General features: G+C 70.8%; 89 protein-coding genes (1 of these 89 running past the window's edge). 43 read left to right on the top strand and 46 right to left on the bottom strand.

The features are described 5' to 3' along the window. Nucleotides 1–356: the 3' portion of an ABC transporter ATP-binding protein gene (locus ACIBK6_RS32600; protein WP_399055374.1), read on the top strand. The gene continues 250 nt to the left of window position 1, outside the view; only the last 356 of its 606 coding nucleotides appear in the window; its start codon lies off the left edge, out of view; the stop codon is at nt 354–356. Continuing rightward, nucleotides 353–1,222: an ABC transporter permease gene (locus tag ACIBK6_RS32595; RefSeq protein WP_399055372.1), complete on the top strand. Its 870-nt coding sequence runs from the start codon at nt 353–355 to the stop codon at nt 1,220–1,222. The genes ACIBK6_RS32600 and ACIBK6_RS32595 overlap by 4 nt, the downstream gene beginning before the upstream one ends. 106 nt (nt 1,223–1,328) lie before the next feature. On the opposite strand, the gene ACIBK6_RS32590 is transcribed toward ACIBK6_RS32595, so the two are convergent. Then, on the bottom strand, nt 1,329–1,673 hold the full coding sequence (locus ACIBK6_RS32590; protein ID WP_399055411.1) for an ArsR/SmtB family transcription factor: 345 nt from the start codon (nt 1,671–1,673) through the stop codon (nt 1,329–1,331). Between the two features lie 288 nt (nt 1,674–1,961). Here ACIBK6_RS32590 and ACIBK6_RS32585 point away from each other — a divergent pair, with 288 nt between their 5' ends. Then, the gene (locus ACIBK6_RS32585; RefSeq protein WP_399055409.1) at nt 1,962–2,945 is read left to right on the top strand and encodes a cation diffusion facilitator family transporter; all 984 of its coding nucleotides are present in this window, start codon (nt 1,962–1,964) and stop codon (nt 2,943–2,945) included. A 369-nt stretch (nt 2,946–3,314) separates the two neighbouring features. Here ACIBK6_RS32585 and ACIBK6_RS32580 read toward each other — a convergent pair whose 3' ends face one another. From ACIBK6_RS32580 to ACIBK6_RS32570, 3 genes are read right to left on the bottom strand one after another with little or no spacing between them, the layout of a single operon-like run. After that, nucleotides 3,315–4,100: an ABC transporter permease gene (locus ACIBK6_RS32580; protein ID WP_399055370.1), complete on the bottom strand. Its 786-nt coding sequence runs from the start codon at nt 4,098–4,100 to the stop codon at nt 3,315–3,317. Continuing rightward, nucleotides 4,097–5,065: an ATP-binding cassette domain-containing protein gene (locus ACIBK6_RS32575; protein WP_399055368.1), complete on the bottom strand. Its 969-nt coding sequence runs from the start codon at nt 5,063–5,065 to the stop codon at nt 4,097–4,099. The genes ACIBK6_RS32580 and ACIBK6_RS32575 overlap by 4 nt, the downstream gene beginning before the upstream one ends. A 27-nt stretch (nt 5,066–5,092) precedes the next feature. Next, nucleotides 5,093–5,758: a DUF4097 family beta strand repeat-containing protein gene (locus ACIBK6_RS32570; RefSeq protein WP_399055366.1), complete on the bottom strand. Its 666-nt coding sequence runs from the start codon at nt 5,756–5,758 to the stop codon at nt 5,093–5,095. 223 nt (nt 5,759–5,981) lie between these two features. On the opposite strand from ACIBK6_RS32570, the gene ACIBK6_RS32565 reads away from it, so the two are divergent. Then, complete coding sequence (locus ACIBK6_RS32565; protein WP_399055364.1) at nt 5,982–6,737, top strand: helix-turn-helix domain-containing protein; 756 nt, start codon at nt 5,982–5,984, stop codon at nt 6,735–6,737. A 40-nt stretch (nt 6,738–6,777) separates the two neighbouring features. Here ACIBK6_RS32565 and ACIBK6_RS32560 read toward each other — a convergent pair whose 3' ends face one another. Further along, nucleotides 6,778–7,776, bottom strand: coding sequence for a LysR family transcriptional regulator (locus ACIBK6_RS32560; RefSeq protein WP_399055362.1), 999 nt, complete (start codon nt 7,774–7,776; stop codon nt 6,778–6,780). Between the two features lie 101 nt (nt 7,777–7,877). Here ACIBK6_RS32560 and ACIBK6_RS32555 point away from each other — a divergent pair, with 101 nt between their 5' ends. Beyond that, nucleotides 7,878–9,071 carry a M6 family metalloprotease domain-containing protein gene (locus ACIBK6_RS32555; RefSeq protein WP_399055360.1) on the top strand — a complete coding sequence of 398 codons (1,194 nt, stop codon included), beginning with the start codon at nt 7,878–7,880 and terminating at the stop codon, nt 9,069–9,071. A 392-nt stretch (nt 9,072–9,463) separates the two neighbouring features. Further along, nucleotides 9,464–10,660, top strand: a complete 1,197-nt coding sequence (locus tag ACIBK6_RS32550) for a peptidase S8 (RefSeq protein ID WP_399055407.1) — start codon at nt 9,464–9,466, stop codon at nt 10,658–10,660. A 95-nt stretch (nt 10,661–10,755) separates the two neighbouring features. On the opposite strand, the gene ACIBK6_RS32545 is transcribed toward ACIBK6_RS32550, so the two are convergent. The 3 genes from ACIBK6_RS32545 to ACIBK6_RS32535 all read right to left on the bottom strand — a co-directional run bounded on the left by ACIBK6_RS32545 (nt 10,756) and on the right by ACIBK6_RS32535 (nt 14,362). Beyond that, on the bottom strand, nt 10,756–11,826 hold the full coding sequence (locus tag ACIBK6_RS32545) for an aromatic ring-hydroxylating dioxygenase subunit alpha (protein WP_399055358.1): 1,071 nt from the start codon (nt 11,824–11,826) through the stop codon (nt 10,756–10,758). Continuing rightward, nucleotides 11,823–13,391, bottom strand: coding sequence for a flavin-containing monooxygenase (locus ACIBK6_RS32540; RefSeq protein ID WP_399055356.1), 1,569 nt, complete (start codon nt 13,389–13,391; stop codon nt 11,823–11,825). The genes ACIBK6_RS32545 and ACIBK6_RS32540 overlap by 4 nt, the downstream gene beginning before the upstream one ends. A 470-nt stretch (nt 13,392–13,861) precedes the next feature. Next, nucleotides 13,862–14,362 carry a DUF5994 family protein gene (locus tag ACIBK6_RS32535; protein WP_399055354.1) on the bottom strand — a complete coding sequence of 167 codons (501 nt, stop codon included), beginning with the start codon at nt 14,360–14,362 and terminating at the stop codon, nt 13,862–13,864. A gap of 315 nt (nt 14,363–14,677) precedes the next feature. Here ACIBK6_RS32535 and ACIBK6_RS32530 point away from each other — a divergent pair, with 315 nt between their 5' ends. From ACIBK6_RS32530 to ACIBK6_RS32520, 3 genes are all read left to right on the top strand, one after another. After that, nucleotides 14,678–15,250, top strand: a complete 573-nt coding sequence (locus ACIBK6_RS32530) for a DUF5994 family protein (RefSeq protein ID WP_399055352.1) — start codon at nt 14,678–14,680, stop codon at nt 15,248–15,250. A gap of 5 nt (nt 15,251–15,255) precedes the next feature. Next, nucleotides 15,256–15,486, top strand: coding sequence for a hypothetical protein (locus tag ACIBK6_RS32525; protein WP_399055351.1), 231 nt, complete (start codon nt 15,256–15,258; stop codon nt 15,484–15,486). Nucleotides 15,487–15,590: 104 nt separating this feature from the next. Beyond that, a complete protein-coding gene (locus ACIBK6_RS32520; protein ID WP_399055349.1) occupies nt 15,591–15,863 on the top strand; it encodes a hypothetical protein in 273 nt (90 codons plus the stop codon). 605 nt (nt 15,864–16,468) lie between these two features. Here ACIBK6_RS32520 and ACIBK6_RS32515 read toward each other — a convergent pair. The 5 genes from ACIBK6_RS32515 to ACIBK6_RS32495 all read right to left on the bottom strand — a co-directional run bounded on the left by ACIBK6_RS32515 (nt 16,469) and on the right by ACIBK6_RS32495 (nt 18,930). Further along, nucleotides 16,469–16,804, bottom strand: a complete 336-nt coding sequence (locus tag ACIBK6_RS32515) for a hypothetical protein (RefSeq protein ID WP_399055347.1) — start codon at nt 16,802–16,804, stop codon at nt 16,469–16,471. Further along, nucleotides 16,801–17,415 (bottom strand): RNA polymerase sigma factor, encoded by a 615-nt coding sequence (locus tag ACIBK6_RS32510; RefSeq protein ID WP_399055345.1) that lies wholly within the window; start codon nt 17,413–17,415, stop codon nt 16,801–16,803. Before ACIBK6_RS32510 ends, ACIBK6_RS32515 begins: the two co-directional genes overlap by 4 nt. 75 nt (nt 17,416–17,490) lie before the next feature. Then, nucleotides 17,491–17,802 (bottom strand): hypothetical protein, encoded by a 312-nt coding sequence (locus ACIBK6_RS32505; RefSeq protein WP_399055343.1) that lies wholly within the window; start codon nt 17,800–17,802, stop codon nt 17,491–17,493. 191 nt (nt 17,803–17,993) lie between these two features. Beyond that, the gene (locus ACIBK6_RS32500; protein ID WP_399055341.1) at nt 17,994–18,770 is read right to left on the bottom strand and encodes a MerR family transcriptional regulator; all 777 of its coding nucleotides are present in this window, start codon (nt 18,768–18,770) and stop codon (nt 17,994–17,996) included. Between the two features lie 4 nt (nt 18,771–18,774). Next, nucleotides 18,775–18,930, bottom strand: a complete 156-nt coding sequence (locus ACIBK6_RS32495; RefSeq protein ID WP_399055339.1) for a hypothetical protein — start codon at nt 18,928–18,930, stop codon at nt 18,775–18,777. Between the two features lie 230 nt (nt 18,931–19,160). Here ACIBK6_RS32495 and ACIBK6_RS32490 point away from each other — a divergent pair, with 230 nt between their 5' ends. Continuing rightward, the gene (locus ACIBK6_RS32490) at nt 19,161–20,330 is read left to right on the top strand and encodes a serine hydrolase domain-containing protein (RefSeq protein ID WP_399055337.1); all 1,170 of its coding nucleotides are present in this window, start codon (nt 19,161–19,163) and stop codon (nt 20,328–20,330) included. Nucleotides 20,331–20,461: 131 nt separating this feature from the next. Here the strand turns inward: ACIBK6_RS32490 and ACIBK6_RS32485 are convergent, their stop codons facing one another. Further along, nucleotides 20,462–20,620, bottom strand: coding sequence for a hypothetical protein (locus ACIBK6_RS32485; RefSeq protein WP_399055335.1), 159 nt, complete (start codon nt 20,618–20,620; stop codon nt 20,462–20,464). A gap of 165 nt (nt 20,621–20,785) precedes the next feature. On the opposite strand from ACIBK6_RS32485, the gene ACIBK6_RS32480 reads away from it, so the two are divergent. The 4 genes from ACIBK6_RS32480 to ACIBK6_RS32465 all read left to right on the top strand — a co-directional run bounded on the left by ACIBK6_RS32480 (nt 20,786) and on the right by ACIBK6_RS32465 (nt 23,077). Next, nucleotides 20,786–21,163 (top strand): VOC family protein, encoded by a 378-nt coding sequence (locus ACIBK6_RS32480; protein WP_399055333.1) that lies wholly within the window; start codon nt 20,786–20,788, stop codon nt 21,161–21,163. A 62-nt stretch (nt 21,164–21,225) separates the two neighbouring features. Then, the gene (locus tag ACIBK6_RS32475; protein ID WP_399055331.1) at nt 21,226–21,603 is read left to right on the top strand and encodes a VOC family protein; all 378 of its coding nucleotides are present in this window, start codon (nt 21,226–21,228) and stop codon (nt 21,601–21,603) included. Nucleotides 21,604–21,636: 33 nt separating this feature from the next. Beyond that, nucleotides 21,637–22,215, top strand: coding sequence for a TetR/AcrR family transcriptional regulator (locus ACIBK6_RS32470; RefSeq protein ID WP_399055328.1), 579 nt, complete (start codon nt 21,637–21,639; stop codon nt 22,213–22,215). A gap of 79 nt (nt 22,216–22,294) precedes the next feature. Next, nucleotides 22,295–23,077: an oxidoreductase gene (locus ACIBK6_RS32465; protein WP_399055326.1), complete on the top strand. Its 783-nt coding sequence runs from the start codon at nt 22,295–22,297 to the stop codon at nt 23,075–23,077. Here the strand turns inward: ACIBK6_RS32465 and ACIBK6_RS32460 are convergent. Together ACIBK6_RS32460 and ACIBK6_RS32455 are read right to left on the bottom strand one after the other, a co-directional pair. Continuing rightward, nucleotides 23,041–23,721: a helix-turn-helix domain-containing protein gene (locus ACIBK6_RS32460; RefSeq protein ID WP_399055324.1), complete on the bottom strand. Its 681-nt coding sequence runs from the start codon at nt 23,719–23,721 to the stop codon at nt 23,041–23,043. The two genes, ACIBK6_RS32465 and ACIBK6_RS32460, sit on opposite strands and share 37 nt — an antisense overlap. Continuing rightward, nucleotides 23,670–25,097, bottom strand: a complete 1,428-nt coding sequence (locus tag ACIBK6_RS32455; protein WP_399055322.1) for an AAA family ATPase — start codon at nt 25,095–25,097, stop codon at nt 23,670–23,672. The genes ACIBK6_RS32460 and ACIBK6_RS32455 overlap by 52 nt, the downstream gene beginning before the upstream one ends. Before the next feature lie 255 nt (nt 25,098–25,352). On the opposite strand from ACIBK6_RS32455, the gene ACIBK6_RS32450 reads away from it, so the two are divergent. Then, nucleotides 25,353–26,468 (top strand): hypothetical protein, encoded by a 1,116-nt coding sequence (locus tag ACIBK6_RS32450; protein WP_399055320.1) that lies wholly within the window; start codon nt 25,353–25,355, stop codon nt 26,466–26,468. An 84-nt stretch (nt 26,469–26,552) separates the two neighbouring features. Here the strand turns inward: ACIBK6_RS32450 and ACIBK6_RS32445 are convergent, their stop codons facing one another. The 5 genes from ACIBK6_RS32445 to ACIBK6_RS32425 form a co-directional block, all read right to left on the bottom strand. Continuing rightward, entirely contained in the window at nt 26,553–27,719 is a 1,167-nt protein-coding gene (locus ACIBK6_RS32445) for an oxygenase MpaB family protein (RefSeq protein ID WP_399055318.1), read from the bottom strand. A 136-nt stretch (nt 27,720–27,855) separates the two neighbouring features. Next, the gene (locus ACIBK6_RS32440; protein WP_399055316.1) at nt 27,856–28,908 is read right to left on the bottom strand and encodes a polyprenyl synthetase family protein; all 1,053 of its coding nucleotides are present in this window, start codon (nt 28,906–28,908) and stop codon (nt 27,856–27,858) included. A 146-nt stretch (nt 28,909–29,054) separates the two neighbouring features. Continuing rightward, complete coding sequence (locus ACIBK6_RS32435; RefSeq protein WP_399055314.1) at nt 29,055–29,333, bottom strand: polyprenyl synthetase; 279 nt, start codon at nt 29,331–29,333, stop codon at nt 29,055–29,057. A gap of 294 nt (nt 29,334–29,627) precedes the next feature. Then, nucleotides 29,628–29,987, bottom strand: a complete 360-nt coding sequence (locus tag ACIBK6_RS32430) for a GNAT family N-acetyltransferase (protein ID WP_399055405.1) — start codon at nt 29,985–29,987, stop codon at nt 29,628–29,630. Nucleotide 29,988: 1 nt separating this feature from the next. After that, nucleotides 29,989–30,780, bottom strand: a complete 792-nt coding sequence (locus ACIBK6_RS32425) for a class I SAM-dependent methyltransferase (RefSeq protein WP_399055312.1) — start codon at nt 30,778–30,780, stop codon at nt 29,989–29,991. A gap of 310 nt (nt 30,781–31,090) precedes the next feature. Here ACIBK6_RS32425 and ACIBK6_RS32420 point away from each other — a divergent pair, with 310 nt between their 5' ends. Next, a complete protein-coding gene (locus ACIBK6_RS32420) occupies nt 31,091–32,287 on the top strand; it encodes an MFS transporter (RefSeq protein WP_399055310.1) in 1,197 nt (398 codons plus the stop codon). A 103-nt stretch (nt 32,288–32,390) separates the two neighbouring features. On the opposite strand, the gene ACIBK6_RS32415 is transcribed toward ACIBK6_RS32420, so the two are convergent. The 3 genes from ACIBK6_RS32415 to ACIBK6_RS32405 all read right to left on the bottom strand — a co-directional run bounded on the left by ACIBK6_RS32415 (nt 32,391) and on the right by ACIBK6_RS32405 (nt 36,107). Next, the gene (locus ACIBK6_RS32415) at nt 32,391–33,278 is read right to left on the bottom strand and encodes a geranyl diphosphate 2-C-methyltransferase (RefSeq protein ID WP_399055308.1); all 888 of its coding nucleotides are present in this window, start codon (nt 33,276–33,278) and stop codon (nt 32,391–32,393) included. Nucleotides 33,279–33,281: 3 nt separating this feature from the next. Beyond that, a complete protein-coding gene (locus ACIBK6_RS32410; RefSeq protein ID WP_399055306.1) occupies nt 33,282–34,604 on the bottom strand; it encodes a family 2 encapsulin nanocompartment cargo protein terpene cyclase in 1,323 nt (440 codons plus the stop codon). A 90-nt stretch (nt 34,605–34,694) separates the two neighbouring features. Continuing rightward, on the bottom strand, nt 34,695–36,107 hold the full coding sequence (locus tag ACIBK6_RS32405; RefSeq protein WP_399055304.1) for a family 2B encapsulin nanocompartment shell protein: 1,413 nt from the start codon (nt 36,105–36,107) through the stop codon (nt 34,695–34,697). A 419-nt stretch (nt 36,108–36,526) separates the two neighbouring features. Here ACIBK6_RS32405 and ACIBK6_RS32400 point away from each other — a divergent pair, with 419 nt between their 5' ends. The 11 genes from ACIBK6_RS32400 to ACIBK6_RS32350 all read left to right on the top strand — a co-directional run bounded on the left by ACIBK6_RS32400 (nt 36,527) and on the right by ACIBK6_RS32350 (nt 49,564). Beyond that, entirely contained in the window at nt 36,527–37,321 is a 795-nt protein-coding gene (locus ACIBK6_RS32400) for a polysaccharide lyase family 7 protein (protein ID WP_399055302.1), read from the top strand. Nucleotides 37,322–38,140: 819 nt separating this feature from the next. Then, a complete protein-coding gene (locus ACIBK6_RS32395) occupies nt 38,141–38,302 on the top strand; it encodes a hypothetical protein (RefSeq protein WP_399055300.1) in 162 nt (53 codons plus the stop codon). Between the two features lie 174 nt (nt 38,303–38,476). Continuing rightward, complete coding sequence (locus tag ACIBK6_RS32390; RefSeq protein WP_399055298.1) at nt 38,477–40,033, top strand: radical SAM protein; 1,557 nt, start codon at nt 38,477–38,479, stop codon at nt 40,031–40,033. A gap of 16 nt (nt 40,034–40,049) precedes the next feature. Then, the gene (locus tag ACIBK6_RS32385) at nt 40,050–41,870 is read left to right on the top strand and encodes a carbamoyltransferase C-terminal domain-containing protein (RefSeq protein ID WP_399055296.1); all 1,821 of its coding nucleotides are present in this window, start codon (nt 40,050–40,052) and stop codon (nt 41,868–41,870) included. A gap of 43 nt (nt 41,871–41,913) precedes the next feature. Then, a complete protein-coding gene (locus tag ACIBK6_RS32380; protein ID WP_399055294.1) occupies nt 41,914–42,807 on the top strand; it encodes a phytanoyl-CoA dioxygenase family protein in 894 nt (297 codons plus the stop codon). A gap of 47 nt (nt 42,808–42,854) precedes the next feature. Continuing rightward, a complete protein-coding gene (locus ACIBK6_RS32375) occupies nt 42,855–44,162 on the top strand; it encodes an MFS transporter (protein WP_399055292.1) in 1,308 nt (435 codons plus the stop codon). Further along, entirely contained in the window at nt 44,143–45,057 is a 915-nt protein-coding gene (locus ACIBK6_RS32370) for an NAD(P)/FAD-dependent oxidoreductase (protein ID WP_399055290.1), read from the top strand. The genes ACIBK6_RS32375 and ACIBK6_RS32370 overlap by 20 nt, the downstream gene beginning before the upstream one ends. Nucleotides 45,058–45,096: 39 nt before the next feature. Next, nucleotides 45,097–46,014, top strand: coding sequence for an SGNH/GDSL hydrolase family protein (locus tag ACIBK6_RS32365; protein ID WP_399055288.1), 918 nt, complete (start codon nt 45,097–45,099; stop codon nt 46,012–46,014). 181 nt (nt 46,015–46,195) lie between these two features. Continuing rightward, the gene (locus ACIBK6_RS32360; RefSeq protein ID WP_399055286.1) at nt 46,196–48,133 is read left to right on the top strand and encodes a carbamoyltransferase; all 1,938 of its coding nucleotides are present in this window, start codon (nt 46,196–46,198) and stop codon (nt 48,131–48,133) included. A gap of 131 nt (nt 48,134–48,264) precedes the next feature. After that, on the top strand, nt 48,265–48,405 hold the full coding sequence (locus ACIBK6_RS32355; protein ID WP_399055284.1) for a hypothetical protein: 141 nt from the start codon (nt 48,265–48,267) through the stop codon (nt 48,403–48,405). A 361-nt stretch (nt 48,406–48,766) separates the two neighbouring features. Continuing rightward, nucleotides 48,767–49,564, top strand: a complete 798-nt coding sequence (locus tag ACIBK6_RS32350; RefSeq protein ID WP_399055282.1) for an inositol monophosphatase family protein — start codon at nt 48,767–48,769, stop codon at nt 49,562–49,564. Between the two features lie 172 nt (nt 49,565–49,736). On the opposite strand, the gene ACIBK6_RS32345 is transcribed toward ACIBK6_RS32350, so the two are convergent. Then, complete coding sequence (locus tag ACIBK6_RS32345) at nt 49,737–50,594, bottom strand: helix-turn-helix domain-containing protein (protein ID WP_399055280.1); 858 nt, start codon at nt 50,592–50,594, stop codon at nt 49,737–49,739. 156 nt (nt 50,595–50,750) lie between these two features. On the opposite strand from ACIBK6_RS32345, the gene ACIBK6_RS32340 reads away from it, so the two are divergent. Beyond that, entirely contained in the window at nt 50,751–51,356 is a 606-nt protein-coding gene (locus tag ACIBK6_RS32340; protein ID WP_399055278.1) for an NADPH-dependent FMN reductase, read from the top strand. Nucleotides 51,357–51,458: 102 nt separating this feature from the next. Next, nucleotides 51,459–51,866, top strand: a complete 408-nt coding sequence (locus tag ACIBK6_RS32335; protein ID WP_399055276.1) for a DUF4440 domain-containing protein — start codon at nt 51,459–51,461, stop codon at nt 51,864–51,866. Between the two features lie 483 nt (nt 51,867–52,349). Here the strand turns inward: ACIBK6_RS32335 and ACIBK6_RS32330 are convergent, their stop codons facing one another. Then, entirely contained in the window at nt 52,350–53,225 is an 876-nt protein-coding gene (locus tag ACIBK6_RS32330) for an acyl-CoA thioester hydrolase/BAAT C-terminal domain-containing protein (protein WP_399055274.1), read from the bottom strand. A gap of 358 nt (nt 53,226–53,583) precedes the next feature. Here ACIBK6_RS32330 and ACIBK6_RS32325 point away from each other — a divergent pair, with 358 nt between their 5' ends. The 5 genes from ACIBK6_RS32325 (at nt 53,584) to ACIBK6_RS32305 (ending at nt 58,958) form a co-directional block, all read left to right on the top strand. Next, nucleotides 53,584–54,357, top strand: a complete 774-nt coding sequence (locus ACIBK6_RS32325) for a MerR family transcriptional regulator (RefSeq protein ID WP_399055272.1) — start codon at nt 53,584–53,586, stop codon at nt 54,355–54,357. A 445-nt stretch (nt 54,358–54,802) separates the two neighbouring features. Further along, entirely contained in the window at nt 54,803–55,339 is a 537-nt protein-coding gene (locus tag ACIBK6_RS32320) for a hypothetical protein (protein WP_399055270.1), read from the top strand. A gap of 155 nt (nt 55,340–55,494) precedes the next feature. Then, the gene (locus ACIBK6_RS32315) at nt 55,495–56,331 is read left to right on the top strand and encodes a DUF4097 family beta strand repeat-containing protein (protein ID WP_399055268.1); all 837 of its coding nucleotides are present in this window, start codon (nt 55,495–55,497) and stop codon (nt 56,329–56,331) included. A 452-nt stretch (nt 56,332–56,783) separates the two neighbouring features. Continuing rightward, entirely contained in the window at nt 56,784–57,992 is a 1,209-nt protein-coding gene (locus ACIBK6_RS32310) for a cytochrome P450 (RefSeq protein WP_399055266.1), read from the top strand. A 228-nt stretch (nt 57,993–58,220) separates the two neighbouring features. Then, nucleotides 58,221–58,958, top strand: coding sequence for an alpha/beta hydrolase (locus ACIBK6_RS32305; protein ID WP_399055264.1), 738 nt, complete (start codon nt 58,221–58,223; stop codon nt 58,956–58,958). Between the two features lie 49 nt (nt 58,959–59,007). Here ACIBK6_RS32305 and ACIBK6_RS32300 read toward each other — a convergent pair whose 3' ends face one another. After that, nucleotides 59,008–59,583, bottom strand: a complete 576-nt coding sequence (locus ACIBK6_RS32300; protein WP_399055262.1) for a DUF6415 family natural product biosynthesis protein — start codon at nt 59,581–59,583, stop codon at nt 59,008–59,010. A gap of 138 nt (nt 59,584–59,721) precedes the next feature. Here ACIBK6_RS32300 and ACIBK6_RS32295 point away from each other — a divergent pair, with 138 nt between their 5' ends. The 3 genes from ACIBK6_RS32295 (at nt 59,722) to ACIBK6_RS32285 (ending at nt 62,876) form a co-directional block, all read left to right on the top strand. Continuing rightward, complete coding sequence (locus tag ACIBK6_RS32295; protein ID WP_399055260.1) at nt 59,722–60,975, top strand: helix-turn-helix domain-containing protein; 1,254 nt, start codon at nt 59,722–59,724, stop codon at nt 60,973–60,975. A gap of 525 nt (nt 60,976–61,500) precedes the next feature. After that, nucleotides 61,501–62,007, top strand: coding sequence for a SigE family RNA polymerase sigma factor (locus ACIBK6_RS32290; protein WP_399055258.1), 507 nt, complete (start codon nt 61,501–61,503; stop codon nt 62,005–62,007). 65 nt (nt 62,008–62,072) lie between these two features. Then, nucleotides 62,073–62,876 carry a hypothetical protein gene (locus tag ACIBK6_RS32285; RefSeq protein ID WP_399055256.1) on the top strand — a complete coding sequence of 268 codons (804 nt, stop codon included), beginning with the start codon at nt 62,073–62,075 and terminating at the stop codon, nt 62,874–62,876. 317 nt (nt 62,877–63,193) lie between these two features. Here the strand turns inward: ACIBK6_RS32285 and ACIBK6_RS32280 are convergent, their stop codons facing one another. Then, on the bottom strand, nt 63,194–65,434 hold the full coding sequence (locus tag ACIBK6_RS32280; protein WP_399055254.1) for an MMPL family transporter: 2,241 nt from the start codon (nt 65,432–65,434) through the stop codon (nt 63,194–63,196). 381 nt (nt 65,435–65,815) lie between these two features. Then, nucleotides 65,816–67,348: an MFS transporter gene (locus tag ACIBK6_RS32275; protein ID WP_399055252.1), complete on the bottom strand. Its 1,533-nt coding sequence runs from the start codon at nt 67,346–67,348 to the stop codon at nt 65,816–65,818. 245 nt (nt 67,349–67,593) lie between these two features. Between ACIBK6_RS32275 and ACIBK6_RS32270 the strand changes: the two genes are divergently transcribed. Continuing rightward, entirely contained in the window at nt 67,594–68,313 is a 720-nt protein-coding gene (locus ACIBK6_RS32270) for a TetR/AcrR family transcriptional regulator (RefSeq protein ID WP_399055250.1), read from the top strand. A gap of 223 nt (nt 68,314–68,536) precedes the next feature. Here ACIBK6_RS32270 and argC read toward each other — a convergent pair whose 3' ends face one another. From argC to argJ, 4 genes are all read right to left on the bottom strand, one after another. Beyond that, a complete protein-coding gene (gene argC, locus ACIBK6_RS32265) occupies nt 68,537–69,568 on the bottom strand; it encodes an N-acetyl-gamma-glutamyl-phosphate reductase (RefSeq protein WP_399055248.1) in 1,032 nt (343 codons plus the stop codon). Between the two features lie 73 nt (nt 69,569–69,641). Further along, nucleotides 69,642–70,895: an acetylornithine transaminase gene (locus ACIBK6_RS32260; RefSeq protein WP_399055246.1), complete on the bottom strand. Its 1,254-nt coding sequence runs from the start codon at nt 70,893–70,895 to the stop codon at nt 69,642–69,644. Beyond that, nucleotides 70,892–71,794: an acetylglutamate kinase gene (gene argB / locus ACIBK6_RS32255; protein WP_399055244.1), complete on the bottom strand. Its 903-nt coding sequence runs from the start codon at nt 71,792–71,794 to the stop codon at nt 70,892–70,894. Before argB ends, ACIBK6_RS32260 begins: the two co-directional genes overlap by 4 nt. Then, complete coding sequence (gene argJ, locus ACIBK6_RS32250; RefSeq protein ID WP_399055242.1) at nt 71,791–72,945, bottom strand: bifunctional glutamate N-acetyltransferase/amino-acid acetyltransferase ArgJ; 1,155 nt, start codon at nt 72,943–72,945, stop codon at nt 71,791–71,793. Before argJ ends, argB begins: the two co-directional genes overlap by 4 nt. 467 nt (nt 72,946–73,412) lie before the next feature. On the opposite strand from argJ, the gene ACIBK6_RS32245 reads away from it, so the two are divergent. Further along, nucleotides 73,413–73,625, top strand: a complete 213-nt coding sequence (locus ACIBK6_RS32245) for an MbtH family protein (protein WP_399055240.1) — start codon at nt 73,413–73,415, stop codon at nt 73,623–73,625. Between the two features lie 202 nt (nt 73,626–73,827). On the opposite strand, the gene ACIBK6_RS32240 is transcribed toward ACIBK6_RS32245, so the two are convergent. Beyond that, nucleotides 73,828–75,165 (bottom strand): lysine N(6)-hydroxylase/L-ornithine N(5)-oxygenase family protein, encoded by a 1,338-nt coding sequence (locus ACIBK6_RS32240; RefSeq protein ID WP_399055237.1) that lies wholly within the window; start codon nt 75,163–75,165, stop codon nt 73,828–73,830. Between the two features lie 385 nt (nt 75,166–75,550). Here ACIBK6_RS32240 and ACIBK6_RS32235 point away from each other — a divergent pair, with 385 nt between their 5' ends. Continuing rightward, entirely contained in the window at nt 75,551–76,225 is a 675-nt protein-coding gene (locus ACIBK6_RS32235; protein ID WP_399055235.1) for an FMN-binding negative transcriptional regulator, read from the top strand. A 125-nt stretch (nt 76,226–76,350) separates the two neighbouring features. Here the strand turns inward: ACIBK6_RS32235 and ACIBK6_RS32230 are convergent, their stop codons facing one another. Next, a complete protein-coding gene (locus ACIBK6_RS32230; RefSeq protein WP_399055233.1) occupies nt 76,351–77,055 on the bottom strand; it encodes an LmbU family transcriptional regulator in 705 nt (234 codons plus the stop codon). Nucleotides 77,056–77,453: 398 nt separating this feature from the next. On the opposite strand from ACIBK6_RS32230, the gene ACIBK6_RS32225 reads away from it, so the two are divergent. Further along, a complete protein-coding gene (locus ACIBK6_RS32225; protein WP_399055231.1) occupies nt 77,454–77,756 on the top strand; it encodes a chorismate mutase in 303 nt (100 codons plus the stop codon). Nucleotides 77,757–77,918: 162 nt separating this feature from the next. Here the strand turns inward: ACIBK6_RS32225 and ACIBK6_RS32220 are convergent, their stop codons facing one another. The 9 genes from ACIBK6_RS32220 to fabG form a co-directional block, all read right to left on the bottom strand. After that, nucleotides 77,919–81,131: an amino acid adenylation domain-containing protein gene (locus tag ACIBK6_RS32220; protein WP_399055229.1), complete on the bottom strand. Its 3,213-nt coding sequence runs from the start codon at nt 81,129–81,131 to the stop codon at nt 77,919–77,921. Between the two features lie 55 nt (nt 81,132–81,186). Then, a complete protein-coding gene (locus ACIBK6_RS32215) occupies nt 81,187–82,338 on the bottom strand; it encodes an NAD(P)/FAD-dependent oxidoreductase (RefSeq protein ID WP_399055227.1) in 1,152 nt (383 codons plus the stop codon). 43 nt (nt 82,339–82,381) lie between these two features. After that, the gene (locus tag ACIBK6_RS32210) at nt 82,382–98,767 is read right to left on the bottom strand and encodes an amino acid adenylation domain-containing protein (RefSeq protein WP_399055225.1); all 16,386 of its coding nucleotides are present in this window, start codon (nt 98,765–98,767) and stop codon (nt 82,382–82,384) included. After that, complete coding sequence (locus ACIBK6_RS32205; protein ID WP_399055223.1) at nt 98,767–105,246, bottom strand: amino acid adenylation domain-containing protein; 6,480 nt, start codon at nt 105,244–105,246, stop codon at nt 98,767–98,769. Before ACIBK6_RS32205 ends, ACIBK6_RS32210 begins: the two co-directional genes overlap by 1 nt. A gap of 309 nt (nt 105,247–105,555) precedes the next feature. Beyond that, complete coding sequence (locus tag ACIBK6_RS32200; RefSeq protein WP_399055221.1) at nt 105,556–106,332, bottom strand: thioesterase II family protein; 777 nt, start codon at nt 106,330–106,332, stop codon at nt 105,556–105,558. Nucleotides 106,333–106,619: 287 nt separating this feature from the next. Further along, nucleotides 106,620–107,396 (bottom strand): ABC transporter permease, encoded by a 777-nt coding sequence (locus ACIBK6_RS32195; RefSeq protein ID WP_399055219.1) that lies wholly within the window; start codon nt 107,394–107,396, stop codon nt 106,620–106,622. Beyond that, complete coding sequence (locus ACIBK6_RS32190; RefSeq protein ID WP_399055217.1) at nt 107,393–108,364, bottom strand: ATP-binding cassette domain-containing protein; 972 nt, start codon at nt 108,362–108,364, stop codon at nt 107,393–107,395. Before ACIBK6_RS32190 ends, ACIBK6_RS32195 begins: the two co-directional genes overlap by 4 nt. Before the next feature lie 25 nt (nt 108,365–108,389). Further along, on the bottom strand, nt 108,390–109,256 hold the full coding sequence (locus ACIBK6_RS32185; protein ID WP_399055215.1) for a DUF4097 family beta strand repeat-containing protein: 867 nt from the start codon (nt 109,254–109,256) through the stop codon (nt 108,390–108,392). A gap of 292 nt (nt 109,257–109,548) precedes the next feature. Further along, the gene (gene fabG, locus ACIBK6_RS32180) at nt 109,549–110,334 is read right to left on the bottom strand and encodes a 3-oxoacyl-ACP reductase FabG (protein ID WP_399055213.1); all 786 of its coding nucleotides are present in this window, start codon (nt 110,332–110,334) and stop codon (nt 109,549–109,551) included. Nucleotides 110,335–110,659: 325 nt separating this feature from the next. Here fabG and ACIBK6_RS32175 point away from each other — a divergent pair, with 325 nt between their 5' ends. Beyond that, nucleotides 110,660–111,517 (top strand): BTAD domain-containing putative transcriptional regulator, encoded by an 858-nt coding sequence (locus ACIBK6_RS32175; RefSeq protein WP_399055211.1) that lies wholly within the window; start codon nt 110,660–110,662, stop codon nt 111,515–111,517. A gap of 103 nt (nt 111,518–111,620) precedes the next feature. Beyond that, nucleotides 111,621–112,502, top strand: a complete 882-nt coding sequence (locus ACIBK6_RS32170; RefSeq protein ID WP_399055209.1) for an SAM-dependent methyltransferase — start codon at nt 111,621–111,623, stop codon at nt 112,500–112,502. Nucleotides 112,503–112,514: 12 nt separating this feature from the next. Here ACIBK6_RS32170 and ACIBK6_RS32165 read toward each other — a convergent pair whose 3' ends face one another. Both ACIBK6_RS32165 and ACIBK6_RS32160 read right to left on the bottom strand, forming a co-directional pair. Further along, complete coding sequence (locus ACIBK6_RS32165; RefSeq protein ID WP_399055207.1) at nt 112,515–112,796, bottom strand: hypothetical protein; 282 nt, start codon at nt 112,794–112,796, stop codon at nt 112,515–112,517. A 65-nt stretch (nt 112,797–112,861) separates the two neighbouring features. Continuing rightward, complete coding sequence (locus ACIBK6_RS32160) at nt 112,862–114,907, bottom strand: condensation domain-containing protein (protein ID WP_399055205.1); 2,046 nt, start codon at nt 114,905–114,907, stop codon at nt 112,862–112,864. Nucleotides 114,908–115,343 lie beyond the last annotated feature (436 nt).

Here is a 115,343-nt window from a genome sequence, read left to right as displayed (position 1 = left end):
TCTTTCAGACGGCGTATCGCCTCGCCGACGTGCGGTATGCCGAGGAGGTCATGGACGTGCTGGGCTTCACCGGATACGCCGATGAGCGGGCCGGGGTGCTCAGCGGCGGGACGCGGCAGAAGCTGAACGTGACGCTGGCGCTCATGCACGATCCGCAGGTGCTGCTGCTCGACGAGCCGTATCAGGGGTTCGACTGGGACACCTACCAGCGGTTCTGGGACCTGGCCGGGCGGCTGCGGGACGCGGGACGTTCGGTCCTGGTCGTCTCCCACCTGGCGTACGACACCGAGCGCCTGGACGGGTTGTGGCGTCTGGACGGCGGGGTGCTCCGCCCGGAGAAGGCGGCGGCCGCGTGAGGTTTCACCTGACCCGGTTCGCTGTCGCCACCCGGTTCGCGCTGATCGAGCACGGCCGCAACCGGTTCGCCATGCTCCTGGTCAGCCTGTTCATTCCGCTGTGGGCGACCCTGGCGTATCTGGCGACGCCCGACACTCCGGCACGGATGCGGCTTCGCGCCACCGGCGAGGTGCTGACCCCGCACGGCAATGAACTGACCGGGATCAGCGGCGCGCTCAACGCGGTCACGCTGATCACCGGTTTCATGATGTTCGCCGCCACGTTCTCCGGCAGCGGTTTCGACCGCCGGCTGGCGATGGCCGGCTATCCACGCACCCACCTCGTCCTGGCCAAGGTCACCGCCCTCGCTCTGGCCTCCGCGGCGATCGCCGCCTACGCCACCGCGGTCAACTCCCTGGCCTGGACGCCTCGGCAGCCGGTCATGCTCGCCGCCGCGTTGTTCTGCGCCGGGCTCACCTACGGCGCTCTCGGCGTCGGCTTCGGCTCCCTGTTGCGCCGGGAAGTCGAGGGCATGTTCGCCATCTTGATGACCAGCATCATCGACCTCGGGCTGCAGAACCCCATCAGCAGCTCCGGAGCCGACAACCCGATCACGCGCTACCTGCCCTCCTACGGGGCCATGCAGGCCGGCACCGCGGCGGGATTCTCCAGCAGCCCAGTACCCCGCTATCTGGCCATCCAGCTCGCCTGGTTCGCGGGGGCCGCCCTGGTCGCCCTGGTGGGTTTCCACCGCAGCACCAGCAGCGCCCTGCCGTCGACCGCCCAGGCCCCTGAGCCCGGGCCAGGGAGCGACAAGACCGGACTTCCCAGGCCACGTAAGGCTGCCGCGCCATCGACGGTGGCCTCCGGCACGGAAGCACACTGATGCCCTGAGTCCTGGTCCCTGGTTCCCGATATGCGCGCGACAGCTCAGCCCACCACCACAGAACTTGACGCGGCGACACACCTGTTGCCCTACCCTCCGGAGGCGGTCAGTCGTGGGGCGGCAGGTGGCCGATCTGGTGGTCGGCGACGTTCAGGGCCTCGTCGACCAGGCGCCGCAGGTGCCCGTGGCGCAGGCCGTAGACGACCCGGCGCCCCTCCTTGCGGGTGGTCACCAGTCCGGCCAGCCGCAGCCGTGCCAGATGCTGGGAGACCGAGGTGCGCGCCGCCTCGCAGGTCTCGGTGAGCGTGGTCACGTCGGCCTCGCCCTCGCCCAGGCGGCGCAGCAGGGCCAGGCGGGTGCGGTCGGCGAGCAGTCCCAGCACCTCCACGGCCACCGCCAACCGCTCACCATCGCCTGGCTCCTGCGCATCGTGCGCACCTGATAGGTGCATGCGTGCGTTCATACGCACATAATGGTGGGGTACGCAAGCGAAGTCCAGCCCGGCCCAGCCAGCCGAGCCCGAAAGGTACGAGGCACCGTGAGCGAGCAGACCCACCCCCACGAGCCGCACGACCACGACCACCCGGGCCACGGGCACGGGCACGGGCATGACGGTCACGGTCACCCGTTTTACGCGGACGGAGACCACCACGGCCACGACCACCGCGACCCCAACCATGACCATGGGCACGGGCACGACCACGCCGATCACGCTCGCGGTCACGGCCCATGGGCGCGGATGCGCCACCAGCTCGCGCACATGGTCACGCCGCACAGCCATGAAGCCATGGACAAGGTCGACTCCGTGATGGAGACCTCCCGTGAAGGCATGCGCACCCTGTGGCTGTCGCTGGGCGTCCTCGGGATCACGACGGTGATCCAGGCGGCGATCGTCGCGTTGTCCGGGTCGGTCGCGCTGCTGGGCGACACCATCCACAACGCGGCCGACGCACTGACCGCGGTGCCACTGGGCATCGCGTTCGTGCTGGGCCGCCGGGACGCGAACCGCCGCTACACCTACGGCTACGGCCGCGCCGAGGACCTGGCCGGCATCGCCATCGTCCTCACCATCGCCGCCTCCTCCGCCCTGGCTGCCTACGAGGCCGTCGACCGGCTGCTCAACCCCCGCGACGTCACCCACCTGTGGGCCGTGGCCATCGCCGCGGTGGTCGGTTTCATCGGCAACGAGTTGGTGGCCCGCTACCGCATCACCACCGGCCGCAGGATCGGCTCCGCCGCCCTGGTCGCCGACGGCCTGCACGCCCGCACCGACGGCTTCACCTCCCTCGCTGTGCTCCTGGGCGCCGGCGGCGTCGCCATCGGCTGGCGCTGGGCCGACCCGGTCGTCGGCCTGCTGATCACCGCCGCGATCCTCCTGGCCCTCAAGGACGCCGCCCGCGAGGTCTACCGCCGGCTGATGGACTCCGTCGACCCGGCACTTGTCGACAGGGCCGAGGCCGCCCTGCGCGAAGTGGACGGCGTCCAGCACATCGGCCAGGTGCGGATGCGCTGGATCGGCCACGCCCTGCGCGCCGAGACCGACATCGTCGTCGACCCGAAACTCACAGTGGCTCAGGGCCACGCCATCGCCGCCGAAGCCGAGCACGCGCTCATCCACGCCGTGCCACGGCTGACCGCCGCCACCGTCCACACCGACCCGCACGCCGACGCACCCGGCGGCACCGACCCGCACGCGATCCTCAGCCATCACGCGGCCCGCTGACGTCGCCGAAGACTTCCAGGGGCTGGCCACGACGTCCTGGCCCGCACCCTGGTGGGTGAGCCCTCGAACACCGAGCCCGCACACACGCCGGTCGTACAAGACCCTCGGGACTCAACTCCCCGATCCACCAAGGGAGTTGCATATCAACATCCGTCCGGTACGGTCCCGTCCCCTCACCGCACAGCCGCCACCGGCCGCCACACCCACACCATTCAGCCGCACCCCCACCGGCCCAAGGTGCGGCATGCACGGCGGAAAAGAGCCGAATGGCCGAAAACGCCGACGGGGCGGCGTGCACCGACTCAGTGTCGGAGTACGCCGCCCTCGGGCGGAACGGGTTGCGGGAGGTGGCCCGCGTTGTCATGCCGGTTACTTCGGGTCGCTGTTGAACTTCGCGGTCGACCAGAAGTATCCGAGCACGGTCAGGCCCAGGCACCAGGCGACGGCGAGCCACCCGTTGTGGCCGATCGGGCTGCCGAGCAGCAGTCCCCGCAGGGTTTCGATGGCCGGGGTGAACGGCTGGTACTCGGCGATCGGCTGGAACCAGCCGGGCATGGAGTGGACCGGGACGAAGGCGCTGGAGAGCAGCGGCAGCAGGATCATCGGCATCGCGTTGTTGCTGGCGGCTTCGGCGTTCGGGCTGATCAGGCCCATGCCGACGGCGATCCAGGTGAACGCCAGGGCGAAGAGCACGAGCAGTCCGAACGCCGCGAGCCAGTCCAGGACGGTGGCGTCGGTGGAGCGGAAGCCGATGGCCACGGCGACGGCGCCCACGAGGACCACGCTCATGATCGACTGCAGCACGCTGCCGACGACGTGCCCGACGAGCACCGACGGGCGGTGGATCGCCATCGTGCGGAAGCGGGCGATGATGCCCTCTGTCATGTCGTTGGAGACGGAGACCGCGGTCCCGACCACGGTGCTGCCAATGGTCATCAGCAGGAGCCCCGGGACGATGTACGCGATGTATGCGGAGCGGCCGCCGCCACCGACGCCGGCGCTCATCGTGTCGCCGAAGATGTAGACGAAGAGCAGGAGCAGCATGATCGGGGTGAGGAGCAGGTTCAGCGTGAGGGAGGGGTAGCGCCGGGCGTGCAGGAGGTTGCGGCGCAGCATCGTGGTCGAGTCGCGTACGGCGAGGGAGAGGGAGCTCATCGGACGGTCTCCTTGGACTGGTTCGGCTGGGTGGGCACGTTGGCGCCGGTCAGGGCGAAGAACACGTCGTCGAGGTCGGGGGTGTGCACGGTCAGCTCGTCGGCCTCGACGCCGGCGGCGTCCAACCAGTCGAGGATGGAGCGCAGTTCGCGCTGGCTGCCGCCGCTGGGGATCTGCAGTGACAGCGACTCGTCGTCCCTAGTGACCTCGCGCAGTGCCGAGGCGGCGCCCTGATGCGCGGCCGGGTCGGTGAAGCGCAGGCGTACGTGTCCGCCCGGGACGAGCCGCTTGAGCTCCTCGGCGGTGCCCTGGGCGGCGATCTTGCCGTCGTTCAACACCGCGATCCTGTCGGCGAGTTCGTCGGCCTCGTCCAGGTACTGGGTGGTGAGGAAGACGGTGACGCCGTCGGAGACCAGCTCGCGGATGATCTGCCACATGTTGTGCCGGGAGCGCGGGTCGAGGCCGGTGGTCGGCTCGTCGAGGAAGATGATCCGCGGGTCGCCGACCAGGGTCATCGCGATGTCGAGGCGGCGCTTCATGCCGCCGGAGTAGGTGGAGGCGGGCTTCTTCGCGGCCTCCACCAGGTCGAACCGCTCAAGGAGTTCGGCGGCGACCCGCCGCCCTTCCCGCTTGGGCAGGTGGTGCAGGTCCGCCATGAGGAGCATGTTCTCCTCGCCGGTGATCAGGCCGTCGACGGCGGAGAACTGCCCGGTGACGCCGATCGCGGCGCGCACCGCCTGGGGGTCGGTGGCCAGGTTGTGGCCACCGATGTGGATGTCGCCGGTGCCCTGGTCGGCGGAGATGAGGGTGGAGAGGATCTTGACGGCGGTGGTCTTGCCGGCGCCGTTCGGGCCGAGCAGGGAGAAGATCGTTCCTTCGGGGACGGTCAGGTCGACGCCGTCGAGTACGACTTTGTCGCCGTAGGACTTGCGCAGCCCGTTCGCCGCGATGGCCAGGTTGGTCATGTCGGGTGCTCCTTCAGAGACTGCGGGTCAGAGGCTGCGGGCGGTGATGTTGCCGTGGGTGGTGGTCGCGTGGATGTTCAGGGCGGCGGCGCCTTCGGTGTTCTTGAGCGAGTTGTGGATCCGGCCGTGGCCGGTGCCGGCGTCCAGGGAGGCGGAGACTCCGGCCGCGGCGCCGACCGACAGGTCGCCGGACTGGGTGCTCAGCACGACCGTGCCGGACGCGGCCTCGGCGATGTGGATGTCGCCCTGCTGGGTGCTGATCTCCGCGGGGCCGGTGAGGCGGCCGACCACGATGTCACTGGCGTGGGCGGTGAGGCGGACACTCGCGGCCTCGTCGATCTTGACCGGGCCCTGCGCGCCCTCGAAGGCGATGTCGCCGAGGCGTCCGACGACCCGGAATTCGGCGCAGGCCTTCGCTTCGACGCGGGAGCCGGCGGGCAGCTGGATGGTCACCTCAAGGGACCCGGAGGGGCCGAAGTACTGGTTCTTCGCCGTCAGGGCCTCGATCCGCAGGACGCCGTCGGCGTATTCGACCGTGGCCTGCTCCGCTGCCTTCACGTCGCGGCCCTTCGAGGCGTTCGCGGGCCGGACCTCGACCGTGGTGTCGGCCCGGTCGGCGGCGATGATCTGGACGCGCCCCGCGGGGATGTCGAGGACGGCGGAGACCGGGGCGGGGGTGGCGAACTTCTGCATCGTGCTCTCCTTCAGGTCGTTGTTTCTGACTTGGGAAAAGCTACGTTGCGTTCATAGATACGGCAACACAGTCGTTGCGCTGGATTGTCATCCATACAGGTCAGAGGCACTAATTCGTTGCAATAGTTTTGATTCTAATGCAACAGAAGCCCGCCGAGCGTTGCAATGAATGAGCGGTGAACGCTATGCTGGAGGCATCAGGGAAGTACGAAGGGAGATCGCGATGCCGGGAGGCAGACTCACCCAGCAGGAACGTCAGCAGATCGCGCTGGGACTGGCAGACGGCCTCGCCTACGCGGAGATCGCCAGACGTCTCGACCGTCCGACCTCGACCATCACGCGTGAGGTGATGCGCAACGGCGGCCCCACCGCCTACCGCGCCGACGTGGCCCATCGCGCCACCGAACGCCGCACCCACCGGCGCAGGCAGGCGGCGCCCCGGGGCCCGGGGGTGCCCGAGCAGGCCCACGGGCGCGACGCCGAGGCCGTGCGCGAGTACGAGGAGACGTTCGCCACCGTCTTCATGCAGCAGGGCCTGCCCAAGATGACGTCCCGGGTGCTGGCGTCCCTCTACACCACCGACGAGGGCAGCCTCACCGCGTCCGAACTCGTCCAGCGCCTCCAGGTCAGCCCGGCGTCCATCTCCAAAGCGGTCACGTTGCTCGACAGCCAGGGCCTCATCCGCCGGGAACGCGACGAACGCCGCCGCGAGCGCTATGTCGTCGACAACGACGTCTGGTACCAGGGAATGATCGCCGCAGCCCGGGGTCACGCCCAACTCGTCGAGACCGCGCGGAAGGGCGTCAACGTCCTCGGCCCCGACACCCCGGCCGCCGCCCGCCTCGAAAACATCGCCCGCTTCGTCGACTTCGTCGGCGAGGGCATCGCCCGCGCCGCGGAGCAGGCCCGCGAGGTCCTCTTCACGAAACCCGAAACGACCTCGGGCGGCGCTGCCACGTCAAGTCCGGATCGCGGCTGAGCGCTCCGCGGGACGTGGCGTTCGTCGGCTGATGGCTCGCCTACGCCTTGGCAGTCATCGATTCGGCGGGTTCCTGGGCCTGCACCCCGGCCAGGTGGGGGAACCGCTGCCGCCAGCGCGGGTAGGCGGGGTTGCCGGTGCAGGCGGCCAGGTAGCCGGCGCCGACGCCGCGCAGGACCTCCGTGCCGTGGGCGGCGAGCGGGCCGGTGCGGTGCCAGGCCAGAAGGTGGCGGTACCAGAGGGGGTTTCCGGCCAGGGGGCGGACGGTGACGCCGGGGACCTCGATGAAGGTGGCCTGGCACAGGGTGACGGCCAGTCCGGCCCGGACGATCTCGACCAGTTGCCTGCCCTCGGCCTCGTACGGGGTGAAGGGGCGACGGTGCGTCAGGGCGCAGACGGAGGACCAGTACTCCCGGGTGCGGTCCCGGTCGGGGCCCGGAACCGCCCAGTCCTCGTCGAGCAGTTGGGCCAGCGAGACGTCCTCCTGGGCGGCCAGCGGGTGGGCCGCGGGAAGCAGCGCGAACACGGGCTCGGTGACGAGCGGGGCGAGGGTGACGCCGTCCCGCAGCGGGAGTCGCTGTTCGGGGTTGTCGCCGAGGACGGCGGCCTCCAGGCGGCCCGCCGCCAGGTCGTCCAGGAGAGGGGCCGGGGAGTGCTGGCAGCGGGAGGTCACTTCGGCTCCGGGCAGCAACTCCCGTACCGCCAGGATGAGATGGGCGAGCAGGGGAGCGCCGACGGATCCCAGGCGGAGGCGGTCCACGGGTGACCTGCGGCGGGTGGCGCGGGCCGTGTCGGCGAGCAGGCCGTCGATGCCGGGCAGGATGGTCTGGGCGCGGCTGAGCACGAGTTCGCCGAAGTCGGTGGGGACCGCACCGGCCCGTCGGCGGTCGAAGAGCGTCCCGCCGAGCATGGCTTCGATGCGGCGCAGCTGGGCACTGAGCCCGGGCTGGGTCATGCGCAGTGCGGCGGCGGCCTTGGTGAGGCTGCCCGCCTCGGCGATCGCGCAGACCACTCGCAGGTGCCGTACCTCCAGTTCCATGGCGCGGATGTTATGGACCGCCGACATCTTTCGGCCAGAGGTGGCTCTCCGTCAGTCTTATGTGAAATGTCACACGGCGTTCATCGAAGGGTCGCCCATCCATGAGACGTTCCGCTTCGCCACCGGCGGCAGCCCGCAAAGCGCTACTGTCCACCCTGGTCACCGCCTTGCTCCTGCTCCTGTTGGGCGCCCCCGCCGCCCACGCGCAGGACGGCGCGTCCGCCTGCGCTCTGCGCGGCACGACCGGCTGGACGGACGAGGGGCATGACACCGACTACTCCGTCTTCCAGCGGCCCGCCGGCACCATCAGAGTGGCCATGATCTTCGTGGACTTCCCCGACGCCCCGGCCACCGAGTCCCCGGCAAGCGACGCCGCCCAGCTCACACCGGGCGCGGACTGGGTGTGGAACGCCTCGTACGGGAAGGTGTGGCTCGCCATCTCCCAGCACCAGCAGTGGGTGCGGATGCCGCACAACTCCACCGACTACGGCTTCGCGCGCGGACTGAGCCACGAGGCACACGAGGCCTACATCAGGGACGCGGTGACCGCCGCCGACCCGAACGTGGACTTCTCGCAGTACGACATGGTCTATGTCGTCCCGACGAGGAACGCGGCGGCCATCTCGTTCACACCCACCTACGTGTACGAACCGGGCACGGCCGGTGTCGTCGCCGACGGCACCACCATCAAGTGGGCGGTCACCTTCGGCCAGGACATGTGGAACTGGGGGCCCAAACTGCTCGGCCACGAGACGGCGCACACCTTCGGGCTGCCCGACCTGTACGCCTTCGACACGGGCACCGACGCCCACCGGTTCGTCGGCGGCTGGGACGTGATGGGCCTGGTCGGCGGAAAGGCGCCGCAGTACTTCGGCTGGGAGTCCTGGAAGCTCGGCTGGACCGACGACAGCCAGGTCTACTGCCAGGCTTCGAGCGGCAGCGGCACCGTGTACCTGACGGCCGTCGAGTACGGCGGCGGAACCAAGATCGCCGTGGTGCCCACCGGACCGACGACCGCGTACGTGGTCGAGTCCCGCCGGGCCGTCCAGGCGGACACGGCGACCTGCTCGACCGGCGCGCTGGTCTACAAGGTCGACACCTCCGCGCAGTCCGGCTACGGGCCGATCCAGGTGATGGACGCCAAGCCCACCGCCACCCCGGCGAGCGGCTGCCGCCCGCTGGACGACGCTCCGTACTGGGCCGGTGAGTCGTTCACCGACTCCTCCGCCGGCGTGCGCATCGATGTGCTGGGCGCGGACGGGTACGGCGAGACGGTGCGCGTCACCAAGGCGTAGGCGAGCAAGGGAAGTTGTACCCCGGCCGAACAACGGCCGACCCCCCGATGGCGTCTTCGTGATGACAAGTCATCAGGGCGCTGGCAAGCCTCCGGCTCGTTTCAGCCACATCTCTTCACTACTCCCCCACAGAAGACACACGCCCGTGCACAGCCGATAGAAAGCCTTTGCCTTGGGGCGGCTGTCAACTAGTGGTGTCTGTCGGTACGTTCAGGAACTGCCCCCACTCCACGTGGTGGCAGTTCCAAAACGTCACATTGTCATGCACCTGACGTTTCTTTCGCGTTCTGTCCATCCCCAGGGCAGGACGCTCCCCCCATGGAGGAAGTACCGTGCAACAGAAGCGAACCTTCAGATTCGGACATCGATCCGCCGGCACGGCGTCCGCGCTGATGTCCCTGCTCGCTCTCGTCACCGGCGGCCTGCTCGCCGCGACCCCGTCCGTCGCCGCCCAGCAGCCCGCCTCGCCCGCCGCCTCCCACGTCAAGCACTTGTGCGCGAAGCCGGCCAAGCCCGGCATGATGCACTGCCTCGCGCTGGCCCGTACGGACGTCAAGCAGCACCGCGGCATATCCGCCGACGCCGCCGCCGCTCCCTCCGGCTACGGCCCCGCCGACCTGCAGAGCGCCTACAACCTTCCGGCCAACGCCGGATCCGGCGCCACGGTCGCGATCGTGGACGCCCAGGACGACCCCAACGCCGAGTCGGACCTGGCCACCTACCGGCAGACGTACGGCCTGCCGGAGTGCTCGACGGCCAACGGCTGCTTCAGCAAGGTCGACCAGAACGGCGGCACCAACTACCCGACCGCCGACTCGGGTTGGGCCGGCGAGATCTCGCTCGACGTCGACATGGTCAGCGCCGTCTGCCCGCAGTGCCACATCCTGCTCGTCGAGGCCAACTCCGCGAACATGTCCGACCTCGGTGCCGCGGTGAACCAGGCCGTCAGCATGGGCGCCAAGTACGTCTCCAACAGCTACGGCGGCAGCGAGGACTCCACCGACGCGCAGTCGGACTCCGCCTACTTCAACCACCCGGGCGTCGCCATCACCGTCTCCTCCGGTGACAGCGGCTACGGCACCGAGTACCCGGCCGCCTCCCAGTACGTCACCGCCGTCGGCGGCACCTCGCTCAGCCGGGACAGCAGCTCGCGCGGCTGGTCCGAGTCGGTCTGGGGCTCCAGCGCCGGCGGCAACGGCGCGGGCTCGGGCTGCTCCGCGTACGACCCGAAGCCGTCCTGGCAGACCGACACCGGCTGCACGAACCGCACCGTCGCCGATGTCTCCGCGGTCGCCGACCCCGCCACCGGCCTCGCCGTCTACGACACCTACCAGGCTTCGGGCTGGAACGTGTACGGCGGCACCAGCGCCTCCTCGCCCATCATCGCCGGCGTGTACGCGCTGGCCGGCACCCCCTCCGCGAACTCGACCCCCGCATCCTTCCCCTACGCCAACACCTCGGCTCTGAACGACGTCACCAGCGGCGCCAACGGCAGCTGCAGCCCGAGCTACCTGTGCACGGCGGGCACCGGCTACGACGGCCCGACCGGCCTCGGCACCCCCAACGGCACGGCGGCCTTCACCGGCTGACCCAAGGGGCCGCCGCCGCGTGCGGCGGCCCCGACGGATTCCACTGCGCCTCCCGCTGACAACTCAGCGGGAGGCGCGGTGGGTTCCGCGGTGTGTCAGGTGCCCGCTGACGCGGGTTCCTCCGCGGCCGGGGGGAGGTTGCGCCGGTAGAAGCGCCGGTAGGCGCGGACGGTGGGACCGTCCACCGCCGACCAGAGGTCCCTGGCCACCGGGCGCATCCAGCGCAGGATGTCGCGGTCGGCATCGTGATTGCGCTTGACCAGGCGCCACAGGAAGGCCGCCCAGAGACGGTTGGCCGGCCAGAGCAGCCAGTCGGGGCCGAGCTTGCGGACGATCAGGCTCCACGTCGCGATCGTGACACCGGGCCGCACCGGGCTCACGGCGGCGACGAAGGCCATCCGGGGTGGTCCGCCGTCCGGCGGCGAGCCCGGCAGCGGGGTGACCAGCGCGGTGGTCGGGTTCACCATCGAGACCAGGACGTACGGGCGGAAGTGGTGGATGCGGATGCCGTCCGAGTCGGCGGGCTGGATCCGGAACGAGAAGTGGCGCCCCTCGTCGCGTACCGGGACGGAGACCATGGGGTGCCCTCTGCTGTGTGCGTAGGGCCAGTGCGAGGCGTCGGTGACGTGTTCGCTGATGGGGAGCAGATCCGTGTGGCACACCAGGACCTTGCCCGCCAGACAGAGGTAGCGACGGCGGTCCTCGGCGAAGTCGAGCTGGTCCAGGGGCTCCGGGGCTGGGGATCCGTGCCAGAACCAGATGATGCCCGCCCGTTCGGTCACCGGGACGCTGCGCTGCGCGGCCCGGGAGGGGATCCGGTCCGCGCCGGGGATCTTCCGGCACGTCCCTTCCGCGTCGAACTCCCAGGCATGGAAGCCGCAGACAAGATTCTCCTCGCGGACGTGACCGCACCGGCTGAGGTCGGCACCCATGTGGCAGCACTGGCTGTCGACCATCCCCAGCCGTCCGCCGCGCGTACGGAACAGCGCGTACCGCCGGTCCATATAGGTGACCGGGACCACCTGGCCGCGGCGGAGGTGTCTGCTGAAGCGGGCGAAGTACCAGCCGGTGGGGCAGGGTTCCTGCGGTCCGCCGGCACAGGTCGCCTGCGGGCTTTCGAGCTCACGGTCGTATCGCTGCGCCCGGGGGCGCCGCCCGCGCGTCATGCGGTGATTCCTTCCTCACCCGCCGGACAACTGTCGTCCGCGGCCGCCCGGGGCGCCGGCACCGCGGTGGCGGGTGCGTGGCAGGTGTAGGCCGCGGCGTCGAAGCGGCTGAGGCGGCGGACGAGCCGGCCGGTGGACCAGGGCCAGCAGAAGGTGTTGCGCCCGCTGGGGCTGAAGTAGTAGCTGGAGCAGCCACCCGCGTTGTACACGGTGGTCCTGAGCGCCTCCTGCACCGAGGTGTTGTACGCGGCCTGGGCGGCCGGTCGCACATCCATGGAGGTGTAGCCGCCGAGCCGCAGGTGCTTCAACGCGGAGCAGAGGTAGGCGAGTTGGGCTTCGAGGACGCTGATGGCGGAGGTGGAGCCGGCCAGGAGGTTGGGTCCCAGGAGGAGGAAGAGGTTGGGAAACCCGCTGATGCTGGTGCCGAGGTAGGCCTGGGGTCCGTCCTCGTCCCACGTCTCGTGCAGCGTCCCGCCGTTCGCGCCGTGCACGTTCCGGGCGAGCGGCAGCTCGCCGATGCGGAAGCCGGTGGCGGTGATCAGCACGTCGGCCTCGGTGCCGGTGCCGTCGGCTCCGATGACACTCCTGCCGCGGACCGCGCTGACGGCGGTGGGGTGGAGATGGACGTGGGGCTGGGTCAGCGCCGGGTAGAACGTGCTCGACGTCAGCAGCCGCTTGCAGCCCAGCCGGTAATCGGGCGTCAGCGCCCGGCGCAGCGCCCGGTCACGGACCGCGAGGCGCAGATGGGCGCGGGCCGCGGCCTGGACCGGGCCGACGAGCCGTGGGTGGCGGAAGGCGTAGCCGAACCCCTCCTGCAGGCCGTACTGGCAGGCCCGGATGGTGCGTTGCACGCCGGGAAGATGAGCCAGGCACCAGTGCAGAGCGGGGGGAACCGGAAGGTCGGGTCGGGGCAGCAGCCACTGGGCGGTGCGCTGGAAGAGGTGCACGGCCGCCGCCTGGGCCTGGATGGCCGGGATGATCTGAACGGCGGAGGCGCCGCTGCCGACCACGGCCACGCGCCGGCCGGTGAGGTCCACGGAATGGTCCCACTCGGCGGTGTGGAACACGGGTCCGGGGAACTCGCCGAGTCCCGGTACGTCGAGCCGCCGCGGCTCGTGCCACGGCCCGGTGGCCAGGACCAAGGCCTTGGCGCTGTAGGCGCCGTCGGTGGTCTCCAGCCGCCAGCGCGCCCCGCTCGGGTCCCACCGGGCCCGCAGCACCTGGACACCGCACCGCAGCACTTCGCCGACTCCGTACCGGTCGGCGGTCACCCGCAGATAGTCGTGGATCTCCTTCTGCCCGGCAAAGGTCCTGCTCCATTCCGGGTTCGGGGCGAACGAGTACGAATACAGCGAGGACGGCACATCGCACGCACACCCCGGATAGGTGTTCTCCCGCCAGGTGCCCCCGATGTGCGGGGCCTTCTCCAGCACGAGAAGGTCACGGACGCCTTCCTGGCGCAACCGGATGGCCGCACCGATGCCGGAGAACCCCGCACCGACCACCAGCACCTGCACGTCCCTGCCCGCTCGGGCATCGCACGGCGGCTCAGGCACAAGTGACACAGGTACTCCAGGGGCAGCGGGACCACGCACCACCCTCCACGGGGCCGGTGACAGCTCAGTGTGAGGGAGGCGGGGACACGGACCGCCAAGATCCCGGCGTACGCCACTCATTTGGTTGACGGACGACAACAGGCGTGTCCGATAAGGCGTTCGAATCCACGCCCTGCCCACCTGTCGAGACGTTGCAGGGTTCGGTCCGTCGGCCCGACGAGCTGGCGGGCGCGGCCACAACCGTGGCGGAGTGGCGTCGGCTACACGATGGGTCCACGTCACTACGCCGGCCCAGAGGGGTGTCCGGTGGGTCAGCGTCGGATGCGCGGCGTCTGGTGCCGCGCATCGCGAGGCGCCGCAGCGTCTTCAATGGGGGTTCCCCTGGCCCTTAGGCATTGAGGGAGGAGCTATGTGGATTCGACCGCGGCGAGGTGCCGTGCCAGGCGTCGCGACCCCGGCCACGACCCACCGGATTCCCCCTAGCTATCGCCGTCGGTTCCCGGTCGCGTTTCCGCAGGCTCGGTGGTGGTGATGAGGATTTGTGCGGCCTGGGTGATGTTGTCGACATGGACCGCCCGGGCCATCGCGGTGCGCGCGGCATCGGCGGTGGTGTGCGGAGGGACCACGAGCAGTGCGAAGTGGTCGTTCTCTCCGCGAGTGATGAGGACGGTGTCATCACCGACAGGGAAGGAGTCGAGGTGCACGACCCGGTCGTCTATCACCAGGCGGGTGGGGAGTCGATTCCAGGCGGTGGCGTCCAGGCCCACGCGCGTAATGGGGCCGAGATGCTCGGCCAACGCCGTGATCAGGGGGGGAAGTTCCGCCTCGATGTTACGGGATCGCGGCCACCACGCACCGTCGAGGACCCCTTCACGGGTCTGCGTCGTCTCCAGCCGGAGGAGCGCCGTTCCGGGCTTCACAGCGTGGTGAATACCGTCAGGGAGAAGCTTCGGAGGGGTGGGGGCGTCGGATTCAGCCATGATGGTTCGCCTGTCCGCGAGGTGCGGCGACACGTCGTCCGACGCCGGTACGACGTCGGTGGGGCTGTTGACCGACGATGTGCCACCCTTGTTCCACAGTACTCCGGATGCCTGTCTGGAGACTCGTCGCCGCACGTCTGGGATTGCTCGCCGTGCACCGGGAAATGCCTGGTCACGCGGCAGGTTTGAGGGCTGCGGACCGGAGTAGAGTGAAGGAACCGGGAGTATTTCGTGCGCCCGCTCCCACGCGGGTGTCGTTCCTGGCGATCAAAAGTGCCGGACTGTCGCAGACGAGTCCGGGGGCAGGTCCGCTCCATGACCACGACCATCGACGGCGTAACGCCTCGCGTCCTTGCTCCGTCGCTACCCGCACGGCTGTCCCTCACCCCCAGGACCACACTCGCGGGACAGTTGGACGGCGCCTGGTGGCCCTACTCCCGCGATCTGTACGCCGAGCTTCCGGCACTGGCGGACGCGTTGGACGAGACCTGGGGGCGCATCACACGCGTCACAGTGAACCCCGCCCGCTGGCCCGTCATCCCGCACAAGGTGCCTGCCGCCGGGCACACCGTGCACGTGGGCTGGTTCACCGAACAGGACCCCGACAAGCTGATCCTGCTCTCGCGCACGGTCGCTCGCTGGGACCTGCTGGTGATCCCGCCCGAAACCGAACCGGCCGCCGCAGCCCGGCTGATGTCCGCCGCCTCGATCCCGGGGAGCGTCCTCACCGCCGCCGCGTTGATGGCCGCCGAAGCCGTCATCGGCGGCGCCGTTGACGCCCGGGTCAGGGAGAACAGCTGGGAGACTGAAGGCGGGGCGTGCATGTCCCCCTTCGGGCACCCGATCGGGTGCCCGGTCGGCTCCCCTCCCACGGACCCGTGGAGGTGAGCACCATGGAGACCATCCTCCTCATTGCGGCGATCATCATCATGACTGCCATCGGTGTGCGGCTCATCCATCTGCTCAATGCCCAGCACGACGCGAGAATCGCGTCGTACCACTTCGGCGAAGCCCTGCCGGGTGTCGGCCGACGCAGCAGGAAGCACCACAGGCGGACACCGGGAGCTCCCCGTCAGCCGGCCGACACCGCCGGTCGTGCAGACCGCAAGGACACCGGCCGGTGACCCCGACCTCCCTCTGACCGGGGCAGCGGGCGGGTCCCCGGGCGTCCCGCTCACCGGCTTTCGCCTCGGCGCCCACCCCACCCCACGCACGAGAGGACGCGGTCATGGCAACACTGCATGAGCGGAAGGCCTACCGCGCGCAGGTTCTGCGGGCCCTGTATGAATCCACCGAAGGCAATCGCCTTCTCGGACTCACCGGCGCAGAAATCGGCAGCACTCTCCACGTCCCGGAGCAGGACCTGGCCGCTGCCTGCACCTACCTGGCGGGCGAGGGGCTGATCACCGTCGACTGGGAACCGGGCAACACACCCGCGATGGTGACGCTGACCCACCAGGGAATCCGGCTGATGGAGGCCGAGGAAGAGGAGCATGGCTGAGCGCGCCGTTCAGCACCGCGTTCCAATTTCGATCACGGACGTCCAGAGACCGGCGATCGGCCTGCCCGACAGCAGGTGTGCCGCAACCGTGTGCCTCGCTGTTGCACAGGCCAGGGCCCGTCGTGTCACTCCCGCGACCACTCGGTCTCGGCCTGGGGCTCGCCGACGGGGTGACTCCCCTCCCACGCCCGGACCCGAATCGCCCGGGGACCGGGAGCAGGCCGCGAGAGCGTGCGCACAAACACGTCTCGCAGGTGGTTCGCCGCCTGCTGGGGCGGCCCGTCGTAGTCCAGTGGATTCGGCATCGGAACGCCGTCCGCAGGGGACCAGCGACCGTCGTCGTCCTGGGTCTCAAGAATCCACCGATAGCGCCGCATCCTGGCCTCCAATGATGACGGTTCTCCCCCAGAACACGACCCTATGGGCAACGGCGGACTGTCGGCGACCGGCGGCCTACCCTGCCAAGGACAGCTGGCCGGAGAGACCCAGCTTCATGCCCCTGAAGCAGCAGGTCGCGGGTGCTCCGTGGGAGCTGTCCGGGGTACGGCACCACAGGCGCCGACAGCCGGGCGAGTGTGCCGTACCGGCCGCGATCCGGACATGGTCTATGGCGGGTTGATCACCCGTGGGTCCGTACGGGACGGGCCGACCGGGCTCGGTGTGGACGGGGGTGGTTCGCTGATGCCCGGGGCGTGGGCGGGCGGTGCCGGAGCCGGGTTCAACGGGCTGCCGGGCACCAGCAGGCACACGGCCACCACCGTCGCGGCCACACCGAGCGCGGCGAAGGCAACCCTGCGCACCCGGGCCACTCCCCAACTGCGGCCCTGCGGGGGGTCGTCGCGGCGCAGATCGCTGTGCGTGACGAGTGCGCCGCGGGCGGCCAGCGCGGCGCGCACCCGGTCGTCGGTCGCGAACCGGCGGTCTTCGGCATTCGGGTTCATCGGCCCGCCCCCAGCTTCTTCTCCAGAATGTCCAGCGCGCGGCTCGCGGTGGACTTCACCGTGCCGCGCGCCAGTCCGAGCGTCTGCGCGATCTGCGCCTCGGACAGCTCCGACCAGTAGCGCAGCACCAGTACTTCGCGCTGACGCTGCGTCAATTGCGCTAGGGCGTCCAGGACTTGGCGGTGTTCCTCGGCGAGCAGCAGTCCCTCGTCGAGGGGCGGCCCGTAGCCCTGGTGGGGCGGGGTGTAGGCGCGCGAGGTACGGCGTCGGCGCAGCACCGAGCGGGCCGCGTTGACCACGGCGGTGCGCAGGTAGGCCCCCGGGTCCTGGAGGCCGTCCAGCGAGGTGCCGTACATGCGGCAGACGGCGGCGAAGGCGTCCTGGACGACGTCCTCGGCAGTGGGCAGATCGTCCACCAGGAAGAGCGCGAGCCGCACCATGTCGAGCCGCCGCGCCCGGTACAGCTCGGTCAGCGTGGGCGGCGGTTCGTCGTCGTACGGCGTGTCGAGTGCCCGCAGATGACGGCCCCGGACCGGCCTGTCCTCGGTCCGGGGCATGCGGGAGAGCAGCCGGGACCACCAGGGATGGGCTGCGGGGATGGCGTACTGCATGGGCCTCGATCCGTTGCGGGAGGGGCGGGCGGGCCTGCGCGGAGGCCCGCCCGCCCCGTGGTGCTGCCGCTGCTGCTACTTCTTGACTCCGCTGCCCGGGTGGATCACCTTGGGCGCGTCCCCGGACGTGGCGGACCCGGCGGCGGGCTTGGCCGCGTCGGCCGACTTGCCCGCCTCGACCTTCGGGGTACCGGCGGGCGTGGAGACGGCGGGCTTCGACGCGGCCTGCGGGGCCGCGTCGCCGGCCGTGGCGACCTTCGGCGTGGCGGGGCCGGAGTCGGCGACGGCCTGCGCGGCGAAGGCGCCGCCGAGGAGCAGCGTGATACCGGTGACGGCACCCAGGACCCGGGGGCGGGGGCGGTAGTTCCGCTTGGCGTGCACAGACATGGGACTCTCCCGAGGAGGTGACGGAAACACGGTCTGGAACAGCTGGTGAAGGGCGCCTTCAACCCACCAGACGTGCGGCACCCCCTGAGGTTGCGACCACGTCCGAGAAAGTTTGACGCCGGTCTTCAGCGCGGAAGGGCGTCCTGATGTGGCTGTGGAGGGTCCTGATGTGGTTGTGGAGGTCTGAGCCGTCACGGATGCGGGATGTCGATGCCGGCCGCGCGCAGGTTCGCCTCGACCAGCGCGTTCAACCGGGCGATGGACGGTGCCTGGTCTTCCCGGTGGTGGTTGACCAGTCCGTACCGGGAGGCGGCGTCGGACCGGTTCTGAAACCCGGTCGGCATCGCCAGCTGTGCACTGTTGGCCAGCAGCTTGTCGGCCAGCGCGGACGCCAGCTCCTCGATCCGCGGGTCGTCGGGATCCCAGGACGTCGCGTCCAAGCCGCGCTTGGTCAGCTCGACGAACTCGGGATCGTCAAGCCCGTGTTCAAGCCTGGTCAGGAAGGTGTCGAAGACCTCCGGGACCAGCGCCCGGGCCAGCACCAGGGCCTCCCGTTGAGTGGCCACGTAGTCGGGACTGAAGCCCAGATCGGCGAGTCGGTCCAGGACCGCGCAGGCCCGGTCGGGCAGCAGGACCCGGTCGCCCTGGGCGAGCCGGTGCAGGGTGTCGCGGCGCGCGATCAGGTCCTCGATCTGTTCGGTGAGCCGACGATGGACGTCGTCCAGGTCGGCGGCGAACCGCTCGGGATCGGCGTCGAGCAGGTCACCGATCTCGGCCAGCGGCACGCCGGCCCCGGCCAGGGTCCGGACCTGGACCAGCCGGAGCAGGTCGGCCGACCCGTAACGCCGGTAGCCGGAACCGTCACGTTCCGGCTCGGCGACCAGGCCGAGCCGGTGATAGTGCCGCACGGTCTTGATCGTGACGCCGACGTACGCCGCCGCCTGACCGATCGTCAGCCCGTCTGCCATCGGCTCAGCACACCTCCGGATCGTGGGCGGTTGCGGTCTCACGAACCGCGTCGGCGACACGGAAGTCCGTGCGCAGGATCGAGCCGTGGTCGCCGGAGACCTCCGCGCTCACCTTGAGGTATGGGTTGCGGGCGATCACATGGGCGAGGGTAGCGCGCACCTGTTCCAGCTCATCGCCCTCGTAGACGAGGCGGGCACCCGAGCGACCGCGTACCGCACCGGGACGGTCAGCGTGTCGAGGCCCCCCGGTCGCGAGAGAGGTTGACCTTGACCTTAGGTCAGGGTGCACGCTCATCGCATGGCCGCCTCAAAGGGGCCGGTAGCCGGCAGAGCCGCCGTTGTGGTTTCGAGCTGTGCCAAACACCTACTTTCGCGAGTTGAGGAATGACCATGGGTGAGTCCCTCCGCACCACGAAGAACTCCGTTGCCGGGCCGGATCGCCCGGAGCTGCAGAAGGCCATCCAGGAGATCGTCGATTCCGGTCTCGCCGGAGTGCAGCTGCGCGTGCACGATGACCGGGGCCAGTGGGTCGGCAGCGCCGGGGTGCGCGAGCTGGGCGAGGCCGCCGAGCCGCCGGCCAACGGGCACTTCCGGATCGGCAGCAACACCAAGACCTTCACCGCGACCCTGGTACTGCAACTGGTGGCCGAAGGAAGGATCGGACTGGACACCCCGGCGGCCGACCACCTGCCCGAGTTCGGGCTGGACCGGCGCATCACGGCGCGGATGCTGCTGCAGCACACCAGCGGGCTGTTCAACTTCACCGGCGAGGTCTACGACGACGGGACGGTCGCGCCGGGAATCCCCGTGACGGACCAGGAGTGGGTGGACAACCAGTTCCACACCTACCGGCCCGAGGAGCTGGTACGGCTGGCGTTGTCCAAGCCGGCGCGGTTTGAGCCGGGGACGGACTGGAGCTACTCCAACACCAACTACGTGCTGGCCAGGCTGCTGATCGAGAAGGTCACAGGCCGCTCCTACGGTGCGGAGATGCAGCGGCTGATCCTGGGTCCGCTCGGCCTGTCGGGCACCGTGGTGCCGGGCGCCTCGCCGGAGATCCCCGAGCCGCACGCCCACGGCTACTACCGGTACCAGGACGCCGGCCAGTGGAAGACGGTCGACACCACCCGCTTCAACCCCTCCTGCCTCTCCGCCGCCGGTGACATGATCTCGACCACCCAGGATCTCCACACGTTCTTCTCCGCGCTGATGGGCGGCAAGCTTCTGCCGGCCCCACTGCTGGCCGAGATGCGCACGCCGCACCCCAAGAGCGGCGACTACCGCTACGGCCTCGGACTGTTCGTGCAGGACACGGACTGCGGCGGCACCATCCTCCACCACAACGGCGGCCTTTGGGGCTGGGCGTCACTGATGTACAGCACGCCCGACGGCAGTAAGACCCTGACCGCCTCGCTGACCTTCGGGGACGCCGAGCTCGGCCTCGCCGCCATAGCCGAGGCGCTTGAGACGGTGAAGCAGAGGCTCGTCAAGGAGGTGTTCTGCGGCGGGCAGTCCGGCTCGGCCGACGAGACGGCCGATCCGACTCGGCCGACGGGCTGAGCACCTCGGCCCCGTACGCCTTGAAGGTGGACTCCTTGAAGTCGCTCAGCTGGCCTCGGCCTGTTCGGCCTGGGCTTTGGTGTGGGCTTTGGTGTGGGCGAGGCGGTAGGACTCGGTGCCTGTCCGGTTACTCATGGCCGGGTCGGCGATGCACCCTCCGGGGCGCGCAGCAGGACGGCCGGCAGATAGCCGGAGCTGATGCGCGGCTCCCACCCGTGCACCTGGACAGCCAGCGCGGCCGACGGGACCGCGGCCAGCGGCAGCAGGCTCCGGGGAGCCGCGTCACACACTCTTGCACGGTGGCCGGGTACGGGTCGGCCCCGGCCGGGGACCCGGGAGGAACGGTGGGCGTTCCGAGCCAGCCGCTTCAGCCCCGGACACGCGGGGCAGGGTCCGTCGCTTCGATCCTGGATGTCGAGAGCCGGGGCCATCCGGAGGCCGCTTAGGATCGGCCCGTGATCGCTGAACTGCAGTGTGTGGTGCTGGACTGTTCCGATCCGGTGGAACTCGCCGAGTTCTACCAGTCGCTGCTCGGCGGGGCCGTCAACCAGCCGGATCGGCGGTGGGCGCTCGACGACGACTGGACGACATTGCACACACCGTCCGGCCTCGTCCTCGCCTTCCAGCGGGCCCCGGACCATCAACCGCCCGTGTGGGCCGATCCGTCGCGGCCCCAGCAGTTCCATCTGGACTTCGGCGTCGCGGACTTGGACCGGGCACAGGAGCAGGTGCTGGCCCAGGGGGCGACGGTGTTGGACGCCGATTCCGACGGGCGGGGCTGGCGCATCTATGCCGACCCTGCCGGGCATCCGTTCTGCCTGGTCCGGCACTGAGGACGGCCACCTCCAGGGTGTGCGTCGCGAGGGTCCCCCGATCGGCCCGGAGGTGCAGTGCCATGCCCGCGCAGATGAGGTTGAGCGCGATAACACTCGACTGCCCGGATCCGCCTGCTCTGGCGGCGTTCTACCAGCAGGCCACCGGCCTCGAACCACACCCGGAGTCGAACGCCGACTTCGCCGGTCTCAACCGCGAGGACGGACTCTTCCTCGGCTTCCAACGGGTCGACGACTACCGGCCTCCGAGCTGGCCCGACCAGTCCGTCCCCCAGCAGCTTCACCTCTGCTTGATGAGGCTCCCTGAAAGCGGCCACCCCCAGCTCGGGGGGGACCCCACAGCGACGGACCGGGTGTCCGAGCTCGGACACCCTGGGGCTCTCGGCGACGTGCCGGGAGGCTGCGTTGACACCGGCCGTCGAGAAGCGACATCTATTTGACCCTGAGGTCAAAAACGGTGCTACGGTAACGCCATGGGCAGGCCGAAGCAGTTCGATCCGGAGGTGGCGGTGGAGCGCGCGATGGGCGTGTTCTGGCGCAAGGGGTACGCAGCGACGACGCCTCAGGACCTCGTGGACGAGATCGGCATCGGCAAGGGCAGTCTGTACAACACCTTCGGCAGTAAGCACGCATTGTTCGAACGCGCGCTGGCACGCTACCGCGACTCACAGGCCGCTTGGCTGACGGAACTCCTCGACCATCCCGGTTCAGCGAAGGACCGGCTGCGGGGCGCACTGGAAGCCCTGGTCGAGCTCGACTTGGGCGACCGGGATCGGCGCGGCTGCATGGCGGTCAACACCGCCGCCGAGTTGGCCCCCTCGGACGCCGAGACGGCCGACACCGTGCGCAAGATGTTCGCACGCACGGAGAGCGCGTTCCGGGCGACCGTCGAGGAAGGCCAGCGGGCCGGCGAGATCGACGGCGGACGCGACGCGGCGGCACTGGCCGCCTGGTTGCTCGCGACGGTGATCGGCATGCGGGTACTGGCCAAGACCGCCGAGGACGCCATGCAGCTGAGGCGGGTCGTAGACGCCGCAATGGCGTCCTTGTAGTCAGCTGTCTCGACAGATGGCCCAATTTTTTTCGCACTTATTTTGTACCTGTGATTCAAAAATATGCAAGGAGTCTGCCATGGAACTCAATCTCGTCGGCAAGACCGCGGTCGTCACCGGGGCAAGCCGAGGCGTTGGCCTAGCGATCACGCGGCAGCTCGTCGCCGAGGGGGTCCGCGTTGTCGGCGCGGCCCGAACGATTACGGCCGCACTGAAGGAGGCCGGCGCCCACCCGGTCGCGGCCGACCTGAGTACGCCGGAAGGCGCCGAGGAACTGGGGGCGCAGGCGCTCGCCGAACTCGGCGGCGTGGACATCCTGGTCAACAACCTGGGCGGCGGAGACGCGTTCACCCTGCAGGGGTTCCTCGCGACCGACGACGCCCTGTGGGCGCAGAGCTTCGAGGTCAACCTCTTCGGCACGGTCCGGGTCACCCGCCGACTGCTGCCGAGCATCCTGGAACGCCGCGGTTGCGTGGTGAACATCTCGTCGATGAGCGCGCGCCTGCCGGGCACGGGCCCGATCGAGTACGGCGCCGCGAAGGCGGGCCTCAACGCGTTCGGCAAGGCGCTGTCCGAGGAATTCGGACCCCAGGGCGTACGCGTGAACACCGTCTCCCCCGGCCCGACACGTACCGGCATGTGGGAGGACGACAACGGCTTCGGCGCCCGCCTCGCCGAGGCGAACGGCGTCGGGCACCGCGAATTCGTGTCCGGGGTGCCCGCGGCAATGGGCATGACCACCGGCCGCATGGTCGAACCCGACGAGGTCGCGGCCGTCGTCGCGTTCCTCGTCTCAGACCGCGCGGCAAGCATGACTGGAGGCGACTACGTCGTAGAGGGCGGCGGCATCAAGACGGTGTGAGGCGTGCGACGGGGAACTGCCATGCACTCGCAGCCCGGAGTGCGGGTCTTGGGCGCATGCCGAGGTCCACGCGTGTGGCCAGTTTCGTGGGTGAAGGTGTTCCGTGGCCCGAAGGTGAGGCCGTGGGCGTCGAGGTCTTCGCCGAGGGGGTTGGGTTTCTGCTCGACTGCCCATCGCTGGCGGGTGACGGCGAGCTCGGCCATGTCCATCCAGCGGTGCCGGGCGGCCAGCCAGTACACCGTGCTGTAGACGTCGGCGAGTGCCGTCCAGCTGTCCACGGTGTTCGCCGCGTGCGCGTGCGCGGTGGCGTCGCGCAGCAGGCCGGGCAGCAGGGCGATGAGCCGTGTCACGTCCACGGCGTCGCGGTAGCGGCCCGCCGCGTCGAGACCGGCGCTGAGCCGGCCTTCCGCTACGCTCCGGGCGCTGGGCAGATCGAAGTCCCGCATCGCGGAACGCAGCGCTGACAGGCGCTCTTCGTCGTTCAGCGCGACCGGGGCACGGCCGAGAACTTCGGCCATCGACACTCCGAGCGCCTTGCCGATCGCGGCGGCGACGGCAGGCGTCAGCGCCCGGTCCCCTACCTCGATCTTGCTCAGCAGCGAGACCGAGACCGCTGCTTTGCGCGCGAGATTCGCCTGCGACACCCCGCGCACCTTCCGCAGCATTGCCACGTTCGCGCCTGGGGCCAGTTCAGTGATGCCCATAAGACCAAGTCTTCCCGAGGGTGAAACCGCCTGATTCCCATGCTTGCAGCCCCTTGGACTACCCGCATCACCGATGTGCGAACAATGTGCAAGTCCCCGCCTCCGAAGGGCCGTTGACTGGTGAAGACCAGGGGCGACGCCAGGAGCAGCGCCAGCCGGGTGCCGACGACCGAGACGGGAGACGACCGTGATCGCGACGGGGGTCGACCTTGACCGTGTGTACGAGGCACTCCAGAAGGCCCGCGCGCCCCGACCGGGAGAGCACCGAGCATCACCCCGTGGTGTGGGTGCTGCGCCGCCAGATTGACGCGATGCTGCCGTACGCCTCGCTGCGCCGTGAGCAGCTCCCCGGCCGCGACCCGGAGTGCATCGCGCACCTGGACCGGGCGGTGAAAGCCGCGAAGACGCTCGGCGCCACGCGGCGGGCCGACTTCCTGGCCACCGCGCAGTCCCGTCGCCGGGAGTACGTCGACCTGGCGGCCCGGCTTCTGGAGTACTTGGTCGGCGCCGGCGTCCCGCATCATGATCGCGGCGTAGGTGCGGACATCTGCGGCGGTGACGTCAGGGCGCCCCCGCTCGATGTGCTGTTGCAGGAGGTCGGTGACGTCCTGGGTGAATCGCAGCATCGTCACCGGGGCGTTGAAGCGCCTGGCGATGGCGAGGAGTCGTGCGCGGGCCTGCGGGGTGACATTCGTCGATTCGGCGACTGCACTTCGTCCCGCGGCGAGCCTGGCAATGATCCTGCGGTCACGTTCCTCGAAAATGCGGGCGTCCACCGCATCGGGGTCTGCTTCAGCGGGCGGGTAGCCGAAGAGCTCCGCGCGGATCTCGTCGCTGGACACCACGGTTTCGGCATCGATCTGCCGCCGCGCGATCAGTGCCCGCACGAAGCTCGTCTTGCCCGAGGCCGGTGCTCCGACAAGGAGGACGAGCCCCACCGGTATCCGGACCAGCCCGATGCCGACCGGCGCGGGAGCGTCAGTCACGGTGCGGGGGCTGTCGAGGTAGCGGCCGCCGGCGCAGTCCAGGGCTTCTTCCGGTGAGCCGAAGGGGAGTCCGGTGGGCAGGATGTTCTCCTCGTACGTGCCACTGCTGGCGAGGTAGCGGGCGAAGCCCCAGGTGTGCGGGACGCCGGTGAACCGCAGGCGGCACAGCGGAAGCGGTTCCTGCTTGCCGGGCAACTCGCCCGCGACATAGGCGAATCCAGCGCGGAAGCGAACCTGGATACCGCTGAGCTGGGGCCAGCGCTCCTTGGCGTGGGTGTTCAGCCGGTGGCGCAGGTGGTGCTGCACGGACTCGGGCGGGTTCTTCGGCACGGGCCCATCCTGCCGGGCGCCACCCCGACACGCCGTGATCACCACTTTGGCCAGGACCCAGCACCGGGTCCCCTCCGGGAAAATCGGTGACCGCCGGTGGGCTGACCGGAAAGCGCCGCCCGTCTTGAGGGCTGGCCCAGGACCGCTCGGCGTCCGGATGGCAACCGCGCCCGAGGCGGGCTCCGGGATGGAGGGTGAGGACACGGTTCCCCGCACGAGCCGGGAACCACCCGCATCGATCCACACGGAGCACAGATGATCAGGAACCTTGCGCGCGGCCTCCGTCCGGCCGCCGCCCTGCTGGCCACGGCCGCTGTGGGCGTGGCCCTGCTGGCCGCACCCGCGAACGCCGCGACCACACCCGGCTGGGAGACCCTGCCCCAGCCCAGAGACAACAAGACCTCGTTACTCATCCCGTTCGACAACCAGAGCGCCCTGGCCAGGACCACCGATACGTTTTGCGGGATGGGCGGCTGCTGGTCCCAGCACGAGCTGTGGCAGAAGAACGGGACGGCATGGAGCAAGCTGCCTGCCGCGCCGGCCAACGCCAGCCTCGACGTCCTCACCGCCACCGCCCCCGACGACCTGTGGGCGATCGGGTTCAAGGGCGGACCGGGCGGATACTGGCGGGCCAACCACTTCGACGGCACCACCTGGTCGGCCAATCTCAACCCCGACACACAGAATCTGGAGATCGTCGCCGCCAAGGCCGTCAGCCGGACCAGCCTGTGGGGCGTCGGCGACACCCGGATCGGTGACTCCTCGGGCTTCTCCCACCCGACGGTGACCCACTGGGACGGTACGCACTGGAACACCACCACCTTCTCGGCGATGGAGGGCGGCCTCGGGGCTCTCTACGTGAAGGCGGAGAACGACATCTGGGCCACCGGCCACCAATCCACCAGCACCGGCGCCCGCGGGGCGCTCGTCCTGCACTTCGACGGCACGCAATGGACCGAGGTACCGGTGCCGGCGACAGTGGCGAGCGCGAGCGTTGGCGAGATCATCAGCACCGGGCCGAACGACGTCTGGGCGGCCGTGGCCGAGAGTGGTCCCGGAGCGCACATCATCCACTGGGACGGCACGAACTGGACCCACCGGAACACGCCGGGTGCGCCGGGCACCTACCCCGGGTACGTCAACAGCTTCGCCTTCTACAACGGGCAGCTCTACGCGGGTCTCGACTTCGCCCAGCCGCAGCACTTGGTCCGCTGGACCGGTTCCGCCTGGGAAGCCGTCACCGGTCTCAACAAGTCCATCTCAGAGGTCATCGGCCTCACCAGCACCGCGGACGGTTCGCTGTACCTCACCGGCTCCGGCGCCGCATTCGACTACTACCTGCAACGCCTCGCCCCGCCCGCCGCGAACTGACGGCGGCCGCACAGGCGACGGGGGCTGTCGGCAGGTCTTTCTCCGCTTCGCGCATCCTGCATCCTGCGCCCTCGGTGGTGCCGTTCAGTACCCCGCCACCGAGGGCGCCGGTGGGGTCCAGCGGCGGCTTCGGGGGAGCGTGGAGGAGATGTCGTACTCCTGCTTCAGGTGCTCGGGGATGGCGTAGTGCATGACGCGGCCGCGGGTCAGGGAGCTGAGTTCGAAGACGGTGGTGAGGTGGCCGAGGCGGTCCAACGCCCAAGCGCCGAGCGGTGAGTTGTCCTCGATCGTCTCCAGGATGCCGAGGAGGGCGGGGGCGGCTTTGACGGCGGTGTCCCAGCGGGTGCGGGGGACTTGGAGCCAGTCGGCGCAGGTGTCGCCGACGAGGTAGCGGATGAGTGCGCTGACCAGGGGGTCGAAGAAGGTGCCCGGGACGACCTCTTCGAAGAGGTCGATGAGCTGGCGGGTGAGGTGGGCGCCCTCTTCGGACGGTCCCATGTGGCGGGTCATGTACAGGTCGGAGAACTGGCGTGCCTGGTCGAGGTCCCGCGGCGCGTGGGCCTGGTCGACGCCGAGCATCGCGCCCACGACGCGCCAGGCGTAGAAGTACGACTCGGCGCCTTCGGTGCTCATGTGGATGCCCAGCCGGTGCAGGGCGTCCAGGACCTGGATGGAGAACATCATCTGGCCGCCGATCATGTCCTCCTGGCAGATCGGCGTGCCCAGGTTCTCGATGTCCCAGCGGTTCTCGCGGAGCAGGTGGTGGCGGATCGAGGCGTGCAGCAGGCGCACCTTCTGGGCGGCGGGGATGAAGCGGCTGCCGGCTTCGAAGGCGTCCGGTCGCATGAGGTAGACGGTGAACTGCCCGGTCTCCGCCATCCGCTTGGAGGGGTAGCTCAGGCCATGGGTCGTGGAGAGCAGCTTGGCCACGTGGGGCAGGACGTAGCAGGCGGGCATCGAGGCGAAGGAGAGGGCGGTGGAGATGTGCACGTTGTTGTCGATGAAGAACAGCCGGGCCTTCTCCATCTCGCTCCAGTCCACCCACGAGGGCGGGGTGCTGGTTTCGTGCAGGTAGGCGCGGGCCACCTCCGGCAGCCCGTCGGGCAGTTCCTGGCCCGTGGTGGAGACGTACCGCATGAGGGTGTTGAACTTTCCCACCTCACCGCGTTCGAACAGGGTCGCCACGGTGGCGTCGGCCAGCTCGTCACCCGCCTGCCGCAGCGCCTGAAGGTTCTGCTCGGTGTAGGCCATCGGGGCTCCTCGCGGTGAAAGGGTGATCGGTGGTGGCGCAGGGGGCGATCAGTGGTGGCGGACGGCGAGATCAGTCGTGGCGCAGGGCGTGATGAGTGGTGGCGGACGGCGAGATCGCTGATGGTGGACGGTGTGATCAGTGGTGGCGGACGGTGGCCGTCTGTGCCAGGTCGGCCAGCGCGCGGGCGGCTTCGCGGGGCAGGTCCGTGTGGTCCAGGACGGCCGCGGCGAGCCGGATCCGCTCCGTGATCATCGACTCGATTCGGGCCGGGGCGCCCGCGCCGTGCATGATCTCCCGTACCCGCCGCAGACCGTCCTCCTGAAGGTCGCGCGCGCCCAACAGCCGTCCGAGCTCCTGCTTTTCGTGCGGCGGGGCGTTGTGCCAGGTGTACGCCAGGAGTGCGGTGGGCCGGTGTGCGGTGATGTCGTCGGCGTTCGCCTTCCCGGTGCGGGCCGGGTCGCCGAACAGCCCGAGCAGGTCGTCCCGCAGCTGGAACGCCTCGCCCAGCGGCAGCCCGTACTCGGAGAAGGCCGCCCGCAGTTCTCCGGAGGCACCGGCCAGGGCGCCGCCGATGTGCAGCGGATGCTCCACGGTGTACTTGGCCGTCTTGTAGCGGATCACCTTCAACGAGGTGTACGGGTCCGGACGTCCGCCGGTGTGCAGGATCTCCAGGCACTCCCCCGCCACCAGTTCGCGGGCAAGCACCGCCCACAGCGGGCGGGCCCGCGAGAGGTAGGCCCCGGGCAGGCCGCAGGTGGTGAACAGCTGGCCCGCCCAGGACATCAACAGGTCGCCCACCAGCATGGCCAGGGACCGGGCGGCGGTCGTCGGACGCGGGCTGCCGGCCGTGGCGGCGCGCAGCGCGAGGTGGGCGGTGGGCAGGCCGTGGCGTACCGCGCTGTTGTCGATGAGGTCGTCGTGCACGACGGCCGCGGCGTGCACGAGTTCCATCGCGGCCGCCGCCCGGACGAGGGCGTCGCTGTCCGGCTGCCCGGCCGCGCGCCATCCCCAGTAGCAGAACGCCGCCCTGAGCCGTTTGCCGTAGGCGGTGGCGATGTGGAGCTGTTCGGCCAGCGGGGCCAACTCCGCGTCGATTTCCAGCAGTTCGTCGATTTCGCGTTGGACGAAGTCGCGCAGTACGTCGTCCACCCGGTGCTTGAACGCCGCCTGGCCGGTGGTGTCGGTCATCGCCGGGGTCACCGCGCCGCCTCCGCGAAAGCGTTGTCGGCCAGCGGGGTCTGCCCGGCGCCGCCCGACATCGCTACGGTCACCGCCTCGCCTGGCCGGGGTACGCCGGACATCGCCGCCATCACCGCGCCACCCGCTCGGTGGTGTCAAGCATGGTCACCGCGCCGGGCGACCGCGTGCCGGGCGAGTACCTCCAGATGCGCGGGCGGGATCGTGGCACAGCGGTCCAGGGCGAGCCGCCCGCGGGCCTTGAGGTCCCGCTGCCCCTCCTCGGCCAGCTCGGCCACGTCCGCACGGCTCAGCAGCCCGCGCACCTCTCCCACCGCGCTGCTCACGGCACTCACCGCGAGATCGGCAAGCCCCGCCACCAGCAGCACCGCATCGCCGGTCCGGGCCCCGCGCGCCGGTCCGCTCTCGTACGTCACGCCGTCCTCCCCTTCGGCCACCAGCCGTCGGACAGCACGGTCACCGGCTGTCGGGCCCGGGGCCCGGTGGCCCGCCCCCCGTCCCTGCACCGAGCCTGACCCGGGTTCGTCACGGGCGCGTCGGGGATCACCTTTCGGGTGACGCTCCGGACTGGCGTGCCAACTGTGCGGTACGGACGGGGCGTTGTCTCGCGGCCAGCAGGTCCGGTGCGGTACGCGCCCTGAAGGAGCGCGGGGCTGCGACACCATGCGGCTCCGCCGCGATGCCGACGAACGCCACCTCCCGCGGAGCGCTTAGCGCGCCCGCCGGTAGCGGAGCTCGGTGAGGGTGGTTTCGGCGTAGACGTCGTCCTGAGTGCCGCCGTCGGCCTCGTAATCGGCCCGCTCGTAGAAGCGGCGGGCAGGCTTGTTCGCGCTGAGGACCCACAACGCCGAGGTCCGGAAGCGCTCGGCCTCCATGCGGGTGTGCGTCTCGCTGAGGAGGGTTCGGCCGACGCCCTGGCCGATCAGTTCCGGCCGAATGTAGAACGCGTAGATCTCGCCCGCTCGTTCAAGGCCGGGCGCCTCGCCCCGGTACGGACCGAAGCTGATCCAGCCCACGGGCAGGCCCGCGTCGACGGCGACCAGGTCCGTCGACCGCCGACGCGGCTGGATCTCAGCCCCTGGTCGCCGTCAGCTGGAAGAGCCGAGCCGTGTGCATGTAGGGCGCACGCGCGGTGGTGGCGAGTTCCAGTTGCTCCAGGTCGGCGTAGAAAGCCGGGTCGTACTTTCGTGCGTCGTCGGTGATGTAGTCGCAGAAGCTGCGGATGCCGTAGTGCCGTACGTCCTGGCAGCCGAGGTCCCGCAGGACGGGGATGATCTCCTCGGCGGTGTGGAGCGTCATCGCCGCGTCGAACGTCTGCGTCCGGGCCTGGTCGGTGTCGAGCGCGGCCAGGGCGGCCGCGGGGTCCATCGCGCGGATTGCGATGTTCAGGGCCGCCGAGTGCCGGTTGGCGGCCATCACCGAGAACAGCCCGCCGCGCTTCAGCGGGGCGAGGACCGGGGCGAGGGTGCCCGGCACATCGTCCACGTACTGGAGGAGGTTGTGGCACAGGACCACGTCGAACTCCCCGGCGGCGAGGTCGGCGGGCAGCGAGGTCACATCGGCCCGCACGCAGGTGATCAGCTCCGTCAGGCCGCCCGCCGAGGCCCGTTCGGTCGCGGCCGCGAGCATCTCGGGGGCGTAGTCGACGATGGTGACGTGGTGTCCCCGAGCCGCCAGGCGCATGGCGTCACCACCGTCGCCACCGGCCAGGTCCAGTACCCGCAGCGGCCCGCCGCCCAGGCCGTCCAGATGACGGGCCAGGTTTGCCTCGGCGATCGCGTAGCGCAGCCGGCCCCAGGGGGCCTCCTGCCACTCCTGCCAGGCGGCCATCGCGGTGTCGAACTTCTCGGGAGCTTCAGGCATCCGGTCACGATAGCCCGAACAAGATCCCGAACGGAGCGGACGGAGCGCACGGACCGAAGCTGACGGAGCGCACGGCACGGACCGGACGGCTCGGCGGCGTGAGCGTGCGCGAGGCGGCCTTTTTCGGGGGCAGCGATGCCATTCCGCCCATGCCTTCATATCGACAACTTGGGCGCATTTTGCGGCTGTTGACCTGCGGAAATGCGATCACCCCCGCCGATCCTCCGGGACGGGCGCAGCACTAGGGTGCTCGCCGCACCTGGCTCAAGGGAGAACATTGAAAACCGCCGCAGGCTCACCGACCATCCGCATGGCACCTCTGAAGGTCGCTGCCTTCCGGCGATTCGTTCTCGCCAATCTGATCTCCGCCACCGGGTCCGCGATGGCCCCGCTCGCACTGGCGTACTCGGTCATCGGCGAGGGAGGGGGCGCGGGGTCCCTCGGCCTGGTGCTCGCCACCAACACCGTGCCCACGATCGTCTTCCTGCTCGCGGGCGGGGTCCTCGCGGACCGGCTGTCCCGCAGCCGGATCCTCTTCCTCGGCAACCTGCTCGCCGCCGTCGCTCAGGGCGCGCTGGCCGCGACCGTCGCCACCGGCCACGCGACGACCACCTCCATCGCCGTCTGCGGCTTCGCTTCGGGAACCGCGGTCGCCCTCACCGTGCCCGCCGCCCAGGGAGCCGTGAGCCAGATCGTCCCGGCCGAGCACCTCCAGCAGGCCAACGTGCTGCTGCGGCTGCCGAGCAACGCGGTCAAGGTGCTCGGGCCCGTCGTCGGCGGAATCATCGTCGCCTTCAGCGGGCCCGCCTGGGCGCTGGCCTGGGACGCGCTGACCTTCGCCGTCGCGGCCCTGCTGCTCCTCGGCCTCCGCCTGGACGCCCCCCTCGCCGTCAACAGCGCCCTGGCCGACCTGCGGGCGGGATGGACCGGTTTCTGGTCGCGCACCTGGCTGTGGACGTACACGGCCGCCGGAACCGTCCTCGTCGCAGCGTGGCTGGCCGGCTACCAGCTCCTCGGGCCCGTCGTCGCCGCGCAGCGGTACGGGGGCGCGCGTGACTGGGGGCTGGTTCAGGCGGCCTTCGCGACGGGGCTGCTGGCCGGGACGCTGGTGTGCCTGCGCTGGAAGCCGCACCACCTCCTTGCGGTGTCGGTGGCGACCGGCTTCACCCTCACGCTCCCCCTGGCCGCGATGGCATGGGGCCTGCCGCTCGTCTTCGTGCTGCTCGCCGCCCTGCTGGCGGGGATCGGGCTCGACGTCGCGATCGTGACGTGGAGCACCGCCTTCCAACAGCATGTACCCCAGGCCGAGTTGGGCCGCATGAGCGCGTTCAACAACATCGGCGAACGCCTCGCCATCCCCCTCGGCTACCTCATCACCGCCCTCGCGGCGGACGCCTGGGACAACCGGGCGGTGCTGATGGTGTGCGCGGGCTTGATCGCCGTCGCCGCCGCGGCCAACCTCTGCGTTCCGGAGGTGTACCGCGTCAACCGGCTGCTCCCCAAGTGAGCCCGTTCGGCATGGTCGAGTCATGTCGGTGGCCAGGGGCCGGGCGAGGTCGACCCCGGCCGGCCCCGCCCCATGTGCCACCACCACCGGAGGGGCAGCGAGGTCAGACGCGGTCGGCTGCGATCAGGAGGTACTGGAAGGAGCCGTCCGCGTACGAGTTGAGGAAGGCTTCTTCGATGCCGGTGACCAGGGAGGAGGTGGCCCGCAGCTGCCAGTAGGGCGTGGTCGCGGCGGTCAGGTCGATGACGGCTTGCGGTACGAGACGGTTGTCGGCCATGGCGCGCAGGTATTCCCGGCGGGAGTGGATGTTGCATTCGAAGTGGGCGTTGATCTGGGAGACCCATTTCGAGGGCTGGCCGTAACGCGGGTTCCAGCAGCCGGTGATGGTCACATAGCGGCCGCCGACCGCGAGGACGCGGGAGTGCTCGGCGAAGAGGTCGTCCAGGTCGACGTACATGCTCGACTCGTTGTTCCACGAAGCCGCTGCCCGCCCGGTCTCGAAGGGCGTGTCGAGCATGTTGCACACGCGGGCGTGGACGTGGTCGTCAATGCCGAGTTCGTGGGCGCGCCGGTTGGCGAACTCGGCCTGCTTGGCCGACAGGGTGACCCCCTCGACCTTGCATCCGAATCGCTGGTGCGCCATAACCATCGACCCGCCCCGCCCGCAGCCGGCATCCATGAGTGTGTCATCACGCCCGATGGAGCCGAGGTGGTCCAAAAGGACTTCGGCCTGCGCCGACTCCAGGCGGTGGAGCTCGGCGATCAGTTTCTTCTCGTACGCGCTGTCCTCGGCGTTCCCGAGGGCGGCGTGGTCGACGTCGCCGATGCCGTAGTGGTGGTGGTAGAGCCCGTCGACGTCGCCGAGACGCAGGTTCACGGGCCTGGCCTCCTGGTCCCAGTAACGGGCGATGTCCCCCTGGTAGGGCGACACCGGGGCGGGGATGAAGGCGGAGGTGTTGGTGGTGAGCTCGGTGGTCACAGAGAGGTCCATTCTTTACCAGAAATCGGGCAGGCTGTATCGATAGGTGTTGGTCTGGTGCCAGTAGTGGTTGCCGTCGACCCATACGGCCACTCCCCGCAGGAAGCGCAGCACGCTCGGGACGGGGCAGGCTGCCGCCACGGCGGCGGCTTCGGCTTCGAAGTCGTGCATGAGGTGGTTGTGGACCTCGACCGCCTTCAGATAGGCGTCCCGGTCGGACCTGCCCTCGCGTTCGCCGATCACCACCGGCAGGTTCAGGTGCCGGCCGGGGCTGTCGAGTTCCTTGGTGTACGAGTACAGGTCGTTGACGATGGTGGTGGCGTTGCCGGCGAGGGCGATGACGCGCTGCACGGCGGGCCGGGCATGCAGGTCTGCCGGCAGTTCGTAGCCGCCGACGGTGTCGGTGATGGTGGGGCAGGGGCGGAAGTTGTTGAACTGGCGCATCGCCAGGTACTCCCACACCTCGGGAACGTGGTCCGTCTCGGCCCACGCGGCCTCGGCGAGATACCCCAGGTGCAGACGGGCCATGTCGTGCCGGAACCGGTCGGCCTGGGAGGGAGTGGCGTGCTGGAGGAAGTACTCCATGGCGGAGCGGTAGGCGCGCCGGGGGGCGTCCGACTGGAGCGAGTCCGCCCACGGCGGCTCGTACTCGTTCGTGGTGTGCAGCGGGTCGAGGGCTGTGTGCGCCAGCAGGAGTCGGCTGCCGAGACCGACGGGTGAGCCACCGTGGTCCTCGCAGTAGCAGTCGTCGACCGCGTTCTCGGCGACCATCAGCCGTGCGGCGATCATCAGGTGGTCGACGGTGGGAGCGTCGGGATGGCAGGCGACCATGTAGCGGCCGACGGAGAAGCCGTCGAACTGGTCCTCCCACTCCGGGGGGTAGGCCTCGACCTCGCCCACCGCCCATGCCTTGATCCTGCGGCTGACCTCTTCCACCCGCGCCGGGTCGGGCTCCGGTACCGGATGGTGGTAGAGGCCCGGGATCGCGATGCCCTCCGCCGGTGGCCCAGGAGCGGGGGCCGGCTCGCGCCGGCCCAGCCGCAAGCCGGCCGTGCCCAGACCGGTGGGGCCGCGCAGGATCCGTTCCAGGGCAGGGCCCAGTTGCCTCGCCGGTGCGGTGCCCTCCCGCACCTGCCGCTCGATCAGGTCACCACCCGGTCCGATACCGGGTACGGACGTGTCTGCGGGAACGGCTGCCGCTGGGACGGGGACCCGGGGCGGCCCGGGCAGGGCGGGCCGGGCCCCGGCTTCGACGCCGGAGGTATGGGTGCGCGCCTGAAGACGGGCCGCGGCGGCTGACTGGCTCGACAGCGCAGGGGCAGAACCAGGCTCGGGCATCCGTAGCTCCTGAGGTGAGGTGAAGTGGGGCGGGGCGGTCTGCCCCGAACCCCGGGTAGGGCCGCCCGGGACGGCAGGCCGTTTCGGCTCCTAGTCGCGCCTGCGGGCGATCTGCACGTTCTCCAGCACGCCGAGCGCATCGGGCACCAGGACGGCGGCGGAGTAGTAGGTGGAGACCAGGTACGAGGTGATCGCCTGCTCGCTGATGCCCATGAAGCGCACCGACAGCCCCGGCTCGTGCTCCTCCGGCAGGCCGGTCTGGTACAGGCCGATGACGCCCTGGCTGTCCTCGCCGGTTCGCATCGCGAGGATCGAACTGGTCCCCTCCTCGCTGATGGGAATCTTGTCGCAGGGCAGGATCGGGACGCCGCGCCACGCCGGGACCTGGTGCCCGCCGAGATCGACTTGGCCCGGGCAGATCCCGCGGGCGTTGAACTCGCGCCCGATCGCCGCGATCATCCTGGGGTGGGCGAGGAACAGCTTCGTGCCGCGGCGCCGGCACAGGAGCTCGTCGAGGTCGTCCGGGGCGGGCGGCCCCGAGCGCGTCTGAAACCGCTGCTTGAAGGCGACGTTGTGGAGCAGCCCGAACTCCCGGTTGTTGATCAGCTCGTGCTCCTGGCGCTCGCGCAGCGCCTCGATGGTGAGCCTGAGCTGCTCCTCGGTCTGGTCCATCGGCCCGTTGTAGAGATCGGCGACCCTCGTGTGGACCCGCAGAACCGTCTGCGCGACGGAGAGTTCGTACTCGCGCGGGTGGATTTCGTAGTCGGCGAAGGCGCCCGGCAGTTGGGCTTCGCCGGCGTGACCGGCCGACATCCCGATCTCGGCCTCGCCGTGGCGGTTCTGCCGCTTCAGACGCAGCGAGCTGTAGTGCTCGATGTGGGCCCGCAGGCTCGGCGCCCTGGACAGCACGCCGTCGAAGTCGGCGCGGGACAGCGCGAGCAGGGTGCCGGCCGTCTCCGCGGTGGCGGTGCAGTCCCACGTGGCGTCGGCGTCCAACAGAGTGTCCCCACCGAAGTGGTGACCGCCGGCGAGCAGGGCGACGGCCACCTCGTCACCGTACTGACCGACGGAGGTCTGGCTGACCTGGCCGTGGGCGATCAGGTGGACCTGCCCGGCGGGGGCGCCACGCTCGACCAGCACGTCGCCGGCCCGGAAGTCGCGCTGGACACACCGGTCGGCGATCGCGGCCAGCACCTCGACGTCCTCGAAGCCGCGCAGCAGGGCCAGTTCGCCGAGTTCACGGGGGATCACCCGGACATGGGCACCGTCCTGGACGAACTCGATGCGCCCGTCGCCGACGGCATACGTCAGCCGGCGGTTCACCCGGTAGGCACCGCCCTTGGTCTCCACCCAGGGGAGCATCCGCAGCAGCCAGCGAGAGGTGATCTCCTGCATCTGCGGGGCGGACTTTGCCGTGGTGGCAAGGTTGCGGGCAGCCGCGGTGCCCAGACTCTTCTGCCGAGGTGGCGCGGGCTGCGCTTCCGGGGTGGTCTCAAGGGTCATCCGCCGGGCTCTCTCCTTCGCGAGGGGTGATCGCAGTACGCCGGCCAACCGACGAAGGAGAACTGAGAGCGGATCTGTGGAATCCGCCCAGCTCTCCGGGACCAGTAATAGGCCCGCTGCCGTCGGCTCATGCCAAGATCCGGTCGGTATTACCTCGATGCAGTGCACTTGCCCCGCATCAGGTTTGCCAGGACAACCGAAAGCATTCGAGCGCACCGGGGAGACCACCGAGACCCTCGTACGCGCGCGGCGTGGGGATCGCCACCCAGTGGCCCCTTGGCCGGCGGCCGGTCCGGCGCTCACCGCTCACCGGATCGGCCACAGATATTGACGCGTCCTCAGCAGGGTTCTACCGTTCCAGAGTTCACATCCACACTCAATGTCCATGGTTATGAACATCTACGCGGAGAAGCCCCCCCATGCGCATACGCACGCTGCTCACCGCCCTGGCCGCTGCGACCGCCGCCACCGGCCTCGCCCTCGCGGCTCCCGCCTCATCGGCCACACCTCCAGCCGTCCCGCACCCCGCCGCACGGGTGGCACCCGGCGGCAACTTCGACCTGTCGGTGTGGGAACTCCAGGAACCCGTGGGCTCCCCCGGCTCGCCGACCACGATCCCCTCGTCCCGGCTGCAGGGCGCCAACGGGTTCCAGGACTCGTACTTCTACACCGACGGCCACGACGGCGCGATGACCTTCTGGGCGCCCGAGAAGGGCGTCACCACACCGAACTCCAACTACGCCCGCTCCGAACTGCGCGAGATGAACCGCGTCGGCAGCCCCGCGAACTGGCCGCTCCAGGGCACCCACCGCCTCGACGCGACACTGCGCGTGGTGTCGGTGACCTCCCATGTGTGTGTCGGACAGATCCACCTCGGTACGGGTGGCTCATCCACCAAGCCACTCGTGGAGCTGTACTACGACTCCAACGGCGACATCGCCCTCGGTACGGAGAACTCGCCCTCGGGTGGCCAGACACGACACACCGTAGGCCATGTACCGGTCGGCACCACATGGAGCTACACCATCGGCGTCTCGGGCGGGCACACGCTCGACCTGACGGTCAACGGAAGCACCACCCACTACCCGATCCCGTCCTCCTTCAACGCCTACCAGCAGTACTTCAAGGCCGGCTCCTACAACCAGTCGTCCTCCAACAGCACCACCAACGGCGCCCGCGTCGCCTTCTACAAACTCACCGTCTCCCACAACTGAGCCCGCCCCCCGGCCCGTTCACCTTGCTTGGCCCACACCGAACCCACCTGGACGGGCGTGCTCGGCACTGTCCCCGAGCAGACCGGGGCGCTGGGGTGCACTTCACCGGGGCGGCCGGAAGCGCCGCGACTGCGCGGCTACCGGCAAGAGCACCCCACCCGCCGGATCGTGGACCGGATTCGCCGCCGTCCTGATCGACTCACCCCAGCACAGCCACGCCCTGATGCCATCGCGCCCTGACCGATGGTCAGCCCCCTGGCCCAGCACGCGCCCACCGTGCCGCACGATGGTGGGCCTGTTCCCCCGCCGGGCCCGGCCGTCGTGGAACGAGGACGACCCCGGTTACGTACCGGGTTCGCCGCCGGGGTGGGCGCGGGTGGTCGACGTCGGGGGATCGCTCGGGGGCGGCCGGTGAGGCCGGTGGGGGTGCCCGTGCGGGCCGAAGATCCGCCGCGTACGGCCCGCGTGTGTCCAGGGGGATACCGGCCTTGAGCGCCGCCGGGAATGGTTCGTCTGTCCCCCGCTCCGGCGCGTGCGCCCGGTCGCTTCGGAAGCTTGTGGGGGCTTCGGGGTTCGGGGGTTCTGCGCCCAACGCCCGGATGTATTCCCGCAGTTGGGGGCGGGGTGGCGGGCGGTCGGACCAGCTTCGGGGAGGGGGACGGGTGGGGTCCCTGGGGTGTGGGGGGTTCGAGTGCGGCGGGTGGGCGGGCGGCAGGGGCATATGGCCAGAAAGAAAGTTCTCGGTCCGGCCGGGGCCGTGCTTGGCTGGCTCGTCGGTAGTTCCACGCACCGTATATCTCACGGCGAGGAGTGACCCAGATGGCCGAAGTCACCAAGATGAACAACCCGACACCCACCGCGTCTTCACGGCCCTGCGGGTTCGTGTCGACCGACAAGGGCAATGCGCCGACGATCACCCCGCGTCCCAAGGCGGAGTCGGTTCCCACCGCGAAGGCGGAGGAAACGAGCGCCCGGGCCTGAGCTCGTTGCCGCTCCTCTTTCCCGGGGCCTGTCGTCACGGGGTGGTCTGAGCACGCTGTCTTCCCGGTGGCGACAGGTCCCGGTTCTCCCGTACCACGACGGGCCCCTCTGCTGCTCCTTACTCCTTGAGGCTTCCCGCCGCACACCGTGAAACTCCCAGGAGGAAGCACGCCGATGTCCACCCCGGTTTATCAGTCCTCCCGCTACGTCCGGACCCTGCGCTCGGCGAACGACCGCGACTACTCGCGGTTCGGCGGCCGCCTGGAGAACTTCGACGACGATCGCACCATTGCCTTCCACTCCCTGTTCGGCAACGCCCGGCTGGTGGACCGCGACACGATCGACCTGCTGCGCACGGCCTCCGAGGGGCTGCCCCTGGACAAGCTGTGGGAGCGCGCCGACAAGGAGACCGTGGAGAGCCTCATCGAGGCCAAGTACCTGGTGGCGGCGGGCTACGACGAGGCGGCCGAGATCGACGCGCTGCTGTCCACCCGCGGCGAGGCGCTCAGCACCGGTGTCTTCCACTCCTCGATCCAGCTGGTCCTCACCAACGCGTGCAACTTCAGCTGTCAGGGCTGTTTCGCGTACAACTTCGACGGCGGCGTCGAGGAGCGCAACCACTCCGGCGAGTCCGTCAAGCCCGGTCCCGTGCTGGTCGAGCTGCGCGCGACGCGCGGCGACACCGGACCCACCCTGGCCAAGGGCGACTGGAACGAGGGGACCGACGGCGGCCGCAACCCCTCGATGCACATGTCGGCCGAGGTCGCCGAGAAGACCCTGCGGGAGGCCGTCGCGCTGCGCAAGGCCAACGGCGGCGGCGAGCTCACCGTGTCGTTCTTCGGCGGCGAGCCGACCCTTGCACGCGGCACCATCCTGCACATCCTGCGCACCTTCGGGGAGTCCTACGACGGCGTCAGCCTCTCGTACGACATGACCAGCAACGGCTCGCGGATCGACGCCGAGCTGCTCGCCGCGCTCGCCGAGCACCAGGTCAACACCACCGTCTCGATCGACTACCTGGTCCCCGAGACCGGCGAGTTCCGCGGCGGGCAGCAGCAGCGCACCGCCTGGCCCGTGGTCCGCAAGGCGATCCTCGACATGAAGGCGGCCGGGGTCCCGGTCAGCATCACGACGGTGCTTTCGCAGTACACCTGGGACAAGTGGGGCACCCCGCTGATCGACTTCGTCGCCGAGGCGGGCCTGGACTCCCTGGACGTCATCGTCTCCTTCCAGGCGAACGAGTTCTTCCAGCAGCACAGCCCGCACGACGTGGCCCAGCGGCTGCTCTCGGCCGTGGACTACGGACGCGAGCGCGGGGTGCAGCTGAGCGGCTACTGGTACCAGACGTTCCAGATGATCGCCGACGAGCAGAAGTGGGCCGCCCAGGCGGACTACAAGACCTGCCCGGCCGTCGGCCGGCAGCTGTCCATCGAGCCCAACGGCAGCGTCTTCGCCTGCAAGGCGACCGCGCGCAAGCTCGGCTCGATCGACGACTGGCGCGGCATCTTCAACTCCCCCGGCTACCGCGACTACGGCATGCGCGCCTACACCAACGGGCCCGGCTGCCAGGGCTGCGAGCTCCAGGGCACCTGCTCGGGCGGTTCGGCCGGGGCGCTTGAGGAGGAGAACGGGTCGATCCAGGTCATGTCACCGGGGTACTGCGCGTACATGCGCGAAACCGTGCAGGGACTGCTCGAACGGCACCACGCCCAGGTCGTCTCCGCCGTTTGAGAGGGAGCTGCACCGTATGCCGACGATCGGTCTGAACTTCGGACACGACGGTGGCGCCGCCCTGGCCGAGGCCTCGGGCGTCCACGTCATCGAGGCCGAACGCCAGGTGGGACTGCGCCATGTGTGCGGCGGCAACGAGACGTTCGCCGATGAGGTCGGCGGCTGGATCGGCACGCTGTTCGCGCGGGCCGGCGGCCCGGTCACCGGCATCGCCGTGTCCGACTGGTACACCCCGGCCTGCGAGATCCTGCCCGGCCCGCTCACCGAACTGGTCGGGCAGGACATCACCTGGAGCAGGCCGGGTGACGCCCTGGCGACCTCGGTGCTGCGCCCGCTGAAGCCGGTGGAGTGGGCGCTCACCGGGGCCACCCGCTCGGTGCCGCTCACCGCGGTGCGCCACCACTACGCGCACGCCGCCCTCGCCTACTACACCTCCGGCGAGTCCAAGGCGCTCACCCTGGCCCTGGACGGCACCGGCAACTACGCCGAGTGCGGCATGGTCTGCCTCGGCGACGGGGACGACCTGGTGCCCGTCCGGTCGTTCGACAACCGCACCGGCCCGCGCTTCGGCCTGCTGTACGAGGCGCTGGCCCGGCGCGTCCACGGCGGCCAGTTCGACACCGGCAAGCTCCTCGGTCTCGCCGCCACCGGCGAGGTCGACCCGGATCTGCTGCCGGTGGTGCGGGCCATGATGATCGGGGAGCGGTCCCGGCGCGCCGACGAGCTGTTCGCGCCGCTCGGCGCCACCGCGCCCATCGGCAGCGCACTGCGGTACGAGGACAGCTGGTTCGAGTACGACGAGAGCTCCGGCGGCTATCTCGACGGGCTGCTCGCCGACGCCACCGACGACGACGTGGTGCACTCCTACGGCGAGATCTTCCCCGACGAGATCCGCGCCGCGTCCGGTCGCCGCTTCGTGATCGGCACGAGCCCCGAGGACGCGGTCTGCCGCGATCTGGCCGCGACCGTGCAGGCGGCCGTGGAGCAGGACCTGCTGTACCTGGTCACGGCGCTGCGCGAGCGCCATCCCGAGTACCGGGTGCTGTGTTATGCGGGCGGCTGCGCCTTGAACATCCTCGCCAACTCCCGCCTGGCGCAGGCCGACTTGTTCGACCGTATCCACATCCCGACCTGCTGCGACGACTCGGGCATCGCGCTGGGCGCCGCGCTGGCGCTGGCGAACGCGGAGGACCGGCCCCGCCGCGCGGCGGACGCCGAGCCCGCCTACGCGGGCCCCGCGCTCATCACCAGCACTGCCGACACCCGTCACCGCCGTGAAGTCCTGGCGAGCGAGGCCGAGTTCATCGACCGCGTCGCCGAGCTGCTGGCCGACCGCCACTGCGTGGCCTGGCTGGCGGGCGGCATGGAGACCGGCCCGCGCGCCCTGGGCCACCGCTCGCTCCTGGTCTCCCCGCACTGGCCCGGCGCGCGCAAGCACGTCTCCCAGGCCATCAAGCACCGCGAGTGGTTCCGCCCGGTGTCCCCGCTGTGCCCGGTGGAGGTGGCCGACCAGTACTTCAGCGGCCCGCTCGACCAGACCGACCGGATGCTCTTCGCCGTACGGGTGCGCCCCGAGCGGGCCGAGGAGCTGACCGAGGTCCGGCACATCGACGGCACCGCCCGCCTGCAGACGGTGACCTCGGCCGAACACCCGCTGCTGCACCGGCTCTGCCTCGCCCTTCAGCCCCGTACCGGACTTCCCGTCGTCATCAACACCAGCGCCAACGCCGGGGGCCGCCCGATCCTCAACAGCCTCGACGAGGCGCTCGCCCTGCTCGATGGCACCCCGCTGGACGCCGTCGTACTCGCCGACGAGCGCACCGTCATCCACTCCTGACCTCTCCCGACATCTCACCGCACCAACCGGAACGAGGAGCTCGATGGAAGCCACCCAGCTCAGGGACGTCCGCAAACGGCTGCCCCTGCGCACCCTGTCGCCGCAGGACTGGGAGCAGTGGATCACCCTCGGCTATGTCATCGTGCGCCAGGCGGTCCCCGCCGACAACGTGGAACGGCTGACCCGGGCGCTGTTCGCGTTCGAGGACATGGACCCGGCCGACCAGGCCACCTGGTACAAGAGCGACGCGCCCAGTCAGCGGCTGCCCGGACACAGCGGTCTGGTGGAGATCTACAACCACCAGGCGATGTGGGACAACCGGCAGACCCCGCGCCTCTACGACGCCTTCGTGGACCTCTGGGACACCACCGACCTGTGGGTGGTCATCGACTTCGCCAACGTCAACCCGCCCAACCGCGGCACCCGGGAGTTCGAGGGCTTCGTCCACTGGGACGTCGACACCTCGCGGCGCCCGCTGCCGGTCAGCTGCCAGGGCGTCCTGTCGCTCAGCGCCGGCAACGAGGACATCGGCGGGTTCCAGTGCGTGCCGGGCATCTTCGAGAAGCTCGACAACTGGCTCGCCGAGCAGCCCGCCGACCGCGACCCGATGACCCCGGACCTCACCGGCCACGAGATCGTCACCCCCCGGGTGGATCCCGGGGACCTCATCATCTTCAACAGCCTGCTGCCGCACGGAGTGCGGCCCAACCGCTCGGCGGACCAGGTGCGCATGGCCCAGTACATCTCCATGGCCCCGGCCCTGGAGCACGACACCGCCCTGCGCGACACCCGGATCGCGTTCTGGCGGGACCGGATCCCGCCGCACGAGCACGAACACCACGGCCAACCCCGCAAGCGGGAACGCGAGTTGTACGACCGCGCCGAGCTGACCCCGCTCGGTGAACGGCTCCTGGGTCTGCGCAGCTGGTCCGCCTGAACGCAGCACCGCGCACCGGTTCCGGCACCAGATCAGAGTGAGGTTTCTTGACCACGGCAGATCCTCCGGCCACGCGGGGCACGCCCCGGCTCGGACGCCCGTTCCGCTGGCTCTGGGCGTCCTCGGTGGCCTCCAACGCCGGGGACGGCATCACCCGTACGCTGCTGCCCCTGCTCGTGGTCGCCGGACATCCCCAGCCGCTGGTGGTGGCCGGGCTCACCGCCGTCAACATGCTTCCCTGGCTGCTGTTCGCGCTGCCCGCGGGTGTGCTGGTGGACCGCCACGACCGCCGCCGGCTGCTGCTCCTCAGCAACGTCGTGCGGACCGTCGTACTGCTCGGGGCGATCGCGGCGTTCGCCGCCGGGGGCTCGGTGCCCCTGCTGTACGGGCTCGCCTTCGTGCTCGGCATCGCCGAGACGCTCGCCGAGACCGCCGGGCCCGCGATGCTGCCCGCGATCGTCGCCCCCGAGCAACTGGAGCGCGCCAACGGGCAGTTGCTCGCCCCGCAGGTCATCCTGAACGAGATGGCGGGCCCGCCGCTCGCCGGGCTCCTCGTCGGGGTCGGCGCCACCCTCGCGCTGGCCACCGGCGGCGCCCTGTACGCGATCGCCGCCATCCTGCTGACCGGCCTCGCCGGGGTCGTACCAGCGCCGCGCGAGACCGCTCGGGCCGGCTCCTCGATGTGGCGGGAGATCCGGGCGGGCGTCGGCTTCGTGCTCGGCCGCGCGGCGCTCGCCCGCACCCTCGCGGCGAGCGCGCTGTACGGCCTTGTGTACTCGGCGACCTTCTCCATGCTGGTGCTCCTCGCGTACGGACCGCTGCACCTGCACGCCGTCGGCTACGGACTGCTGCTCACCGTCGGCTCGATCGGCTCGGTCTTCGGCACGTGGCTGGCCGGCCGCCTTGCCGAGCAGGTGCCCACCATCCCCCTCGCGATGGCGTCGCTTGTGCTGTCGGGCAGCGCGTACATCGCGATGGGGCTCGCCGGGAACGTGGTGGCGGTGGGTGCCGCGCTGCTGTGCAACGGCGTGTTCATGATGAGCTGGAACATCCCCGTCCTGTCCCTGCGCCAGCGCTTCGCCCCGGCCGAACTCCAGGGGCGCGTGATGAGCGTGTCGCGACTGTGTTCCTGGGGAACCATGCCGGTCGGGGCGGCCCTCGGCGGCCTGCTCGCCCGCTTCTCCTCCGTCGCCACGGTCTTCGTGACGTTCGGAGCCGCCCTGATCGTGGGCGCCCTCGTCCTGCTCGCCCCGCTGCGCAAGGTCGTCCTGACCCAGGATCTCGCGGACGCCACGGGCTCGCACAACCCGAACACAGAAGATGAAAGAGGAGAAAATGACAGCCACTCCCTATGACGCCGTGATCGTCGGCGGCGGCCCCACGGGCCTGAACGCCGCTCTGTACCTGGGCCGCTCGCGCCGCCGGACCGTGCTGATCGACTCGGGCGACGCGCGGAACATGGCGGCCGGGGTCATGCACAACGTCGTCACCAACGACGGTGTGACGATCGCGGACTTCCGGGAGCGGGCCCGCGCCGAGATCGCCGGATACGGGGTGGAGCTGCGCGACGACGAGGTGACCTCCGTGTCGCCCGACGGCGACGAGGTCGTCACCGTGACCCGCTCGGGCCTTGAACTGCGCAGCCGTACGGTGCTGTACGCGGCCGGGGTCCGCTCGATCCTGCCCGACCTCCCCGGCATCGCCGACCTGTGGGGCAAAAGCGTCTTCGAGTGCCCGTACTGCCACGCCTACGAGGTGCGCGACGGCGCGTTCGGCGTCTACGGCGGCGGGGTGCCCAGCGAGTGCCTGGCCGCGACCCTCACGGTGTGGGCGTCCTCCCTCACCTATCTCTCCGACCAGCGCGAACTGCCCGCGGACGAGCAGGCCCGGCTCGCCGCCGCGGGGGTGCCCACGGTCGCGGACAAGGTGCTCGGCATCGCCGGTCATCCCGACGGGGTCAGCGTCAAGCTGGACGACGGCCGGTCCCTCGAATTCACCGCCCTGTTCACGCACTTGGAGACCGAGCCGAGGGTGCGGCCGCTGCGCCCCTGGCTCCAGGCGGCCGACCTGACCGAGGTGCAGACCGACGAGCGCGGCCGCACCTCGCTGCCGCGTCTCTACGTCGCCGGCGACCTGGGCAAGAACATGCAGCAGGCGGCCATGGCGGCGGCCAGCGGCGCGCTGGCCGCGATGGCCATCAACGCCGACCTCATCCGCGAGGACCGTCCCGGCGCCCTGTACGACCTGTAACCCGTACCCCTGACGAGGTGAGAAGGAGGGCAGACCGCCGTGAAGTCCCCACGGGCCGAACTGACGCCCCAGATGGAGCACTACACGTTCGTCCTGGAGGACCAGCCGTACATCGGCTTCTTCCAGTACGGCAACGAGAACACCCCGGTCTACCGCACCGACCCGTGCGGCTTCCGGATCTCGCACACCGCGGACGGCCGGACGGCCTCCGTGGCGGGCGAGCGCCCGCCGGGGCCGGTGCGGCTGCTTGCCGGCAGCTCCGCCGTCTTCGGCGTCGGCGCCACCGGCGACCACGCCACCGTCCCCTCCCGCCTCGGCAGCCGCCACGCCCCCGGGCGCCCGTGGCTGAACTTCGCGGGCCAGAGCCTGAACTCCGTACAGGAGCTGATGCTCACCACCCTCTTCCAGCACTATCTGGACGAGGTCGAGGAGATCGTCGTGCTGTCGGGTGTGAACAACCTGGTCCTCAGCAGGCTCCCGGAGTCCCAGCAGGGCCGCCACGGCGCCTTCTTCGAATGCGGCCCGGCACCGGAGAACCTCCCCACCCCCGACCAACGCATCGCCCGAGCCAGTGAGTTGACGGTGCGTCACCTCAAGGGTTGGCAGCGCTTCGCCACCGCGTTCGGCGCCCGCCTCACCTACGTACTGCAACCGCTGGCCCCCTGGGTCCGCGAGGAGCCCGCCCCGCAGGAGAAGGCGCTCTTCGACGAACTGGACGAGGTCTCCAACTGGCGGCGGCTGCACAACGACATCGCCTCGATGGAGGTCGGCCGCCGCTACGCGCAGGCGCTGCGCGAGGGCTGCGCGAGCGCCGGGGTCGGCTTCTTCGATCTCAATCCGGCGCTCGGTGAGGCGGTCGCCGACGACGACTGGCTGTTCGTGGACCGCGTGCACTGCGTGGACGCGGGCTACGACACCGTGGCCCGCGTGCTCGCCGAGCACCTGGAACTGCCGTAGAGCGGAGGAAGCCGCGATGACCGTAGAGCGGAGGAGGAGGTCACGATGACACTGCTGCGGAACGTACTGAACCGATTGCTGCGCCGCAAACCGAAGTTGAAGGCCCAGCCCAAGGACGACGCCTCCATCTACCCGATGTTCTGACCGTACCGGCCGCCCGCATCCGAGGAGGGACAGGAACGTGACGGAGCTGGTGCTTGGTCTGTCGGCGTACTACCACGACAGCGCCGCCGCCCTGGTCGCCGACGGCGTGCCGGTCGCGGCGGCCCAGGAGGAGCGGTTCAGCCGCCGCCGTCACGACCCGTCCTTTCCCCGGCAGGCCGTCGAGTACTGCCTGAACGAGGGCGGCATCGCTCTCGGCGACCTGTCGGCGGTGGCGTACTACGAGGACCCGGCGCTCAAGTTCCGCCGGGTCATGGCCACGTTCGCCGGTGCCGCCCCGCACGCCCTGCCCGCCTTCCAGGACTCGTTTCCCGGGTGGCTGCGCTGGAAGCGCAGGGCCGCGGACGCGGTACGCGACGAACTCGCCCGGGGCGGGCGGGCGGTGCCCCCGGTCGTGGCCCTCCGCCACCACGAATCGCACGCCGCGTCCGCCTTCCACCCCAGTCCCTTCCCCGCCGCCGCCGTGCTGTGCATCGACGGCGTCGGGGAGTGGGCGACGACCACGCTGTGGCACGGCCGGGACACTGAGCTGCGACAACTGGCCGAGCTGCGCTTCCCGCACTCGCTGGGCCTGCTGTACTCGGCGTTCACCTACTTCTGCGGTTTCAAGGTGGACTCCGGGGAGTACAAGCTGATGGGCCTGGCGCCGTACGGGACGCCGCGCTTCGCCCCGCTCATCCGCGAGCGGCTGATCGACATCAAGCCGGACGGGACCTTCCGGCTCGACGTCCGCCACTTCGAGTACCTGCGCGGCCGCGTCATGACCGGCCGCGCCTTCGAAGAGTTGTTCGGCGGCCCCAGGCGGCAGCCCGAAGGCCCGCTGACGGAGCGGGAGTTCGACCTCGCGGCCTCCGTGCAGCAGGTCACTGAGGACGTCGTGGTCCGGCTCGCCAGGACCGCACGCGAGCTGACCGGCGAGTCACGCCTGTGCATGGCGGGCGGCGTGGCGCTCAACTGCGTGGCCAACGGGAAGGTGGTCGAACAGGCGGGAATCGACGAGCTGTGGGTGCAGCCGGCGGCGGGTGACGCGGGCGGCGCGCTGGGCGCGGCGCTGGCGGTCGCGCATGGGCGGGGCGCACCCCGCTCCCATCTGACGGACAGTCATGACGCGGACGGCGCTGCTCTGCCCCGACCCCGTCCCAAATCCCATCGGGACGCCACGTCGGGAGCGGACGGCGCTGCCCTGCCCCGACCCCGTCCGAAGTCCGCTCGGGACGCCATGTCGGGGGCGCTGCTGGGACCCGAGTACTCCGACGACCGGATCGCCACCTGCCTCGACCGCCTCGGCGCGCCCTACACCCGGCTCGAACCGGACACGCTGGCCCGGGAGGTGGCCGCCGCGCTGGCCGACGGGAAGATCGTGGGGTGGTTCCAGGGCCGGATGGAGTTCGGGCCCCGGGCGCTGGGCTCGCGCTCCATCCTCGCCGACCCGCGCGATCCCGGCATGCAGTCGGCACTCAATCTGCGGACCAAGTTCCGCGAATCCTTCCGCCCGTTCGCGCCCGCCGTCCTGGCCGAGGACGCCAAGGACTACTTCGACCTGCGGCAGGACAGCCCGTACATGCTCCTCGTGAGCCGGGTGTCCGCGGCGCAGCGGCTGGACCACGAGGTGCCGGCCGGCACCAGCGGGCTCGACCTGCTGCGGGTTGCCCGGTCGACCGTCCCCGCCGTCACCCACATCGACGGCACCGCCCGCGTCCAGACGGTCGGCCCGGCCCACCCACATCTGCGCCGCCTGCTGCTCGCCTTCAAGGAGCGCACGAACTGCCCGGTGCTGATCAACACGTCGTTCAACGTACGCGGGGAGCCCATCGTCAACACCCCGGACGACGCGTACACATGCTTCATGCGGACCAACATCGACGCGCTGGCCATCGGGGGGTTCCTGCTGTTGAAGGAGGCGCAGCCGGTGTGGGAGGAGAAGGGGGACTGGCGGGCGAGGATTCCGGTGGACTGAGGGGTTCGTCCCCGTAGGCCGCTCCTCGGAGGAGCTTCCCGTAGGACCGCCGCCGACTTCCCCCCACCCACCTCCCACTCCCACCCACCAACTCGCCTGCCCGCCGCCCGATCCCGAGGAGGTGCACCACCGTGCGCCGGATTCTGCTCGCTGCCTTCTACTACCTGGCCATCACGCCGTGGGGCCGGTTGCATCGCCTGATCGGCGACCCGCTGGCCCGTCGGCTGCGCCCGGAGGCCACGACGTACTGGCACTTCACCGACGGCGGCTGATCCATCGCGATGCCTCCGAACGCCCTTTCAGGCGGCCGGACTCGGCCGTGGTGGCGGTCGCTGCGGCGGGGGTGGCGATGGCGGTACGTCGTCGTCGGACCTGCGGGAGTTGGCCCGCGTCCTCAACAAGACTCCGTACGACGGGAGTTGAGGGGTTGGCGGCGGGGGTGTTCACCGGCTTCCCCCAGGGCACGGGGAATTGGGGTGCCGCCGACGACAATCGCCGCCTGAGGCCATCGAGCGCATGGGCAAGCACAGCCGACCCAGTCGCCACCACCCCCGGCCTCGCGGCAGCACCGGAGTGGGTGAACGCCCTCGGTCGAGGCCGTAGGGGATCGCCGCCGCCGGTATTCTGCGCGGCATGATCGACTCATATGCGGGCCTTGACGATACCGGGGTTGCGATGGCTGCGGCCCGTGCCGGGGCGGATGTGGTGCGCACCATGTACGGCAAGCGACTCACCCGTATCGACAAGGGCGCCGGGGACTTCGCCACCGCCGCCGATGTCGAGGCGGAGAAGACAATTCTCGGCGTGCTGCGTGCCGCCCGGCCCGATGACGCGGTGCTCGGCGAGGAGGGCGGGCAGCAGGGTGCCGCCGAGGCCGTGCGCCAGTGGTTGGTGGATCCGCTGTGCGGCACCCTGAACTACGCCGTCGGCAACATGACGGTGGCCGTCAACGTGGCGCTGCGCGACGGGGCGGCGGCGGTGGCCGACCCGTTCAGTGGGGAGGTCTTCTTCACTGACGGTGCGACCGCCGGGGTGCGGCACGACGGGTCCGACGCGCGGCTGGCGCCCACGTCCGCCACCCAGTTGGTGGACGTCAACCTGGACCCGCCGTTCCCGAGCGCGCCCGGCTTCCGGGCGGTGGACCTGCTGGCGCACCCCGGGTTCGTCGAACGGTTCCGCCCGCGTGTCGTGTCCACGACGCTGGCGTTGACCTGGGTCGCCGCCGGCAAGCGTGCCGCGTACGTCACCGACGGCGGCGATCTGTCCGGGAGCGTGCACTTCGCCGCCGGCATCGCCCTGTGCCGGGCCGCCGGCTGTGTAGTCACCGGGGTCGACGGCGCCCCGCTCGGACCGGCAGGCCGCGGCCTTGTCGTGGCCGCCGACGCGGAAACCCACGGGGTGTTGATGTCGTTGATCCGTAGCGGGAGCTAGCTGGAACTGACCGAAGCCAGAGCGGCCTGGATGCTTCAGAGCCTGTGTCTGAGGCATCCAGGCCCTCATGTGCGGCTCCGACGCGAATCCCGGAGGCCGTGCGGGGCCACCGCCGATCTGTGTGGCGCTTCTGGGGTCGGCTGGCGTGCCGAGGCCCGGGGTGGCTGGCTGCTCAGACGGCCCGCAGGGCGCCCGGGCGGCGGCCGGTGAGGCGGTCCAGCGCGGCGGCGGTCGCCTCGTCGGCCGGGAGGTGCACGATGAGCCGCTGGTCGTCGTCGGCGGGCAGTTCGAGCGTCTCGTACGCCAGTCGCAGCTCGCCCGCCTCCGGGTGGGCCATCCGCAGGACCGCGCTCGCCCTCGGCAGTCCCGGCAGCATGTCCAGCCGCCGCGTGAACTCCGCCCCGCACGTCACGGTCAACTCGTCCATCAGCGCGCCGACATGGGCATCGGCCTGCCCCGGCCCCTGCTTGAGGGCCGCGACCTGCTCGTCGGCGACCCGCTCCCAGTCCGGATAGGCCGTGCGGGCCCGCGGGTCGGTGAAGACGAAACGCGCGAGGTTCGGCGGGCTGCCGTCACCGCCGTCCAGCACGCCGACCGGCCCGGCCAGCCGCCGGTAGCCGTCCGTGCAGGCCAGGATCTCGCTCAGCCGGTTCATCACCACCGCGGACGCCGGTTCCAGCCGGTCGAGCAGCGCCTGCACGGCGGGCCGCACCACCCTGTTCGGGCCGGCCCCGCCCGTACAACTGAAGCCCGCGTCAGCGCCTTTGGCGAGCCGGTGCAGATGGACGCGCTCGCCGGCGGTCAGCCGGAGCGCGTCCGCCAGCGCCGACAGGACCTGCGTCGACGGCCTGCGGTCCCGGCCCTGCTCCAGCCTGGTGACGTACTCGACGCTGACCCCCGCGAGCGTCGCCAGTTCCGCGCGGCGCAGTCCGGGCGTGCGGCGACGCGGCCCCGCGGGCAGTCCCGCCTCGGCCGGTGTGACGGCCTCACGGCGAAGACGCAGGAAGAGGCCCAGCTCGTTGTCGCTCACCCGCCGAACGTAACACCAGCCGATGGACCGGATCATGGCCCTGCCGGTACCACTCTCCGCCCGGCCTTCCTCCTCCCGCGACGGCGAGGCAGCTTGGAGTGCACGGCCCCGCTCGGGGACCGGCCACCCGGCACTCTCGTCTTGAGGAGCACCACCATGCCCAGTGAGCAGCTGAAGCTCGCAGTGATCATCGGCAGCGTCCGCGAGGGACGCTTCGGACCGGTGGTGGCGAACTGGTTCACCGAACAGGCCGAACAGCACGGGGAGTTCGCGGTCGATGTGATCGACCTGGCGGACATCGACATCCCCCTCGCACTTCCGCCCGTGCCGCCGGCGATGCAGCCCGACCTGCCCCGCCCCGCGTCCATGGCCGAACTGACCAGGCGCCTCGAAGCCGCCGATGCGATCGTCATCGTCACCCCCGACTACAACCGCAGCTTCCCGGCGTCCCTGAAGGCCGCCATCGACTGGCACTACACCGAGTGGCAGGCCAAGCCGATCGGCTTCGTCGGCTACAGCGGCGCCAGCGGCGGCCTGCTCGCCATCGAGCAACTGCGGCAGGTCTTCAACGAGTTGCAGGCCCACACCGTCCGCGACTACGTCTCGTTCCCCCGCTACTACCTGCTCTTCTCCCCCGACGGCACCCTCCTCGACCCGGAGGGTCCGCAAGGCTCCGCCAAGGTCATGCTCGACCAGCTGCTCTGGTGGGGCACGGTCCTCCACGACGCCCGCCGGGACCGCCCCTACGTCGCGAGCCGGTAACTCCCCTCATCGGCTTTACTGTGTGACATACATCGGCCTTGCCGAGACGCCCGCCATGGGTGACGATCACGAGCGAGGCGATTCTCCACGGGAGGGGTATTTGTGTCCGAAGTCAAGGGCGAGCTGGACCAGTTGATGGGTGCCTTCCTCAGCGCGTTCACCAACACCGGTGGCACTCCGCCCGACATCGGCATCATCCGGGAGGTGTTCATTCCGCAAGGGATGATCATCAACAATGTCGGGGATGAGCCCGTGATCTACGATCTCGACGCGTTCATCGAGCCCCGGGAGAAAATGCTCACCGATGGGTCGCTGACGGAATTCTCCGAATGGGAAGTCGCCGAGCGGACCGAAGTGTTCGGGTCGGTCGCGCACCGCTTCAGCGAATATCGCAAGTCCGGTTTCCTCAATGGCGAATGGTTCGAGGGCTCGGGTCACAAGACCACCCAGTTCGTGCGGACGCCTGCTGGGTGGCGGATGAGTTCGATGGCCTGGGACGACGACGCGTAGGGCCGGACCCCCTTGTGCCCTCGACTTCCCGGTAGCCCGGCGGTTTCGGGATCACGTACCCATGTATGTACAGCAGTGTCCGCGGACAGGAGTCGAACCGCAACTCGGCTGCCGACACTGCCGGTTGCTCCTGGGGAGGGACTGAATGATGATGGAGCGGCCTCCACCTACCGGCCGATACGCCACTCGCCGTCCCCAACTCCCGTCTGGCGGGCCGTGATGGGTCGGCTCAGCCTCGTACGCCCCGAGCGTGCACGTGTCGCAGCCGCCACGGAAGATCCGATTTCGGAAATCCTCATCAACGTGCGGTGCCCGAGGCGCGGGCGCCACTTGGGGCTGCGCCGGCCCGGTTGCGCGGCGATCAACCGGTGGGCCGGGGCGTCGAGGGCGGCGCGCGGCACGGCGGTGTCGGCCTGGTGCGCGGCGTCAGCAACGCTGTGGCCGCCTGTACTCAACTACTACTGCAACACCCGGTGTTGCGCCTCAGGCCGTGGCAGCGGGGCCGTCCCGGCCGCCGAGTACGCCCACGATGTCCGGCCAGGCCTTCGCACCGAGCGCCGCGTCCGCTTCCGGCGTGCCGCCGTGCCGGAACCGGCCGGAAGGGGCTGGTGGGCCCTCCCCCGGCAGTCGCGGGCGGTGTCCGGCGTCGGGGGTGCTGATGAGCTTCACCGGGCGGCCCGCCGACGCGCCGCGGGACACCAACTCCCGCGCGAATAGCAACGACGGCCACAACTCGTCGTCCCCGCCCGCCACCAGCAGCACCTCCGCCGTGAACCGCTCGATCGGGATCGCGGCCCGCCGGGCGTCCTCGGCGAAGGTCTGCCGGCTGCGTTCGTAGAGCGGCGTGTAGGCGACGGGCTCGCCGTCCGCTTCCGCCGGAGTCCAGTCGTCGTCGTACGCGACGAACGGGACGGGCTTGCCCTGCCACGTCCAGGAGGAGCGACAGGGGTGGCTCTCGCCGTCGACGCCGGGACCAAGGCTCCCCCAGACCAGGGACGTCGGCGAGACCGCCACCACCGCGTCGATCCGCGGATCGCGGACGGCCAGCAGCAGAGCGGCCTCGGCGCCCTTGGACGCCCCGAGCACACCGATCCGCTCCGCCCCCTTGGTCTGCAAGAGGTCGATCGCCTGCGTGAAGGTCTCCAGCGGGACCTCGCAGATTCCCCCGGGCTGCCCGGCACCGCCGAACCACCGGATCGACAGGGCGGTCATACCCGCACGCGCCAGCAGCCGACAGCGATCGGTCTCGACGCGGCCGCTCGAACCGGCCAGCACCAGCACCCCCACCGAGCTGCCCCCGGCCGGTTCTGCCAGCACCCCTTCCCAGGGCGCGGTGAACGTGTCCACGGTGATCTCCATGGGCCTCCCATCGGCGGACTCACCCATGATCTTCCCTGAGATGCCGCGCAGCGGTCCATGGCGGCGCGAACGGCCCGGCCAGGCGGGCGGGAACCCCCATCACGGTGAAGGACGGCACACCCAAGTACCCCTTCCCTCCAGGCACTTGGGAGCCCGGCTCATGCGACTGTCGAGCTCCGACGGCCCCGCAGGTGTGATCAAGCCACCGGGCGGTGACCCGGCGGCCCGGGTGGCCGGTAACAGACCCCCGCATGTGGCACGATCCGGACACCGGGTCGGACTTGTGGTTGCCGCTGCGTCAACTCGTACGGTCGGTTGTGGGGCCGGAGAGACCGGCCCGGCGATGGGAGGCACGGCCATGGCCTGGTCGATCGCGGACGTGGCCCGGATGTCCGGGGTGACGTCCCGGACACTGCGGCACTACGACGAGATCGGTCTGCTGCCGCACGCGTGGATCGGAAGCAACGGGCACCGCTATTACGAGGAGGCGGATCTCCTGCGGCTGCAGCAGATCCTGCTGATGCGGGAGTTGGACCTGGGGCTGCGCGAGATCCAGGCGGTGCTGGACAGCCAGGTCGACCGGGTGGCCGTGCTGCGCGAGCACCACGAGCGGCTGCTGCGGGAGCGGGACCGGCTGGAGACGCTGGCCCGCACGGTCGGGCGCACCATCGCCGAACTGGAGGAATCCAAGAGAGACAGGGGCGACAACGCCATGACGAAAATCAACAGGCCGGAGAACCTGTTCGAGGGCTTCGAGCCCTCCCCCGCCATCGACGCCGAGGTGCGCGAGCGGTGGCCGAAGGCGTGGGAGCAGTCCCGGCAGGCCGTCGCGACGATGACCGACGAGGACTCCGAGCGGTGGCAGCGCGAGGTGACGGCGCAGATGATCCGCTTCGCGGAGTTCATGGTGGCCGGAACCCCGGTCACCGATCCCGCGGTGCAGGCCGAGGTGGACGCCCACTACCAGGGCGTCTGCCGGTTCTGGACGCCGAACGCGGCCGCGTACAAGGGGCTGGGCAACACGTACGTCGAGGACCCGCAGTTCCGTACCAACTTCGACAAGGTCGCTGACGGGCTCGCGGAGTACCAGCGCGATGCGATGGTCGCGTACGCGGACGCCCGGCTGAGCTGACCCACCGCTCACCTGGCCGGGGGGCTGCAGACTCCCGGCGACAGGCGACTCTCACCACCACTCGGCATGCGCCGGGTGGTCGGGCGCACCACCCTGGAGTCATGGACGAGTTCGACGGCGACTCCCTCGGCAGCCAGCAGCAGGGAGCGCCTGCCCATCACCACGAGGCCGCGTGATGGACCCCCGCCGACAAGCACGCCTGGCAGTGCGCTGGGCCCGCCGCATCTGGACGGCCGGCCGGCGTGCGGGCCGCTGGGAGGAACGCATCCGCCGCCTGCGACCACGGCGCCGCCGCTAGGGGGTGTCTGGCGCATCACGGCCGGGGTCGCGACGTCTGATCCACCGGACACCCCCTGGCCCCCGGATCCGAGCGCATGGCGGCAGGGATGCCACGCCTGCGCCATCGCGGGTTGCCATGACGCCATCGTGGTGCCAAGATGGCGTCATGGACCTTACTCCGTATGTCGACCATCTCCGGCACGAGCTCGCGGTCGCCGCGGACGCGGGCGGCGCCGAAGCGCGGGCCCTGGCCGAGCGGCTCACCGCCCCGCTGGAGTCGGCCGCCCGGCTCACCCTGCTCAACGCGCTGTCCGCTGCCATGGGTGAAGTCACCCGTGACCTCGCGCCGGGTTCGGTCGACGTACGGCTGCGCGGGCTCGACCCCGAGTTCGTGGTGACACCGCCGCCTGGCCAGGAGGCGTACGAGGATGCGCGGGAGCGCGACAGCGCGCCGAGCGGGGCGCGGGCGCCCTTGGCCCCCGTCCCGGCGGAGGGTGACGACGGCAGCACCGCGCGGATCAACTTCCGCCTCCCCGGCCACCTCAAGAACCGGGTCGAGGACGCCGCGGCCCAGGAGGGCCTCTCGGTCAACGCCTGGCTGGTACGGGCCGTCGCCACCGCCCTGGAACCCGCCGAGCCCAGCAGATCGCAGGGACGCACCCGCCAGCTCGGCAGACAGGGCTTCACGGGCTGGGTCCGGTAGGGGGTGTCCGGTGGATGGTGTCCGGTGGGTCAGGCGCGACCCACCGGACATGATCCGCCGCCCCCCCCTAGCCCGGACCCGTACCGCACACCACTTCTCCCTTCACCCGCCCCACCAGCGGGAACGCACACCACAGCCATGAGGACGGGACAGCCATGCCTGAATTCGACACCCCCGAACCCATCTCCGTCACCCTCGAATTCGAGGTCGGCACCGCCCGCATCACCGCGGGCAAGCGCACCGCCACGGTGGTCGAGGTGCTGCCGAGCAGCAGCGCCGACGACGCGGACCTCCTGGCCGCGGAGCAGACCAAAGTCACCTGCGCGGGCGGCAAGTTGCAGGTCAAGGGGCCCAGGAAGCGGTCCCTGTTCGGCAAGGCCGGGTCGATCGAGGTGAGCATCGAGCTGCCCGCAGGTTCGGACGTCCACGGTGGCTCATCCATGGCGGACCTCACCTGTGCGGGCGTGTTCGGAGACGTCCGGTTCAAGACCGCGCTCGGTGACATCCAGATCGACGAGGCAGCCACCGTCCGGCTCAACACCGACCACGGCGACATCCGCGTGGACCGGGTGACAGGGGACGCCGAGGTCACCGGGGCCGGGCGGATCGATGTCGGCGAGATCGCGGGCACGGCGACGGTCAAGAACGGGAACGGTGAGACCACCGTCGGGGAGGTCACCGGCGATCTGCGCGCGAAGTCGTCCAACGGCCGCATCTCCGTGGGCATCGCGCACGCGGGTGTCGACGCCAAGTCCGCCAGCGGCGGGATCCGGGTCGGCGAAGTGGCGCGCGGCCAAGTCGTGTTGCAGACCGCGGCCGGTGACCTGGAGATCGGCATCCGCGAGTCCACGGCCGCCTGGCTCGATGTGAACACGCGGATCGGGAGCGTACGCAACTCCATCGGCGCATCGGAAGGACCCGCGTCCTCCGACGAGACCGTCGAGGTGCGCGCCCGTACCGGAGTCGGCGACATCGTGATCCGCCGCCCCTGACCACACCCCGCACCACCTGATCCGCACCGCCCCCTGACCCACACCCCATACCACCTGATCCGCGCCGCCGCCTGACCCACACCCCGTACCACCTGATCCGCACCGCCCCCTGACCACACCCAGCACCACCTGATCCGCACCGCCCGTGACCACACACCCAGCACCACCTGATCCGCGCGGTCTCCGGCCCGGGCCGCGCCAGGTGATCCACCACCCCTGACCCACCCCTGACCCACCCCGGACCCGGCGCCACACCGGGATCCGGCTCCCATGCCCCCAGCCGTCCAACTGCCCCCGGCTGCCGCGGCGTTGGCCCATTCGGCCAAGGGCATGGCTTCGTGCTGCCCGGAACCAGCGCCGCGGGCAAGTTCCCGCCAGGCAGCACCCCTGGGAGTGACGCCGCTCAGGCGCACGTCGTTGCTCAGTACGCCCGACACACACCGGAGGAAACCATGGAAAACCAACCGTCCAGCCACGGCCCCGTCCAGCTGCCCACCACTCGCCCGACGGGCTGCCCGTTCGATCCGCCGAGTGAGCTGGCGGGGCTGCGCGAGCAGGAGGGGCTCAGCCGGATGCGCTACCCCGACGGGCACATCGGCTGGCTGGCCACCAGCCACGCCACCGTCCGCTCCTTAACCGCCGACCCCCGCTTCAGCTCCCGGTACGAGCTCATGCACTACCCGTTCCCGGGCCCGGGCATGACCGAGATGCCTCCGGCGCCCGTCGGCGACCTCACGGGGATCGACCAGCCCGAGCACACCCGCTACCGACGGCTGCTCGCCGGCAAGTTCACCGTCCGCCGGATGCGTCAACTCACCACGCGCGTCGAGGAGATCACCGCCGAGCGCCTCGACGCCATGGAGCGCCAGGGCCCGTCGGTCGATCTGGTGGAGGCGTACGCGCATCCCGTCCCGGCGCTGATGATCTGCGAGCTGCTCGGCGTTCCGCACGGCGACCGCGAGGTCTTCCAGCGCCACGCGGCGACCCTGAGCGGCCTGGACGCCACGCGCGAGGAGCAGTTCGCCGCGTACACCGCGCTGCAGGAAGTGGTGCACGGGCTGGTGCTGGCCAAGCGGGCCCGCCCCACCGACGACCTGCTCAGCGATCTGACCGCCAGCGACCTCACCGACACCGAACTGGCCGGTATCGGCAGCTTCCTGCTGGCCGCCGGGCTCGACACGACCGCCAACATGATCGGGCTCGGCACCTTCGCCCTGTTGAGCCACCCCGAGCAGGCCGCCGCCCTGCGCGGCGAGCCGGACCTAGCCGACCAGGCGGTCGAGGAACTGCTGCGTTATCTGAGCATCGCCCACACCGGGGTCAGGGCGGCGCTGGAGGACGTCGAGCTGGACGGCCGGCTGATCAAGGCCGGCGAGTCGGTGACCATCTCGGTGGCGGCCGCCAACCGCGACCCCGCGAAGTTCGCCGACCCCGACACCCTCGACCTGCGCCGCAAGGCCACCGGGCATCTGGCTTTTGGCCATGGCGTCCACCAGTGCCTGGGCCAGCAACTGGCCCGCGTCGAGCTGCGGGTCGCCCTTCCGGCACTGTTCACCCGCTTCCCGGAACTGCGGCTCGCCGTCCCGCCCGAGGAGGTGCCGCTGCGCGTCGACATGGACGTCTACGGGGTGCACCGCCTCCCGGTCACCTGGGGGAAGTAGCCGCGGAGCCGGCCAGGAATTGGCCCGGAGCCGACCCGGAGGAAAGGGCGGTTGGCGGGACGACGTTCGGGCTGCGATAGTCTCTCCCGAGCCCGTGACGCACACCAGGAGGTGAGACCCATGAACGCTGTATCCCTTGGGTGCTCCCCCATGCTGTTCACGGTCTGGCGACTGACATAGGTGTCGCCGGGAGCGCCCCGACAAGGCACTCTCGAAAGGCAGCACCCCATGCATTTCACTGCGGAGACATCGTCGAACGGTGTCATTGAACGCGATTTCACTGTCGGCGATGTCCCCGGCGTCCTCTGGTCGCCCGCACCCGGCGCCGATCGCGCGCCTCTGGTCCTGATGGCGCACAGCGGCGGCCAGCACAAGCGGGCACCGGGAATCGTGGGCCGGGCACAGCGCTTCATCACCGGCTGCGGTTTCCACGTCGCCGCCATCGACGCACCCGGACACGGCGACCGGCCCCGAACACCGGTGGACGAGCAGCACATCGCCGTCCTGCGACAGGCCCAGGCGGCGGGCAAGCCGCTCGGGCCGGTCGCCGCCGGGATCCACCTCGAACTGGCGGCGCGTGCCGTGCCGGAATGGCGGGCGACCCTGGACGCCCTCCAGGAACTGCCGGAGATCGGCGCCGAAGGGCCGGTCGGCTTCTGGGGCATCATGCAGGGCACGGGGATCGGCGTGCCGCTGGTGGCGGCCGAACCCAGGATCGGCGCGGCGGTCTTCGGCTGCCTCGGGCAGGAATCGCTGGCCGAGGCGGCGGCCCGGATCACCGTGCCGGTCGAGTTCGTGCTCCAGTGGGACGACGAGCACATCGACCGCCGGTCCGGTCTCGCGTTGTTCGACGCCTTCGCCTCGAAGGAGAAGACGCTGCACGCCAACGCGGGCGGGCACCGCGAGCTGCCCAGGTTCGAGGCCGACAGCGCGACCCGGTTCTTCGCCCGCCATCTGATCGCCTGATGTGACGGGGGTGCCCCGGTAGACGGCGTGCATCCGGGGCAGTTCATCCTCACCGGATGCCTCCGTCGTCGTCCAGCACGGCCGTCAACATCTGCACGCTGGTGAGTTCGTAGACCCGGTGTCCCGTCGCCCCCGCGTGGTCGCGGCACCACATCTGCGCCGCGTCCGGACTCGCCAGCGTGTCAGACCGCTGCCCGCACCCGGAGCATTCTCCGGTGGACCTCACGGGGGCCGGGCGGGCAGTCAACCGCCAGTCCGTGCTCTGGTAGCCCCACCGCCGCTCGCTGGTGCCCACCGGCAGAGAGCAGCGCTCCCCCATGTCGCCGGCCAGTCCCAGGAGCTGGCGGGTGTGGCGAGCAAGTACCTGGGCGTGGACGGTCGCGGCGGCGAGGTGGTGGCCGGGGCCTGCGTCCAGTTCGGCCCGCACGTCCTGGACCGCCTCCAGCCATCCGGCGGGGGCGCTGTCCTCCACGACGGGCACCAGGTAGGCGATGTGTCCGCGCAGTACCTGGAGCCACTCTTCCACGGTCTCAGCGGCCGGGAGTCCGGAGCGCGGTGCCAGCACCTGCGCAACGAACCCGGTGATGGCCTGCTGGTCGAGGAGTGGGGCGTTGGCGTGGGTCATATCGTCAACCTCCCGTGGTTGATGGTCACGCCCCCGGGCCGCCTGCCGCGGCCGCGGGGGTCTCTTCATCAAGACCCTTGCGCCGCACGCCGGTTGAGGCCATCCCGCGGCCCTATAGGCGCGCCCTATATTTGAGGTATGGGAGAAAGTCCCGAGACTGTGTGGTCACATCCGCAGCTCGCAGCCGCCGTCACCGGTGAGGACTGGGGCGTTGTGTTCCGCACTTACCGCAAACTCACCGGGCTGAGCCAGACCAGGCTCGGTGAACGCGTCGGCCTGGTGCAGGGCGATGTCTCCGACATCGAGCGGGGACGGCGCCGGGTGACGTCGGTCGAGGTGCGCCAGCGCATCGTGGCGGGCCTCGACGTCCCGGCCGAGCTCCGCTCGGGCGGGGCCGGGCAGCCTGCCACCCCGGCCCCGATGGCCGGTCTGTCGCTGCCCGGTATCGCGCCGGACGGTGACCTCCTGGACCGTGTCACGAACGTCGTCGCCTCCACGGTGCGGGTGGATGCCGCAACCCTGGACTGGCTCGACCGGCTGCTCGCCGAGCACCGCCGCGCGGAAGACTTCATCGGCTCCCGGCCGATGGTCGACGTGATGCGCCAACAACTGCGCACCGTTGTGGACCTGTATGCGGGCGCCCGCGGGCCGTTGGCGGACCGGGTGGTACGACTGGCGGCCGAACACGCCCAGTTCCTCGCGTGGATGGCACAGGACCAGGCGCAGACTCCCGCCGCGCTCGCCTGGTACGACCGCTCCCACGAATGGGCCCTCGAAGCCGGAGACGCCAACATGGCCGCCACCACCCTGAGCATGAAGGCTCACATGGCGTGGTCCAGCGGACGCGGCCAGCGGTGCGTGCGGCTGGCAGAGGCAGCCCGCTGGTCAGCTCCCGGCGCATCCTTGGGGGTGCAGGGAATGGCCGCGCAGATGGCCGCTCGTGGCCACGCACTCGACGGCGCGGGCGATGACGCCCACCGCCTCCTGGACGACGCGCAGGATCTCATCACCCGGGCCGGCGAACGCCCCGAGGACGAGCCGGTGTGGATGTACTTCTACGACGAGACCTGGTTCACACTTCAACGCGGCATGACTGCACTGCACTTGGGCCAGTGGGGTACCGCGGTCGATCACCTGCGGGCCGGACTCGACGCACTGCCCGATGAGTACCGTCGGGACAAGACCTGGTACCGGGCCTGCCTGGCTCACGCCCACGCGGGCGCCGGACACACGGCCGAAGCTGCGGCAGTCGCCGTGGCGATCGTCCCCGACGCCGCAGCGATCGGGCGCCCGCACTCCTGGAACGAACTCCACACCACCGCCGCCGTACTGATCCGCCGGCGAGCGGCAGAAGGCCGCCTGCTCGTCACCGCGCTCCGCGAACACGACTGAGAGCCTGTGTCTAAACCCCGTCCGGGCCCGCGACGCCTGGCACGCACTCCCCCAAGGTCTTAAGGACCAGGGGGGACCCCCATGCCGCGTTGCCGAAACGCCCTAGTAGCTCCGCTACGAGGACGCTCCGGCGCCTTGCGATCGCACGCACCAGACGCCGCGGCCTGATCCGGACGGGGTTTAGACACAGGCTCTGACTGGCTGCCCCCGCCGACACTCCGGCAGCACCACCCAGATCACGGAGCCCGAGTACATCCGGCTGTTCACGGAACACCCACCGGCTGGACGCGGTTCGGCCGGGCCCGGCCGACGGCGCCACCGCGGTGACCGGCATCCAACTGCGCGGGGTCATCGAGCGCTTGGTCTCCGCTGGGCACTGGCACGCAGGTGATCCGGACATCCTGATCGTCGGTGTTGGAGGAGTTGGAGGAGAAGGATCTCCCGCCCGCGCGACATCCTGACGTCTCACGTAGTCATGAGGGGTATGCACGGGGATCACGAAGCAAGCGAACAGGCGGGGACCGAGTGAAATCAGCACAGGAGGATGAGTACCTGGAGTTCGTGGCCGCGAGGGCAAAGGTGCTCTACCGCTCGGCGTACGCGCTCGCGGCCGGCGACACGCATCTTGCCGAGGACCTGGTCCAGGAGACCCTCAGCCGGGTGTATGTGCACTGGAGCCGGGTGGCCGGTGCGGACAGCCCGGCGGCCTACGCCCAGACGGTTCTGGTCCGTACCTTCCTCAGCCTGCGGCGTCGGCGCAGCACCGGCGAGCGCCCGATCGGGAACGTGCCCGACAGCCCCGAGTCCGGCCCCGACGCCGCACTGCGGATCACCCTGCTGGCCGCGCTCGGCCAACTGCCGCCCCGCGACCGGGCGGTGCTGCTGCTGCGCTACTGGGAGGGCCACAGCATCGAGGAGACCGCCCAGATGCTCAGGCTGAGCAGCAGCGCGGTCCGCTCGCAGGGCACCCGGGCACTCGGCAGGCTGCGTGCGCTGCTCGGCGACAGCCTGTCCGATCTGGTTCCGCAGTGAGCACCGGTGCACGCAGGTCCAAGCCGGCGCAACGCCCCCATCAGCGAAAGAGAAGTGATGCCACCATGCCGTTCGAAGCAGACCTCGCCCATGCCCTGGACCGCACGACGGACTCCCTCGAACCCGACCTCACCGCGCTCTTGGGCGGAGCCGTCCAGCGCGGGCGGAGCCGCCGGCGTCGGCGCAGCGCCGCCGTCCTGGCCGGGGTCGGCGCCTGCGCCGTGATCGCGGCAGGCGCCCTGGTGATCCCCGGCGCGCTCGCCGGGACCCACTCCGCCGGGTCCAACATGGAGACGGTGGCGCTGGCGATGCCCCGTTCCGCGATCACCGGTGACCAGATGGTCCAGGCTCTGAAGAAGACGCTTCCGGGGGGCCGGTTCAGCCAGGTGACCGGACAGAGCAACAACCCCTCGGATCCGTCCGGCGGGTACGTCGCCAACGGTGCACTGGTCGTCGACGACGGGCACGGCGCCGCCTCCGTCGGCGTCTCGGCCCTGCGGCTCAAGCTGCCGCTCAGGGACGGCGACGGGCTGAGCTGCGAGCGGACGCCCGCGCGTGCCGAAGGTGACACCTGCACGCTTCGCGAGCTGCCGAGCAGTGCGGCGGTTCCCGGCGGGGCCGTGGTGATGTCGGAGCGGAACGCGGCCAAGCACGCGACCCGTGCCGACGCCGGGCGCCGCTGGACGGTGACGGTGACGCTGAAGGCGACCGGCGCGCAGCTTCAGATGGTGCAGTGGAACAGCCCCGGCGGCGGCACCGGCTCCGACACACCGAAGGCGACCCGTGCCGCTCCCCCGCTCTCCGAGCAGCAGGTGGTGGCCGCACTCACCGGTGCCGCCTGGGCGCCGATCCTCGGCGCTGTCGCCTGAGCCGTCGCGTCACCGAAGGGGGTTGGTCGTGCCCACCGTTGGCCCCCGGCCCCCGGCCCCGGGGGCCGGACACCCCTGAGCTCCCGGCTCGACGCCTCGACGCCGCCGATCTCCACCCGGGCACAGACGGCGCACCGTGAAGGGGCCAGGGGTACTCGGTGAGTACCCCTGGCCCCTTCACGTTCGTTCGTACGAGCCGTTCGGCCCATGTGGTCGGCGCGCCGACGGGGGATGGCGGCGCGCCGACCTTCATGAACACTGTACGGCCTTTCATACGCTGTACGCAAGAGCGTACGACGTACGGTTCGTGGCGATTCTCAGTCCACGAGCTCGCGTTCCCGGTGCGGCTGCGACGGGATCCAGGCGGGCGAGGTGCGGCTGAGCTTCTCGCCCTCGACGTCGACGTTCGGCAGCAGCCAGTCGAGCCACCTCGGCAGCCACCAGGCGGCCCTGCCGAGCAGCGCGAGCAGTGCGGGCACGATCGTCATCCGGACGATGAACGCGTCGAAGAGGACGGCGACGGCGAGGCCGAAGCCGATCATCTTGATCAGGTCGTTGTTCTCCATGATGAAGCCGGAGAAGACGCTGGCCATGATGATCGCGGCGGCGCTGACTACCCGGCCGCCGTAGCGGAAGCCGGTGACGACCGCCTCGTCGGGCCGCGCCCCGTGGACGTAGGCCTCCCGCATGCGGGTGACCAGGAAGACCTCGTAGTCCATCGCGAGGCCGAACACCACGCCGATCATGAAGATCGGCATCGTGCTCATGATCGGGCCCGGCTGGGCGACGCCGAAGACCTTGGCGAGCCAGCCCCACTGGAAGACCGCGACGACCGCGCCGAGGGCGGCGCTCACCGACAGCAGGAAGCCGAGGGCCGCCTTCAACGGTACGAGGATCGAGCGGAAGACCACCATCAGGAGCAGGAACGCCAGGCCCACCACGAGACCGAGGTACGGCAGCAGCGCGTCGTTCAGCGTCTTGGAGAAGTCGATGAACATCGCGGTCTGGCCGGTCACCAGGATCTCCGAGCCGTTGCCGGCCTGGAGGCCGGTCACGGTGCGGCGGATCGAGTGGACCAGGTCCTGGGTCTTGCTGTCGGTCGGTCCGGTGGTCGGGATGACGTTGATGATCGCGGTGTCGCCCGCCTTGTTGACCGTGGCCGGGGAGACCGATTCGACTCCCTGCTCCTTGGCCAGGGCCTTGCTGACGCCGGCGGCCGCGGAGGTCGCGTCCTTGGCGTCGACGGTGACCATCAGCGGGCCGTTGAACCCGGCGCCGAAGGACTCCGAGAGGATGTCGTACGCCTTGCGCTGGGTGGTGTCCTTCGCCATCGTGCCCTCGCCGGGCAGCCCGAGTTCCAGGCTGGCGGCCGGCACGGCGCAGGCACCCAGGCCCACGACGGCGATCAGCAGGACACCCACCGGGTGGCGCAGGACCCAACCCGCCCAGCGCGCACCCAGGTTGGGCCGGGCCTTGGCGGCCCGCTTGGCGGCCTTGCGCTGCTGGCGCTCCGAGAGCGGCTTGCCGTACTGCTGCTTGCGGTCCCTGCGGCGCAGCACCTTGACGGGTGCGAAGCCGAGCAGCGCGGGAACGAGCGTGATCGCGATGAGTACGGCGACGGCGACCGTACCGGCTGCGGCCAGACCCATCTTGGTGAGCATCGGGATGTTGACGACGGCCAGGCCGCCCAGCGCCACGATGACGGTGAGACCGGCGAACACGACCGCCGAACCCGCGGTGCCGGTGGCCCGTCCCGCGGCCTCCTGGCGGTCGTGGCCCTCGGCGATCTCGGCGCGGTAGCGGGAGACGATGAACAGCGCGTAGTCGATGCCGACGGCGAGGCCGAGCATCATCGCCAGCGTCGAAGTCGTGCTGGACAGACCGAGGGTGCTGCCGAGCGCGGTGATGCCGGAGATGCCGATGCCGACGCCGATCAGGGCCGTGAGCAGCGGCATGCCCGCGGCGAGCACGGAGCCGAAGGTGATGAGCAGGACGACGGCGGAGACCAGGATGCCGATCTTCTCGCCGGTGCCGCCCATCGAGGCGTCCACCTTGACGGCGTCACCGCCGGCCTCGACGGTCAGGCCCTTGGCGCGGGCCTTGGCGGTCGCGTTGGTGAGCGCGTTGTGCGCGTCGTCGGTGACCTTGGGTGCGGCGACCTTGTAGGTGACGACCGAGTAGACCGTCGTGCCGTCCTTGCTGACGGCCTTGGTCTTGAACGGATCGGTGACGGAGACGACATCCTGCCCCTTGGCCAAGTCGGCGACGAGCGCCGCCACTTCGGCCTTCTGCTGGGGAGCGGAGATCTTCTGCCCGTTGGGTGCGCGGACGACGACGCGGGCACTGGCCCCGTCGGCGCTGGCGGAAGGGAACTTGGCCTGCAGGAGGTCGAAGGCCTTCTGCGACTCGGTTCCCGGCATCGAGAACGTATCGGCCGGGGGTGCCGGAGCGGACGAGGCAGCGAAGCCCACTCCGCCGAAGATCAGTACCCACAGCAGTGCCATTAAGCCCCGCCGTCGGAAGGCGAAGCGGCCCAGTTTGTAGAGGAACGTAGCCACGGCGAAAGGACTCCCGTTGGTCGGGGACAGCAGGATGGGGCAAACCGCTCAGACGGTTTCCTTAAGGATATCGGCCGAGCTCAGAGGGCCTCAAGCGCTCACTAGCCATCCTTGAGCCGGCGTCCAGTCAGCCTTGAGGGGAGTGCGTCGCCGCGGGGCGAAGGTGGGGCAAAGGGGATGCCGGCGGGGCGGCAGGTGCAGGCGCCGGGGCGCCGAGGTCTTCGTACGGGGTGCTTGGTACGGGCGGCGAGGGCGCCCGGGGCCTCAAGACGAGGTCGCCAGGCTCTCAACTCCCGGGCGCGGAAAGCGCGGTGACCGCGGTCGGCGTGGGATCGCCACGCGACCGCGGTCACCGCTGTCCGGCCGGGCCTCGCGCCCGGGTCAGTGGCTGGCCTCCACGGCTCCGGCCCCCGCGACGTCCGCGACGGAGTCCGCCTCGGCGGCCGCGGCCGGGTCCGCCTTGCCTCCCTTGATGAGGAAGAGGGCCAGTACTGCGGCGCCCACGACGCCGCCCGCACCCGCCAGGAAGCTGGCGGACATGGCGTCGGTGAAGGCCTGGTGGGCGGTGTTGAGCAGCGCGCTGTCCTTGGTCTTGGCGACCACGGCGAGGGCGTCGACGATCGACTTCTTGGCCGTCTCCGGCGCCGAGCCCGGCATCGAGCTGGTGTAGGTGCCCGACAGGACGGCACCCAGAACGGCGACGCCGAGTGCGGCACCGGCCTGCTGGATGGTGTCGTTGAGCGCGGAGCCGACACCGGCGTGCTCCTCCGGCACGGCACCCATGAGGGCCGACATGACCGCCGGCATCGCCAGACCGCTGCCCGCGCCCATGAGGACCATGGCCGTGATCAGCGGGCCCCAGCCGTCGCCGGTCTTGAGCGTCGACAGGACGGCGAACCCGCCCGCGATGAGGAGCAGACCGGCCACGGCGATGGGACGGTTGCCGGTCTTCGGGATCAGGCCGGCGCCGAGGCCGTTGAACGCCAGGGTCGCCACCGCCAGCGGCGTGAAGGCCAGACCGGTCTGGACCGGGGTGTAGTCCAGGACGTACTGCAGGTACTGGGTGAGCACCAGCATCAGGCCGCCGTTGGCGAAGGTCAGCAGCACGAGCGAGAAGCTGGCGCCGGTGAAGATCTTGTTGCGGAACAGCGTCACCGGGACCATCGGCGATTCGACGCGGCTCTCCCAGATCGCGAAGGAGACCAGGCCGACGACGGCCAGGGCGAGCGAGATCTGCGTGCTGGTGTGGCCGAGGCCGCCCTTGGGCAGCTCGTTGATCGTCCAGACGAGCGAGGCCATGCCGACGATGGAAAGCACCATGCCGACCGGGTCGGCCTTGCGCCAGGGGCCCTTGGACTCCGGCATCAGGATCAGCGCCGCGATGATCGCGAGGAATGCGATCGGGATGTTGATCAGGAAGACCGAACCCCACCAGAACTGGGCGAGCAGCGCGCCGCCGAGCACCGGGCCACCGACCAGGCCGAGCATGGCCACCGCACTCCAGGCCGCGATGGCCTTGGGCCGCTCCTCGTCGTCGAAGACGGTGATGAGGATGGACAGCGTGCTCGGCATGATCAGTGCGCCGCCGACGCCCATCAGGACGCGGGCGAGGATCAGCTGCTCAGGACTGCCGGCCCAGGTGGCCAGGACCGACGCGGCCCCGAAGGCCGCGAGACCGATGATCATCACTCGCCGTCGCCCGAACTTGTCGGAGAGGCTGCCCGCGGTGAGCAGGAGGCCGGCGAAGACCAGCATGTACGACTCGATGATCCACTGGATGTCCTGGGCGCTCGCCTTCAGGTCCTCCGCCACGTGCGGGACCGCCACGGTGAGCACCATGTTGTCGATGACCAGCACCAGCGTGCTGAGGCACAGCACGATCAGGATGAGCCAGCGTCGCGGATGACGTTCCATCTTGAAAACCTCTCGAACGGTGTGGGCCAGGCGAACGGGCCGCGCCCAGGGGGGGAGCTTAGGCAGTCATCAAACCAGCGTGCCGGTTTTTTATCTAGTTACTAGTCCGAATCAAGCCACTCCCGCCATCCGTGTACGTCGTTCGATCTAGCGAACACTGTACGCCTCGGGAACGCTGTACGCAATCCCGCACAACGTGCGTTCACGCGCTATCCTGAAGCGACGAGAGAAGAAGGAGGCCCCACATGCCTGCCAAGGAGCAGCTGATCCAATCGGTCTGGACCCGCCCGCGCCGCGTCCGACGCGAGCAGCCGGCGCTGAGCCGCGATCAGATCGTGGCCGAGGCGATCAGGCTCCTGGACGCCGAGGGGATCGAGGCGCTGAGCATGCGCCGCCTGGGCGCCCGCCTGAACGCCGGTGCCACCTCGCTGTATTCGCACGTGGCCAGCAAGGATGAGCTGATCGAGCTGGTCGTGGACGAGGTCTACGGCGAGATGGTGGTGCCGGACGCCGAGGAGGAGGGCTGGCGCTCGGCGGCCGCGTCCAGTGCGCAGAGTCTGCGCGCCGCGATCCTCAGGCACCCGTGGCTTGTTTCCGTCCTCGGCCGTGCCGGATTCTCGTCACTCGGCCCGAACATGATGCGCAATACCGACCGGATGCTGGCCATTTTCGAGGCGGGCGGCTGCGATCTGGACGAGGCCGACCATGCCATGAAGGCGTTGCTGGCGTACGTCGTCGGGATGGGCACCAGTGAGGCGGCGTGGCTGACGGCGCTCAACCGCAGCGGCAAGAGCCCACAGGAGTGGGCCGAAGACCTGTGGCCGACCGTCGAGCAGGCCGCCCAGCCCTACCCGCGACTGCACGCCTGGTGCGTGTCGCGCCGCACCGGCGACCCGATGGGCGGCGGCTCGACGGACATCTTCGCCTACGGCCTTGACCGGCTGCTCAACGGGCTTGAGGCCTGAGCACGGTGGCGGGCGGGCCGGGGCTCTTGGTACGCCCCGGCCGCCACGCCCTTGAGGCACCCGGGGTGGGGGTGCCTTCGTACGGCGCCCCCGCTCGTGGGTGGGGCGCCTTCGTGCGACGCCGTGGGTGACGGCGCGTTCATGGGATGCCGCCCACGACGGCGATACGCGGCACGGGACAGGGCGGTTACGGGAAACGGCGGTCAGTGACCGGCCGTGCCGCTCAGGGCGCGAGACCGGTCGTGGACAGGCCCGTCTCCTCCGGCAGTCCGAGGGCGATGTTCATGGACTGCACCGCTCCGCCCGCCGTGCCCTTGGTGAGGTTGTCGATGGCGCTGACCGCGATGATCCGGTGCGCGCTCTCGTCGTACGCGACCTGGACCTGCACCGCGTTGGAGCCGTGCACGGCGCCGGTCGTCGGCCACTGCCCCTCGGGCAGCAGATGCACGAACTGCTCGTCCGCGTACGCCTTTTCATACGCGGCACGGACCGCCTCCGCCGTCACTCCGGGCTTCGCCCGCGCCGAGCTGGTGGCCAGGATGCCGCGCGGCATCGGTGCCAGCGTCGGTGTGAACGAGACGGTGACCCGCTCGCCCGCGACGGAGCTGAGGTTCTGGGCGATCTCCGGGGTGTGCCGGTGGCCGCCGCCCACGCCGTACGGCGACATGCTGCCCATGACCTCGGAGCCGAGCAGGTGCGGCTTGGCCGCCTTGCCCGCCCCCGAGGTCCCGGACGCGGCGACGATCACCGCGTCGGCCTCGGCGAGCCGCCCGGCGTACGCGGGGAACAGGCCGAGCGAGACGGCGGTGGGATAGCAGCCGGGTACCGCGATGCGCTTGGAACCCTCCAACGCGGCCCGGGCGCCGGGGAGTTCGGGAAGTCCGTAGGGCCAGGTGCCGGCGTGGGCGGAGCCGTAGAACCTCTCCCACTCGGCCGCGTTGCGCAGCCTGAAGTCGGCGCCCATGTCGACCACGAGGACGTCGCGGCCGAGTTGTTCGGCGACGGCGGCGGACTGGCCGTGCGGCAGGGCGAGGAAGACCACGTCGTGGCCGGACAGCACCTCGACGGTGGTCTGCTCCAGGACGCGGTCGGCGAGCGGCAGCAGGTGCGGCTGCAACGCCCCCAGGTACTGGCCGGCGTTGGAGTTGCCGGTCAGGGCGCCGATCGCGACATCGGGGTGGCCGAGGAGCAGACGCAGCACTTCGCCGCCCGCGTACCCGCTCGCTCCGGCCACAGCCGCTCGTATCTTCTTCATGAGTCCTCCCCGTCGCGGGCCTGTCTCCGTACCGGTCCCGGACGGCCGCCGTCAGCCATGTCGGTCGTGAACATCAGAGGTGGGCGAAGCGCTCGGCGCGCTCTTCGGTGAGGGCGTCGACGGCGGTCGTCGCCCGGCGCCACCCCTCGTGGATGTGGCCCAGTACGCGGCCCAGAGTGTGCAGGAAGGCCGCCACTTCCTCGTCGCCGATGATCAGCGGCGGGGCGAGCCGGATCACGTCCGGCGCGACGGCGTTCACCAACAGGCCCGATTCCTCGGCCACTTGCTGCACCTGGAGGGCGAGCGGCTCGGCCAGGACGATGCCCATCAGGAGGCCCGCTCCGCGCACCTCGCCGATCAGGGGGTGGCCGAGCGCCTCGATGCCGTCGCGCAGTTGCTCGCCCTGGCGCTGGACGTGGTCCAGGAGTCCCTCGTCGGCGATGGTGTCGAGGACCGCGAGCGCGGCGGCGCAGGCGACGGGGTTGCCGCCGAAGGTGGTGCCGTGCGAGCCGGGGCCGAGGAGCTGGGCGGCCCGGCCGAAGGCGAGGGTCGCGCCGATCGGGAGCCCGCCGCCGAGGCCCTTGGCGAGTGTGACGATGTCCGGTTCGATGCCCTGGGCCTGGTGCTGGAACCAGTGGCCGGTGCGGCCGATGCCGGTCTGCACCTCGTCCACGGCGAGCAGGGCTCCGGCGGCCCGGGTGATCTCACGGGCGGCGGCCAGGTAGCCGGGCGGCGGGACGATCACGCCGTTCTCGCCCTGGATCGGCTCGATGACGACGAGGGCGGTGTGCGAGGTGACGGCTTCGCGCAGGGCCTCGGCGTCGCCGAACTCGACGAAGGTGACGTCCTCGGGGAAGGGCTCGAACGGAGTCCGCTTGGCCGGCTGCCCGGTCACCGACAGGGCGCCCATGGTGCGGCCGTGGAAGCCGCCCCGGGTCGCCACCATGTGGCGGCGCCCGGTCAGGCGGCCGATCTTGAAGGCGGCTTCGTTGGCCTCGGCGCCGGAGTTGCAGAAGAAGACGCGCCCCGGGCGGCCGGCCAGCTCCAGGAGCCGCTCGGCGAGCTCGACCGGCTCGGGGGCGATGAACAGGTTGGATACGTGGCCGAGCCGGCCGACCTGCTCGCTGACGGCCCGTACGATCGCCGGGTGCGCGGTACCCAGGGCGTTGACGGCTATGCCGCCGACGAAGTCCAGGTACTTCTTGCCGTTCGCGTCCCAGAACGCGGCGCCCTCGCCGCGCACCAGCGGCACGCGCGGGGTGCCGTAGTTGCCCATCAGCGAGGCCTGCCAGCGCTGTACGAGCTCGGTATTGTCGGCCTCGCTCATTTCGATCCCTCTTCTCCGTCCGGCACGACCACCGTGCCGACTCCCTCGTCCGTGAACATCTCCAACAGGACCGAGTGCTGGACCCGGCCGTCGATGACGCGGGCGTTGCTCACGCCGTTGCGCACCGCGTGCAGGCAGCCCGCCATCTTCGGCACCATGCCGCTGGACAGCTCGGGCAGCAGCTTCTCCAGCTCCGTCGCCGTGAGCTTGCTGATCACCTCGTCGCTGTTGGGCCAGTCCGCGTAGAGGCCTTCGACGTCGGTGAGGAACATCAGGGTTTCGGCGCCAAGCGCCGCAGCGAGCGCCGCAGCCGCCGTATCAGCATTGACGTTGTAGACATGTGTGTCGTCCTGTGAGTGGGCGATCGAGGAGATGACCGGGATCCGGCCGTTCTCAAGGAGTGCCTCGACGGCGCCGGTGTCGACCTCGGTGATCTCACCGACCCGGCCGATGTCGACCAGTTCGCCGTCGATCTCGGGCCAGTGCCTGGAGGCCGTGATGGTGTGGGCGTCCTCGCCGGTGAGGCCGACGGCGAGCGGGCCGTGCTGGTTCAGCAGACCGACCAGCTCGCGCTGGACCTGGCCGGCCAGCACCATGCGGACGACGTCCATCGCCTCGGGTGTGGTGACGCGCAGGCCCGCCTTGAACTCGCTGGCCAGTCCGCGCCGGTCGAGTTCCGCGCTGATCTGCGGGCCGCCGCCGTGCACGACCACCGGCTTCAGTCCGGCGTGGTGGAGGAAGACGACATCGCGGGCGAAGGCGGCCTTCAGCTCGTCGTCGACCATGGCGTTGCCGCCGAACTTGATGACGGCTATCTCGCCGCGGTGGCGGATCAGCCACGGCAGCATTTCCAGGATGGACTCCGCCTTGGCCAGGCCCGGGTGCTGGTCGGTCTTCATGATGCGTACGCGCTGTTCTCGTGGACGTACTCGGCGGTCAGGTCGTTGGCCCAGACGGTGGCCGACTCGGTGCCCGCGGCGAGGTCGGCGGTGATGACGACACCCCGCCCGCGCAGGTCCACCGCGTCGCGGTCCGCCCCGATCGCGCCGTCCTTGCAGACCCACACGCCGTTGAAGGCGACGTTCAGCAGGTCCGGGTCGAAGCCGGCCCGGGTGGTGCCGATCGCGGCGAGCACCCGGCCCCAGTTGGGATCCTCGCCGTGGATGGCGCACTTGAGGAGGTTGTTGCGGGCGATGGTCCGGGCGACCTCGACCGCGTCGTCCTCCGATGCCGCGCCCACGACGTCGATGCGGATGTCCTTGGAGGAGCCCTCGGCGTCGCCGATGAGCTGGCGGGCCAGATCGTCGCAGACGGTCCGGACCGCTTCGGCGAACTCCCCGTATTTCGGGCTCAGTTGGGAGGCTCCGGAGGCGAGGAGCAGCACGGTGTCGTTGGTGGACATGCAGCCGTCGGAGTCGACCCGGTCGAAGGTGGTGCGGGTCGCGGCGCGCAGCGCCTTGTCGAGGCTGTCGCTGCCGAGGTCCGCGTCGGTGGTCAGCACCACCAGCATCGTGGCGAGGCCGGGGGCGAGCATGCCGGCGCCCTTGGCCATGCCGCCCAGGGTCCAGCCGTCGCCCTCGTACACGGCGGTCTTGTGCACCGAGTCGGTGGTCATGATGGCGCGGGCGGCGTTCTCACCGCCGTCCGTGGACAGTTGGGCCGCGGCGTTCTCGACTCCGGTGAGCAGGCGGTCCATCGGCAGCCGGATGCCGATGAGCCCGGTGGAGGCGACGGCTACCTGATCGGCGCGGTGTCCCGCAAGGAGCCCGGCCACCTGCTCGGCGGTGACCCGCGTGTCGTCCTGGCCCTCGGGGCCCGTGCAGGCGTTGGCGCCACCGGAGTTGAGGACGACGGCGCCGACCTCCCCGCCGGCCAGAACCCGTTTGCTCCACAGCACGGGCGCGGCCTGCACCCGGTTGGACGTGAAGACGCCCGCCGCGGCTCTGCTCGGACCGGTGTTGACCACCAGGGCCAGATCCGGATTGCCATTGCTCTTGATTCCGGCTGCGACGCCTGCGGCCGAGAAGCCCTGCGCTGCCGTAACACTCATGGCGAAACTCCTAGGGTGGAAAATGCCTGTTTCTTAAGGGGGCGAAGCGGCTTGAGAGGGCTGCCGCGAGCGGCCGTTCCATCGGGCCCGGACTGCCGGTGCCCGTGTCTCCATGCCGGTGCCGGAGTGGTACGTCAGCCACTATCAGCCGGAGCTCGACCGTTCGTCTAGCGCCCTGTGCCAAACTGCTGGAAATTCAAGTCCTTCAGCGCGGACTGTCCTGTCCACAGGACACCGGGCGGTCTCGGCCGGGAGAAACTTCCCGGCTTTGACCGTGGACGGATCACTGATATGCATGGACAGATCAACCGGCCTTCAGGAGCGCGGCGTTGCCATTATGTCGCGGCTCCGAAAGGCCGAACACCCTAAGAATGCGGGCTGGGAGCCTATCCACCTCGCACAGTACACGGATCACGAATCACTTCCCATGGGAAGCCGATCGTGAACGGCTTGAATTGGAGTGGACGATGAGCAGCAACCTGTTCGATGACGCGGATGGCCAGTTCTATGTCCTGGTGAACGAGGAGGAGCAGCACTCCCTTTGGCCCTCATTCGTCGAGGTTCCGGCCGGCTGGCGGGTGGCGTTCGGCGAGAGCGGTCACCAGGAGTGCCTGGACTTCGTCGAGGAGAACTGGACCGACCTGCGCCCCAAGAGCCTGCGCGAGGCGATGGCCGCCTAGGCGCTCCGCGGGAGTGGGGGCTTTTCGGCTGCGGGTCGGCCGTGGCTGGTCGCGCAGTTCCCCGCGCCCCTTCAGGGGCCCGTACCGCAGCGGACTTCCGCAAGTCCGCGTAGGCGACCGCCCCCAGGAAGGTTTCGGTCCCCCCCACCTGCGAACGGCTCGTCAGCCCGTGCTGACGGGCCGTTCGCGCAGGGGCCATCGGTCAACCCGCCATGGCCGCCACCAGCTGCCCCCGCTCCTTCAGCACGGGCCGGCTGCTGACGATGGAGTCGGCGATCTCCCCACTGCGGATGGCGATGTTCGACAGCAGCGCCGACGACAGGCCGTGGGTGTGCTCGGTGCCGCCCTGGATGTACAGGCCGCAGGGCAGTTCGGGCAGGGTGACCAGCCGGTTGTCGCGCTGCACCTGGTGCTTTCCGGCGTCGTCGCGCAGGCAGTAGCGGTCGAGGTCGCCGAGCAGCCGGCTCGGGTCCAGGGAGTCGTACCCGGTGGCGAACACGATCGCGTCCACGTCGAGTTCCCGCGTGTGCCCGTCGAGCAGGGTGTCCAGCAGGACCCGCGTCTCCTCGCCGGCCCGCTTGACCTCCCTGACCCTGGTCATGTTGAGGAAATGCAGGCGCTTGACGCCTGCGACGTCCTCGTCGTACGAGCGCCGGTACAGGTCCTTGATGACGTCGCCGTCGACCACCGAGTAGTTCGTGTTCTTGTGATAGCGCCAGAATGATTCCCGCGCTTTCTCCGTTCCGTAGTAGTAGTCGTCGACCGCGTCCGGGTCGAATATCTGGTTCGCGAAAGGCGTGTCGTCCGCGACGGAGTATCCGTACGACGGGAAGATCGCGGACACTTCCGCGTGCGGGAGGCTGTCGTAGAGGAACCTGGTGATCTCGGCGGCGCTCTGGCCCGCGCCGACCACCGCCACGCGCTTCAGGTCGCTGGGGTTCATGCGCCGGTACTTGGCCAGGAACTCCGAGCTGTGCCAGACGCGTTCGTCGGCCTTCATACCCTGCGGCATGCGCGGCACCAGGCCCGTCGAGATGGCCACGTTGCGCGCGTTGACCAGCCGGGTCACGCCGCTGGCGTTGTCCCGGACCTCGACCTCGACGTAGTCGGGGCGCTCGCCGCCGAGCCCCGGCGGCAGCCGGATCGCGGTGACGTCCGAGCCGTAGTTGACCCGGTCGGTGAAGTTCGCGGCCGCCCACTCCAGGTACTGGTGGAACTCCAGCCGGGTCGGGAAGAAGTCCATGTTGTTGACGAACTTCGCCAGCCGGCCCGACTCGTGCAGATACGACACATAGCCGAACCGCGACACGGGATTGCGGAAGGTCGCCAGGTCCTTCAGGAACGAGATCTGCATGGTCGCGGACGGCAGCAGCATGTTCCGGTGCCAGCCGAACGCCTGCTGCCGCTCGAAGAACACCGCGGTGGTCGGGTTTGCCGGAGTGTTCTCCCGGTGTTCTTCCAGAGAGATGGCGAGCGACAGGTTCGACGGGCCGAAACCGATACCGACTACGTCGTATACCTCGGGTGCACGAGTACTCATAGAGAATTCTCCCGTTTTGGTAGCTGTGACGGGACCTGCCGACCTTTCGACAGGTCAATTCGTGTATATCCCAAGAGGCCTCTGAACAGGAAGTCGTCAACTGTCGTCGTGCTCATGGATTGTGGTCTCGGAATCTCAACCGGCGGTCCGGGAGACATGCGTTCATGGGGTGCACTCAAGAACGCCTCGGAAACCAACCTAGAGCGGCCGGACGAGTGTTGCAAGACTTTCGGTCAAGGAACGCACCAGGATGCCGATGTCCTGTCGACAGTACAGCGTCGTGAGTGCGCCGAAATTATTTGACAGAACCACGCGAAGCCCCAGTAGCGTCGATGTCGAGTGGCACCCCTGCCGCATGTGGGATCTCTGAAAGGGTGGATGCCGGATGTTCGTTCCCAGCCAATACCGTGAACCTGACGGTTCATGGATGGTCGACCTGATCCGCAACAATCCGATGGCGCTGATGGCCTCCAACAGCAGCCCGGCCGACGGAAGTTCTCCGGCCAGTCCCTATGCCACGCATCTGCCTGTGATACCGGATCCGCAGATGGCCGGCGAATGGGCCGACGACCTGTCCGGCGGAACTCTCCTCGGCCATATGAACCGCGCCAATCCGCACTGGTCGGCGCTGGAAACCGGAAGCAATGTCCTGCTGGTCTTCTCCGGCCCGCACGCCTATGTGTCGCCGACCGTGTACGAGCTGACGCCGGCCGCCCCGACCTGGAACTTCACCTCGGTGCATGTGCACGGCGTGGTCGAGAAGTTCGACTCGCTCGACGAGACCCTGGAGGTGGTGCAGTCCACCGTGCGGGCCTTCGAGGGTGCTTTCGGCACCGGCTGGGACATGTCCGAATCGATCGGCTACTTCCACAAACTGGCGCCCGCGGTTGGTTCGTTCCGGATCCGGGTGACCGGCGCCGACGGCATGTTCAAGCTCAGCCAGGAGCAGGCGCCCGAGGTCCGCGACCGTGTGCAGGCGTCCTTCGCCGGACGTGAGTGCGGCCGGCACCGCGAGGCGGCCCGGCTCATGAGCGAGTTGCCGGCGTGCGCGCGGGCCTGATCCGGCGGCGCCCGGCCGCGTAGGCTCGTCCGGACAGCCTTCAGGGCCCTCACTCCTCGGGGAGTGCGGGCCCTGCGGCATGTGCGACGATCCGTGGGGTGGGAGCCGGTGTCCGAGCCCGGCTCTCAGGCGCTGATGCTGGCCCGCTCCTGTAGCTGTTCCAGCTCAGCGATCTCCTCCAGGGCCCGTCCGGCGGCGCTGTCGAGCGTCTCAAGGACCCACTGCTCCAGGCCGAGCCCCGACTGCTCAGCGGCCTTGTGCCACCACTGCAGGCGGCTGTCGGGCAGGGCGAGGCGCCGGGTCGTCTCCAACTGCTTGCCGGCGCGCGGCTCGTCGGCCCGCGCCATGCGCAGCGCGCCGCGGAGCTGCTTGGTGGTCCACTTCTTCTGCTCGGCCCGGTCCAGCCACGCGTCCTGCTCCTCGACCGGCAGGGAGGCTATCTCGGCGTGGTGCTGGAACGTCAGCGCCTGGCGGCGCCGGTCGAAGGCGAAACGGCGGGCGACCCAGGCGTAGTTGCGCAGGGTCTGGTACTGGAGCCCGGCGGTGCGGATGCCCCGCTGGTAGCGGTCGGTGTAGTGGTCCTTGCCGTACACGAGCCAGTCGCCGAGCCACCACGAGGACGAGTCCACGATGCCGGAGAGCCGGCACCCGGCCTGCTCCCAGTCCTCGTAGTTCATCCCGGCCGGCAGCTGCAGACCCACCTTCGTGGTGAGCACCTGGGCCCGCCGGTCGTCGGGGCTGTTCCTGCGCTGGCGGGGCAGGGCGTCGGTCCTTCGGCGGAACGGGGCGACTGTGGCGCCTTCGAGGTCACTGGTCCGACTGGTCATCATGCCTCCGTGTGCATGGGCGCGGGCGCGCTGAGCCGCGCGGTCCGTGCCCTAACGGGAATGGATTCATGGGATTGCGGCAGCAGTCCTCGGACGCGGCTCGTCTTCGGTCGCCTCTGCGCACCGTTCTGCACGGCCGGACCGTCAACACCCTCGACCACTCCCCCCGTTCGCCTCGACCACAGATCCCCCCACGTCATGGCGGCTGTCGGCCTCCGCCCCCGCGCCGGTGACACCGGGTGCCCGCTCGCGCGAGGGGAGGCCGCTCATGGGCCATCGAACACCGCACCGCGCAACACCTCCGCAACAGGCGGCTCGCGCGGCCGCGTTGCGCACCCGTTGCGGGCTGTCCGGTCTTCTTGTCCCCAACGGTTCGGTCCCATCGATGAGAGGCCCCGAAGATGTCCGTCACCACCACCGCGCAGGCGCCCACCGAGACCACCGGCGCCCGTACCGAGCAGGCCGCGTCGGTGATCAGCGACGCCCGTGAGCGCATCGACGCGCTCGACAACCGCATCATCGGCCTGATCCGGGAGCGCATGGCCTACTCGGCCATGATCCAGGAGACCCGCATCTCGTCGGGCGGCCGCCGCGTCAACCTGTCCCGTGAGATGGAGATCCTGTCCCACTACAGCGATTCGCTCGGCAAGCCCGGCACGACCCTCGCCATGACGCTCCTGGAGCTCGGCCGGGGCCGCATCTGAACCGGCCGGCACGGGGCCTGCGGGGCCCGTACACGGCGAAAGGGCCGCACCTGGGGGTGCGGCCCTTTCGCCGTGCCAAGACCCTGCCCGCTCGCCCGCACGCGGGCAGCACCGCGGCCCGCCGGATCCTGTCCGGCGGGCCGCGGTGCCTTGCTGCTCCGGTTATGCCTGGCCGTCCACCACCTCGGCCAGCTCGGCGATCGTCTGCCGCCGGAACACGTCCTTGGCGGTGATCGGCAGTCCGGCCTTCTTCGCCTTGGCGACCACCATGATCCCGAGGATCGAGTCGCCGCCCAGCTGGTAGAAGTTGTCGGTGATGCCGACCTCGGCGACCCCCAGGACCTGGGACCAGATCCCGGCGAGCAGCCGCTCGGTGTCGGTGCGCGGCGCGAGGCCGGCGCCGGCGTCCGCGGTGTGCTCCGGGGCCGGCAGCGCCTTGCGGTCGATCTTGCCGTTGGGGGTGAGCGGGAACTCGGCGAGCGTCACCACGGCCGAGGGCACCATGAACTCCGGCAGCCGGGCGGCCACGAAGTCGCGCAGCTCGGATACCTCGGGCTGCTGCCCGGCGACCGGCCGTACGTACCCGACCAGGCGCTTGTGCCCGTCCTCCTCCAGGGCCATGACGAACGCGGCCTCGATGTCCGGGTGCTGGGCGAGGACCAGCTCGATCTCGCTCGGCTCGATCCGGTAGCCGCGGACCTTGACCTGGTGGTCGACCCGGCCCACGTACTCGATGGCGCCCTGGCCCGTCCAGCGCACCAAGTCCCCGGTCCGGTACATCCGGTCGTCCGGCGCCTGGCCGTGCGGGTTGTCGAGGAAGCGCTCGGCGGTCAGCTCGGGCCGGTTGAGGTAGCCGCGCGCCACCCCGGGACCCGCGACGTACAGCTCGCCGACAACCCCGACGGGCACCGGGTTGAGCTGCTCGTCCAGTACGTACACGGTGGTGTTGGCGAGCGGGCCGCCGATGGGGACGGCGGCGTTCTCGTCGGCCTCGCGCACCAGCTGCCAGGTGGCGTACGTGGTGGTCTCGGTGGGCCCGTAGACGTGCAGCAGTCGCTCGGGCGGCTCGGCGGCCAGAACCTGCGCCACCCGGGCGGAGTTGACCGCCTCGCCGCCGAACAGCAGGTGCCGCAGCGTGCGGAAGGCGTTGGGGTCGGCGGCGACGACCTGGTTGAAGACGGCGGTGGTCAGGAACAGCGTGGTGATGTGGTGCCGGGTCAGCGCGCCGATCAGGGCGGCCGGGTCGAGCAGGGTGTGCTTGTCGATCACGACGAGGCGGGCCCCGGCGACCAGCGGTGCCCAGATCTCGAAGGTGGCCGCGTCGAAGGTGGCGTCGGCGCCCTGGCCCACCACGTCGTCCTCGCGCAGCGCCACGTAGTCGGCGTTGCACACCAGGCGGGTGATGGAGCGGTGCTCGATGACGGTGCCCTTGGGCTGGCCCGTCGAGCCCGAGGTGTAGATGACGTACGCGGCGTCCCGCCCCGAGACCTGGACCTGCGGCGGCGTGTCGGGCAGCGCCGCGATGGCCTCCTTCTCCTGGTCCAGGCAGACCATCCTGACGTCCGCGTCCGGCAGCTTCGACGTCAGCCGCCGCTCGGTCAGGCACACCGTCGCCTCGGCGTCGGCGAGCATGAACGCCAGCCGGTCGGAGGGGTATTCGGGGTCCAGCGGCAGATAGGCGCAGCCTGCCCGCAGCACGCCGATCAGCGCGGCGAACAGTTCGGGGCCGCGCGGCAGGCAGACCGCGACGAAGGATCCGGGCCGGACACCGGCCGACACCACCAGGTTGGCCAGCCGGTTCGCCCGCGCGTCCAGCTCGGCGTACGTCGTCGACGTGCCCCTGCCGTCCACCACGGCGACCGCGTCCGGCCGGGCCCGCGCCTGGTCGCCGAACAGCTCGTGGACGCCTCGGTCGGCGGGGAAGTCGACGCGGTTGACGGCCCAGTCGGTGAGCACCGTGCGGCGCTCCTCCTCGTCGAGGAGGGGGAGCTCGCCCACCGCGCGCGCCGGTTCGGCCACGGCGGCGGCCAGCAGGACGACCAGGTGCCGGGCGAGCCGCTCCATGGTGCCCGCGTCGAACAGCGCGGTGTCGTACTCCAGGACGCCGGCCAGTTCGCCCGACTCGGTCTCGGTGAACTCGACGGTGACGTCGTACGCCGAGGGCACCCCGGCGGGACGGAACTCCCGCACGGTGAGTCCGGGCAGTCCGGCCTCGTGACCCGCCGTCTCGCGCAGCACCACCATCGCCTGCACTAGCGGCCGGCGGCCGCCCTCGCCCTGCTCGCCCAGCTCGCCGACGAGGCGCTCGTAGGGCACCTCCTGGTGGGCGAAGGCGTCCTGGAGGGCCTGGGTGCTCTCGGTGAGGAGCTCCGCGAACGGCGTCGTGGGCAGTACGGTGCCGCGCACGACGAGCGGGTTGGCGAAGTGGCCGACCAGGCCGCTCAGTTCGGGCCGGGCCTCGCGGCCGGCCGCGACCGTGCCGAGCACCAGGTCCTGCTGCTGGCTGTAGCGCGAGAAGAGCACCTGGCAGGCGGTGAACAGGCCGCCGAACAGGGTGCCGCCGCGCTCGCGGGCCAGGTCGCCCAGGCCGCTGACGACCTCGGCCGGGACCCGGAAGGAGTGCAGCGCGCCGTCGGCGCCGCGCCCGCCCGTCCGGGGCCGGTCGGTGGGCAGCCGCAGCACGGGGAGGTCGGCCAGCCGCTTGCGCCAGCAGTCCAGGCGCGAGGCCAGCTTGGCGTCGCTGAACCGCTTGCGCTGCCAGGCCGCGTGGTCGGCGTAGCGCACCGTGAGCTCGGGCAGCTGGGCGGGCCTGCCCACCAGGGCGGCCTCGTACAGCTCGGCCAGCTCGGCGGTGATGACGTCCTTCGACCACTGGTCCGCGGCGATCCGGTGCAGGCACAGCACCAGGACGTGCTCAGTGCTGGTCAGCTGGGCGAGCAGCACCCGCAGCACGGGACCGGAGTCGAGGTGGAAGGGAGCCGCGAGCAACTCCGCTATGCGGGCGTCCAGTTGGGCCTGGCGGGCCGGTGCGGGCAGCGGTGCGAGGTCGGCGGGCTCCAGCTCGATCGGGGCCACCGGCCACACGCTCTGGACGGGCTTGCCGTCCACCACGGCGTAGGTGGTGCGCAGCGGTTCGTGCCGGGCCACCAGCTGGCGGACCGCTTCGGTCAGGGCGGTCTGCCGCAGCTCGCCGGTCAGGCGGAGCGCGACGACCAGGTGGTGCTCCGGCCCGTGGGAGGCGAGCCGGTACAGCTGTTCCTGGCCGAGGGAGAGCGGAAGCAGCTCGTCCCCGGTGGTGGCCGGCCCCCGGTCCCGCAGCAGCAGCGTCGGCTCCTCGCCCAGCTGGGCGCCGGGGCCGATCGTCACGTCGGTCATCGTGTCATTCCCTTCGCGTCCACAGAAAGTTCGGTTTCACGCAGAGCGGTGCCGGTCACGCGGCCACCCGGTCCGCCATGAGTTCGAGCAGTTCGGGGGTGAGGAATTCATCGACCGGGCAGACGCCCGACATCGTCGAGAAGTACCGGGAACTGAGTTCGGGGCTCGTGGAAATCGCGCGCAGCATCTCCAACTGGTGCTCCGGCGCGGTCAGTCGGCCCGTTTTCAGGGTGCTGCGGTAAAAGGGCATGAGGGCCTCGGTGCGCTGCACGGAGAAGCGTTCCAGGGCGGCCTGAAGACGGTCCGGGTCCTGGAGGCCGTCGCCGATGCAGTCCACGAGCAGCTGGGACGAGAAGAAGCCGTCGGTGATGCCGCGCGCGGTGATCGAGTCCTTGTGGTGTCCGGCGTCACCGATCAGCGCCCAGCCGGGGCCGGCCGCCTGCCGGAAGAAGTTGCGCTGGTCCCCGGTGCCGTGGACCCGCTCCAGGTTCTCGCCGCCCGCCATCTGCTCGCGTACCTCGGGCGCCGTCGCCTCCACACAGCCGAGCAGCGCGTTCAGGGCGTCGCCGCGGACGGTGTTGAACTCCGACTGGGGGAAGTAGCCGGCCACCAGGGTCGCGCCGTCGTTGGTCGGTACGGTGCCGACCCAGCGGCCGGGCGCCTCGAAGAGCCGGAACTGCTCCGGAAGGCCCGACCAGTAGCTGTAGTACGCGCAGGTCAGGGACGCGTCCTCGATCACGAGCGGGGCCTCGACCTTCGCCGCGACCGTCGAGCGCATTCCGTCGGCGCCGATGACGAGGCGGGCGCGCTCGACGGTGCCGCCGCCGCCCCGGACCGAGCCGATGCGGACGCCGACCACCCGGTCGTCCTCCCACACCAGGTCGTTCACGGAGCAGTTGTCGCGGAACTCGACGCCCGCGTCCACCGCGGCCTGCGCGAGGATCGAGTCGAGCAGGTAGCGCCGGGGCGCGTAGGAGGCCGCCTGGCCGTCGGCCGGCCAGGAGCAGCCGTCGAGCCTGATGTCGTCGATGGTGTAGCGGACCTGGTCGAGGACCGGGGCGCCGGTGTTCACGACGTCGTCAAGCACGCCCCAGCGGGCCAGCTGCGCCACACCGGGCTGGTGGATGTAGAGGGTGGACAGGGTGTCCTTGGGGAACCGGGCCCGCTCCAGCATGAGCACCCGGTATCCGGCGCGCGCGAGCAACATGGCGGCCGGTGCTCCGGCGGCTCGCGCGCCAACCACAATCACGTCATACAAGAGAAGCTCCCGAAGTTGCCTTGATGCCATTGAGGTGCCGGTTGATGACCTTGCAGATCTCGGCCGCGGGGCCCGGCATGTTCATTCCGAGGTGCGTGGAGTGGATGTCCCATTCCTGAACGTCCCCGAGAATGTGGGGAGTCCAGTGGGCGCGGTACGAATCGTCGGGATTCAGCGTCGCGTTGAAGAACAGGGCGTCACCGCTGAATACCGGGGACTCGAAGTCCTTCATCAGCGTGATGTGCCGCACCATGATGGCCGCCGAATTGTCGATCAGGGATTCCCGGTCGCCTTCGGCCGTTCCGGCCAGGGCCGGGAGGCGCTCGCCGAAGAACTCGCGTACCTCGGACACGTCGACCGTCTCGTTGTGGGTGAACCAGGAGGCGGGGACGCAGTCCAGCAGGGCGAGCGTCGCCACTTCGTGACCCCGGCTCTGCAACTGGGCCGCCATGGCCTGGGCGAGCGTGCCGCCAAGCGAGAGACCCACCAGGTGGAAGGGGCCCTCCGGCTGGACCTTGAGGATCTGCTCGACGTAGTCGGCGATCATCTCCTCGATCGATCCCGGCAGCGCCGCACCGTCGAAGCCGCGCGCCTGGATCGCGTACAGCGGCCGGTCGCCCAGGTGGGCGGCGAAGCCCATGTACGCCCAGGAGAGCCCGACACCCGGGTGGACGAACCACACCGGTGCCTCGTCTCCCCCGGTCTTCAGGGGCAGGACGACTCCGAACGGGTCGGTGAACTCGGACGATCCGGTGCCCGAAGCCAGGTGTTCGTCCAGCTCCACGACGGTGGACGACTGGAACATGACCCGGATGGGGATCGAGACGCCGAGCAGGGTGCGGATCCGGTTGATGAGCCGGCTGGCCAGCAGCGAATGCCCGCCCAGCGCGAAGAAGTCGTCGTCGATGCCGACCCGCTCGACGCCGAGCACCTCGGCGAACAGTCCGGCCAGCACTTCCTCGCGCGGGGTGCGCGGGGCCCGGTAGGTCCCGGCGGTGAACTCCGGGTCGGGCAGCGCGGCCCGGTCCAGCTTGCCGTTGGGGGCCAGCGGGAGCCGCTCCAGCGTCACGAACGCCGCGGGGACCATGTAGTCCGGGAGGCGTTCGGCGGCCAGTCGGCGCAGTTCGTCGGTGGTGAGGCCGTCGCTCGCGGGGACGACGTACGCGACGAGCTGCTTGCCCGCGTTGCCCGCCCGGCCCTCGCGGGCGAGGACCGCCGCCTGGGCGATGTCGGGGTGGGCGGTGAGGGCCGCCTCGACCTCGCCGGGCTCGACGCGGAAGCCGCGCACCTTGATCTGGGAGTCGTCGCGGCCGGCGTACTCAAGCTGGCCGTCGGCGTTCCAGCGGGCCAGGTCGCCGGTGCGGTACATCCGCGATCCGGCCGGACCGAACGGGTCGGCGACGAAGCGCTCCGCGGTCAGGCCGGGGCGGTTGTGATAGCCGCGGCCGATGCTTCCGGCGACGTACAGCTCGCCGACGGTGCCCGGCGGTACGGGGGTGAGGCCCGGGCCGAGCACGTAGGTGCGCATGTTGCCCAGCGGCGTACCGACGGGAGTGCTGCCCGAGCCGGTCCACTCCTCGTCGCCCGGGGCGGCGAAGGCGGTGGCGTAGAAGGACTCGCTCTGCCCGTAGGCGTTGACCACGGTCACGCCGGGGAACGCCGCGCGGGCCCGCTCCACCAGCGTCGCCGACAGCGCCTCACCGGCGAAGACCAGCGTGTCGACGGTGGTGCGCTCCGCGATCTGGTCGACCAGTTCGGCGAAGGCGGAGGGGACGGTGCTGATCACACTGCCCGACCAGCCGTCCCGCTCGCCCAGGACGAGGACGTCGCGGACCACTTCGATGCTGCCGCCCGAGGTGAGGGTGGTGAAGATCTCGAACACGGAGACGTCGAAGTTGATCGAGGTGCTCGCCAGCGCCCGCCGCCCCGGACCCATGCCCACCTGGGGAGCCAGCCGCAGCACACCGTTGACGACGGTGTGGTGGGTGATGGCCACACCCTTCGGCGTGCCGGTGGAGCCCGAGGTGTACATGACGTACGCGAGGTGCTCGGGGCGCAGCGGGGCGGTCCGGTCCCGGTCGGTGAGATCGGTGTCCGCCGCGGATCCTTCGAGGTCGAAGGTGTCCAGGTGGAACACGGCGCTGTCGCTGGGCGGCAGCACCGACTCGGTGGCGGTGTCGGTGAGGATCAGCTGCGGGCGGGCCTCGGTGAGGATGGCCGCCAGGCGGTGGCTGGGGTACTTGGGGTCGATCGGCAGATAGGCGCCGCCGGCCTTGAGTACCGCGAGGAGTGCGACCACCAGGTCCGCCGAGCGCGGCAGCGACAGGGCCACCACCGACTCGGGTCCGACCTCGCGCCGTACCAGCTCCCGCGCCAGCCGGTTGGCCCGCGCGTTGACCTGACCGTACGTCAGCTCCTGGCCCTCGCAGACCACCGCGACCGCGTCCGGACTCACCGCCGCCTGGCGCTCGAACAGACCGGGGACGGTCAGTTCGGGCGTGCTGGCGGCCGTGTCGTTGAGTTCGAGCAGCCGCTGGTGCTCGGCCGGCTCCAGTACGTCCACCCGGCCCACCGGGGTGGCCGGCTCGGTCGCCAACTGCCGCAGGATCCGCGCCAGTCGGGCCGCGATCGCCTCCACCTCGTCCCGGCCGAAGGCGCCCTGCTGGTACTGGAGGACCATCATCAGGTGCGGTTCGGCACCGGCCATCAGGGCCAGCGGGTAGTGGGTGCCGGAGAAGGGGCGGATGCCGGTGAACGCGATGCCCGCCGCCGTGTTGGCGTCGGTGAGGCCCTCCTTGTCCACCGGGAAGGACTCGAAGACGACCAGCGTGTCGAACAGGCTCTTGTGCCCGAGGGACTGCTGGATGTCGCTCAGCCCGTAGTAGTGGTGGTCGAGGAGCGCCGCCTGCCGCTTCTGCAGACCGGTGACCAGATCGGCGAGCGAGTCCCCGGGTGCGTAGGTGACGCGCACCGGAAGGGTGTTGATGAACAGGCCGATGATCGAGTCGACGTCCGCCAGGGCCGGCGGGCGGCCGGAGACGGTGGCGCCGAACACCACGTCCTGACGGCCGGTGAGCTGGCCGAGCAGGACGCCCCAGGCGCTCTGGAGCAGGGTGTTGACGGTGACGCCGAGCTCGGAGGCGCGCCGGTTGAGCAGACGGGCCTCCTCCAGCGGCAGCGGGATGTCGATCTGTCCGACACCCTCGTTGTCCGGGGCCCCGGGGGCGAGCACCGTCGGGTCGGCCCCGGCGAACTCCTCGGCCCAGGCGCGGGCGGTCGCGTCGTGGTCCTGCTGGGAGAGCCAGACCAGGAAGTCCCGGAAGCCGCGCACCCTCGGCAGCGCCGTGGCGTCGCCGCTGGACCCGTACAGGCGCAGCAGGTCCTGCATCAGGAGCGGGAAGGACCAGCCGTCGAACAGCATGTGGTGGGCGGTCAGGACCAGTTCGGAGCGGTCCGGGCCCATCGTGACCAGCGTGAGCCGCAGCAGCGGAGGCGTGGCCTGGTCGAAGTGCTCGTGGTGGTCGTCGGCGAGGAGCTTTTCGAACGCCTCCTCGCGGGCCCCCTCGTCCAGAGTGCTGAGGTCGATCTGCCGCCAGGGCACCTCGACGTGGTCGAGGACGACCTGGACCTGGCTGCCGGCGGCGTCGGTGACGACCGCGGTGCGCAGGCTGGCGTACCGGTCGAGCACCGCCTGACCGGACATCCGCATCCGGGCGGGGTCGACCTGGCCGGACACGTGGAAGACGATCTGCATCTGGTACGCGTCGAAGGTGTCGTCGTCACCTTGCAGGGTGGACTCGAAGAGCAGTCCGGACTGGAGCGGTGTGAGCGGCCAGACGTCGGCCAGACCCGGATAGCGCTGTTCCCAGGCTTCGATGTCGCTCTGCCGCACCGAGACCAGCGGCAGGTCCGAGGGGGTCAGACCGCCGGTGCCGGGCGTGGCGACGTGGCGGGCGAGCGCGGTCAGCGCCTCGCACCACAGGTCGGCCAGTTCCTGCACCTCTTCGCGGGTGAGCACCCCGGCCGGGAAGCCGATCATGGCGCCGAGCTGGGCGCCCTGGCCGGTGTCGAGGACCGCCGAGTTGATCTCCACGGTCGACATCGCCGGCATGTCGGCGTCCAACGGAGCGTCCATGTCGGGGAGTTGGGTGAAGCCGAGCCCGCGCAGCTCCTCCGGCATGTCGGCCGAGGAGAACTGGCCCAGGTAGTTGAACCCGATCTGCCCCGCGGAGTGCTGCCGCAGCTCGGCCGCGGTCTCCGGGTTGAGGTAGCGCAGCAGGCCGAAGCCGATGCCCTTGTCCGGGACCGCCCGCAGCTGCTCCTTGACGGCCTTGACCACACCGCCCGCGGCCGGGCCGCCGGCGAACGCCTCGTCCAGGCTGAAGCCGGCGGTGTCCAGGCGGACCGGGAACATGCTGGTGAACCAGCCCATGGTGCGCGACAGATCGGCGCCCGGCACGATGTCCTGCTCGCGGCCGTGGCCCTCCAGGCGGATCAGCGCGGAGGACTCCACGACGCCCCGCCCGCGCCGCCACTTGGCGACGGCGAGCGCGAGGGCGGCCAGCAGGCCGTCGTTGACGCCGCCGTGGAAGGCGGCCGGCACCGAGGTGAGGAGCGCCTCGGTCACCGCCACCGGCAGCTGGATCTCCAGGTGCTCGACGGTGGACAGCACGTCCACCGCCGGGTCCAGCGGCCGCGATCCCAGTACGGGGTCGGGCCCGTCCAGCGTGCCGCGCCACAGCTCCATCTCGGCGACGCGCTCGGGGCTTTCCGCCTGCTCGACCAGTGCGTGCGTCCAGCGCCGCATGGACGTGCCGACCTCGGGGAGCTCCGGGGTCTTTCCGGCCTTGATCTGCTTCCAGGCCTCGGCGAGGTCCGGAACCAGGATCCGCCAGGACACTCCGTCGACCACCAGGTGGTGGAGCGCCACCAGGAGGCGGCCGGGTCCCTGCTCGGGGGCGAACCAGACGAACTGGGCCATCACTCCCGCGGCCGGGTCGAGGCGGCCGGTCGCGGCGTCCAGCTCTGCCGCGGCCGCCTGCTGCCAGTCGCTCCAGGTGCCGTCACAGGCGACCTGGTGGATCAGCGAGGCCGCGTCCACCGTGCCGGGTGCCGCGACCTCCAGGGCGCCGCCGTCCTCCAGCAGGAGGCGGGAGCGCATGATGTCGTGGCGGTCCAGGACCGCGCCGAGGGTCGCGGCGAGCTGGTGCTCCTCGATCCCTTCGGGCAGTTCCAGGGCGATCGACATGGAGAACCGGTCGAAGCCGCCGCCGAGTTCGAGCATGTACGCGCCGATCGGCAGCAGCGGCATGCGGCCCACGCCGCCGCCTTCGAGCTCTTCGAGCACCAGGCGGGCCCCGATGTCGCTGGTGGCGACCTCGGCCAGCTCGGCAACGGTGCGCTGCTCGAAGATCTGACGGGGTGTCACTTCGACGCCCTGGGCGCGGGCCCGGGTGACGACCTGGATGGAGCGGATGGAGTCGCCGCCCACCGCGAAGAAGTCGTCGTCCAGACCGACCCGCTCCAGGCCGAGCACATCGGCGTAGACGGCGGCGAGGGTCTGCTCGACCGCCGTGCGCGGCGCGCGGTAGGTCCCGCCGGTGAACTCCGGGTCGGGCAGCGCCGCCCGGTCCAGCTTCCCGTTCGGGGCCAGCGGCAGCCGGTCCAGGACGACGAAGGCGGACGGCACCATGAACTCGGGCAGCCGGTTGGCCGCGAAGCGGCGCAGATCCCGCGCGGAGAGACCGGCGGTCATGTCCACTTCGAGATCGCCGAGGCCGTCGACGCTGTGGTCCGACTCCGCGCCGACCGGCACGACATAGCCCACCAGCTGCTTGCCGCGGCCCGGCCCCTCGCGGACGATCGCCACCGCCTGGGCCACCTCGGGGTGGGCCACCAGCGCGGCCTCGACCTCGCCGGGCTCGATGCGGAAGCCCCGCACCTTGACCTGCGCGTCACCGCGGCCGGCGTACTCCAGCTGACCGTCGGCGTTCCAGCGGGCCAGGTCGCCGGTGCGGTACATCCGGGATCCGGCGGGACCGTAGGGGTCGGCGACGAAGCGCTCGGCGGTCAGCGACGGACGCCGGTGGTAGCCGCGCCCGACGTTCCCGGCGACGTACAACTCGCCCACCACACCCGGCGGCACGGGCACGAGGCCGGGTCCGAGCACATAGGTGCGCATGTTGCCGATGGGGGCGCCGATCGGGGCGCTGCCCGCGCCGTCCCACTCCGCGTCGGGGAGCAGGGCGAAGGTGCTGGCGTAGAACGACTCGGTCTGCCCGTAGGCGTTGACCAGCCGGGCGCCGGGGATCGTCTCGCGCACCCGCCGCACCAGGGAGGCCGGAAGGGCCTCTCCGGCGAAGACCACGGTCTCGGCGCTGATCTGGCCGGCCGTCTGGTCGAGCAGTTCGGCGAAGACCGACGGGACGGTGCTGATGACGCCACCGCTCCAGCCGCCGCGCTCGCCGATGACCAGGACGTCCCGGGCGATTTCGAGGGTGCCGCCCGAGGACAGCGTGGTGAAGGTCTCGAACACCGAGACGTCGAAGTTGATGGACGTACCCGCCAGGGTGCGGGTGCCCGGGTGCATGCCGACCGAGGCCGCAAGCGCTGACACACCGTTCACCACGTTGTGGTGGGTGATGGCTACACCCTTGGGCTGCCCGGTCGAGCCGGAGGTGTACATGACGTACGCCACGTGCTCGGGCCGCAGCGCGGAGATCCGCTGGGCGTCGCCGAATCCGGCGTCCTGCTCGCCCGTGGCGAGATCGAGGTCGCCCAGGAGCAGGCGCGGGGTGTCGGTCTCCGGCAGGATCCCGATGGTCTCCGCGTCGCTCAAGAGCAGCGTGGGCCGGGCGTCGGACAGGATGAAGTCGAGCCGGGTGCTGGGGTACTTGGGGTCGATCGGCAGATACGCGCCGCCCGCCTTCAGTACGCCGAGCAGGGCGATGACGAGATCCGCCGAACGCGGCAGCGAGAGCGCCACCACCGACTCCGGACCCACACCGCGCCCGACCAGCTCACGCGCAAGCCGGTTGGCCCGCGCGTCCAGCTCCCGGTAGGTCAGCGACTGCTCGCCGCACTCCACCGCGACCGCGTCCGGCGTCCGGGCGGCCTGCTGCTCGAACAGTTCGGGGACGGTCAGGTCGGGGGTCGCCACCGCGGTGTCGTTGAACCCGCGCAGCACCAGCTCCCGCTCGGCCGGCTCCACCAGCTCGACCGTGCTGACCCGCTGGCGCGGATCGGCCGCCAGCTGCTCCACGACCCGGGTGAACCGGGCGGCGACGGCCTCGACCGTCGAGCGGTCGAACAGGTCGGTGGCGTACTCCAGATGACCGAGGACACCCATGCCGGGCAGGTCGGCCATGTTGAAGAACAGGTCGAACTTCGCGGACTCGTTGCGGACCCGCTCGAACTCCACCCGCACACCGGGCAGGGTGAAGTCCTTCCGGGCGAAGTTCTGCCAGGCGAACATCACCTGGAACAGCGGCGAGTACGCGGTGGAGCGCTCGGGGTTGAGCTCCTCCACCAGGCGCTCGAAGGGAACGTCCTGGTTGTCGTAGGCGGCCAGGGACTTGTTCCGTACCTGGTCGAGCAGTTCCTCGAAGGTGATGTTGCCCGACAGGTCGGCGCGCAGCACCCAGGTGTTGACGAAGAAGCCGATCAGGTCCGCGAGGCCTTCGTCGGTGCGGTTGGCGATCGGCGACCCGATGGTCAGGTCGTCGCCGCCGCCGAGGCCGTGCAGCAGCACCGCGAGGGCCGACTGCAGCACCATCGAGACGGTCACGCCGTGCGCGCGGGCCAGCTCGTCGACGCTGGCCACCACGTCCGGCGCGAGACCGAACTCGACCGTGTCGCCGCGGTGGCTGGCGGACGGCGGACGCGGGCGGTCGGCGGGCAGCTGGAGCGGCTGCGGTACGCCCGCCAACTCCTCGCGCCAGTAGCGCACTTGGGCCGCCAGCGAGCTGTCGGGGTCGTTCTCGTCCCCGAGCACCTCGCGCTGCCACAGCGTGTAGTCGACGTACTGCACCGACAGGTCCGCCCACTGCGGGGCGTCGCCCTGCATGCGGGCGGTGTACGCGGTACCGAGGTCCCTGGCCAGCGGGGCCATGGACTCGCCGTCGCTGGCGATGTGGTGGATGAGGAGCACCAGGACGTGCTCCTGCTCGCCGGTCCGGAAGAGCGTCGCCGCCACCGGGATGTCCTTGGAGAGGTCGAACTGGTGGGCCACGGCCTCGGCCATGGCGTCCGGCAGGCCCTCCTCGTCGGTCAGCACGAGGGGCATGTCGAGCGTCGCCTCGTCGGCGGGGACCACCCGCTGGAACGGGACGCCCTCGGCGTCCTCCACGATCAGCGTGCGCAGGCTCTCGTGCCGCGCCACCACGTCCCGTACCGCCGACTCCAGTGCGGCCACGTCCAGGGTGCCGGTCAGGCGCAGCGGGAAGGGCGCGTTGTACGTGGCCGAGGGGCCCTCGAAGCGGTCGATGAACCACAGCCGGCGCTGGGCGAACGACAGCGGCACCAGGTCGGGCCGGTGCTCCGCCTTGCGCAGCTGCGGCCGCACCCGGGAGCCGGGCGAGAGGTGCCCGGTGAGCTCCACGACGGTGGGCGAGTCGAACACCGCCCTGATCGGCACCTCGATGCCGAGCGAGGTGCGGATCCGGCTGACCAGCCGGGTCGCGAGGAGCGAGTGCCCGCCGATGTCGAAGAAGTTGTGGTCGATGCCGACCTGGTCGAGCCCGAGGACCTCCGCGAACAGCGCGCACAGGACCTCTTCCTGCGGGGTGCGCGGTGCGCGGTAGGCCTCGCCGGTGAACTCCGGCTCGGGCAGGGCGGCCCGGTCGAGCTTGCCGTTCGGGGCGAGCGGCAGCCGCTCCAGGACCACGAAGGCGGCGGGGACCATGAACTCCGGCAGCTGGGCGGCGACGAACTTGCGCAGTTCGTCGATGTCGATGCCGCTCTCGGCGGCCGCGGTGGGAACCGCGTAGGCCACCAGGCGCTTGCCGGTGCCGCCGGCTTCGCGGGCGACGACCACGGCCTGGGCGACGCCCGGGTGGGCGGTCACCGCGGCCTCGATCTCGCCGGGTTCGACGCGGAAGCCGCGCACCTTGACCTGGGCGTCGTCGCGGCCGACGTATTCGAGCTGGCCGTCGGCGTTCCACCGGGCCAGGTCGCCGGTGCGGTACATCCGCGAGCCCGCCGCGCCGAACGGGTCGGCGACGAAACGCTCCGCGGTCAGTGCGGGGCGGTCCAGGTAGCCGCGCGCCACGGCACCCGCGATGTACAGCTCGCCCACCACGCCCGGGGGTACGGGCGTCAGGCCCGGGCCCAGGATGTAGGTGCGCATGTTGCCGAGCGGGGTGCCGATCGGGGCGCTGCCGGTGCCGTCGCCGGAGTCGGCGGAGGTGGTGGCGTAGAAGGACTCGGTCTGCCCGTAGGCGTTGACCACCCGCACGCCGGGCAGCACGGTACGGATCTTGTGCACCAGCGAGGCGGGGAGCGCCTCACCGGCGAACACCAGCGTCTCGGCGCTGATCCGGTCCGCGAGGCGGTCGATCAGTTCGGCGAAGACCGACGGGACGGTGCTGATGACGCTGCCCGTCCAGCCGTCGCGCTCGCCGAGGACCAGCGCGTCGCGGACGACCTCGACGCCCGCGCCGACGGACAGCGCGGTGAAGATCTCGAAGACCGACACGTCGAAGTTGATCGAGGTGCTGGCCAGCATCCGGGAGCCCGCGGCCGCGCCGACCCGCGACGCCAGCTGCGTCACGCCGTTGACGACGGTGCCGTGGGTGATCACGACGCCCTTCGGGGTCCCGGTGGAGCCCGAGGTGTACATGACGTAGGCGAGGTGCTCGGGGCGCAGCGGCGCCGTCCGCTCCTCGTCGCCGAGCGGCGCGGCCTGTCCGGCGCCGTCCAGGTCGAGGTCGTCGAGCAGCAGCTGGGGGACGTCGGTGCGCGGCAGTACGTCCACGGTCGCGGTGTCGGTGAGGATCAGCTGCGGGCGGGCCTCGGACAGGATGAAGTCCAGCCGGTGGCTCGGGTACTTCGGGTCGATCGGCAGGTATCCGGCGCCGGACTTGACGATGGCGAGCATCGCCACTACCAGGTCGGCGGAGCGCGGCAGGGCGAGGCCCACCACCTTCTCCGGACCGGCCCCGCGGGCGATGAGCTCACGGGCCAGGGTGTTCGCCCGCCCGTCGAGCTCGCGGTAGGTCAGCGAGGTCTCCTCGAAGACCACCGCGACCGCGTCCGGGGTCAGCTCCGCCTGGCGCTCGAACAGGGCCGGCAGGGTCAGCTCGGGGAACGGCGCGGCCGTGTCGTTGAGTTCGACCAGGAGCCGGTCGCGTTCGGCCGCCTCAAGGACGTCGACCTGCCCGACCCGCACCTGCGGGTCCTCGACCAGCTGCCGCAGGATCCGCTCGAAGCGGGCGGCGATGGTCTCGACGGCCGCGCTGTCGAAGAGGTGGTGCTGGTACTCCAGCGCGACGCGCAGCCGGGGTTCGGCGGTGGCGGTCACGATCATCGGGTAGTGGGTGCCGCTGAGCGGGCTGATGCCGGTCACCGCGATGCCCGCCGCCGAGTACGCCTCGGAGATGCCGGCCCGGTCGATCGGGTAGGAGTCGAAGACGACGATGGTGTCGAACAGGGACTTGAGACCGGTGGCGTGGTGGATCTCGGCGAGCCCGTAGTGCTGGTGGTCCAGGAGCGCGCCCTGGCGGGCCTGGAGTCCGGTCAGCACCTGGTGCAGCGTGTCCGCGGGGACGCAGTCCACCCGTACCGGAAGGGTGTTGATGAACAGGCCGACCATGGAGTCCACGCCCGGCACCATGGGCGGGCGGCCGGAGACGGTGGTGCCGAACACCACGTCCTGACGGCCCGTCAGGCCGCCGAGGAGGAGGCCCCAGGCCGCCTGCACGACGGTGTTCATGGTGACGCCCAGCTCGGAGGCGCGCCGGGACAGCTCCTGGGAGAGGTCGGCGGTCAGCGGGACGTCGACCTGGCCGATGCCCGTGGGTGCCGCGTCCGAGGACACGGCGGCGGGGACGAGCAGCGTGGGCTCCTCGATCCCGGCGAGCTCACCGGCCCACACCCGGGCGGCCTCGTCGCGGTCCTGCTGCGCCAGCCACACCAGGAAGTCCCGGTAGCCGCGTACGCGGGGCAGCGCCGAGGTGTCCCCGTCGGAGCCGTACAGGCGCAGCAGGTCCTCCAGGAGCAGCGGCACCGACCAGCCGTCGAACAGGACGTGGTTGGCGGTGAACACCAGCTCCGCGCGGTCCGGGCCCATGGTGACCAGGGTCATCCGCAGCATCGGCGGGGTGAGCGGGTCGAAGTGCGTCGCGTGGTCCTCGGCGAGGAGCTGCTTGAGCGCCGCGCCGCGGGCCTCCTCACCGAGGCGGCTGAAGTCGACCTCGCGCCACGGCAGTTCGACGTGGTCGAGGACGACCTGGACCTGGTCGCCGGCGGCGTCGGACACGAACGCGGTACGCAGGGCGGCGTACCGGTCCAGGAGCGCCTGGCCCGCGGCCCGCATCCGGGACGGGACGACCTGCCCGGACAGGTGGAAGACCATCTGCATCTGGTAGGCGTCGAACGCGGCGTCGACCATCAGCGTGTGGAAGAGCAGACCGGACTGCGTGGCGGTCAGCGGCCAGACGTCGGCGAGACCCGGGTACTGCTTCTCCCACAGGTCGATCTCGCGCTGGGTCGCCGACACCAGCGGCACGTCCGAGGGGGTGAGTCCGCCCGCGCCGGGCTGCTCGGCGTGCCGGGCGAGCGCTTCGAGGGCGGCCCGCCAGTAGTCGGCGAGTTCCTGTACGTCGGCCTCGGTGAGCACGCCGGTGGCGAAGCCGAGCCGGGCGCTGAGCTGCGGACCGTGCTCGCCGTCGGTGACCAGCGCGTTCAGGTCGAGCGTGGAGAGCGCGGGCATGTCGGCGTCGGGGTCGGCGACCAGTTCGGTGGTGCCCTCGGCCTGGGTCCAGCCGAGGCCGCGCAGGTGCTCGGGCATGTCCGTGGTCGAGTAGCGGCCCAGGTAGTTGAAGCCGATCTGGCCGGTGGAGTGCTGCTTCAGCTCCTCGGCGGTCTCGGGGTTCAGGTAGCGCAGCAGGCCGTAGCCGATGCCCTTGTCCGGGATCGCGAGGAGCTGCTCCTTGACCGCCTTGATCGCATTGCCCGCGGACGCTCCGCCCGCGAACGCCTCGTCCAGGTCGACCCCTTCGAGGTCGAGGCGGACGGGGAACATGGTGGTGAACCAGCCCACCGTGCTCGACAGGTCGGCGCCCGGCACGGCCTCCTCCTGGCGGCCGTGTCCTTCGAGGCGGATCAGCGTCGAGGGCTCCTCGATGCCGCGGGCCCGGCGCCAGCGGGTGACGGCGAGGGCGAGTGCGGTGAGCAGTCCGTCGTTGACGCCGCCGCGGAAGGTCGCGGGGAGCGTGTTGAGCAGGGTCTCGGTGATCGCCTCCGGCAGCCGCACCCAGAGGTGCCCGGACTTGGAGACGACGTCGAGTGCCGGGTCGAGGGGGCGGGTGCCGAGCACCGGGTCGGGTCCGGCCACCACCGTGCGCCACAGGTCGAGTTCGGCGACCCGCTCGGGCGAGGCCGCGGCGTCCACGAGGGCGTGCGCCCAGCGCCGCGCCGAGGTCGTGCCCTGGCCGAGCTCCGGGGTCCGCCCGGCGCTAACGTGCTCCCAGGCGGCGGCGAAGTCGGGAAGCAGGATGCGCCACGACACTCCGTCGATCACGAAGTGGTGCAGCACCACGAGGAGCCGGCCCGGGGCTTCGGTGCCCGCGTCGAACCACACGAACTGCGCCATCGTCCCGGCGGCCGCGTCCAGGCGGCCGGTGGCCGCGTCGAGTTCGGCGGCGGCCAGCTCCTGCCACTGCCCGTTCCACCGGCCGTCGCAGGCGACGCGCTGGATCAGCCGGGGTACGTCGACCGAGCCGGGGGCGTCGACCTCCAGGCCCCAGTCGTCGCCGTGCACCAGGCGCGAGCGCAGCGCGTCGTGCCGGTCGAGGACCGCGCCGAGGGTCGCGGCGAGGCCCTCCTGGTCGATGCCCTTGGGCAGTTCGACCACCAGGGACATCGAGAACCTGTTCGTTCCGCCGCCCAGCTCCATGAGGTACTTGCCGACGGGCAGCAGCGGCATCCAGCCGACACTGCCGCCCTCCAGCTCCTCCAGAACGGGGCCGGCCCCGGCCAGGCCGCTCGCCTGGGCGACCTCGGCCAGCTCGGCCACGGTGCGGCTCTCGAAGATCTGACGGGGCGTCACTTCGACGCCTTCCGCGCGGGACCGGGAGACGACCTGGATGGAGCGGATGCTGTCGCCGCCGATGGCGAAGAAGTCGTCGTCGATGCCGACCTGGTCGAGGCCGAGGACCTCGGCGTAGACGGCCGCGAGGATCTTCTCGACCGGGGTGCGCGGCGCGCGGTACTCGCCGCCGGTGAACTCCGGCTCGGGCAGCGCCTTGCGGTCCAGCTTGCCGTTGGGGGTCAGCGGCAGCCGGTCCAGCATCACGAACACCGACGGCACCATGAACTCGGGCAGCCGTCCCGCGACGAAGCGGCGCAGATCGCGGGCGGAGACACCGGCGGTGATGTCGATGTCGAGGTCGCCGAGGCTCTCGACGCTCCCCAGACCGCTCTCCTCGATCTCCACCGGGACCACATAGCCGACGAGCTGCTTGCCGGTGCCGCTGCGGCCCTCGTGGATGGTCACCACGGCCTGGGCGACGCTCGGGTGGGCCGTCAGGGCGGCCTCGATCTCGCCGGGCTCGATGCGGAAGCCGCGGATCTTGACCTGGGAGTCGTCGCGGCCGGCGTACTCCAGCTGGCCGTTCGCGTTCCAGCGGGCCAGGTCGCCGGTGCGGTACATCCGCGATCCGGCCGGGCCGTACGGGTCGGCGACGAAGCGCTCGGCGGTCATGCCGGTACGGCTGTAGTAGCCGCGCGCCACGTTGCCCGCCACATAGAGCTCGCCCACCACGCCGACCGGGACCGGCTCCAGGCCGGGGCCGAGCACGTAGGTGCGCATGTTGCCGAGCGGGACACCGATGGGGGCGCTGCCCGCACCGTCCCACTCCGCCTCGGGCAGCAGGGCGAAGGTGCTGGCGTAGAACGACTCGGTCTGCCCGTAGGCGTTGACCACCCGGATGCCGGGGATCGTCTCGCGCACCCGCCGCACCAGCGCCGCGGGCAGCGCCTCACCGGCGAAGACCACGGTCTCGGCGCTGATCTCGCCGCCCACCTGGTCGAGCAGTTCCACGAAGACCGACGGGACGGTGCTGATGACGCCACCGCTCCAGCCGCCGCGCTCGCCGATGACCAGGACGTCCCGGGCCACTTCCAGGGTGCCGCCGGTGGACAGCGCGGTGAACAGCTCGAACACCGACACGTCGAAGTTGATGGACGTACCCGCGAGCAGCCAGGTGTTGGAGTCCACGCCCACCGCGGACACCAGCCGGGTCACACCGTTGACGACGGTGTGGTGGGTGATGGCCACGCCCTTGGGCTGGCCGGTCGAGCCGGAGGTGTACATCACGTACGCGATGTGGTCGGGGCGCAGCGCGCCGTGCCGCTCGGCGTTGTCGAGCGGTGTGCCGTCGGCGCCGCCGTCCAGGTCGAGGTCGCTGAGGTAAAGGCGCGGGGTGTCGGTCTCGGGGAGGATCCCGATGGTCTCCGCGTCGGTAAGGAGCAGCGTGGGCCGGGCGTCGGAGAAGATGAAGTCGAGCCGGGTGCTGGGGTACTTGGGGTCGATCGGCAGATACGCGCCGCCCGCCTTCAGTACGCCGAGCAGGGCGATGACCAGGTCCGCCGAACGCGGCAGCGAGAGCGCCACCACCGACTCCGGACCCACACCGCGCCCGACCAGCTCACGCGCAAGCCGGTTGGCCCGCGCGTCCAGCTCCCGGTAGGTGAGGGCGGCGCCGTCGAAGACCACCGCGACCGCGTCCGGCGTGCGGGCGACCTGCTGCTCGAACAGTTCGGGGACGGTCACCTGGGGCGTGGGCGCCGCGGTGTCGTTGAACCCGTGCAGCACCAGCTCCCGCTCGTCCGGCGCGAGGACGTCCGCCTGCCGGACCGGCTTGTCGGGGTCGGCCACCATCTGCTCGACGACGCGGATGTAGCGGGCCGCGATGGCCTCGACCGTCGCGTGGTCGAACAGGTCGGTGGCGTACTCGATGTAGACGAGCATGCCCGGCTTGGTGGGGTCGGCGAAGTAGTTGAACTCCAGGTCGAACTTGGCCGACGAGGTGGCCTGCGCCTCCAGGCGCGCCTGCAGCCCGCCGGGCAGTTCGAGGTCGATCCAGCGCTCGTTCTCCCAGGTGAACATGGTCTGGAACAGGGAGTGGTACGCGGTGGAGCGCTCGGGGTTGAGCTCCTCCACCAGGCGCTCGAACGGGGCGTCCTGCTTGTCGTAGGCGGCCAGCGCCTTCTCCTGCACCTGCCCGACGAGGTCGTTGAACGTGGGGTTGCCCGACAGATCGGTGCGCAGCACCCAGGTGTTGACGAAGAAGCCGATCAGGTCCTGGAGTTCGTCGTCGGTGCGGCCCGCGATCGTGTTGCCGATCGGGATGTCCTCACCGGCGCCCAGGTGCTGGAGCAGTACCGCGAGCGCGGTCTGCATCACCATCGGCACCGACACGTCGCGGTCGAGGGCGAACTCCTCGGCCTTGGCGAGCAGTTCGGGCTCGATGGGGAACTCCACGATGCCGCCGCGGTGGCTGGCGGACGGCGGACGCGGGCGGTCGACGGGCAGCCGCAGCGGCTGCGGGATGCCCGCCAACTCCTCGCGCCAGTACTGGACTTGGGCGTTGAGCACGCTGTCCGGGTCGTCCTCGTCGCCGAGCACCTCGCGCTGCCACAGCGTGTAGTCGATGTACTGGACCGGCAGCTCCGGGTACTCCGGGGCCTCGCCAAGCACCCGTGCCGTGTAGGCGGTGTCCAGGTCACGGGCCAGCGGCACCACCGACTCGCCGTCGCTGGCGATGTGGTGGATGAGCAGCACCAGGACGTGCTCCTCGGGGCCCGCGCGGAACAGGGTGGCCCGTACCGGGATCTCGGTGGCGAGGTCGATGGTGGACTGCCCGGCCTGGTCCACGGCGTGTTCCAGGACGTCGGGCGCCACCTCTACGAGCGGCACGTCGAGCACCAGCTCGTCCACCGGCACGACCTGCTGCGAGGGAACGCCGTCGGCGTTCGCGACGATCAGCGTGCGCAGGCTCTCGTGCCGGACCACCACGTCCCGTACGGCCGACTGAAGGGCCGTCACGTCCAGCGGGCCGTTCAGCCGCACCAGGAACGGAACGTTGTACGTCGCCGAGGGGCCTTCGAACTGCTCGATGAACCACAGCCGGCGCTGCGCAAACGACAACGGGATCATTACTGTCCACTCCTGTTCATCTTGCGCAGACGGGGGCGACTCGACGCGTTCGCACTCTTCACCGTGCGCGACAGTTCAGCGATGTTGCGGTGTTGGAAAATGGCCCGGATGGTCACGGAGACTCCGAGGGTCTTGCGGATGCGGCTGGTCAGGCGGGTCGCCGTCAGGGAGTTGCCGCCGAGTTCGAAGAAGTCGTCGTCGATGCCGACGCGCTCCACTCCGAGTACCTCGGCGAACAGCGCGCAGAGGCTCTCCTCCTGCTCGCTGCGCGGGGCCCGGTAGGGGGGTCCCGCCGGTCCGGGTTCGGGCAGGGCCGACCGGTCCAGCTGTCCGCCGGGGGTCAGCGGCAGCTGGTCGAGGACCACGAGCGCGGCCGGGACCAGGTGGCCGGGCAGGCGCTGCGCGGCGAAGGCGGTGACCTCGTCCACGTCGGTGCCGTCCTCGGCGGGGACCACATAGCCGACGAGCTGTCGGGTGTCGCCGTCATGGGCGACCACCACTGCTTCTTCGACCGAGGGGTGTGCGGCCAGGACGGCCGCGATCTCGGCGGGCTCGACGCGCTCACCGCGGATCGTGACCTGGGTGTCGGCGCGCCGCACGTATTCGAGGCGGCCGTCGGCGTTCCAGCGGGCGAGGTCTCCGGTGCGTACCATCCGCGATCCGGCGGGGCCGAAGGGGTCGGCCACGAAGTGGGCGGAGGTGAGGGCTGGACGGCCGTGGTAGCCGCGCCCGAGGGTGCTGCCGGCGATGTACAGCTCGCCGACCGCTCCCGGCGGCACCGGGGTGAGGCCCGCGCCGAGCACATGGGCCCGCACGTTCGGGAGGGGTGCTCCGACGGGGGCGTCCCCCGTCGGCGCCGTTCCCTCGGCCGGGAGGGCGAAGGCGGTGGCGTAGAAGGATTCGACCGGTCCGTGGGCGCTCACCACATGGGCGCCCGGGGCCGCCTTGCGTACCTTCTCGACCAGCGCCGCCGGCAGCGGCTCACCGGCGAACAGCACCGCCTTGGCGCCGATCTCGCCCGCGACCTGGTCGAGCTGGGCGGCGAACACCGACGGAACCGCGCTGATCACGCCGTCGGCCCGGTCCGCGAACTCCGTTTCCTGCTCGGCCAGTTCGACGCCGGAGCCGGTGCACAGCGCGGTGAACAGCGTCAGCGCCGCCACCTCGAAGGTGGTCTGCCGGGTCGCGAGGACATGGGTCGTGGGCAGGCCGCCCAGGTGTGCCGCGAGGCCCGGTACGCGCTCGGCCACCGTGCGGTGGGTGATCGTCACCCCCCTCGGCCCGCCGGGGTAGCCCGAGGTGTAGGTCAGCCAGGCCACGTGGTCCAGGAGCAGCGGCCGGATCCGGTCCTGGTTCCCGAGGTCAGTGCCGGAGCCCGCCGTGATCTCGTCCAGGCGCAGCTGCGGAACTCCCGTTTCTGCCAGGGCAGTTGCGGTGCCGGCGTCCGTCAGGACGAGCGCCGGAGCCGCATCGGCGACCAGCGTGTGCAGGTAGCCGGCCGGAGCCTGCGGGTCCAGCGGCAGGTATCCCGCGCCGGACTTGAGGACCGCGAGGAGCGCGGCCACGTGCTCGGGGTTCTGCGGCAGCGCCGCCGCCACCAGCGTCTCCGGCCCGGCCTCGCGTCGCACCAGCTCGTGCGCCAGCTGGTTGGCCCGCGCGTTCAGCTCCTGGTAGGTCCACGACACATCACCGTGGACGAGGGCCACCGCGCCCGGTGTGGCCGCGGCCTGGCGCTCGAACAGTTCGGGGACGGTCGCCTCGGCCTGGGCGGCCGCCGTGTCGTTGAGCTCGGCGAGCCGTTCGCGCTCGGGCTGCTCCAGTACGTCGATGTGGCCGACGCGCTGGGCGGGGTCCGCCGCGAGGCCGCGCATGATCCGCCCGTAGCGGGCGGCGATGGCTTCGGCCGCGCTCTGGTCGAGCACGTTCTGCTGGTACTGCACGGTCAGCCGCAGTCCGTCGGACTCGATGAAGACCAGCAGGGTCACCGGGTAGTGGCTCGCGGTGAACGAGCGGATCCCGGTGACCGAGATCCCGGCCGCCCGGCACGCCTCGGCGATGCCGACCCGGTCCAGCGGGAAGGACTCGAAGCCGATGATGGTGTCGAACAGCGCGTCCAGGCCGGTCGCCGCGTAGATCTCGGTCAGCCCGTAGTGGTGGTGGTCCATCAGCGCGGCCTGCCGGTTCTGCACCCCGGACAGCAGCTCGGCGAGGGTGGCCGCGGGTGCGGTCTCGACCCGTACGGGCAGCGTGTTGAGGAACATGCCGACGATCGCGTCGACGCCGGGCACCGCCGGGGGACGCCCGGACACGGTGGACGCGAAGATCACGTCGGAGCGGCCGGTCAGCTGGTTGAGCAGGATCGCCCAGGCGCCCTGGACCACGGTGTTCAGGGTGACGCCGAGGTCGGCCGCGCGCCGCATCAGGTCGCGGGCCTCCTGGCCGGACAGCTGGACGTCGACCTGCCCGATGCCCGCGCCGCCGTGCCCGGATCCGGCGCCGGGGACGAGCAGGGTGGGCTCGCCCACCCCGTCGAGTTCACCGGTCCACACCCGGGCCGACTCGTCGGGGTCCTGGCGCGACAGCCAGTCCACGAAGTCCCGGTAGCTGCGCACCCGCGGCAGCACCGAGGCGTCCCCGGCCGAGCCGTACAGCTTCAGCAGGTCCTGCATCAGGAGCGGCACGGACCAGCCGTCGAACAGTACGTGGTGGGCGGTCAGGACGAGTTCGTAGCGCTCCGCCTCCATCTTGACCAGGGCCAGACGCAGCATCGGCGGCGCGACCGGGTCGAAGTGGGTGCGCAGGTCCTCCGCGAGGAACTCCTCGAAGGCTGCCGCGCGTTCGGCCTCGCCGAGGCCGCTGTAGTCGATGTCCTGCCAGGGCAGCGGGACGCCTTCCGGGATCAGCTGGACCAGGTCGCCGTTGGAGTCGGGCAGGAACGCGGCCCGCAGACTGGGGTGGCGGTCCAGGAGTGCCTGGCCGGCGGCGAGCATCCGGGCCGCGTCGACGGTCCCGGACAGGTGCAGTGCGTACTGGACCTGGTAGGCGTCGAAGGTGGAGTCGTTGAGCTGGGAGTGGAAGAGCAGGCCCGACTGCAGAGGGGTGGCGGGCCAGACGTCCGCGAGGCCCGGGTAGCGCTCCTCCCATGCCTCGATGTCGCTCTGGCCGACGGTCACCAGGGGCAGGTCCGAGGGGGTCAGGCCGCCCGCGCCCTGCTCGGCGACGTGCCGGGCGAGACCGCTGAGGGCGGCGCACCACAGGTCCGCGATCTCGCGCACCTCGGCGGGGGTGAGCACGCCGGTGGGGGCGGCGAACACCGCGCCGAGGCGGGGGCCCTGGGGGGTGTCGGTGACGCTGGCGTTGATGTCGAGTTCGGCGGGGGCCGGCATGCGGGGGTCCTGGCCGGCGTCGAGCTCGGCGAGTTCGGCGACGTCCGCCTGCGTCCAGCCGAGGCCGCGCAGGTGCTCGGGCATGTCGGCGGCGGAGGAGAACCGGCCGAGGTAGTTGAACCCGACCTGGCCGATGGGGTGTTGGCGCAGCAGCCCGGCGGTGCGGGGGTTGAGGTGGCGCAGCAGGCCGTAGCCGATGCCCTTGTCGGGGATGCTCCGCAGCTGCTCCTTGACCGCCTTCAGTACGCGCCCCGCGGCGGGGCCGCCGGCGAACGCGTCCTGGAGGTCGGCCCCGGCGAGGTCGAGGCGAACCGGGAAGGCGCTGGTGAACCAGCCCACGGTGCGCGACAGGTCGGCGCCCGGCGCCACGTCCTCTTCACGGCCGTGGCCTTCGAGGCGGACCAGCGCCGAGGACTCCTCGACGCCCCGCGTGGCGCGCCACTGGGCGAGCGCCAGGGCGAGTCCGGCGAGCAGGCCGTCGTTGACGCCGCCGCGGTAGGCCGCGGGCACGGCGGTGAGCAGGGCCTCGGTGACCACTGCCGGGAGTTCCACATGGGTCTTCTCGACGGTGGACACGACGTCGAGGCCGGGGTCCAGGCGCCGGGTGCCGAGCACCGGGTCGGGGCCCTCGACGATCGAGCGCCACAGCTTCAGCTCCGCGATGCGCCGCGGGGTGACCGCCTCGTCGGCCAGGGCGTGCGCCCAGCGCCGTACCGAGGTGGCCACGTCCGGCAGTCGGGGTGTCGCGCCCGCCTTGATCTGCTCCCAGGCCGCCGCGAAGTCGGGCATCAGGATCCGCCACGACACTCCGTCGATCACGAGGTGGTGCAGCGCCACCAGGAGGCGGCCCGCGCCCGTGCCCTCGCCGGGTGCCGGGTCGAACCACACGAACTGGGCGACCACGCCCGCGGCCGGGTCGAGGCGCTCGGCCGCGGCGTCGAGTTCGCCGAGCAGGGTCCGCGTCCAGGACTCGTCCCAGCGTCCGTCGCATTCGACGCGCCGGATCAGCGGATCGGCCTGCACCGACCCGGGCGGGGTGACCAGCAGACCGCCGCCGTTGTCGGCGACGAGACGGGACCGCAGCAGGTCGTGGCGGTCGAGCACCGCGCCCACCGTGGCCGCGAGCCGGGTGCGGTCGATGCCCTCGGGCAGGTCGAGCACCATCGCCTGCAGGAACCGGTCGAAGCCCGGCCCCCACTCGCGGATCCACTGCGCGACCGGCAGCAGCGGCATCCAGCCGGTGCCGCCGCCCTCCAGCTCTTCGAGGACCGCGCCCGCGCCGGATTCCCCGTTGGCGGCCACCACCTCGGCCAGTTCGGCCACGGTGCGGCGCTCGAAGATCTCCCGCGAGCTGAGCACCAGGCCGTGCGCCCGCGCCCGGGTCACCACCTGGATGGACTGGATGCTGTCGCCGCCGATGGCGAAGAAGTCGTCGTCGATGCCGACCTGGTCGAGGCCGAGCAGTTCGGCGAAGAGACCCGTCAGGATCTCCTCGTGCTCGGTGCGCGGCGCCCGGTAGACCGCGCCCCGGAACTCCGGCTCCGGCAGCTTGGCCTTGTCGAGCTTTCCGTTCGGGGTGAGCGGCAGCTGGTCGAGGACGGTGAACGTCGCGGGGATCATGTAGTCCGGCAGGCGCTGCGCGAGGAACGGGCGCAACTCCCCGACCGCGAAGCCGGATTCGAAGGCGATGGCGCCGTACGCGCCCTGCTGGGCGCTGGTGTCGGCCGCCTCGCTCCTGGCCGGGACGACATAACCCACCAGCTGCTTGCCCCGGCCGCTGCCCGCTGCCTCGTGGGCGATGACGGCGGCGTGGGCCACTCCGGGGTGCGTCTCCAGGGCCGCCTCGATCTCGTGGGGCTCGATCCGGAAGCCGCGGATCTTGACCTGGGTGTCGGCCCGGCCGTGGAAGACCAGGTCGCCGTCGGGCGTCCACTCCGCGAGGTCGCCGGTGCGGTACATCCGCTCGCCGGGCGCGCCGAACGGGCAGGCCACGAAGCGCCCGCTGGTCTGTCCGGGCCGGCCGAGGTAGCCGCGGGCCAGCGCCGCGCCCGACACGTACAGCTCACCGGTCACCCCGGCCGGTACCGGCCGCAGTTCGGCGTCCAGCACATAGGTGTGGGCGTTCGCGATCGCCGTGCCGATGGGCGGCACTTGGCCGTCGCCGGGCAGCGGCGTGCTCATGGTGGCGCAGACGGTGGTCTCGGTGGGGCCGTACGCGTTGATCATGCGTCGGCCGGCCGACCAGGTGGCGGCCAGTTCCGGCGAGGTCGCGTCACCGGCGACGACCAGGGTTTCGACAGTGGCCAGCGAACCGGCCGGCACCGCCGCGAGCACCGGCGGCGGCAGCGTCACATGGGTCACGCCGTACGCGGCGATCGTGTCGGCCACCGGGCTGCCCGGGGCGAGTTGGTCCTTGTCGGCGAGCACGAGCGTGGCGCCGGAGAGCAGGCCCATGCACAGTTCCCACACCGAGGCGTCGAAGCTGGGCGAGGCGAACTGCAGCACCCGGCTGCCGGCGCTCACCTTGAGCCGGTCGGTCTGCGTCGCGAGCAGGCTGCCGAATCCGGTGTGGGTGACCAGCACGCCCTTGGGGCGGCCGGTGGAACCCGAGGTGTAGATGACGTACGCGGTGTTGGTGACCGACGCCGGTATTCGCTCGTCCGCGGTCAGCGGGGCGGGGTCCAGGGCGGCCACCGACCGGGCGATGGCCGGGTCGTCCAGGCGCAGTACGGGCACCGGCAGCTCGGGCAGTTCCCCGGCGGTGGCGACGTCCGCGAGGATCAGGCGGGCCGCGGAGTCCTCCACCATGTACGCGAGCCGGTCGGCCGGGTAGGCCGAGTCCATCGGCAGGTACGCACCGCCCGCCTTCAGCACGGCGAGCACGGTCACGGCCCACTCGGGCGAGCGCCGCATCGCGATGCCGAGGACCGACTCGGGACCGATGCCGCGCCGGACCAGCAGCCGCGCCAACTGGTTGGCGCGCTCGTCGAGTTGGCGGTACGTCACCTGAACGTCGCGGAAGACCACCGCGACCGCTTCGGGTGCCGCCACGACCTGCCGCTCGAACAATTCAGTGAACGTCTCCACCGGCACCGGAACCTCCGTGTCATTGAGCTCACCCAGCAACGAATTCTGCCCAAAAGAACACAAGGGACTTCCCCCAGAGTGGTTAGACGTCAATGAAAGGGGCATGGATCGTATGTGGAACCCATGCTTGCAATACCAAGCGCAAAGGTCGCTTGCCGCAGTGGCGGGATTTTCTCCGCGCCTGTAATTCGAAGGCCTGGCCGATAGCGTAGACCAGGCCGGTATCGGCTCGATCCGAAAGCACTACAGACTCGTTCGAGGCCGGTTGGGGGGCCGTTTGCGGCGCCCGCCGCCGCCACTCGGCGGGCGCGGCGCCTACGCGGCCAGCAGGGTCTCGGTGAGGAACTCGAAGACCTGCGTGTCCGTGCCGGGGTCAAAGAGGTAGAAGTGACCGCCGGGGTAGATCTGGGTGTCGAAGCCGGCCGACGTGTGGTCGCCCCAGCCTTCGATGGTGTCCAGGGGTGCCCGGACGTCGGCCTCGCCGACCATCACCGTGATGGGGCTGTCGATGAGCGGGCCGATCGTCATGGCGTGCTGCTCCCAGAGGGCGAAGTCGGCCAGCACGGTGGGGATCAGCTCGTCCATCGCGTCCTCGTCGAGGGCGACCTCCTCGTTGAACCCGCCGAGCCGCATGACCTCGGCGCGGAACTCCTCCTCCGACAGGCTGTGGATCTTCGGGCGCAGCGCCGCGGCGGCCGGCGAGGGCTGGGCGGACATGAACAGGTGCTCGGGCCGGGGCCCGGCCTCGGCGTACAGGAGCTGCGCGACCTCGTAGGCGAGCAGCGCCCCGCAGGAGTGGCCGAAGAAGGAGAACGAACCGGTCAGGAGCGGGCGCAGGGCCTCGGTCACCTCCTGCACCAGCGGTTCGACCTCGGTGGCCGGGTCCTCCAGGATGCGGCTCTGGCGGCCGGGCAGCTGGATGGCCACGACCTCGATGTCGGCGGGCAGGGCGTTCACCCAGTCGGCGAACGCGCTCGCGCCGCCGCCCGCGTGCGGGAAGCAGATCAGTCGATGACGGCTGCCCGGTCGGCGGGCCCGCCAGATGAACGGGCTCTCCATGGCCAGGCCGGGCCGGCGTATTTGTGTAGTCATGACCCCTCTACAGAAGTGAGGAAACGCTCGACGGAATGCGAGAACGTGGCGCGGAGATCACCGGTCGGGTGATGTCGGCGGGGTTGCGTGTGCCGTCGGCGGCACGATACGCATTTAATTTCTCACCGAGCTTATGAGCGTCCGCAGCGGCTATGCAAGGGAAATCCGGGTGGCATCGGCCGATATTCGAGCGGTTGCCGAGCGGTATTCAAAACACCGACGGGGCCGCCGGGCTTTCGCCCGGACGGCCCCGTCATCGGATCGTCCAACTCTCTGGTGGTGCGCGCCTACCGCTTAGCGAAGGCCGAGCGGGCCCACAGGTAGCCGAGGAGGCTGAGGCCGATGCCCCAAGTGAGCGCGATCCAGCCGTTGTTGCCGATCTCCGTACCGAAGAGCAGCCCGCGCAGCGTCTCGTTGATCGGCGTGAAGGGCTGGTACTCGGCGAACCAGCGCAGCCCGGTGGGCATCGAGTCGGGGGTGACCACCGCGCTGCCGAGGAAGGGCAGGAAGGTCAGCGGCATCGGGGCGTTGCTGGCGGCCTCGATGGTCTTGGCGCCCAGGCCCATTGCGGCGGAGAGCCAGCTGAGCGAGAAGGCGAGCAGCGCGAGGATGCCGAGGGCGGCGAGCCACTGCACGGGTCCCGCGGTCGGCCGGAAGCCCACCGCGAGGGCGACGCCGATCACCAGGACGAGGCTGATCATGGTCTGGATGACATTGCCGAGCACATGGCCGGTCAGCACGGAGGCGCGGGAGATCGCCATGGTGCGGAAGCGGTTGATGATGCCTTCGGTCATGTCGGTGCAGACGGACACGGCGGTCGAGATGGCGCCGGAGGTCACGGCCATCAGGAGGATGCCGGGGGTGACGTAGTTGGTGTAGTCTGCGCGGTTGCCCGCCCCGATGCCGTTGCCGAGCGCGCCGCCGAAGACGAACACGAACAGCAGGAGCATCAGGATCGGCATGGCGACGATCGAGATCGTCATGGACGGGTAACGGCGCGCGTGCTTGAGGTTGCGGCGCAGCATCGTCCGGGAGTCGCGCACGGCGTACGAGGTGGCGCTCATCGGACGCTCTCCTTCTGCGAGTTGGGCCGGCCGGTCAGGGCGAGGAACACGTCGTCGAGGTCGGGGGTGTGCACCGTCACGGAGGCGGCTTCGACGTCGGCGTAGTCGAGCTGGTCGAGCAGGTAGCGCAGCGCCGGGACGCTGGCCTCGCTGTGGATCTCCAGGGTGAGCGACTCGTCGTTGCGGACGCCCTGGCCGAGTGCGTGGACGGCGGCGTCGAGCCGGCTCTGGTCGGCGAAGTGGAGGCGGATGTGGCCGCCGGGAACGAGCCGCTTGAGCTCCTCGGCGGTTCCCTCGGCGACGATCCGGCCGCCGTCGAGTACGGCGATCTTGTCGGCGAGCTGGTCGGCCTCTTCCAGGTACTGGGTGGTGAGGAAGATGGTGACCCCGTCGTCCACGAGATTGCGGATGATCTCCCACAGGTTGCGGCGGCTGCGCGGGTCGAGCCCGGTGGTCGGCTCGTCCAGGAAGATGAGGCTCGGTTCGCCGACCAGGGTCATGGCGAGGTCCAGCTTGCGCCGCATGCCGCCGGAGTAGGTGGAGGCCATCTTGCCGGCCGCTTCGGTCAGTTCGAACCGGTCGAGCAGTTCGACGGCGCGCAGCTTGCCCTCCCGGCGGGAGAGGTGCTGCAGGTCCGCCATCAGGAGCAGGTTCTCCTCGCCGGTCAGCAGACCGTCGACGGCGGCGAACTGGCCGGTGACGCCGATGGAGGAGCGGACGCCGTCCGGGTTGTCCGCCAGCATGTGCCCCGCGACCTGGGCGTGACCCGCGTCGGCCGCGATGAGCGTGGACAGGATCTGCACCGTGGTGGTCTTGCCGGCCCCGTTGGGGCCGAGCAGCGCGAAGACGGTTCCTTCGGGGACCTGGAGGTCGACCCCGTCGAGTACGACCTTGTCGCCGTACGCCTTGCGCAGTCCGAGTGCGGTGACCCCCATGGCTGGGGCGGTGACTTCAGTGCGGACGGACATCGTGCCGCTCCTTTCGGTGGCTGCTTCAGAGGCCCTTGGCGGCGAGCTGTGCCTGCTGGTTGGCGCGGTGGACCACGATGTCGCCGCGGCTGGTGCGGACGTACACGTCGACGCTCACGCCGTACTCGCCCGGGCCGTCGGCGGAGTCGAGCAGGCGGTGCACGGTGCCCGACTGGGCGTTGGCGTCGAGCCAGGCGGCGGTGCCCTCGGGGATGCCGAGCTGGATGTTGCCGATCTGGGTGCGCAGGTCGACCCGGCCGCCGGCCTCCTCGATGGTGATGTCGCCGGTGGCGCAGGTCGCGGTGACGTCGGTGTGGGCGCGGCCGATCGAGATGTTGCCCTCGGCGGCCTTCAGCTGCGCCTGACCGGTGATCTCCTCGATCTCGGTGTTTCCGTTGGAGCTCTTGATGACGGCGGTGCCGTGGATCTCGCCGACCCGCAGTTCGCCGCTGCCGGTGGTGATCTCGGCGCTGAGGGTGCGCTCGACGGTGATGTCGCCGTTCTGGGTGCGCAGTTGGACCTCGCCGGCGTGGTCGATCTGGATGTCGCCGTCCATGGTCGTCAGGCTGCACTCGCCCAGCTGGCCCTTGGCGACGAAGTGGCCGCGCGAGGCGGTGCCGTTGACGCGGGAGCCGCGCGGCAGGGCGATCTCGACCCGGACGGAGCCGGGGGCGCCGCTCAGTACGCGTCCCTTCGGCGTCTTGATCTGGAGCTTGCCGTCGGTGTAGGTGACGCGGGTCTGCTCGGCCGCCCGCTCGTCGGCCTCGCTGCCGGCGGTCGTCGGGTGCACCTCGACCACGGTGTCGCCGCGGTCGCCGGAGACGATCCGGGCGCTGCCGGCCTCGACCTGGAGCGTGGCGGTGATCGGCTTCGGGGTCTCGAAAGTAGGCATGGCTTCCCCATCCTCAGTCTGTTGGGCGTCCCCGCTGGTCGACGGGTGACGAGTGGTTCCGGCGGGCATGGCGCTCTTGCGTTGTCGAACGTCGCACGGTGCAGCGCACGGCGTTCGCAGTTCGTTCGGCCTCCGTGGTGCGAGGTCGTGTCATCACTATGGCACACATGTGGCGCCATGGCGAGCCACCGTGGTGCCAAACATGGCGCACGGCGGCATCACGGCAGGTCAGGGGGGCGATGGGCGTTCCGAGCGGGGCCGGCGGAACAGGCCGGGGCCCCTCGGGCGGAGGTCAGAAGGCGCCGAGTCCGCCGCAGACGTTGAGCGCCTGCGCGGTGATCGACGCGGCGCTGTCCGTGGTCAGATAGCCGACCAGGGCCGCCACCTCCTCCATGGTCGAGTAGCGGCCGAGCGGGATCTGCGCCTCGAACTGCTCCTGCACGAACCCCTCCGTGGTGTCCCAGGCGGCGGCGTAGCCCTTGCGGACCCGCTCGGCCATGGGCGTCTCCACATAGCCGGGGCAGACCGCGTTGACGGTGATGCCGCGCGGCGCGAGTTCCTTGCCCAGCGCCTTGGTGAACCCGACGACGCCGTGCTTGGAGGCGGAGTAGGGGGCACCGAGCAGAACGCCCTGCTTGCCCGCCGTCGAGGCGATGTTGACGATCCGGCCGTACGCCGCGTCCGCCATGCCGCCGTTTCTGAGCACCTCGCTCGTCACCAGGAAGACCCCGTTGAGGTTCGTGTCGATGACGTCGTACCAGAGCTCGTCGGCGAGGTCGGCGGTGGCGCCGCCGCCGCTGCGCCCCGCGTTGTTGACCAGGATGCCGATCGGGCCGAAGGCCTCGACGGCGGCGGCGACGAGGTGGGCCACCGATGCGCGGTCGCGGACATCGGCCCCGGTGCCCTCCGCCTCGAAGCCCTCCTCGCGCAGATCCTCGACGGTCTGTTTGACCTGCTGCTCGGTCCGCGCGCAGATGAAGACCCGGTGTCCGCGCCGGCCCAGATCACGGGCCACGGTCAGGCCGATGCCGCCGGTCGCACCGGTGATCAGGGCGGTGGTCCTCGTCGGTGCCGTCATCGCATGAGCCTCCACGAACCCGTTGGGCGGATTTGACGATGCCCGGGCAACGTAGCCCGCATGGTGGCGGGGCCACCCGGTTCTGAGGCGGGTGTGCAGCGGGCTTCGAGTGGGCTTCCAAGAGTGCGGTTGTTTTCGGCTGCGGGCCGTCCTTGGCCGGTCGCGCAGTTCCCCGCGCCCCTTCAGGGCGCGGTACCGCACCACCTCGTGCCGTTCTTGAGCCGGGTTGGAGCCATCGGCCGCTTCAATGGCGACAGACGCAAGAGCCGCGCAAGGCCGCAGACCGCTGGGCGCGGCGCCGCCGATGACCGGAGGGGAGCCGGAGTTGCTGATCAGACTCATGGGGCTTGTCACCATCGAGCACGAGGGCCTGGCGCCCCTGCACGTGTCGAGCGCCCAGGCCCAGGCGGCCCTCGCCCGGCTGGTGCTGGACCGCGACGCGGGGACCAGTCGCGAACACCTCGCCGACACCATCTGGCCCGAAGGCCTGCCCGACACCTGGGCCGCCGCCCTGCGCGGGGTGGTCAGCAGGGTCCGCTCCTACGTCTCCAGCCCCTTGCTCAACCCGGGCGAGACCCCGCTGGTCTCGCAGAGCGGCCGGTATCTGCTGCGGCTGCCGGACGACACCGCCGTCGACCTGGAGGCCGCCGAAGTGGCGGTCGCCGAGGCGGAGACGGCCTTCGCCGACGGCGCCCACGCCGTGGCGCGCCGGCTCGCGGCGGGCGCCCTCGCCAATCTGCGCGGCTCGTTCCTGCCCGCCCACGAGGGCGAGTGGGCGGGCGGCGTACGGGACCGGGTGGAGGAACTGCGCCTGACTGCACTGGAGTTGGCGAGCCGTTCGGCCTCCGGCCTCGGCGACGAGCACCATGCGCTGCGCTACGCCGACGAGGCGGTGCGCCGGGCGCCGTTCCGGGAGAGCGCCCACCGCTGCCGGATGACCGCGCACGCCGCCGCGGGCAACCGGGCGGACGCGCTGCGCGCCTACCACCGCCTGGGCGAGGTGCTCGCCGAGGAGCTGGGCATCGATCCGGCGCCCGAGACCCAGGCCGCGTACCTGGAGCTGCTGCGCGCTGCCGAACCGGCCCGGCGGCCCCGCCCCGCGGACTCGGGGCGGGCGCCCGCGGACGGACTCGACCCGGTGCTCATCGGGGCCTTCGAGGCCCTCAGCCCGCCCTTGAGGTGACCTCCAGCGTCCCCGGGGTCCGTCCCGTGTTGCGCCTCTGTTGCGAGTGGACCGCTTTCCTGGTTCCCAACAGCGCGACACCGTACGGGAGTTAGGGACGCACATGACGACGGTGCCAGGACGGACGGCCGCCGGGACCGACACCATCAGGCACCACCACCCCGACCAGAGCGCCGATTTCCACCGTCTCCTGCTCGGCCCGACCATGGTGTACTCCGGCGGGTACTGGGAGGACGGCGAGGGGCTGACCGAGACCCTGGACGAGGCCCAGGAGCGCAAGCTCGACCGGTTCGTCGAGCTCGCCGGGGCCGCGGGCGCCCGCCGGGTCCTCGACGTCGGCTGCGGCTGGGGCACCATGCTCAACCGGCTCACCGTCGTGCACGGCGTGGCGCATGCCGTCGGCCTCACCCTCAGCCGCGCCCAGGAGGAGTTCATCACCGGCTTCGGCAACCCGCGGATCTCCGCCCGGGTGGAGAGCTGGGCGGACCACGCCCCGCGGGAGCTGTACGACGCGGCGTTCTGCATCAACGCCCTGGAGCACTTCGTCCCGTACGCGCTGGGGCCGCGCGAGCGCGCCGAGATGTACGGCGCCTTCTTCGGCAAGGTGGGCGGCGCGCTCAAGCCGGGCGCCCGGTTCGTCCTGCACACCATCACCGTCGGCCGCCGCCCGGCGGGCGACCGGCTCCTGGACGACCTGCGCTTCCTGCGGCACTCCGAGCTCCACGACGCGCACATCCCGCACCTGCACGAGCTGGCCCGCGCCGCCGACGACGTCTTCGACATCATCGAGATCGTCAATGAGCGCGAGTCGTTCGCGGTCGCCTGCCGCGCCTGGCTGGAGCGCCTGGCGCGGTGCCGTGACATCGCCGTCGTCCTGGCGGGCGAGGAGAGCGTGACCCGCGTCGAGCGCTGTCTGGGCATTCTCGCGGCCACGCTGGAGGACAAGTACTTCAGCAATCTGCGCCTCACGCTCGCCCGGCGCTGAGCGGCCGGTGCCTCAACTCGCTTTTGCCGCACCCGACTTGGCGGCCTCGGCCGCGTACACCGCCAGGAAGGTCGCCAGGCCCCACACCCCGGGCGGGGCGGCGAACGCGGTGACCGGCACGGTGCGGCCGAGCCCCGAACACAGGGCGCCGTGCGCGCGCAGCGCGGCGGCGGTTATCTCACCCCGGGTGCGTGGCTCCTGAGTGGCGCCGGCCATGCCGAGGGCCTCCACCCAGGCATCGGAGACGAGTTCCGCCATGCGTTCCTGTGCGGCCACAGACTCTGACTCGGACATGCCCAACCTCCGCTGTACGACGGGTGGTTCGGACGGGGCCGCCTACCGGCCGGCCCCGGGGGACGTCATGCCGCGCGCCGCGTCGCGGCGGCGAGCGTCCGGGCGAGTTCGCCGACTCCGGCCGTGGCCCCGGTCAGCACCACGACCCGGGGCCGGCCGCCGTGCGCGGCGACCAGCCGGGCCAGCTCGTACGCGGCGACTCCGTCCCCGGTACACGCGCCCAGCGTGACGGGGCCGGTCACACCGGTGCGGGATCCGAGGGCGCGGTGCCAGGCGGCCGCGCCTTCGGGCACCGGGCGCAGCAGGACGAGTTCCTCGGGCCCCGGGTAGGCCCGCGCGAGCCGGTCGTAGAACGAGGGGCGCCGCCCGGGTGCCTGGACGAGGGCGACGGTGCCCGCGCCGGAGTGCGCCGCCGGACGCAGCACCCCGAGCGCGGGTGTGCCGGCGGCATCGGCGCGGGTGCCGGGGGTGCCGACCGCGGCGTTCATGCCGGACAGCAGATCGAGGGCCTCGCCGATGGTCGTGAACGGCCCGGCCCGGTCGGGGAGTTCGCGCAGGAGCAGCGCCCCGTACGCGAGGACCTCGGTCGCGTCGGCGAGGCGGTCGCGGTCGTACGACACGGTCAGGGCGAGCCCGCCCGAGCCGTCGTGGTGGGCGACAAGCGTGAGGGAGAAGGCCGTGTGGGCGCCGAGGGGCTCCGGGGGTTCCACCCGGATTCCCAGCGCGGCGAGTTCGGAGGTGACCTCGTCCGGGACCGGCGGCCGGTTCTCGAAGCTGAGGAGGCTGTCGGCCGGGACGAGCGCGTCGTTGGTCCAGGAGCGGATCTGGCCCGCCGAGACCCATTCGTACGCCGCCGTGTCCATTTCCCGGTCGCGCAATTCGGCCAGCAAGCCGGGCAGCGGGGCGGCCGGGTCGACCACGACGGACAGCGGCAGCGGGTTGCACAGCGCGCCCGGCAGGCGTTCCACCCCGTCGAGCAGGATGCCCCGCCCGGAAACGGTGGTGCTGAAGCGGACGGGGGCCGCGCCCCGGGCTCCGCCGAGCCGGTGCAGCAGCAGCGCCCACACCGCCTGGAGCACGGTGCTCTCGGTGACGCCCCAGGTGCCGGCCCAGTTGGCGAGGCGCGCGGTCTCGTCCGGGGTCAGCCGGAGCCGGAAACAGCCGTTGCCGGTGGCGGCGCCGGTGCCGGCCGGAAGGCCGGGGGCGTCCGGGTTCGCCGGTGCGCCGCGGGACCAGAACTCCTGGGCCGGGGCGGTGTCCTGGCGCGTCAGCCACCGTACGTAATCCACCATGTCGGGGCGGCGCTCGCCGCCGGGCAGCCGGCCGCCGGCCAGGTAGGCGCGGTAGAACTCGCGCAGCAGCAGGCGCGCGCTCCAACTGTCGAGCAGGGCGCGGTGGTAGGTGAGCACGACGCGGACGGGCGGGGCGGTGCCGAACATGGCGGGTCCGCCGCCCAGCACCGTGATGCGCAGCGGTCCGGGGCGGCGCGGGTCGAGTCCGCGCCGCCGGTCGCGTTCGAGGAGGCTGTGCCAGTGGGCGGTGCCGTGCGGCAGCCGTACCACTTCGGGTTCGACCCGGTCGTACACCACGATGCCCGGCTCGGGTCCGTCCTCGAACGCGGTGCGCAGCACGCTCTCGCAGTCGAAGACGGACTGCCAGGCGGCGGTGAACCGGTCCGGGTCGAGCGGCCCGTCCCAGTTCCACGCGAGCTGTTCCACCTGGCGGCCGGTGCCGGGGTGGGCGGCCGCGTCGGCGAACAGCTCGCGCTGGAGCGGGGTCGCGGCGACGCGGCGCGCGGGCAGCGGGCCGCTCGCGCCGGGGTGGGTGAGCAGATCCGCGAGCCGGCCGAGCGGGAAGTCGGCGGGGGCCGCCGCCTCGTCCGCGGTGAACCGTAGGGTGTGGCGCCCGGGGTCGTGGGTTTCGAGCACGGGACGCCAGGAAGCCGCGGCCGGGTGGCCGAGCGCGATGGTGTCCAGGGCCCCCTCGACGCGTGCGGTGTCCACGGGGCCGTGCAGGTCCAGGACGGGCAGTGCGCCATGAGCGCCACCGACGTCCACGACGACGGTCATCGGCTCGTCCTGCGGTATGCGTGCGGGGTGGCTGCTGGTCATCGGCTGTCCGGGGTGCGCCGGATGAGACCCCTCCCCCTCCCTCTCTGGAAGCGCTGAACGAGTATCCGGGGCCGCGCCCATACGGAACTGACGCGGCGCTGACACGGCGCTCAAGAGTGTTCGGCGCAGGGTCGCTCCGGTCGCTGCCCCCGGCCTCGGCGTGTGCCGGGGATCACATCAGGATCGTTCGAGGCCCGGTCCACACCCACTGGAGGAAACCGCCCGGCACCCCGGGCGTGAGTAGCGTGCCGGGCGGCAGAAGTGGACACGAGGACGAGGAGCTCGCCATGGGAGAACCGGGCTTGGGGCAGCGGGCCGAGGCCTGCTCCGTCGATGACGGGTTCCATGTCTTCGACACGACGTTGCGTGATGGTGCGCAGCGTGAGGGGATCAACCTCACGGTGGCGGACAAGCTGACGATTGCGCGGCATCTGGA

It is taken from the genome of Streptomyces sp. NPDC050485, from assembly GCF_044458185.1.
Lineage (GTDB): Bacteria > Actinomycetota > Actinomycetes > Streptomycetales > Streptomycetaceae > Streptomyces.
Note: the sequence above shows the minus strand (reverse complement) of the source record. Positions and strands in the feature narration are given on the sequence as shown.

Bases quoted from the DNA above. Each gene is read 5' to 3' on its own strand.
- ACIBK6_RS32240 (WP_399055237.1), bottom strand. From the start codon at position 75,165: ATGAGTACTCGTGCACCCGAGGTATACGACGTAGTCGGTATCGGTTTC.
- argJ (WP_399055242.1), bottom strand. From the start codon at position 72,945: ATGAGTGTTACGGCAGCGCAGGGCTTCTCGGCCGCAGGCGTCGCAGCC.
- ACIBK6_RS32535 (WP_399055354.1), bottom strand. From the start codon at position 14,362: ATGGCTGAATCCGACGCCCCCACCCCTCCGAAGCTTCTCCCTGACGGT.
- ACIBK6_RS32500 (WP_399055341.1), bottom strand. From the start codon at position 18,770: ATGGCAGACGGGCTGACGATCGGTCAGGCGGCGGCGTACGTCGGCGTC.
- ACIBK6_RS32560 (WP_399055362.1), bottom strand. From the start codon at position 7,776: ATGGAACTGGAGGTACGGCACCTGCGAGTGGTCTGCGCGATCGCCGAG.
- ACIBK6_RS32230 (WP_399055233.1), bottom strand. From the start codon at position 77,055: ATGATGACCAGTCGGACCAGTGACCTCGAAGGCGCCACAGTCGCCCCG.
- ACIBK6_RS32210 (WP_399055225.1), bottom strand. From the start codon at position 98,767: ATGATCCCGTTGTCGTTTGCGCAGCGCCGGCTGTGGTTCATCGAGCAG.
- ACIBK6_RS32545 (WP_399055358.1), bottom strand. From the start codon at position 11,826: ATGACGCGCGGGCGGCGCCCCCGGGCGCAGCGATACGACCGTGAGCTC.
- ACIBK6_RS32565 (WP_399055364.1), top strand. From the start codon at position 5,982: ATGCCGGGAGGCAGACTCACCCAGCAGGAACGTCAGCAGATCGCGCTG.
- ACIBK6_RS32470 (WP_399055328.1), top strand. From the start codon at position 21,637: ATGGGCAGGCCGAAGCAGTTCGATCCGGAGGTGGCGGTGGAGCGCGCG.
- ACIBK6_RS32315 (WP_399055268.1), top strand. From the start codon at position 55,495: ATGCCTGAATTCGACACCCCCGAACCCATCTCCGTCACCCTCGAATTC.
- ACIBK6_RS32305 (WP_399055264.1), top strand. From the start codon at position 58,221: ATGCATTTCACTGCGGAGACATCGTCGAACGGTGTCATTGAACGCGAT.
- ACIBK6_RS32220 (WP_399055229.1), bottom strand. From the start codon at position 81,131: ATGACCGACGTGACGATCGGCCCCGGCGCCCAGCTGGGCGAGGAGCCG.
- ACIBK6_RS32530 (WP_399055352.1), top strand. From the start codon at position 14,678: ATGACCACGACCATCGACGGCGTAACGCCTCGCGTCCTTGCTCCGTCG.
- ACIBK6_RS32580 (WP_399055370.1), bottom strand. From the start codon at position 4,100: ATGAGCTCCCTCTCCCTCGCCGTACGCGACTCGACCACGATGCTGCGC.
- ACIBK6_RS32510 (WP_399055345.1), bottom strand. From the start codon at position 17,415: ATGCAGTACGCCATCCCCGCAGCCCATCCCTGGTGGTCCCGGCTGCTC.
- ACIBK6_RS32385 (WP_399055296.1), top strand. From the start codon at position 40,050: ATGCCGACGATCGGTCTGAACTTCGGACACGACGGTGGCGCCGCCCTG.
- ACIBK6_RS32300 (WP_399055262.1), bottom strand. From the start codon at position 59,583: ATGACCCACGCCAACGCCCCACTCCTCGACCAGCAGGCCATCACCGGG.
- ACIBK6_RS32410 (WP_399055306.1), bottom strand. From the start codon at position 34,604: ATGCCCGAGCCTGGTTCTGCCCCTGCGCTGTCGAGCCAGTCAGCCGCC.
- ACIBK6_RS32440 (WP_399055316.1), bottom strand. From the start codon at position 28,908: ATGACCGACACCACCGGCCAGGCGGCGTTCAAGCACCGGGTGGACGAC.
- ACIBK6_RS32405 (WP_399055304.1), bottom strand. From the start codon at position 36,107: ATGACCCTTGAGACCACCCCGGAAGCGCAGCCCGCGCCACCTCGGCAG.
- ACIBK6_RS32260 (WP_399055246.1), bottom strand. From the start codon at position 70,895: ATGAGCGAGGCCGACAATACCGAGCTCGTACAGCGCTGGCAGGCCTCG.
- ACIBK6_RS32350 (WP_399055282.1), top strand. From the start codon at position 48,767: ATGATCGACTCATATGCGGGCCTTGACGATACCGGGGTTGCGATGGCT.
- ACIBK6_RS32585 (WP_399055409.1), top strand. From the start codon at position 1,962: ATGCGCCACCAGCTCGCGCACATGGTCACGCCGCACAGCCATGAAGCC.
- ACIBK6_RS32310 (WP_399055266.1), top strand. From the start codon at position 56,784: ATGGAAAACCAACCGTCCAGCCACGGCCCCGTCCAGCTGCCCACCACT.
- ACIBK6_RS32185 (WP_399055215.1), bottom strand. From the start codon at position 109,256: ATGCCTACTTTCGAGACCCCGAAGCCGATCACCGCCACGCTCCAGGTC.
- ACIBK6_RS32340 (WP_399055278.1), top strand. From the start codon at position 50,751: ATGCCCAGTGAGCAGCTGAAGCTCGCAGTGATCATCGGCAGCGTCCGC.
- ACIBK6_RS32400 (WP_399055302.1), top strand. From the start codon at position 36,527: ATGCGCATACGCACGCTGCTCACCGCCCTGGCCGCTGCGACCGCCGCC.
- fabG (WP_399055213.1), bottom strand. From the start codon at position 110,334: ATGACGGCACCGACGAGGACCACCGCCCTGATCACCGGTGCGACCGGC.
- ACIBK6_RS32490 (WP_399055337.1), top strand. From the start codon at position 19,161: ATGGGTGAGTCCCTCCGCACCACGAAGAACTCCGTTGCCGGGCCGGAT.
- ACIBK6_RS32235 (WP_399055235.1), top strand. From the start codon at position 75,551: ATGTTCGTTCCCAGCCAATACCGTGAACCTGACGGTTCATGGATGGTC.
- ACIBK6_RS32395 (WP_399055300.1), top strand. From the start codon at position 38,141: ATGGCCGAAGTCACCAAGATGAACAACCCGACACCCACCGCGTCTTCA.
- ACIBK6_RS32370 (WP_399055290.1), top strand. From the start codon at position 44,143: ATGACAGCCACTCCCTATGACGCCGTGATCGTCGGCGGCGGCCCCACG.
- ACIBK6_RS32295 (WP_399055260.1), top strand. From the start codon at position 59,722: ATGGGAGAAAGTCCCGAGACTGTGTGGTCACATCCGCAGCTCGCAGCC.
- ACIBK6_RS32515 (WP_399055347.1), bottom strand. From the start codon at position 16,804: ATGAACCCGAATGCCGAAGACCGCCGGTTCGCGACCGACGACCGGGTG.
- ACIBK6_RS32225 (WP_399055231.1), top strand. From the start codon at position 77,454: ATGTCCGTCACCACCACCGCGCAGGCGCCCACCGAGACCACCGGCGCC.
- ACIBK6_RS32245 (WP_399055240.1), top strand. From the start codon at position 73,413: ATGAGCAGCAACCTGTTCGATGACGCGGATGGCCAGTTCTATGTCCTG.
- ACIBK6_RS32445 (WP_399055318.1), bottom strand. From the start codon at position 27,719: ATGGCCTACACCGAGCAGAACCTTCAGGCGCTGCGGCAGGCGGGTGAC.
- ACIBK6_RS32200 (WP_399055221.1), bottom strand. From the start codon at position 106,332: ATGACTACACAAATACGCCGGCCCGGCCTGGCCATGGAGAGCCCGTTC.
- ACIBK6_RS32285 (WP_399055256.1), top strand. From the start codon at position 62,073: ATGCCGTTCGAAGCAGACCTCGCCCATGCCCTGGACCGCACGACGGAC.
- ACIBK6_RS32390 (WP_399055298.1), top strand. From the start codon at position 38,477: ATGTCCACCCCGGTTTATCAGTCCTCCCGCTACGTCCGGACCCTGCGC.
- ACIBK6_RS32520 (WP_399055349.1), top strand. From the start codon at position 15,591: ATGGCAACACTGCATGAGCGGAAGGCCTACCGCGCGCAGGTTCTGCGG.
- ACIBK6_RS32170 (WP_399055209.1), top strand. From the start codon at position 111,621: ATGACGACGGTGCCAGGACGGACGGCCGCCGGGACCGACACCATCAGG.
- ACIBK6_RS32160 (WP_399055205.1), bottom strand. From the start codon at position 114,907: ATGACCAGCAGCCACCCCGCACGCATACCGCAGGACGAGCCGATGACC.
- ACIBK6_RS32190 (WP_399055217.1), bottom strand. From the start codon at position 108,364: ATGTCCGTCCGCACTGAAGTCACCGCCCCAGCCATGGGGGTCACCGCA.
- ACIBK6_RS32380 (WP_399055294.1), top strand. From the start codon at position 41,914: ATGGAAGCCACCCAGCTCAGGGACGTCCGCAAACGGCTGCCCCTGCGC.
- ACIBK6_RS32450 (WP_399055320.1), top strand. From the start codon at position 25,353: ATGATCAGGAACCTTGCGCGCGGCCTCCGTCCGGCCGCCGCCCTGCTG.
- ACIBK6_RS32165 (WP_399055207.1), bottom strand. From the start codon at position 112,796: ATGTCCGAGTCAGAGTCTGTGGCCGCACAGGAACGCATGGCGGAACTC.
- ACIBK6_RS32505 (WP_399055343.1), bottom strand. From the start codon at position 17,802: ATGTCTGTGCACGCCAAGCGGAACTACCGCCCCCGCCCCCGGGTCCTG.
- ACIBK6_RS32555 (WP_399055360.1), top strand. From the start codon at position 7,878: ATGAGACGTTCCGCTTCGCCACCGGCGGCAGCCCGCAAAGCGCTACTG.
- ACIBK6_RS32415 (WP_399055308.1), bottom strand. From the start codon at position 33,278: ATGGACCTCTCTGTGACCACCGAGCTCACCACCAACACCTCCGCCTTC.
- ACIBK6_RS32275 (WP_399055252.1), bottom strand. From the start codon at position 67,348: ATGGAACGTCATCCGCGACGCTGGCTCATCCTGATCGTGCTGTGCCTC.
- ACIBK6_RS32550 (WP_399055407.1), top strand. From the start codon at position 9,464: ATGTCCCTGCTCGCTCTCGTCACCGGCGGCCTGCTCGCCGCGACCCCG.
- ACIBK6_RS32330 (WP_399055274.1), bottom strand. From the start codon at position 53,225: ATGGAGATCACCGTGGACACGTTCACCGCGCCCTGGGAAGGGGTGCTG.
- ACIBK6_RS32465 (WP_399055326.1), top strand. From the start codon at position 22,295: ATGGAACTCAATCTCGTCGGCAAGACCGCGGTCGTCACCGGGGCAAGC.
- ACIBK6_RS32325 (WP_399055272.1), top strand. From the start codon at position 53,584: ATGGCCTGGTCGATCGCGGACGTGGCCCGGATGTCCGGGGTGACGTCC.
- ACIBK6_RS32425 (WP_399055312.1), bottom strand. From the start codon at position 30,780: ATGCCTGAAGCTCCCGAGAAGTTCGACACCGCGATGGCCGCCTGGCAG.
- ACIBK6_RS32195 (WP_399055219.1), bottom strand. From the start codon at position 107,396: ATGAGCGCCACCTCGTACGCCGTGCGCGACTCCCGGACGATGCTGCGC.
- ACIBK6_RS32215 (WP_399055227.1), bottom strand. From the start codon at position 82,338: ATGTTGCTCGCGCGCGCCGGATACCGGGTGCTCATGCTGGAGCGGGCC.
- ACIBK6_RS32320 (WP_399055270.1), top strand. From the start codon at position 54,803: ATGGACCTTACTCCGTATGTCGACCATCTCCGGCACGAGCTCGCGGTC.
- ACIBK6_RS32525 (WP_399055351.1), top strand. From the start codon at position 15,256: ATGGAGACCATCCTCCTCATTGCGGCGATCATCATCATGACTGCCATC.
- ACIBK6_RS32475 (WP_399055331.1), top strand. From the start codon at position 21,226: ATGCCCGCGCAGATGAGGTTGAGCGCGATAACACTCGACTGCCCGGAT.
- ACIBK6_RS32570 (WP_399055366.1), bottom strand. From the start codon at position 5,758: ATGCAGAAGTTCGCCACCCCCGCCCCGGTCTCCGCCGTCCTCGACATC.
- argC (WP_399055248.1), bottom strand. From the start codon at position 69,568: ATGAAGAAGATACGAGCGGCTGTGGCCGGAGCGAGCGGGTACGCGGGC.
- ACIBK6_RS32270 (WP_399055250.1), top strand. From the start codon at position 67,594: ATGCCTGCCAAGGAGCAGCTGATCCAATCGGTCTGGACCCGCCCGCGC.
- ACIBK6_RS32590 (WP_399055411.1), bottom strand. From the start codon at position 1,673: ATGCACCTATCAGGTGCGCACGATGCGCAGGAGCCAGGCGATGGTGAG.
- ACIBK6_RS32575 (WP_399055368.1), bottom strand. From the start codon at position 5,065: ATGACCAACCTGGCCATCGCGGCGAACGGGCTGCGCAAGTCCTACGGC.
- argB (WP_399055244.1), bottom strand. From the start codon at position 71,794: ATGAAGACCGACCAGCACCCGGGCCTGGCCAAGGCGGAGTCCATCCTG.
- ACIBK6_RS32420 (WP_399055310.1), top strand. From the start codon at position 31,091: ATGGCACCTCTGAAGGTCGCTGCCTTCCGGCGATTCGTTCTCGCCAAT.